Raw genomic sequence first — 112,427 nt, 5'->3', positions numbered from 1 at the left:
GCAGAGTGGTCGAATGCACCGGTCTTGAAAACCGGCAACGGTTTATCCCGTTCTAGGGTTCAAATCCCTATCCCTCCGCCACATTAAAATAAAAAGGCCCGCTATTTATAGCGGGCCTTTTTATTGGGCAAAAGATAGGACTTTGAACCCAAGGGTTCCTCTTTATTACAAGCAAGCTATCCCTCCGCCAGATCCAAGACCAAATGCCAAATCGATAAATACAGGGCCTTTTGTTGGGCGAAAGATAGGACTTTAAACCCAGGGTTCCTCTTTATTACAAGCAAGCTATCCCTCCGCAATATTCAAGACAAAAGGCTCATCAGAAATGATGAGCCTTTTTCGTTTAGGTGAAAAATAGGACTTTGAACCCACGGGTTCCTATTTATAAGATCGATACTTATATATGAGTTGTAAAGTGTATTCAGCATGTGGTTACTCATTCAATGACGAATTAGTGTAGTCATTTATGTCTACGGGCGGCATGTCTCTGCACGCGGAAGTGCATTCACTGAGGTATACATGCTGGCTTTTTTATTGAGAAGTATTGAGGTGCTTTTCTATAGAAACCATTATTTACTGGTTAGATTGTGTTTAACCGAATGAACTGATTTTATATACAGGTATAAATAGATTTAGCTTAATTAAAATGAACAACTCATTAGGTAAGCCTAAAGTCGTAATGTAGATTTATTTCGAAAAGTATAATTGATTGATAATATTGCAAATAAATATTATCGCTAATTTTTTGAACGACACCAACACGTAACCTCGGTTTTTTTGTGAGGTTGAGAGTTTTTTATCACTTTACATCAAAGACATAGAGAATGTAGGATGATTTAAACAATAACTTGAACAGCCGACATTATCGGGCGAGCCGTTCAATAAGTCTTTAACTGTTTATGAGTATTGAAGTATCACAAATAAATAAAATGGAGCTAGCTGAGAAGCTTGAGTCCTATTTGTCTGGGAAAGTGGGTCATGAGGCCATCAAGTCTTATGCTTGGAGTTTATCTGATGAATCACCAAAAGAGCCCACGGCAAACGAAAAGGTTTTTTGGTCTAGTGTGTTCTCAATTATTCACTTAGCAGATGATGAACACTGGGAAGACGGTTGCACCCAAAGAGATTTAGGTGAATTATTAATCCAGCTAAAAGGTGGTAATATTTAGCTATAAACCGTTTTTTTTCAAAAGACAAAAGGCGCAAAAACTCGTCCACTTGCTCCAAAATTTATGCGGGCGTTAGGTGAATATCGTACATGGAAGCATTGTATATAATTTTAGGTGCAACATTAGCTTTGGGTGGCGGAGTATTAACACACCACGTCCAACTTTATTACGCGCAACAAAAAGAAGAAAATAATCTTCTTTTTGAAATTGAGAGATCCCTACTAGAAATAGGGGGACTTGATTCTGAACTAAATCATTTTAAAACAGAACCTGACACTCTTGATACCAAAGCTAAAGTTGCTCGATACCGTGAGCAAAAGAGCAGTCAATTAGAAAACTTGCACCTTTTAGCCATTAGGATTATTTCAGACAAAAATAGGAGTATTGCTGTAAAAGTTGCAAAGTACTCTATTGATAAGCACCATCGTACTGATGAAAATAGATATGTATTATTAAAACTGGTTCAGCAATCTATGAATTCAAAATTATTAAAACAATATCAAAAAGAAACAGATACTAACCCAACGGTATTTTAATAAAGTTGGTTGGTTCCGCTCCGCATTTTAGCCAACTACAATTTGCCCCTTAACAGGACGCTGAACTAAGCCGTGGAGCGGAGCCAACAGAGGCTTCAATTGAGTGTGTAACCCTCATTGAATCAACCAAGCTTAAAGATATATTATAGGAAAATACCATGAAAAGGAATTTCAATGAAAAACCAACCCACAACTCGATATCAATTGACTCAAAACTGCTCTGTAGCCCAGAGCCAGCATCAAAAAATGCAAATCCCTACAGCATAAAGCATGCCAATTAATTTTGACTAGGCATCGGCCAAATCCAACAAGCGATTTATGCCTTGCAAACAGCGCAACGCATAAATACTAAACGTTATAAGGCAAAGGAGTATGCATCAATTGTCGGATCCTGAATTACTAGAATTATATAAACAACATCGTACTGGCCAAGATAAATATGCATATTTTCTATTGGCTATTGTTGCATCAGCAATAGCGTTTACTGTAAATAAAACTATTGGTTTAAAAGTCACTTATGCAGACATACCATTAGGTTTATCTGTAATCTTTTGGGGGTTAAGTTTTTATTTTGGCTGTAAATATCTTGAATGGTGCCAAACTGCAACATTTTCAAATTTTAACTTATTGCAATTAAAAAAAGGGGTTCATCCTCAACAACCACTGCACCCTCTAGAAATTGAAGCAGCAATTAGTGGTGTTACTTCTGCATTGGAAAGTAACTCATCTAATGCAGGTAAATATAATAGCTTTCAATTTAAGTGTGCTATTGGTGGCGCATTAATGTTTCTTATTTGGCATGCTATTAAAGTGTATTTTTTCACAGTTACCATATAATAAGAAGTTATGTGAAAAATGGAGGTTCATCATGAATAGAGCTGTGATTTTTATAGTTGCCTTATTAGCTTCGTCTTATTCGTTTTCCGACAGCGCTTCAGGTGAGTTTATGGCATATGGGCTTGGGTCTGTCTCATGCGGAAAATATTCGAGCCTAAGTAAAAATGGAAGTGGTCATGATATGGCAAATCAGTGGGTTCTCGGCTTTGTAACGGCAAAAAATGAAAGCTTGCACTTCGAGAAGGTGAATAGTTATTTGGAAGGCCTAGATACTCAGGCAATTACTAAATACATCGAAAATTATTGTGGCACAAACCCATTGGATCAACTCTATTCTGCTGCAAATAGATTAGTTTACGATCTATCTCTTAAAAATTGATTCTCATGCCCATAAACAGAATAAAATCACATAACAAGAGACTATGGCTCAATAACTATGATTAAGCTTTAGCACTTGAGGCAGAACATCATTCTTCTGACGATAAATAAAACAACAGTTTGGTGTAACCATTTACTCATTCAATACTCGTACAACCCGTGTATACAGGCGTCTTAGAAGTAAGAGGTAGGGCTCAAATCCCTACCCCTTTGAATATTGAGTTTTCAGAACGATGACTTTACGTTTATATTCTGTAGTTATACTTTAGCCCTCATAAAGTTTCTGTATTAACCGTATTTGACCGCCTATTTACAACACACTTTATGACTGAACCACTAAATCTGGCACTTTCACTATCCTTGTTACTGGCACATAAGGAATCGAAACGATGAAACAAATCTGCTTGGTTTTATTAGCTTTTTGCTCAATACCTTCATTGGCTGATGACATGGTGTTAGCTGACACAATGAAAGCGCTTGATACTGCGGTGTTTGACTCATTTAATCATTGTCAAAATCCGCAAGAGCTAGATAAGCACGCAAGCTTTTTTGCAGCTGATGTCGAGTTTTATCATGATAATGGTGGGGTAACGTGGGACCGTGACAGCATGATTGCCAATACTAAAAACAATGCATGTGGTCATTACACCCGAAAGCTGGTTGAAGGATCTTTTAACGTCCACTCGATTAAAGATTTTGGTGCGATTACAGAAGGGGTGCATATCTTTTGTCAAAATAAAACCAACCAATGTGAAGGTAAAGCTGACTTTGTCATGGTTTGGCGTAAAGTAGACGACAAATGGCAAATAACCCGAGTATTGAGTTATGGTCACCGTGAAAATAAATAAAAGGATATTAATAATGTACAAGCAGATTTCAATTATTACACTCAGCATGACGCTGTTAATGGGTTGTTCTGGCACAGTGCCTACTTTAGGCATTAATGATGGCCAGTTAATGCCATGTCCTGAATCGCCAAATTGTGTCAGTAGCCAACAATCAGCTGCAGATGAAGAGCATGCGATACAACCGATTGAGTTCGTCGGCACACGCCAGCAGGCGCAGGCAAAACTGTTGCACGTATTAAAGACTGCTGAACGAGCGAATATCGTCGTGGTTGAGGATGATTATATCCGAGTAGAGTTTACCTCTCAGATAATGCGGTTTGTCGATGATGTTGAGTTTTACTTTCCGTCAACAGCATCCGATAAAATAACCATCCATGTTAGATCCGCTTCTCGTATCGGAGAGTCTGACTTTGGGGTTAACCGCGAGCGAATAGAACAGATTAGAAATAACGTCAAACTATAGTGACTGCCAGGTAAATAACAGGTTAGCTTGTGTCTATTTCATTTGGCTAAAAATGAAATAGACGGAAACGGTCTTACCCAGAGGTTGGTCTGAAGCGTTCGTATACAGAGCCGTTATGTGTTTGGTTAGTTTCAGGTTATCTACTGCGACATGGTCAACTAAACGTCATCAACGGTGACATCATCAACTATTAGCTATCAACTATCAGCTCATCAAAGTCTGGAGTTAGCATGAATAATAAAATTATTGGGATTGTACTTGTTATTGCGGGTATTTTTTTAGCATTGTGGGGCTACAATATTTATGATGCAGCGAGCTCCCAACTTACCCGCGCCATAAGTGGTGATACACCTATTGAAGCCTGGGCTGGAATGGCGGGTGGTATTATTGCGGTTCTAATAGGTATTACAAAGTTGAAATAATGGATTGTGATTAAACGTTGATGTAAAAACATTCAACCATAATGGCTGCCAACTGATGACTATTTATAAGTAAAGTTATTGACTACAAAAACCAAATTAATACGTGTAAACAGCAATTGATTATTGGTTTTTACTTTTGAACGTTCATTACTATTGGCACCGGTAAAGGTTGCAGTAAATAACCACTGCAACCTTATTTTAGACCTCACCTAAATAACGTTATCCAGCCAGCTTGTCGTTAAGTAAATCGAGTCTATCTTGTCCCCAAAATGGCTCATTTTGATACACATAAGTCGGCACACCCAACAAGCCTTTTTCAATAGCATCTACAGTATTAGATTCGTATATTACTTCGATTTCGGCTGACAATGCTTGCTGCACAACACTGTCGGCGTCGACATTGAGTGAGGTTAATATTTGCTTAATCACCGCTTCATCAGCAATGTTTTGATCTTTTGCCCAACATGCTGCCAGTACATTACCAACAAATTCACCGACATCTTGTCCAGCTTGTTGTAACACAATTATGCATCTGTCGGCCAAACTTGGGTCTGCAGGGAAAAAAGCAGGCTGTAGATTAAGGGTCAATTTGCGCTTTGTTGACCAACGAGCTAACTCAATTAAGCGATAGTCTTGTCGAGCTTGCAGGCGTTGTTTTACCGGTAACACACCTAATACTGCAAATAATTTTGCCAGTTTAATCGGCTTATAGTTGATAGCAGCTTTGTGCTGTTCAGCCAACGAGGTAAAGGTGTTATGGCCTAAATAGGCATAAGGAGAAACACTCGTAAAATAATAATCTATTGCTGTTGTCATGGTTCACATTACCTTTTTGGGCTTATTTGAGAGGCTGAGTCGTCACACACGTGTATTTAGCCTATATCTAGCATTAACTGATAACGACCATAATACAATCATAACTAACAGTTAAATTCCAAGTACTATGGCTGAAAGTCTGCCTTCTGGCCACTGAGAAAGTTAATATCAAGTCTATGATAATCTCACAATAAACCTTAAAGAATATTAAGTCTCTCAACGATTAAGACCATAATGTCATAAGGCAGAACAACACAGAATCTGTTACAGGATCAATTGTTGTAACTCACTCTTTAGCTTAAAAAGTGTTTCACACTCCCGCTAAGTAACTGAGATTGAACATAGTCGGCATAACGCTGTTATAGAGTGATGCTGATAAATACAAAAAGTGCCAAAAGGCACTTTTTGTATTTTAAAGAGGAAAGAGACCTCTTTAGCAACTTAGCATTTATTGCGCTGGATTAATGCCAGGGATAACTTCATCCACACCAAAGCCCGTTTTGGCCGATTGAATGACATTAATCGCTTCAGATGTCAGTGCATTATTGCCTGTCAGTAGGTCATTTAAATTACCAGACTCTGAATTAACTAGGCCTAACTCTCGTAGCATGGCGTCAACCACAGGGGCATTAGCACGATAGTTTAATGCTGCAGTGGTTACTTGCTCTGCAATACCCCCCTGGGATTGGTTACCCTCGCCGTTACTCATTTGATTGCCCGTACCATAGCCTTGTAAAATCTTAATACCTTCAATTTTTTCAAGCGGTTTAACGGCTTGAGCAATAATGTCTGGTAAGGCTTTTAATATGGCTAATGATCTTTGCAGTGCAATTTGTTCGTTGCTCAGTACGTTTTCAGCTTCGTACTGTGCCCGCTTACCCGCAGCTTCAACTGCATAGATTTTCTCATCGGCTGAGGCTTTTAGCATCTTAGCGTCTGCACTGGCACGCGCTTCAATTAAAATGGCGCTAGCTCTATCTTCCGCGGCAACTTTTTCTGATTCAGCTCGAACCGTAACACCCACGGCCTCACGCTCAGCTTCTTTTCGGGCATCAATAACTTCAATGTCTTTACGACGATTAGCTTCAGCAGTTTGGCGCGCAGTAATAACCGCTTCTTCTTTTTCTACCTTGGTTTTTTCAGCTTCTGCAGCGCGAGCGCGAGCGGCTGACTCTTCTTCTGACTTAGCGGCTACCGCAATGCGTTTGTCTTGTTCAGATACTTCAATATCGCGTTGTTGCTGAATGCGTGACTGTTCAATAGACTTATACTTTTCAATTTCACGGGTTTCGATGTCTTTGGTTTTTTCAATTTCAGCCGTTTCAATTGCGCGCTCTTTGGCAATTTCGGCTTCACGTTCTTCGCGGGCTTTGTTTTCTTTTTGTTTAATGATTTCAGCTTTTTGATCGGCACGTTTAAATTCGAGTGACTGTTGCTGCGCGAGGCGAGCTTCTTCTTCCGACTTTTCGATTTCTAATGATTCTTTTTCTGCTTCAAGATTACGCTGTTCAATTTTGATGCGGTTTTCTTGTTGGATATCGTTGGTTTCTTTACGTTTTTCTTCAATGATTTTAGCTAAACGAGCACGACCTTCGGCATCAAATGCGTTATTTTCATTAAAAAATTGCAAGTCAGTTTGATCAAAACCCGTGAGCGACACAGATTCTAATTCTAGGCCGTTTTTCTCAAGGTCATTGGCGACATTATTCTGCACTCGCTGGACAAAGTCAGCGCGCTGCTCGTGCATTTCGGTCATGGTCATTTCGGCTGCAACGGTACGCAATACGTCGACAAACTTTGATTCCATTAATTTTTTTAGTTCTTCAACACGATTAGTGCGAGTGCCTAACGTTTGCGCTGCCATTGAAATCCCTTCGGCATTTGGCGCAACACGTAAATAGAAGTCGGCTTTTACATCCACGCGCATTCTGTCTTTGGTGATCAGGGCATCTTTTTGATTTTTTTCGACTTCAATACGCAAGGTATTCATATTGACCGAAATCGTTTCGTGCAGCACTGGCAGCACAATTGCGCCACCATCTTTAATGATTTTCTCACCGCCGAACCCAGTACGAACAAAAGCCATTTCTTTACTGGCTCGTTTGTACAATTTGGCAAAAATAAGTCCAATAATAATCAATCCTAATACTGCTATGCCAGCAATGAGGAGGACAAAGCCGCTTCCTGAATCAAAGTTTGTTAACGTTTCCATTTAATTTCCTTTTAAATACAACTGTGTTTTATCAAAAAGTGTCATTGGAATGACATTTTTATTTTTAGGGTATATCTCAATAAGATATTTTTAGGTTAACTGAATCTGGTTGCTGTCCAGACTTTGCCTTGATGAGCGATGAGTACAACATCGACGCCTGGCAAAAATTCGACATCGTCGTGTTCTGGTTCAACTAACACGTAGTGTTTCTGCCCAAATGTGTCCCGAACCACCGCTTCTGTCGGCATGCCTTTTATTGCACGACCTTGGGTTATCTTGCCGACACAACCGCCAAGCGCATCAATTGATATTGCTGAGGTTTCGTTTTTAGGGAGAATATTGGCAATACCATTACCAATAAAGTGGCTTGAAAAAAACATTATGACTAACGCAACAGGTACGGTGATGATTTGGGGTAAGAAGCTGCCAAAAATTTGTGAATAGCCAAAGTTAATCACATACCCTGCTATCGCAAAACTACTTAATGCTAATACAAACCAGATAAGTAACGGTAAGCGATTAAGACACAGCCAACCCAATATACCGGTCATCCCGGTAACAGATACCGTGGTATCAACATCTGTATCGACATCGAGTGAAAACCAATTATCAAGTGCACTAAATACACTTAAGCCTGCAATCATGGCGATGATTTCAAACATCCCCAGCATGACCACAATAACAAGCGCAATTGAAAAGGGTATATTTGCTTGAGCGACTAAAAAAGCCTGCATGGCTCCTCCATAAACCTAACGGGTTAAACTCCATTTGATTGTAAAATATCATGTTATTTTGCAAGAGGATATGAAACAGCAACACTTTTTAGAATATATTACCTCTAGCTCAGTCAAACCAATGAGTTTAACCACGGGGTTTAGACAACATCAATACGCCACGCGCTAATATTATCTCGAGTCGGCCAATAGTGGCGATAATACCGACAATCTTCCATCAATGGGTTCGGTTATGGTTAACCCTAAAATATCAGCAATGAGTGGATACAAATGAATGTTTTCAGCATAGTCGACTGTCACATGATTAAATGCCGGCCCTTGAGCGTACAACACTGTGTTCATGTCGCTGATGACACTGGCATCATAACCGTGCTTGCCTACTACGCCAGCCCTCGCATCGGTGCTAGTAATGTAATGTTGATTACTGATTAATATTGCATCACCAATTGACGGATTATTGTTAAAGTGCAAAGAAGTGGGAATATCTTGTTGGCGATAAAACTGCAAACCAGGCACTGTTTGGGTTAATGCTTTTAAGGCATCTAAATCTTGTTGCTTATTCTCACCAGTGGCTGTGACTAATGAAAAAGCCGCATCGTTATTAAAGCTAAATCTAGCTTTTAACGCTTTATTGCCCACAAACAATTTATCGGTATACAGACGTTCAAATCCTGCAACATTCGCCATACCATGATCGGATGTAATAATCACATTAACCTTAAAAGGTAAGGCTTTTATTCCCGCTAAAAGTAGCCCTATAGTTTGGTCAACTTTCTGCACCGCTTGATAGGTGTTTGTAGACTCTGGGCCAAAAAGGTGGCCTGCGGTGTCTACATCTGAAAAGTATAACGTTACAAATTGTGGCCGCTGATCTTCGGCTAAATTAAACCACTGCAAAACCTGCTCGACTCTTTCATTGTTGGGAGCATTGTCACGATAAGGCAACCAATAATTTGGTCGCTGACCAGCAATTTTAGCTTCTGAACCTGGCCAAAAATAGGTGGCACTTTTTAATCCTTGCTGACCCGCTAATGACCATAACGGCACCCCATAGTAAAAGCGGCCGTCAGTGACCGCTTGTTTAATATTCATGGCATAAGGCTGTTGCAAAGCATGATTATAAAATCGATTTGACACTATGCCGTGATGAGCGGGGTAAAGGCCTGTCACTAAGGTGATGTGATTAGGAAACGTCACTGTCGGAAACGACGGCTTAAAACGAGTGATTGTGGCAGCGTGTTTAGCAAAATCAGTAAGGTGCTTAGGGCTATGCAAGCTGTTGTAATCGTATCGATAACCGTCAATAGACACGAGTAATACATAGGGTTTTTCTGGTACTGCTGCTGTAGTGTTAGCTGATAAATAACAGCTCAATAAGCTAGTAAGCAATCCACATATAATAGCAATGACACGCATGATGATTCCCCATGATATATAAATATTAATGATATCAAATGAATATGACAATTTTATTGATTTTGATTCTATATTTATCAATATATAAAGCGCTGTCCATATGATGTCTACACTACAAATAAACCATGCTAATGACATTCCAGTGGCATTAGTATTGAAGATATACCCACAATAATGGATTCACCGCAGAACGTATCAATCACATGGCGATTAACCTAGCCACCCAACCTTATTAATTAGAGAAGATAAGCGTGGATCACGTAACCAAGACATTCTCAATAGGCTCAGGACGAGTGCGTGCATATTTTAACGATGAGCAGATTAAACAAAATAGAAGTGAATTTATTGTGTGATAACGACCAATAAATCATCCAGTGCTTTAGTGTAGTAGCCCTGCATATTTAGCAGCTGTTGAGTGTTGAGTAAGCAAAAAAAGAAAGCACTCCTCATTAAGCAATATTAGGCCGCTTTACCAGTGCCATTTTTTGTCAATATCTCTATGTCATATTCTTACTAAAGCGGCGAATAAGCAGTAACGGATGAAATAAAATAAGCTATTGATTTTATGTGGATAAACTAAGTAACATTGCCTTGTCTAATTCAATATATTTTGCAATACTTGGTTATAACAACACTTAATTAATCCGCCTTCATACAGCCTCTCCCTTCATCACTCAGCAAGAATTAAAGATAATTTGTTATTAACGAGTAAATGGCTGACGTGAAACAGGCGATATTAATATATAGTTATAAGATAACCAATATGTTATTGGCATCACAGTGTTGGAGATTGGATGAAGTTAGACATTCTAAAATCACAAACTCAGTCCAGCATGCTCATGAAAAAACGAGCTAGAGTTGATTTTATTGTTGGCACATTATTCGTGGTAATCATGGTCATTTTGTCTTTCGCGTTTAATGTCGAATTTGTTGAATCAGTTTATGAATTTACTCGTAGCCACGAAAGCTGGGAAATGGATGAGTTGATTTTTAGCTTTTTATGGATTGCATTAACTGCAACTATTTATGGCATAAGACGAGTCATTGACATTAAATCGATTAACAAAGAAATCACCTATCACGCGTATTACGATTCACTAACTGGTCTTCCAAATCGAACATTAGCGCTGTCTCAATTAGATAAATTACTGCAAAATTCTCATAGAACATCAACGAGTATTGGTGTCATTTTTTTGGACTTAGACGGCTTCAAGGATGTTAATGATTCATACGGCCATGAAGCGGGCGACATACTCATTAAAAAGGTGGGTGAAAAGCTAGCTTCGATTATAAGAAATGATGAGATAGTGGCTCGACTTGGCGGCGATGAATTTTTAATAATTGCAGGTTTTCCTCAAGGAACAACCAATATAGAGTCACTGATTAATCGGCTCTTTAAGTGTCAAAACGAACCATTTAGCATCAATAGTCGCAGCATTGATATGAGCTTCAGCATGGGTGTCGCACTTTCACCACAGCATGGTAACTCCGTTCAAGAATTATTAATTGCAGCAGATTGTGCAATGTATGAAGCAAAACGTAATAAACTGAATACAGCTTGTTACTATACCGATGAAATAGGCCAAAAAATCTCTGAACGCTATCGACTATCCGCGCAACTTAAGCTGGCCATTCAAAACGAACAACTATATTTAGTCTATCAACCTATCGCTTGCGCTGTGTCTGGAGCTATAGAGGGTTATGAAACACTGACACGCTGGAATTTGCAAGGAACACATATTAATCCAGAACTGGTTATTAACCTTGCTGAAGACATTGGTCTATCGGAAGACTTTTTTAAATGGCTGCTAAAAACAACGTTGGCAGAAGGAAGTCGGTTTTTAAAACGAGATCAATTTATCGCGATAAACGTATCAGTTAAACAATTTTTAGACGTAAATTTTCTGGTTAACACTCAAAAAATCATCTCTGCATTTGATCATATTAATATTGAGTTTGAGATTACAGAAAGCTCGTTAATCGCAAATTTTACAGAAACAACCAACAGAATTGACGCACTTAATACGATGGGCATTAAAGTCATGATTGATGATTTTGGGACAGGTTATTCGTCATTAAGCCGACTAAAACATCTAAAAGTAGACAAAATTAAAATTGATCGTGAATTTTTAAATGATGCTGTTAATGATAAAAAAAGCGCAGGGATTTATGAAAGCATTGTCGCACTTGCTCATAAACTCGATATTGATGTTGTTGCTGAAGGGGTTGAAACCAAAGAGCAGCTAGATTATTTACGTCAATTTAAGCCTATTTTTTTACAAGGTTATTTATTCCAAACACCTAAAATAAGCACTGAACAAACATCTGAAATTATCATTAAAGACATCATTTTACACACTTAGTACCTGTTCATTGCTCTTAAAGAAAAACAGATATATTACTGTAAATTATCACAATGGAGCCACCACCTAAAAATAGCCCAAAGTGCTTATTATCCAATGATAGATTTTGCTACATCCCCGTCTAGAGCTAACTGAATACTTCACCTTATTCGATGATATAACAGGCATTAATTTTACTGCCCCCTTTCACTCATCTACTTTGTACGACTTAACCTAAATTGCATATAGGCAGCTGTAATTCCATTGGCATCTTCGATTTGTGGGTAATGTCCCAGCGTAGACAGTTCGGTTACATCTGCATGAGGAATCAACTTCCGATAATGATCGATCATGTGTTGGCCCGAGATCGGATCTTTAGCCCCTGCGATCAACTTGATCGGTATTGTACTGTTGATAATCGCCCCAACCCAACGTTCACGATGTTGTTTACGTTGGGTGATATAGCTAATGACTTTATGCATTACCGCGATACCATTATTGTGATTAAGCAATTGCCATAATGTGTCAATAACCTGTGGCGTAGGTGGTGTCGATGGCCCAAATATACCTTGTAAACTCGCGGCAAATTTTTGTTTACTCATTAGTTTGACTACCACGCTCCCTAATGGAGACAGTAGCAAGCTTTGAATAAGCAAAGGTTTGTGGGTTTCGGGGAACAAACCTCCATTAAGAAAACACACACTGTTGATGCACAATGTACTGCTGCCATCAAGTTGTCTTGCTAATAATTCTTGCGCGACTGTATCACCGTAGTCATGGGCTAAAATATGATAATGGCTAACGCCAAACTGCTGTAAAACAGCTTCATAAATATCGGCTTGCTGACTGATTAAATAATCAACATTTTTGGGCTTGTCTGAAAATCCAAAACCCAACATATCAAGAGTTACCACAAAATAGTGTTGAGTTAACTCATGCCACATACCTTCCCAATCCCAACTTGCGCTAGGGTAACCATGAATTAGCAATAACGCTGGTGCCGTTCTATCACCCGCTTGACGAGTAAAGATCTGCTGATCGTTAATAGACAAAAATTGCCCCTGCTGTTGCCACTCGCACAGTTCGATCATGACGATATTTTCCGCTAAATAATGAGTTTAGAAAACAGAATCACACATCATCCCCATATTGGCTAGTCTGTTTTTATGGAAATTAATCCATAAAAATTAACTTAATTACACTTAAATTAATGATAAATAGATACTTAAATTAGCCAGCATTTTTCGTTCCTTTAAATCATCACGAAAGTAGTATTTTTAAGCATTGGACGTATACTTATTAGTATTCCCTCGTAATGACGGTAAACTTATTGATGCAAATGCTAGCTGACCCACAAAGACTGCATGATCATCTTAAATTGCTATACCGTAGCGCCATTCCTGGTATCGCAATTACTGCTCTCACAATCACTTAACCACCTACTAATATAAAGCTAAATGTTCTATTAATTTATTGTCTGATTAATGGGCGCTGGTGCTATGATTCCAGCTTATTCGACTTCAGTTAAACCACACATAAAGTTAAGCTTTTTATTTTAAAGAATAAAATATTAATGATCAGCTATTAGCCCAATAGTTATTAACTGATTAACATCGCGAGGAACGTCAGTGTTAACAGATCCATTGTTTTGGTTAGTCGCTATTCCAGCGGTATTAATCACCGGGATGTCAAAATCAGGCTTTGCTGGCGGTGCAGGCGGATTAACCGTGCCTTTACTTGCCTTGGCCATTAGCCCTGCAGCAGCCGCGGCAGTGATGTTACCGCTATTGGTTTACATGGATTTTTTAAGTGTGCGCTCTTGGTGGGGAAAACAAAATACGACCCAACTGTGGATTTTGTTGCCTGCGGCCATTATCGGTATTGTGGTGGCTTATCTGCTATTTGATCAACTTAACGAGCAGTATTTACGCGGCTTATTAGGGGTTATTTCGTTAGGATTTGGTGTTTATGGTTTGACATTGGGAGAATGGTCACAACGAAAACCATCCTCTTTTATCGGCCGAGTTTGCGGCACAATTGCTGGCTTTACCAGCTTTGTTGCTCATGCCGGTGGGCCGCCATTAAATGCTTATTTAATCCCACTGCGTTTGCCTAAAACAGAATACTTAGGCACTGCGGTGGTATTTTTTGCGGTTGTGAATGCAGTAAAGTTAATTCCCTACAGCATGCTAGGGCAAATTAACCTTAGTAATTTATTAGTCTCTGCATCATTGGCGCCCATTGCCTGGATTGGGGTAAAACTCGGACTGCGCATTCAAGATAAGTTTGATGAAAAACAGTTTAAAAAAATAATCCTCAGTTTAATGATCGTGGTAGGTTTACGCTTATTGTGGACGGCACTGATACCATAATTGATGTGGTAATATTTGCCTATCGCGTTGATTCATAAATTGAACAATCAAATTGAGCTATCAAATTGAGCCATCCAATTTAAATCATCGTAATATTTGATACCGCTATAACAAGCCCAACAGTATAAATAAGGTAAAATATGAGTGCTGATAATCGCTATTTTTATGAACCCAGCAAAGGTCATGGTCTGCCACATAACCCACTTAATGCCATTATAGGCCCACGTCCCATTGGTTGGATTGCCTCTCGCAATGCTCAAGGCCAGCGAAATCTAGCGCCTTATAGCTTCTTTAACTGCTTTAATTACGATCCGCCAATTATCGGCTTTGCCAGTACAGGTTGGAAAGACAGCGTCGCCAACATTGTTGAAACTGGCGAGTTTGTATGGAACTTAACGACCCGCAGTTTAGCCGCGCAAATGAATCAAACCTCTGCAGCATTGCCCCGTGGCACTGATGAGTTTGAATTTGCCGGATTGACACCAATAGCAGGCAACATTGTTAAGGCTGACCGCATTGCACAAAGCCCGGTCAGCTTCGAATGCAAACTGTCGCAATGCATTCAGTTAACCGCAGCTAATGGTGACAAAATTGATACTTGGTTAGTGCTTGGTGAGGTTGTAGCTGTACACATTGAAAAACACTTGCTGAGCCCAGAAGGAATTTATCAAACAGCATTAGCTGAGCCTGTTTTGCGCGCAGGTGGACCATCGGCTTATTATGGTATTTCCGACGAACAGCGTTTCGACTTACATCGCCCGACTTTATAAGTATCTATACCAATCCTATGAAACAAATAAGGCTACCATTGGTAGCCTTAAATCACTTTAGAATCAGTTAAAGCTGATGATTAGAACTGGTAATGTAAACCCAATGCAATCTGTTCAATCTCAGCATCAATATCATCAATATAACCATATTCATCAATATCAAGATCACCTTTGCTCATATCGTAGCTTAAACGCAGGTTTAGGTGCTCAGTCAATGCAGCATTAATACCCACACCATAGGTAAAACCAATACCAGAAGCAGTAAAATCATCATAATAACCATCTACAACAACGGCCATTGATGCGAAACCCACTTTAACGAAACCCGAAAATGTCTCATTAAAATGCAGAGTAAATGTTGGTGTAAAGGTCAGCGCACCGGCAACAACATCAAAATCGTCTTCACCTACGTTGGCCGCAAAAAAATTGCTTTCTAAGCCAAACCAGTCATTAAACTGATAGCCACCGTAAACACCGAAGCCTGTTGCTGATTCAGAACCACTGGCATCATCTGAACCAAGTTCTGTTTTATTCACCGCACCACCAATATAAAAACCACTGCTATCTGATGTTGATAAGCTTGTATCTGTGTTGGCAAAAGCCGGAGTAACTAAAATCGCGCACAATATTGTGGCTAGAAGAGACATTTTGTACATCATTGTTCCTTAATGATATTTGAAAAAACGCAGAATAGTAGCATGTAATATTATTCTGTAAACAATTAATAATATTAATCTTTTAGGCTAGTTGATGTCGGTATCGTATTGACTTAATACACTATGATTGATAACGCAATTCTGCTTTATATTGGTACGAAATGAAGTGATTGACTCACACTATAGAAACAAAAGTTGGACAGGACTAACTTGATGATGTTGAAACTATTATCAGGGCGGAAATTTCAAGCTTCACAAATGTAAAACAAATAAAAACCCCAAGAGACAATCAACGTTCGATTGGCATTTGGGGTTTTATGTTAGCGATTAAACCGTAAGCTACAGGTTAACGCCTAATGCTTTTACCGTTTCGATATTAATGTATTTATCAGTTGGTAAGTTATTATCATTTTGGAAAGCATTTACCGCTTTAATGGTATCAACACCAACAACACCATCGATTTTACCTGGGTTATAACCCTTCGATGCTAACGCCTGTTGTAAATCGGTAATGGTCGAACGTGTCATGTTGGTTTCACATAAGATTGGACGCCATTCCATAAAGCCATCTTTATCGATACGGCTCAGCGAAACGGTTTCAAACTCTGCAGGCACTTCAGAACGCATCTCTTTAGCAGCAGAGACTAACTTAGTGACACTCATCGTTTCGTATTTTGCAGCAACATCTATGCGTTTAGTCGATGCAGGGCTTACTACGACACGGCGACTAACCGTTTCAAATTCAGCTGGCGTTTCTGTCAAACAGATCTTGTTACCCGTGCGAGTTGCTTTGGGATGTTCCTCGTTATGCACGTCATGCCAAACAAATTCAACATCAGCAACTTTTTGAGTTACCTGAATATTTTTATACTTAGCAGGAATTTGTGTGCGCACTTCTTTTGCTTCGCTCACTAATTCTTGTACACGTACTGTTTCGTATTCTGCAGGAATATCGACAGTGCGTGATGTAGCAGGTGAAACTAACACTCGTTTTGTGAGTGTTTTATAAGTGGCTGCCACTTCAACTAAACACATGATTTCGCCAGTCGCTTCATCAATTTTCTGGATTGGGCCAACGCCTTTTTTCCAAATATTGTGAGCTGGTACGTCGACAACATCTTCAGTAACAGTCTCATATTGTGCTGCCACTTGCTCCATGCGAGTACTGGCTTCTTTAACTAAAATACGCTTCTCAATCCAACGGAATTCAGCTGGGAGAGTTTCAACCACATCATAGGCTTCAGCAATAAGAACCGACTCACCTTTTTGCTCATAACGTGCAGGCATGTAATGTTCATGGAAACACATACCAGCAGTTGCATTATTTAGGTTAATGCCGTGCTCTGTAGCCGCTTTTAGTAATTCAGCACTTGCAGGCGCACTGCCTTTACGTAGGTCGACTAACCATTGCGAACCCGCCGCACGAATTAACTTTTTCTCGGTCACAACATCATAAGTAGCTGGTAAGGCGACCATGTTAAAGCTAGCAGGTTGTACCTCAATGGTTTCAGTTACTTGCTGGTATTGTGCTGGCACAATACTCACGTTTTCACTAGCTTCCTTTACCATTAAAGTTTCGGTGTAATTTTCGTATGTAGGTTCTACCCATACACGCGCGTAACACTCACCTGGCTTAGCGTTAGGTGGAAGTAATTCGCCCTCTGGACTGGTTTTAACAACTAAAGCATCTTGCGCTTCTGCTTCACGCTTGGCGACCGCTTTCTCTCTTTCTAACAAAGCACTGTTTCGTTGCGATAATTCTTCAGCGTTATATACAGATACATTAGCGGGTTGTGACAAGTTACTACATGCAGTCAATAAAATAGCAGCAGAAATTGTACTCAGTTTGAAAATAGTTGTCTTTGCAGTTGCCATGATTACTCCTGGATAAATTTGGCGGATTTGATACTAACTTGTAAATATTTGTAAAAATTTGTTACATTTTGATAATAGGATACCGTCAATTTAATGACTGTTCAACAACGCAGACTTAATTATCAAATAGAATATAAACAATAGGTTGTGTAAAAGCACAATGTTTCAGCCATTATATTGACTTTACTTTGAAGATAATCCTATCGTAATTGAAACAATTAAATGTTAAAAATATGTTTCAAAACAATTGCTAGTTCGATTATTAAAACAATCAAAAAAAATCATCGCCTAATATTTTTCAGCTTGTTTTATGAGCATTTCTAATAAGGGGCATTAATTTAGTTTTTTTCATTATCGTGAATGAATATTGATAAAAATACCCATGAAGATGTTTTATGGCAGCGACTGAGCTAAAAATGAAATGCCAATATAAAGATAAATCCGAACAGGATAATTTATCATCGAGGTATCAATAAAACAGAAGACAGCACGAATTAAAGAGATTAATAATGCAGCCTCATAAAAATGAATTCGAAATATTTGTTATTATTCACCCCAAAATCACGAATACTAGACACCTTTGTATATTCCAGACTATATTTTACAGCGTGTTAGCCTCGCAATTGATGCTTCGACCTTAACTCATATTGAAGTGATCCAACCGCTTTGGGGTGGTTATGGTCAGTTATTTAGGGCTTATGTAACGGGTAAATCGTACTCGTCAGTGATTGTGAAATATATCTGTTTACCTCAACAGGAATCGCATCCTCGAGGTTGGAATACGCCACTGTCGCATCAGCGTAAATTGCAGTCGTACCAAGTGGAAGTGAATTGGTATCAGCACTATGCAAATCTTCATACACAGCAGAGATTCAGTCCTCTGCCGCGTTGTTTGTATGTAGACCAACAAGCCAATGAAACCCTGTTAGTGTTACAAGACTTGCATACCCTGGGATTTACTCAAGTAAGAAAAACCACCACATCTGAAACCGTACTCGCGTGCTTAACGTGGTTAGGGCATTTTCATGCTAAATACATGCACGTAGAGCCAAAAGGGCTTTGGCCTGTCGGCACATACTGGCATCTAGATACACGACCAGACGAGTTAGCCGCTTTAGCCGACAGCCCACTTAAGTCGGCAGCCCATCTCATCGACGATGCCTTGAAACAATGTCCATTTCAAACCTTGGTGCATGGCGATGCCAAATTAGCTAACTTTTGTTTTAGTCAGGATGACCATGCTGCAGCAGTCGATTTTCAATATATCGGCCAAGGTTGCGGCATGAAAGACGTGATCATGTTGTTAAGCAGTGTATTGAACTATCACGAACCAGAAGCGTTAATTAATGGCTATCTTAATCATTATTTTGCCGCGCTAACCCAAGGCCTAGCCGAATGTCATCCGCTAATCAATCCGCTTGAGGTACAGCAGGCATGGCGACCTTTATATTGTTTAGCCTGGGCTGATTTCCAGCGTTTTATTAAAGGTTGGAGTGTTGAGCATTTCAAAATCAACCTATATACCGAAGCGCTAACCGAGCAAGCGATAAAACAACTCACCACAGCTTAACGCTCATTATTGCTGATTAATTAACCACCTAAAGGCTATTATCTTATCCCAATTGGCTAAGGCTGCTATTGCCGTCTACAGTTGATAAACACTGTAGTATTTGTTGTCATCCATCGGTTATTTATTACCAACAAACACTGCAACCCTCAGTCTAATTCGAGTAAACATAGCTTCGTTTTGGGTTTATATAAACAAAGCCATAAGCTAGGAAGTCACCATATGGAAAGTCCGTTTACGTATATTTTAATCACCTTGTTTTTTTCTAGCATTTTGCTGTCGATAATCTTTTTCATGACCTGGCAAACCATGGGTAAGCAAAAATATGCGTTGATGTTTTCTTTGTCTTTTTTAGCCTCGACTGTGCTGTGGGCTAATAGTTTATTTAAAAGCCTATTTCTTTCTCATAACCTGTATTGGATGATCGGCTGCAGTGTATCCATGCTGTCGGTGGTGCTCGGGACATGGGGACATTGTTTACGCACTAACACTAAAATCCACCCTGCAACATTGCTTGGCCTAGGCGTATGTGGGATGGCGCTAACCTATTACTTTACTTATATTAGCCCACATCTAGGCTTAAGAATGTCGTTGTATTTATACGTTGATGTGTTGTTGTTGATGATCACTAGTGTGGTGATTATTAAGCATCGCACCAAATCACGGCCAGCCGAAATTGGTGCGTCGTTAATGCATTTCATATTTGCCATGTGCATATTTGTTGCAGCGAGTATCGCGCTATTCCAAGGTAAAGAGATGGATGTGGAACTTATCAAGCTCTACGCCATTGTTAACTTTACCGCCCTACCTGCGGCTTATGTTGGTATGTCAGTATTTGTGATTTATATGCTGGCTTCTGATTTGGCCGAAGAAATGAAGTTGCTGGCGATGACAGATTCATTGACTGATTGCTTTAATCGTCGGGGATTTTATAGCCACGCGAAACAAAAATTACTTGAGCTACAAAAGCAGCCGCAACATGCATGCCTCATTTACTGGGACATTGATAAGTTTAAAGCCATTAACGATCAGTTCGGCCATGCTGGCGGCGATCAAGTATTAATCAGCATTACCCAGTTAATTAAACAACATATAAAAAAAGACGACTTAATCGGCCGCATGGGCGGTGAAGAGTTTGTTATATTGATCGAGCGCAGCAATTATCAAGAGTCTATCAATGTTGCCGAGCGATTAAGAGCCATGATTAACCAAACACCTATTGTTTATTGCGGCCAGCAAATTAGCGTAACCGCCAGTTTTGGGGTCGTTGAACTCAGTAACCAAGACATAACGATAGAGCAAGCTATCGATCTCGCCGACAGTGCGTTATATCAAGCCAAAAGCAGTGGCAGAAACAAAGTGGTGTTTAGCTAACCTCCGTAAAGGATAACTAACCCTTTGTGAATCGAAGCCACTGCCTAAAACGATGAACGATTGCCCAGATTAAGAGAAGGTTAGTTAACTTCTATTCGAATATTATCGCTTAATGTTTCAAGCTGGGAAATTAACAGTGCGATAGTCACATTCTCCGGTAATCTTAATGTCAGCTTAGCGCTGTACACCGTTTTACCTAAACTAGTGACTTGTACACGGTAACATTCTTGGTGGTCTACGCTGACTTCAAGATCCGCTAAAATTTGATTCATGTCATGGGTTAAGCCTGAGCGATCATTGCAATCTAAAGTGAGTTTACATTCTGGCGATAGATGTTTAGCTTCATGATCGTACTCAGCGTAGACAAACGTTAATTGTGAAAACTGCTGTTCTAATGCTTGTTTTAACGCCGCTTCTTTATCGACATCTATCATTACCCGCATCATGGCCACAAATTGTCCGTCGAGTTTAATGACTTTACTGGTTTCCCAACTTGCGCCTATTTCACGGCTAACTTGAGCAAGTGATTGCAGAAGATTGGGCTTTAAAGTCCCTAATACAGTAGTGATAAACCTATGTTGCATATAACCTCCGATACCAATAAACCACAATGATGTTGGTATATTTAATGTGGTTTTAATTAAAGCCTAACTACAGACTAGCTATCACGCGAAAGCACGTCTGTGGTCTAGCACACAAATCAAACAAATGAGTTGTCATCAGCGACCAAACATAGCGATAGATTATGTCATCGAGCAGGTGAAAATGGTTGGTATAATGCTCAACGTTATAGCAGAAGAGAGCCGGGGTTAGTCATAAATTATTGACCATAGAGATGATTTTTGCTGTAAATGTTATTTTTGCAAGCCACACCAAACTTAGTGAATTTGTATCGCTTACATCACAGAATACTCCGCATCAGTCACGACTTAACCGCCCTAGTAAATGGTAGAACAATGCTATTTTTGACACTTGTCGCACTAACTGCAACAACTTGCACAATATCACTCCAGCCCCATGCACTTTCAGTATCTGTTTGAATTTAAATAACTTATTGAAAAAGTTGCGTTCTGCTTTACCCTTTTTAATAAAAAAAATACATTAAGCCATTGTTTTTAAAGTTGAATAACTTGTTTTGCGATTAGCTATTCATACCTAATGCTGCTTATTGCTACCCGTAGATGCTTTCTCTAAAATACGCGACTTGCCCAATCTGGGTACAAATTAATCTTTAGCGATGTTATTTCGTCGTTAACATTTTCCATTAAGGGAACATGATGTCTACAAAATTAGCGAATCCAGCACCATTAGGATTAATGGGCTTTGGCATGACTACCATACTGCTCAATATCCATAATGCAGGCTATTTTCCAATTGATTCGATGATCCTCGCAATGGGGATTTTCTACGGTGGCATTGGCCAAGTGATTGTCGGTATGATGTGCTTTATGCGTGGCGACACCTTCGGCACCACCGCGTTTACTTCATACGGCTTATTTTGGTTAACCTTAGTGGGTATTATTTTAATGCCAAATATGGGCGTAGCCGCCAGTCCAGCACACTTTATGGGTTGGTATTTAACTCTGTGGGGCACCTTTACTGCCTTTATGTTTGTGGGATCGTTACGTTATCCACGAGCAAAACAAGTAATATTTGGTTCATTAACCATCCTGTTTTTCTTATTGGCCGCACGCGACTTTACCGGTAATGCACTGCTTGGCACTATTGCAGGATTTGAAGGTATTTTTTGCGGAGCAAGCGCTATTTACTTTGCCATGGCCCAAGTGCTTAACGCTGAATATGGTCGCACTATTTTACCTGTTGGGGAGTTAACTCAGACTAAAGCTCAGGTTCAGCCCCAAGCAACTGAAGTGGAAAAAGTAACCTTACACTCGGTTAAAGCATAAATAACCCGAGCTAGGGTTAAATACTTAACCGGTCGATGCATTGCATCGACCTTTTTGTTTGCATAAATTAATGCACCAAACGACAGCCACAGACGGTATTACTCGGCTGAAATAAAACCACTGCATAATCTTTTGTTTCATCGCGCTCCAACACCTGAAGACTTAATGAATGCATGCCACTCTTGTTTAAATTTATTCCGCTCACATACGATAAATATTCATAATGTGCCGGTATATCGAGACTGCTCCCACCTAAATACTCTTGTTTAGTGGTCACTGAAATATCGTACATTTGCCTTTGAGCATCAATTCTATTCACTCTACCCGTCATCGCTAATGTGCCAGCTGAATTGCCCTCTAAGTCATAATAGCGGTAATTAATTTGGGCTAAACCATCTTTAGAGACTAAATCGACCAATAAATAATGATCGCTATCTGCAGCGCCAACTTCATGATTAAACAGTTCTGAACTGCAGCTCAGCATAAAACTCGGAGTCTTGGATGTTAACGAGTAAATGCCGCCAATACTGGCCAGCAAACACAATAGAATGACAATATTGATTACCCATAATCCTTTTCTTGCCATTGTACTAATGCCCCTGAGATCGATGAGATGAAGCGAGTCGAACAGGTAATGAGTCGCAAATGTTCACTTGTTCAAGCCATGCTGAATTGATAAATCGCTTAGGTTGGCGTAAGTCGCTAATTTTTAAATTACGAATAATAGACTGGCCCAAATAATCACCTCTGAGGGTAATGTTCAGTACTTGCTTGTCATGAGATAACGATAAAAAAGCTTTATTCCATACCGTTTCAGCACAACCTAATAAACTTTGTGTGAGCAGTTGTCCTTGACCAATCAGTAACTCATTATTGGTGTTTGAAGGTGAATACAGAATCACATCGACTTGCTGGCCCGAATCTAAAGTCACTGTTTCAATACTCAGCGGCATGGTTGGATTGATAGAATGGCCAAATTGATTAAACCACCATAGGCTTACCAGCGACACGCTAACAACTGCAATGACCACCAGCAAAGCTTGTAATGGCCGAATGACTACGCGGGCTAATTTATTGCTGGATTCTTTACGGGCACGATGATGCCTCAGCAAATAACCTTGGCCTTTTACTGTTTCGATAAGCGTTTCATATTGTGGTCCAAGAAAAGAGCGTAAGGTAAAAATAGCCCTGGCGACTGACGCTGAACTCAAATGTGAATCGTCTTCATGACCCGACTCTAATAATGGTTTAGCAACAACTTTCCCTTGATACTCGACCAATAATGTCAGCACATGTAACTCGGCTCTGGGAAGGTGCCACACCACTCCGGTTTCCTGGTTAATTAACTCCCCTTTGTCGACACTGAACCTGCAATGTCCCAATTGCATGTAGACCGCCTCAATAATTGACCTAACTTCGACATACTGAAGTGTATGCATAAAATCTTATGAAATCTGTGATCCTGATGCTTAAGCACTTTATTCCTTATAAAAAGTAAGCCTTTAAATGTGCCAACTAATCAATTTGTGAGCGATATCACGTCATTTCATGATTTTAAAAACAGAATAAATGGCTGAGAAGATGTATGAAATATGGAAAATAATGAGACTTACATCACGAAAAATCATAAATTGAGGACAAATTGTCCGCAAAAAAACGATGCCATAATCACTAAAAATCCACATTCCAATCCGCTATCTTTATCTGCTTTGAATCACATCTTTAATTGCTCTATTGCTTATTGTTACCACATCAAGTTGTTAGCCCGTTTTTTACTAACAACTCAAAAACCCCCAACACTAGAGATTGGGAATAATAAAATAACGATGAGTAAAGGGTGATTATTATGAGCATAAACAGACGTCAAGCATTGACACAGATTATTGGTTTAAGCACTGCAGCAGCTGGGGCAACATTATTAGGCACGTCTGCATTTGCTGCCACAGACGCAGATGGAAACTACCGTTTAGAACTAGGTGAAAAACTTAAATATGCGCCACTTGATGCGATGTTAACAGCAAAGCTTGCCTATGAAACAGGTGGCGGTTGTATGCACCAAGTGTTTCACGCCATTGTGACTATGCTAGCGGCATCTGGCAGCGTTGACGCCAGTAAGTTTGCCACTATCCCTACTGCATTAGCAGGCTATGGTTGGGCAGGCGTGGTTGGTCAAGGAACATTGTGTGGCAACCTTAATGCTGCCGGTATGTTGATTAATATTCTTGACGATATTAATGGTCAAAACAGCGCCATTATTGGTGCATCGTTCCGCTACTACGAAACTAACGATTTACCTTTATCATCTGCTGAGTTCATTGCGGGCATTGGCTCTACAGAAGCTAAATCACTCGAAGTAGGTAAAACCTCTATTGCTAACAGCCCACTGTGCCATTCATCTATTAGTAATTGGTCTGCGGCATCTGGAAAGCCTTTTGCGTTAAAAGGTGAACGTTGCAAACGCCTCTCTGCCAGCATGGCTTTTTATATTGTTGATTTACTCAATCGTGCCAATGCCGGTGAAGATATTTCAGTATTAGCAGAAGCAAAACCGTCTGCTGAAGCGCAAGCATGTCAGTCTTGTCATGGCGTTACCGAAACGATGGGCTCTGCAGCTAGCGTGAAAACGGATATGGAATGTACCACTTGTCACACAGGGCATTACAATTAAGGAGCGCATCATGAAGGTTAAATATCTTAGCGCCATATTAGCGAGTTCATTGTTAATCTTTGGCTGTAATAGCGACAATGATGACGAAGTTGTCACTGAGCCACCAGTGGTAGTTATTCCCCCTGTTGTTGTGCCACCAGTAGTCGTTGTACCGCCTGTTGTTGATGGCGTGAGTATTGATGATGCCAGCACTGTGGTGGTTAAACTCGACACATTTGACTCCATCACTGGCGCACTATCATTCACTGTTGCTAATAGTGAAGGTGAAGCGCTAACGAACGTAGCCAATTACGATATTGTGTATTTTGGTTTTCCTGACCCGGCCTCACCTTCCATAAAGCCTAAAGCTTGGAAACGTTGGCATGTCACTCAAAACTATCAATGCGATAGTACAGCCACCGACAGCTGTACAGGCACATTAGAAGCGACAGATACTGCGGGTAAATATACTTTTAATGTGAGCGATCTCGACTTACAAAGTAAAGCATCGGCAAATGCTGAAATGGTCTTTAAGGTTGCGGTTCAAATTAAGGGCGCGCTTGCCAGTAATGAAATTGAGTTGATTGACCCAAGCAATTAATCATCATTCAGCCTCCCCCCGGCTAATGGCGAGAGAAGACCACTTGTGCTCATTAGCTTCAGGCTATTTGCCGCAGTACTACACTGCGGCTCTTTTTATCATTATCTGCACTACAACTTTAATTTACACGACTGGATATGCACCGCTTAGGTATATACAGTTTTCATCTGTACAGCTGTGAATATTGAAAACAAAAAAGGGTTTCAGCAGCGCTGAAACCCTTTTTTATTCAACACTGGCTACTGATAAATTTAACGAAGCTGTTGCATTAAGTATGCGTAAACCATTGAACTTAACTCGGCAGCCTGAGTATTGTCTGCCGCGCCAGCATGGCCACCTTCAATGTTTTCGTAATACAACACATCTATGCCCATGTCTTCCATTTTCGCCACCATTTTACGCGCATGCGCTGGGTGCACACGGTCATCACGTGTTGACGTAGTAAAGAACACTTTAGGGTATTTAACCCCTTGTTTTAAGTTGTGATATGGCGAATAGGTTTTAATGTATGCCCACTCTTCTGCAATATCTGGATTACCGTATTCGCCCATCCAACTGGCACCAGCCAATAACTTGTTATAGCGCTTCATGTCCAACAATGGCACCTGGCACACTACAGCGTTATACAGCTCAGGACGACGAGTAAATGCAGCACCCATTAACAAACCACCGTTACTACCACCTTGAATACCAAGATGCTTGCTTGACGTAATTTTGCGCGCAATTAAGTCTTCGGCAATGGCTTCAAAGTCTTCATACGCTTTATGACGATGTTGCTTTAACGCTGCTTGATGCCAAGCTGGGCCGTACTCTCCACCACCACGAATGTTAGCAAGTACATAAACACCGCCCTGCTCTAACCAGTTTTTACCAATAGTGGCCGAATAGGCTGGTAAGCGCGATACTTCAAAACCGCCATAACCATAAAGTAATGTTGGGTTACTGCTATCGAGTTTAATGTCTTTAGCCATCACTACAAAATAAGGCACTTTTGTGCCGTCTTTTGACTTAACAAAGTACTGTTTCGTGACAAACTTATCGGCGCTAAATTGTTGCGGCATTGCTTTAATTTTATCGGCTTTTAAGCTTGCACCATTTAAGCGATATAAACTGGCTGGTTCTAAAAAGCTGGTGTAATTAACAAAAAAATCATCACTATCACGTTCAACATCAAACACACTTAAGGTGCCATTGGCTTCAAATGGCACAGGTTTGCTTTGCCACTCACCTTTATCGTTTTGCATGTATCGTACAAGTTTGCTTTTTACATCATCTAGCCAAGTGACAAAAATGGCATTCTGGCTAAATGCGACTTGTGAAATAGAAGCATGCTTCGTTGGCGATACCAGTTCACTAAACTCAGGTTTTTGCGCAATGAGTTTATCAACGGGTGTGTAAACTATGGCACCTTGTTTGAAAGACCCTTTTGGGGTGACTAAATCGCTTTTTAACTCTATATATAGCTGACCTTTAAAGTAACCTTTTAAATCGGCATCTTTAGGAATAGGCAGCGACACTAACTTACTATCTTGATAAACATAATGTTTAGCGGTGTAGAAGGTTAAACTTTCTGTGACGATATTCAGCGGTGTTTTATCATCAAACATCACATAACCCGACACGGCAACTGAGGCTTTATCACCTCTAAACACTAATTTGGCTGCAGACAACGGTGTGCCGCGTTTCCATAATTTAACCACACTTGGATAGCCTGAATCCGTCATGCTTTGCGCATCACCAAAATCAGTTCCGACAAACACGGTATCTTTATCAATCCAGCTTAACCTTGACTTAGCTTCAGCCAACACAAACGGCTTTTGAGTGCTGTCGACAAACGCTTTTGCGGTTAAATTAAATTCTCGCACCTCAGCGGCATCTGCGCCCCCACGAGACAACGACACAAAGCAGCGCTCGTTCTGTGGGTATTGACATTCAATGCCTTTAAACACCCAATTAACCCCCTCGGCTTTACCAAGGGCATCGATATCAAGCACGGTTTCCCAGTTGGGTTCAGCCTTAGCATATTCCGCTAGTGTGGTACGACGATAAATACCACGCTCGTGGGTTTCGTCTTTCCAAAAATTATACAAATAATCGCCAATACGAGTGGCATAAGGAATACGGGCTTTATCGTTTAAAATCTCTAGGCTGTTTGACACCAAGTTATCAAAACCTGAGTAAGCCTTAATGTGAGTTGCAGATACGGCATTTTGCTGCTTAACCCACGCCAGCGGCTTGGCGCCTTCAACATCTTCTAACCAAATATATTTGTCTTCTTCTGCATTTACTGGTGTTGCCATTGTCATCGCACTCGCTATACATAGGGGTATGATTCGCTTAAGCATTAAAAATTTCCTTTTTGTTATTTGCTCGCGGCATTTTACTAGCATGCATCTACTTTATAGGATCCATGTAGATGTTCAATCGATAAGGAGAGCAAACTGTAACAGGCAAGCCCCATAACAGAGCAAATTATTGCTAGATTATCATGCCAATTTGGTCGACTAAGCAGGTATAATGTCGCGCTAAACATTGTTCTACCCATTCAAACAAATAAATACAGGCACCAACATGGCCAAAACCGCAGCAGCATTACATATATTAGTTAAACATCAGACTCAGGCTGAAGACATCATCAAGCAGCTTAATAATGGTGCTAAATTTGATGTATTAGCCAAAAAGCACTCTAGCTGTCCTTCGGCCAAAAGCGGCGGTAATTTGGGCGAGTTTAAAAAGGGTCAAATGGTGCCACCATTCGATAAAGTCTGTTTCAACGGCGAGCTCATTACGCCACACCTCGTCAAAACTAAATTTGGCTGGCATGTGGTGAAGGTACTTTATCGCACCTAGCAATCGTCGGTCTGAGGAATAGCGCGTCGACAATAGTCGCGCTTAGAATCAATCACACATAAGATGAATGAGTCCAGAGCAGTCTAGCGATAAGATAAGAGATTAACGGTTTTCATCCGTGATATTTCAAGGCGAAAGTGGGCTTGATATCAACGCCCACTTTTAAAAACACCAACGACTTACAATATTTACTTGCGCAGTTTGATCGACAACTCGCCATCACGAATTTGAATATCATCTACACCATCAGCAAAAGCATTCCAAAAGCCACGATCGCCAAACTCACCGACCAAATTGACGTTTTTCATGTTTCCTAGCCACGCATTCGGAATAGGCACGCCCATTAAGCTCACGCCAACTAGCGCAACAACTGGACGACGATTAGCATCAAGATGAATATCAAGCCCAGTATTCACGCGTAAAATCTCCCCAGCCATAATCGGAAAGTCGTCTGGGATCGGGATCAGCATTTTGGCACTGGCTAAATTATCAGAAAAATCAATCGCAACACGCTGAGCAAAATCAGGATTACGGCCAATCATCGAATTCACTTCTTTCTCACTAAATGTCACTTGCCGATCAGCGTCAAACTCACGATACGCTTCAGGGGTTAACTCATCACTATTTTCACTAGCACTATCAGCTGCACGGGAATCACCACTTGATGCTGTAACCGTTGAGCGAGGTTCAACTTGCCAACCTAACCGAGTCAGTTTTTGATCCAATTGTTGCTCTTCTTTAGCATTTAAGCTAACCGGGGTGAGCGGTGACGGAAAGATATAAGTGCGGATAATAAAAAATGTCAGCCCTGCTGTAACAAGCATTGTTGCTGCAATAATCAGTAACAGTTTGGCTCCAGAGGCTCCACGTTGCAGACTGAGTGGTGGTGATCCATTGATTGATAAAGCTCGCATGATATGCCCTTTGCTATTCTCTTATTGTGCATCATGGTAATGCCCTGCTCGACTAAACAGCAAATAAAAATCAGTTTTATGGTTAGATCTAAAATACACATGGTTAATAATTTGTTAATTAAGTGGGTTTTATGTTACAAAATAAATGTAGAAATAGTTTAACTGCTGAAGACTAAGATCCAGAGATGTGATCCAGAGATGTCTATAAAGCAGAGTTAACAACCACAAAATAATAACAAATAGGAATGCTTACTCTATGAAACTATCAACCATTTCAATGTCACTATTAGCTCTTGGACTTACAGCAACGGCCCAAGTACAAGCAAGCGACGACCGTTATGTCATTCAAGTTGACCCGCAAAAAAAAGGGATTGTAAAAGCTCTTGCCAAAAAATTAGGTGCACAAATTAATGTTGATGGTGAAGGTTTTATCGCCGCGACATTTACCGGCAAAGATTTAGATCAAGTTAGGGGATTACTCAATAACCCACACGTTAAGTTAGTTGAAGAAGATCAACGACGTCATTTAATGGGTTTTACTGACGACATTGGTAATCCAATGGCAACCCAAATAACACCTTATGCAGTTTACCAATCGCAAGCAAATCAGGTCACCTTTAACCCTAATGCAGGCATCAAGGTATGTGTAATCGACTCAGGTCTCGATCGCAGTAATGCTGATTTTGTGTGGAATAATATTACCGGTAACAACGACAGCGGTACGGGCAACTGGGACGAAAATGGTGGCCCACACGGTACACACGTAGCCGGAACCATTGGCGCTGCAGATAACGGTTTTGGCGTTATTGGCATGGCTCCTGGTGTTGATATGCACATCATCAAAGTCTTTAACGCCGACGGATGGGGTTACTCATCTGATTTAGCTCAAGCTGCAAATCTTTGTTCACAAGCGGGCGCCAATATCATTAGCATGAGTTTAGGTGGCGGCGGTTCAAACTCAACAGAATCAAATGCATTCCAAAGCTTCAGCGATGCAGGTGGACTCGTCATTGCCGCTGCAGGTAACGATGGCAACAATGTACGTTCATACCCTGCAGGTTATTCGTCAGTGATGATGATTGGTGCCAATGATAGTAATAACGTTATTGCAGATTTTTCTCAGTTCCCGACATGTACATCGGGTAAAGGTCGCAGAGTCACAACTGATGAAACCATTTGTGTTGAAGTTTCTGCCGGCGGTGTAGATACCCTTTCAACCTATCCAGCAGGACAAGCTACTGCGTCAAATTTATCAGCAGACGGATTTGCACTTTCGTCATCGGCAATGGAAAACGCCGGTTCAGTTGTGGGTAACACTTTTTATATGGGTACCGCTGAGTCAACTAACTCAGGTGCTAACGGCAATATATGTGTGATCGACCGTGGTGTAATTTCGTTTTACGATAAAGTCGCTAACTGTGAAGCATCTGGTGGTGTCGGTGCCATTATTATTAATAACGAACCAGGCATGTTATACGGGACATTAGGCGATACTAATGCCACAAGTATTCCTGCTGTTGGGGCTGCATTTGAAGACAGATCAGCCTTAGTGAATGCGGCAACTGCAAATATTGATATTGGTACATCGGACTTTGGCTTTATGAGTGGTACTTCAATGGCCACTCCTGCTGTGTCGGGAATTGCAGCTTTAGTATGGTCACAACATAACGAATGTACGGGCAGTGAAATCCGTGCAGCACTTAAAGCCACAGCGTTAGACGCCGGAGCATCAGGTAAAGATGACTACTTTGGTTATGGTATTGTGCAAGCTGCTGCTGCAGATGCTTATTTATCAAGTAATGGCTGTGCAGGCGGTGGGGTAACTCCGCCACCAACGGGCGGCGATATTACATTGTCACTTAATGGTTATAAATCGAAAGGCGTTAACCAAGTTGATTTAGCCTTTGGCGGTGCAAGTTCAGCCAATGTAGACATTTTCCGCAACAACAGCAAAGTAACCACTACGGCAAATGACGGTAGCTATACAGATAGCATTTCAGCAAAAGGCGGTGGAACATACACTTATCAAGTATGCGAATCATCTACAGCCACTTGTAGTGCAGAAAAAAGTGTCACGTTTTAATTAGCTAGAAACAATCGTTATTAATGAGGCTATAGCTTAAATAATCCGAACAAAAAATCATCTCAATTTGAGATGATTTTTTATTTTTAAACCACTAAATGTCACACCTCAATTGTGCTTTGCTGATCCTATAAAAGCCCCATTAACATCACGTTAATAGTCATAACCCTGCATAACATAACAAGTACCAAGCGGTAATACCAAGCCCTTATTGCAAGCATGTTAAATCGTAGAAATAACCTTAAAAACGCAGTGCAAAACCCAACATTCACCACAAAATAATCTAGCTTTTTTATATCCCTTTCTTGTCATTAGGCGTATTGAAATGCTAGTACAACATCGGCAGCTGAATAATGAGCTTTATGCTGAGTAAAGGCTAACCAAACAACCAAGCTCCACCTTTGATCAACAGACAAACTCCTGCACCCATCATAAATAAATAGCCAAAAATAAAACCAACGGCCCCACTAGAAGGACCGGTCCCATCTAAGCGAATAATTATTCCACTGATATAAAACAAGATAAAAAAGTTTAGCATCATACTCAACATAAAATAGTCGCCCATGACGGGAAGCGCGCCACCGATAACACTACAAATGAGTAGCAAAAAGTCGCTAAATTTTTCTTTGGTTATATATTTTTTCTCTAAGACTCGGACAAAAAATACCACCAGCATAATCGCTAAATAAAGCAGTGAAATTGATAATGCGGAGTACATTCCTTGTTGTATTGTTACCGCCGTAACTTCTGGTGTTACAGCGATGTCTGGACTTGAGTCTGTAAACAAACTTGCAATAAAATGACCTATGCCGAATATTATCAACCACGCAATACCGAATGAGATGAGATCATCTCGAACAATAGGATGACTTGCCTTATGATTAACCATTTTGGCCAATAGCAGACCGAATAACGTGACTGCAGCCAGTAAACTTAACGCATACCAATATTGGTCTAGATAGAAGAAAGCAAAGCTGGGGGGAATAACTAAAAAGGATTGATAAAACTCGTTTTTTTTCGTTGTCAGACCGGTATCTTTATAAAATGCCAAATACACAATTAACGGTTGAGAAATAACAACGGTAATACAAAGGGTAACAATATCCATATAAAACATCCGTGTAGTTAAACAAAACATACAGCACCATGCCATACCGGGCTTAGTATAAACGCCAATATTGTAAACTCAATCAATAATTCATCGCCGTTAATATAGGCATGATGAACTATCACTATAATCCCTCAACTCAACACCAAGCAGGCATGAATAAGCCTATGAATTATTACAGATCTTTATTCATGTAGTTATTTCAAGTAGTTGATATTTTGTAGAGTAATAAGACAGAGCAATTAAGATAGAGTCATGAAGCATAGAGACGAGACTGAATCACTAGACTGACGTTAATAGTAGCGGCTGCTCAGAGGCCTTAAACATTACATCAATCATATCGACAGTTATCATGAATAGATAATGAGGCTTGCACCAGTATTGTGAAAACGTGATAAAATCACAACTTAGTCCATTAACATTACAAGGTATAGCAATGAACCCGATTCTTGCCATCTTCAAAGAACACAATATCAGTGACGTACAAATTAATGAGTTGTTCCAGACGTTAACTGAAAACCCATTCGCAGCAATGGCAACTATTGGTCAATTAGGTATTCCTGCAGAAAAGCTACAACAGTTGATGGGCATGGTGATGCAAAACCCAGCCTTAATCAAAGAAGCAGTTGAAGAGTTAGGACTAGATTTTTCTAAAGTTGAAGCAGCAAAAGCGCAGCTACAACCATAAGTACTAAGCCATTAAAAATGCACAAACAACAACGGCCAGTATCTTAAGATGCTGGCCGTTTTTGATTTATCCGATCACGACTGCTATTGATTACCTTCAAAGCCTGCTAACCAGGTTTTGAATAATTGGTTAAGCTCGGGCTGTTCAATGTCAGAAAGATTTGCCACCAGTTGGTGTTGAACCTTTACATGCTCCTCAATCGCTTCATCTATTGTGGCAAGACCTTTTTTAGTCAAAGCTACCGATACACTGCGCCTGTCTTCAGTGCTGTGTACACGGGCAATTAAGTCTTTAGATTCAAGCTTATCTAAGCGATTTGTCATCGCGCCAGAGGTTAACATCATCGACGATAATAACGCTGAAGGGGTTAAGGTGTAAGGTTTACCATTACGTCTTAATGTCGCCAGCACATCAAACTCACCCATGGTCAGGTCAAACTGCTTATGACAAGTTGATATTTCAGCCTCAATATGTTTTTGCAAACGCAAAAAACGCCCAAGAATCGCCATTGGCTCGGTATCTAAATGCGGCTTTTGTTCGCCCCATTGCGCTACGACTCTATCAATATCCTCCATACCTCACCCTTATCATTTTGCACTCAAAACATAACTTAAAAACTTAACGTAAAGATACTTCATAAAAAGGTACTTTACAAAAATAACTTATCAGTCCAGAATTAGCACTTATCTTTACATGAAGATATTTAATATAAAGGTAGTTTATGAATATTTTACTGGCCATGATCCCTGCATTTTTTTGGGGTACCACCTATGCGATGACCCAGCTTACTTTGCCAGACTGGCCACCATTATTACTCGGTGCCCTTCGTGCGCTGCCTGCTGGGCTTATCTTACTGGCGATTAAACCGAGCCGACCGCACAAAACCGACTGGTCTATTTTAATTAAACTCGGTGCCATTAACATTGCAGTGTTTTTCAGTTTGATTTTTATCATGGCACTGACGCTGCCATCGGCTATTTCTGGTATCGGGATGATTTCAGTACCGGTTTTTGCGATGTTATTTCATTGGGTAGTCAGTAAAAAACGTCCTAATTTGCTACAAGCACTTTCTGGTGCGGTGTTAATTGGCTTAGCTTGGATGCTGTTTGACCCTAGCTCCATTAGCTTAAACCCCATAGGATTAGTCGCAATGTTTGCCGCAATCAGCTGCATAATTATCGGCAGCACAATGACCAAAGCGTTAGGGTCGCGCATTCATTGGTGGACCATACTCACCTGGCAATTGATTATCGGCGGTACATTGCTATTCGTTGTCGCTGGTATTCAGGCGCTATTTTCACCACAACAATATCTCAATGTGGTCAGCCAATTTAGCCTGACCAATGGCTTCGGTATAAGCTGGATAATATTGCTCAACACCGTACTCGGTTACAGTATGTATGTGTGGTTACTGCAACGTATGTCTGTGGTCGACTTCACATTTGGCGGCATTGCCAATCCGATAGCGGGCATCGTCTGTGGCCTAGTATTAATAGGCGAATCATATACATCACACCAATATTTATTAATGAGTGGGATGATTTTAGCCTCTATCGCGCCAACATTAATTCAGCTACTGCGCCCAAAAAAGCTCAGTACTACCGCGAGCGATTAACTGAGCCTATGGGCGAGTCATTGAGCTAATAACTAAAGCAGAGCTCTTAACTGATTGAGCGCATCGACAGAGAAGCCTTGGTCATAAAAGTAAATGACTTTACCTTGCGCATTGAGCAACACGACTCGAGTATTATTTGGATTTTCATTACCGGTAAAGGCTTGTACTTGGTCGCCATCTTTATAGATGGTGACCACACCTTTCCATAATGGTTTAGGTATGCCTGCACGCATGCCATTATTAATCAGAGGACTGAACATTCTAGGAAACAATCCCTGAATAGTCGGAACTTCATATACCGACACTTGAGTTTGAGTCATGTCTAAGCCAATCAACCAGCGATCAATATCAAACTGTGAATCTTGCTTGTAACCAATCAACAACAGCGACAATTTACCTTGTAAATCCTCAGGTAAAGCCATCGACTCGTTTTCAAGTGTTTGACCTGTTACCGATGGAAAATCTTGCCCTGTAATAGACTGATTGGGATAACTGGTGCTACAAGCACTCAGCAGTAAAACGGCAATAATCATTAAAAAACGCATCTGTAATCCTTGTTTATAAATATCCGATTCTTTTATACGCAGCCAAATGGCAAAAGGATTGCTTGTTGCCAAATTCAAATAATAATTCACAGCATTAAAAAGCTAATGTGATTACTGTACCCTCATTTTACCCAAAGCAAAATACCATAAGCATCTCATTAGCTAGCTATTCTCTAGCTGCCATTCCTCGATGGCTTCTTTAGCAGCCCGAAAAGCCTCAATACCAGACGGCATGCCGCAATAAACGGTTGAATGCAGCAATACTTCCTGAATTTCTTCAATAGAACATCCATTACGTAATGCCCCTCGAACATGGCCCTTTAATTCAGTTGGCGCCTTTAATGCTGCCAATGTTGCAATAGTGATTAGGCTGCGCGTTTGCTTAGAAATAACATCACGCACCCAGACTTCACCCCAACAATTTGCAGTGACTAACGCTTGCAATGGTTGAGTAAAATCAGTGACATTACTAAGCGCTTTATCGACATAAGCGTCCCCCATCACCTGGCGACGTACCTCAAGCCCTTTTTGGTATTGTTCATCATTCATCGGTGGCCCCTTCTATTTTCACTTTTGGTCAATTCATTAAAAATAATCCTGCCTATATACACGTTAAACTTAATCTTAAATAACACCACGCTTTTGTTGTAGCCAGTTGATAATTTGCCCAAGTCGATATCAATTCAGTTTTTACCTGAGCAGGTAAACGTGGCGAATATATTTTATGACTCTATCTAAAAACTCAATCAAATTACTGGCTAAAACACTGTAGTTATAGGTATTATGTTGCTGATTTAAAAGCATGATTCTACATCATGATTTTTATTAACTTAATGACTATCAAGGATATGGTATCGCCATGGAAAGAGGCACGTTAGTTCGTTGGAATACCGAAAAAGGCTTTGGTTTTATCAAGCCAGAAACCGGTGAAAATCAAGATGTCTTTATTCACATCTCAACCCTAAAGCACATGGCCAGAAAGCCCATTGTTGGCGATGAGATACTATTTCATCGCGAGAACCAACCCGATGGCAAAGTCAAAGCCGTAAAAGCCAGTATTGAAGGCGTGGCTGTTGTGTCTAACACAGCCCGTCCAGCTTCTCACACTGGTCAACATCATCGAAACAACCCATCTCATCAAGACGAAAACGACCGTTCAAGCCCCGTGCTTGGCCGCGTAATCATGCTTATTATCCTGCTTGGGGTTGGTATTTTCGGTTATAAACAATATCAAAAAATGACCGCTACGCCAGTGCTGACCAATGAGAATGTTGAACAGATGGAGTGGACACCAACCGTATCAAAACCAAGCTCAATCAATCTACAACCACAGTTCAGATGCGAAGCCGGTAAAACACACTGCAGCCAAATGCGCTCATGTGCAGAAGCAACCTTTTACACCCGCAACTGTCCAGGAACTGAAATGGATGGTGATGGGGACGGAGTCCCATGTGAAAGGCAGTTCTGTAATTAAACATTAAGGAATAAGTCATAGAAAGCAGGTTCTGGCTAACAGCCGCTTGCTTGGGCACTAGAGTGCTAAATCCTAGACCCTAGGTATGGGTCTTTAGATTCTAGGCTTGAGATATAAGGTTCTGGCTAGTCTTTATCTATGTGTCACAGGTGACTATCGTTATTTTTTCGCCTGCTTTCGATACTGGCTTGGGGTCATATTTTTGCAGCGTTTAAAGCTGTGACTAAAATTAGCCCCATCACTAAAACCAAGGCGTTCGGCTATTTCATCAAGTTGCATCGGCGTTAATAATAACGCTTCGGCTATGCCAAAACGCACATCGTCACGCACCTGGCGCCAACTGGTTTGTTCTAGTGTTAGTTGACGATGTAAAGTGCGAGTCGTTCGAGCCAAATGCTGGGCGATATCTTCCATTGATGCTGCTAAGCCTAAGTGTACTAAGGTGTCTTTGACCAATTTAGCAACAGGTTTCCAGTTTTGCTTTTGTTGCAGTAGCTGGTTGCATTGCGCCTCACATAATCTGGCGGTGGCTTCATTGGCTTTTAATAATGGCAGATCTAATAGCGGTGCTAATCCAGTAAAACCGTTATAACTAGCATTGAATTGGATCTCAGCACCCAGTTTTTGCTTTATACCTTCGAGTGACAAGCCTGCGGGCTGAGGCGACGTAAACTGCAATTTTATCGGTAAGTCGTTACTTTCAAATACTTCTCGTTGGATCATCGCAGCGCCCAACATGTCTCTAACTAACACCAGCTCGCCTAACTCTCCAGGAATGTCACATGAGAACCTTAGAGATAAATCGTCTTTAAGCTCAGTTAATGTTATTTGTGAAAAAACATAGGTTAAATCTAGATAACGTAAGCCTAATTCAATCGCCTTTCTCGCAGTGCTGCTCGCCAATAGAGCATAACCCATGATGCCATAACTGGTCAGGTGATAACGGCAACCTAACTCCATTCCAACCTTGAATGGGCATGAAGTATTGAGCATGAGGTTATTTAACACCTGTAATTCTTGTTTTCCTTCAACCAGTTGCTCGTGGTCGGTTAATTGGCCCCCCGTCAAACCAGACCCTTGCAGCAGTTTATCTTGCTCAATGCCCAGCTCAATGCCATAGGACACAATAATTTGCACACTGGTAATACTGCGAAATGTCATAACTGAGGGCTACCATGTCTTAAAATCACAAATATACGTCCCTTTAGCGCGTAGATCAATGAACAATAGTTTCCTATGCTGGATAGATAATACAATTTATTAACAACATTTGAATGAACCGTTATCGAATAATTAATGCTCAACGTAACAAGTAAAAATAGCGATGACGAATAACAAAAGCTAACAACAACCAAGCACGTTAATAAATAACCATAACAATAATAGAGGGCATCATGACCCAAGTTAAACGAAATCCTACTGTGGTGATCATTGGTGCAGGTATGACGGGCATCTTAATGGACATTAAACTGCGCCAAGCTGGCATCACCGATATTGTAGTACTGGAGAAAAAAGACTGCGTGGGCGGAACGTGGCGAGAAAACACCTACCCTGGAGCTGCCTGTGATGTACCTGCTCACATGTATACCTATTCATTTGAACCTAATCCAAATTGGAGTCGTTTTTTTGCCCATGGACCAGAGATTAAACAATATTTTGAGCACGTAGCAGATAAATATGATGTTAAACGAGGCATTCACTTTAACGAAGCCGTTACCGATGCACAATATGCCAATGGCAAATGGACGGTAAAAACCAGCCAACAGCAAACCTACATCGCTGATTTTATTGTGTGCGCCACCGGCATTTTGCATCATCCACAATTTCCAGACATTCCCGGATTAAAAGATTTTAAAGGTACAACATTCCATACCGCCCAATGGAATCACAATGTAGACATATCCGCCTCTACCCGTGTTGGAGTTATCGGTACTGGGTCAACGGCCGCACAGGCCATACCCGAATTGATTAAAACCGGAGCTAAGGTTTCAGTTTTTCAGCGCACACCACAATGGCTAATGCATCTGCCCGATTTTACCTTTTCAAAAACCAACAGAAAGTTAATGGCTCGCTTTCCTATCATCACCAAAATTCATCGCAATATGGGCAAGTTTTTTCTAGAACATTTTTTTACCAAAGCAGTCACGGGACACTTTATCCAAAAGCATGCGTTAAATTTTTTGTGTAAAGCCAACTTACGATTAAGCATTAAAGACAAAACCTTACGCGAAAAGCTACGACCTCATTATCAAGTAGGCTGCAAACGGGTCATTATCAACACCACCTTTTATAAAGGCATTCAAAAACCCAATGCTGAGTTAATAACAGAAGGTATTGAGCGCATAACTGAAACAGGCATTATCACTAAAGACGGTAAACACCATGAGCTAGACGTATTGGTGTTATCGACCGGTTTTAATGCATTTAATTTTATGCGCCCCATGAATCTCATTGGGCGTAACAATTTGCACATTGATAAAGCCTGGGCTCATAAAATCAAAGCATATCGATCAATGTTACTCAGCGACTACCCTAACTTTTTTTTAATGCTCGGCCCCAACACACCTATTGGTAACTTCTCCGTTATCGCCATGAGCGAAGTGCAAACTGACTACGTTATTAAACTGATCGATAAATGGCGTGAGCATGAATTTGATGAGTTTGAAGCCAAGCAACAAGCCATTGACGACTTTAATGCCTACGTAAAGGAAGGGTTAAAAGACACTAGCTGGGTTGGAGGATGCCAAAGTTGGTATTTAGATGCCGATGGCGACCCAATTTTATGGCCCTACACTTGGCAGCGATGGGTTGATGAAATGAAACAGCCGCAGATGGAACACCTTAATACCCGATCATTTTAGTTGGCTTAGCCACCTTTTCACCCTTGCATATCCACCCGTATTGATTCACTCGTGCTGATTGACTCATACTAGAAACAACCAGGTTTATGATGAATAAAAATACTATATTTATTACCGGCGCAGCTTCCGGCATTGGCTTAGCGACGGCAAAACACTTTCACAAAAAGGGCTACTGGGTCGGTATGGCCGACATCAATTTGGCGCAATTAACACAAGCCACCGATATATGGGATAGAACTCGAATAAGGTTGTTTCAACTGGATGTCAGTGATTTTTCACAAGTACAACACGCTATGGCTAAATTTTGTGCTGAACATAATAACTGCCTGGCCATATTAATTAATAATGCCGGCATATTGAACATAGGCTCCTTTGAAGAAATCCCTATCGAACAACATCAGCGCACATTAAGTGTCAATGTCATTGGAGTAATGAACCTATGCCATGCTGCATGGCCCTATTTAAAAAATTCCGGCACAAGTACTATTATCAATATGTCATCAGCCAGCAGCGATTATGGTGTACCAGAATTAGCCAGCTATTCGGCCAGTAAGTTTGCCGTAAAAGCCCTTACCGAGGCGCTGGAACTTGAGTGGAAAAAGTACGGCATCAGCGTATGCGATGTTATGCCACCTTTTGTGGCAACCAATATGCTGAAGGCACAGAAAAACAGCGCCAAAGTCATGCAACGACTCGGCGTGAATATCACTGCTGAACACGTAGTCGCAGTGATAGATAAACAAGTGAAACAGCCTAAAACCCATAGAACAGTCAGTGTTGTTTATGGTCTATTGCATAGATTAAGTAACGTATCACCGGCATTTATCAATCGCCTAGCGATGAAGTGGCTAAGTCGATAAAACATGCGGTTCTAATCAGTTAACAATAATAACAAGGCTATAAAAATGGATAACGTTAATAAGCCAACACCATTGTCACAAGATAAATCATCATCTGACAAGCCGTCGCAAAACGAACTACCACAAGACGAACCGCTACAAGGCAAACGTCTACAAGCGCCCAAGCTTGAAGCGAAACAATTAATGGTCGCCAAGTGGTTGTCATTAGCGCCGTTATACAAGTTACCAGTCACATTATTCAGATATGTATTTCTAGCGATGGACCGAGTACTTGGGCTGACTAAAATTGAAATGGATAAGGTGATTAATTTAACGGTTCCGGTGAGTACTGGCACTCCTTTTATGGGCACTATTCCTTTGAACGAACATAGCGCCAGCGATAGCAGCCATACCATAGCTAACAGAATAAACCTTCGCATCTACCATCCTAGCGCCACCAAGCCTCAAAAAACCTTAGTGTACTTTCACGGTGGCGGCGGCGTTATTGGCAGTATTAACACTCATGACCACTTTTGCCGCTATCTGGCGAAACATGGCAACATGAACATTATCTCAGTCGATTATCGACTGGCTCCAGAACATAAATTCCCCATCCCGATTTGTGATGCTATCGAAGCGTGGAACTATATCAATGCCAACCATCAACAACTTAATATTAATCCACAGCACGTAGGCGTGGGTGGTGACAGCGCAGGCGGATATCTAGCGTGTATCATCGGTTTACATTCACTGCAAACATCACTACCAGTACAGGCAAAAGTAACACCCGCATTTCAGTTTTTGATCTACCCAATGGTAGATTTACAAGGCTTAACCGAGTCTTATCGCCGTTTCAATAAACAGTTAATACTCACCCGCGATTTAATGGATTATTTCAGGTTAAAATATTTACACTCTCTCGACGAAGTCACTCTGCCATTAGTGAGTCCACTACAAGCAGCAGACATTAGCGAATCGCCAAAAAGCTACATCTTAACCCTTGGGTTCGATCCATTAAGGGACGATGGCATTGCATATGCCCAGCGCCTAAAAGCGGCAGGCATCAATACACAACATCAGCATTTTGATGATTGCATGCATGGCTTTATTTCAATCACAAAACTCAGCCCGCGCGCCAAACAAGCCACTCATAACATCGCAATGGCATTAAACAGCTTTAATGAATGATCGTTATAGGTAACTGACAGCAAAACCGACTCTAGAAATCGCCAACAGATGATAAAGTTTACTCAGACGCCATGTATTACAGGCTAACAAGCCAACTTATGCTAAAATGCGCCGATCAGCTTTATGAATGTGCAATTCTCATTTGTTTGACTGAGCGTAGTGAACCCTACCGTGATTAACTAATGAGGATACACCAATGAGTAAGTTAAATGCCGAAGAGCGTAAAGCTCGAGATAACGATCGTTTTTCAAAACGAGTGGATGAACGCAGAGTAAAAGGCGAAGATGTCGTTGCGTATGCACTTGCCAATGAAAAAGCGTTTAAGTTTCTGACCAAAGATGAGAAACACAGTCTTAAAGAAAGACAAGCGGCACTTGTAGAAGAAGTCAGTATTAAAAAACAGCAACAAGTTGAGCTTAAAAATCAGCAAGAATTAGACAAGGTTCAAGCTGAATTTACTGATACCGCACAGTAAAACCTCATCAACAGCCATTGTTAATGATGATGGCTGACCACATTCAAATACCGATTTTTATACATTCTAGCCTATAAAAATCGGTATTTGAAAGCTGGTGAAGCTTGCTAGCAAACAGGCTTGCAGCCATAAAACACTACAGCATTTAATCCTAAATTCACTTCAAGAAGCATTTTAAATGGCACAAATCTTGTTAACTAAATAGCAATTTGCTTATCTTGAACGAGTTGTAAAAATATATTCCCCCTTCTTTATCCATTCCAAATCATTATTAAAAAGCTTAATCTGTCCACTGACTCTGACCGACAGCTCCCATTGTTTGCTTTATTATAGTTATACTTTAGATAAATCAGGATTTTGTAGATGAAATGGATGTTATTTAAGCTTTGTATCGCGCTGCTCGCGTGTGGATTATCTACAAATGTTTTTGCAAGCGTTAAGACATTGGCTTGTAACGATTGTTCAGAATTATCTATGAGTCAAACTGCCCTAAAAGAGGCTGTAGAGTTTACGCTGCCTTACATCATCGTGGTTGATATTAAAAATAAGGTAGCTCAAAAATATCGAGTTGAACAAAATAATCATACCAAACCAATTTTGCATCCAATCGACATGTCGACTATTGAACAGCGCGAAGTGAATTTATTTTATTCATATACAGATGAATTAGTCAGTACCATCAAAAAAGCTGAACAGAAAAATCAATTACAACCGGCTAGGACTCTGCCTACATCAATCGCTAAAATGCCTATAGCTTATACAGACAAGCACCTTGTTTATGCCGGTCATATTGACGGTAATGGCAGTATTTATGACTTCCTACAAGCAAGCTATTTACGAAATGATCTGCATGATGTTTATTTCAAAGAGCACATTCCAGCGTTAAAAGCGGCAAATCCCATGGCATTAAAGGCAATAAAAATCCCTAGCATGAATGATTTGGGTGTGTTCTTAACGATTGATTTCAATTCAACCGAGGAATTTAATCAACCACAAAATAGCTTCTTGAATGTATCGCTTGATATTGTCTCTAGTTCGTTTTTCATTCAAGGTGGACGAGATGGTTTTAACAACTCAATACCCATGACAATCAAGTCTGCGACAGGTGTTTTTTATTTTGCTGATATGGGTGAAAAAGATAAGTTTGAAGCATATATCCGGACACTTGCCAACAGCGATTGTGCCTTTTCTGTGTCCGAAAATCAGGTTGATGATAAATACATTTATCAGTATATCTGTCACTAACACATCATTTTAACAACAACGTTATGCTAAAAATGACGGGGCGAAACACCATAAGGTTCTCACCCATCAAACGCAATATCAGAGCTTAACAAAACTGGATATGGCTTATAAGCATTACCGAAAATAATAGCTAAAAACCTTAACTAATCAATCTCACGTTTCGTACACACAAACAAGGCATTGCCGGAAGCCAAATCCCAAGGGATGATTTTGTCGTAATCGTGTTCAAATATTTGAATATCAAAATACGGACTTAATAATGCTTCGAGTTCAGTAAAACTGGTGGCGACCATCGCATGAGAATCTTGCCATAACTGCGTCGAATCAAACTGGGTTTTGCCAATGCTTAGATTGAGCGATTGCATCTCACCTTCACCGCTGTAATGCCAACCAGATTCAAACACAAACTGACTATCTTCAAATTCGGCACTGTGTCTCACTAACGCCTTGTTATTGATTTTATGTTTATCAACGCTGTTAAAACAAAACAAGCCACCGGTATTTAATGCTTTATGCACACTCGCAATACAGGCTTTAAGCGCCTCGATACCTGGAGAATAGTGAATGGAGTACAAAAAGCAGGTAATAAGATCGAGTTTTTCTTCAACATAAAACTCAGTCATATTTTGCAAACTAAACTGCGCTTCAGGACAACGACGCATCGCAATATCGAGCATGGGTTGATTGATATCCAGACCACTGCTTTGAAACCCTAAATCGATGAAATGCCTTACATGCGGCCCAGTGCCACAGGCTAAATCTAAATGTTGTTTACCGCTGTTACCTAAAAAATGATGCAAGCGCACTATGCTATTGCTTTGCTGCTGATAGTTAATGTCACAGCACATTAAATCGTAATAACCGGACAAATCGGTATAAAGGGCATTGGTAGACATATAAAGGGATCGGCGACATAGGCAAATTTAGGGTGGCGCATCATATATCAAATCGCACGATTGAGAAATAAGGAATCGCTAAACCTAGAAGCAAGCTTATACACAGTGACTTTGTTCGACAGGATTAAATACATCCTTTGTAATAATGGTTTAACAACACCTAAGTTGTTAAAATTTTAATTTTATACGGAAGTTTTGAATTATATGGAGATAGATGATCATGAATAAAAGTGTACACCTTAAACAGTTTGATAATGACGAGCTTCTTTTTGATGAAAATGAAACAGTCATTATTCTAAAGTTTATATTTATGAATCAACATGAATTGATCGATGAATTGATTATTACCGATGCTGTGCGCGGTTTTGCTCAAGGATTGTTACTGGAAGCTGTAGACTCCTCATATGCAATGGGGTTTATTGATGCTTTATTTGGGTCATTGATGAATCCTACCGCTGGAGTTAAAAAAGTGCTTGTTAAGTTTGGAAGAAAGTCACTCAAACATTGGTTTAGCCATGCATCAACTAACGACTTAATGCGTATTCAAATTTACGACATAGTTCGTAATCAGCTATCAATTAGTTTTTTAAGCGTATTAAAAATGCATGCTAACGGCGTCGCGAAGACGGATACTCCCCACTTTGGAATACTGGCTCTTCATGGTAATAATAATAAGATTGTATGGGGTTAAAAATGAAGGCTAAAACTTTATTCATTGGTATTGTGACACTTACTGTAGTTTATGCCATTGGTGCTAGTTACACATTATCGAACAGGAAGATTGAAGATGTCATTCTATGCGGTGCCGGTGAAGATGGTCTGTATATTCCTCATGCAGTTTGTCATACTTTTTTAATGAATTTTAGACTAATGAATTCTGACATCAAAGAGTTAGAATCGAGAGGAGGCATCGCAACCCTATTTGGGATTAGGAATGAAGATAAAAAGTACCTCTACTTAGACAGTTTTATTGAAAATGGGGCTTCGGTGAACGCACCGAGTACGATTAGTCGTCTACCACCACTTCATGCAGCGTTATTGCTTAATGATAGTAAACTAGTCAATTTTTTGATCCTTCGCGGCGCAGACCCTAAACAAAAAAATACCCAGTTCGACATGAATGCATATGACTTTGTTATTCATTTACAAGCGAAGAAACCTTCGATAGATCGAAGTGACATTTTGAAAGCTCTCTCTCACTAAAGCAACAACTTATAACCAGTGCACATACGAGTGAGGTCGGAATCAAATTTAAAAAATGACTATAAATACGATGAACTTAGTACACTCTACCAATACCCAAAAGCCTCGATACCATTAAATATCAAAGCTTTTTCATATTTAAATTTCAGGTTATTAATCCTAAATCAGCTTAGTCGTTCAAGCTAGTCATATATATAACGCAGGATAAATCATGTTAGGACAAGGTAATTTTCTACGACGTTTAGCTTGATAAAAAGAGCGCTAAAGCAATAGAGTTATCACCGATGCAGGCTAGATAAAAAGTAGACTCTCTCCACTGACTCCCTCACTTAATCTCTCGCTAGTCACAGATGGCGATCACGCTAAAATGACTAGCGTACCCACCGCATCAGCTCATTCGCATCTATCACCGCACGCTGTCTTTTAATTAGGCTTCCTGCTGAGTCAAAGAGGAATAGTTCAGTTACTCGTGCGTTATGCTTGGCGATAAACGCATCGCCCTCAGGCGTTGCTGTTCTAGCAAGCAGAAAGTACACGTTATCACCAAGATGAGACCGAGCTTCATTCATCTGCTCTGTTTGGGTGATACTTGAAACAAGGTTAGGATCATAAACAAATACTACCGCAGGTTTGCCCGTACCAATTTGTTCAAGATTAGACGTAAACCCCTTGGGCATCAGCATTAACAACAGCCCAAACAGCAATACTATGGATGCTATGACACTTATCGCAACCCAAGGCATTTTACGAGGCGCGTTGGCAGGTTTATCCATAATGACAGATCTCTCTTTTAAGTGTTGAAATACATACCCAAGCAAAACAGTATAATCAATAAACCTGAGGCTTAGATTAAAAACGTCTGGGATGAATAGACAATAGGTGATTTAGACGGCAATAACGTTTACTCTGCCCTCACTAAATATCTACCACTAAGAACATAATGCAATACACTGTGCATTATGCAAAGTGTACAGGCAACACATCATCACGTGTGCATGTCGGCGCAGTTAACGTTAATTTTGTTATTGTTTTAGAATGAGTGACTTGAGTTATTTTTACCTATTTTATCTGAAGGATTAATTTTTAATGGAAAAAGTGTTTGAAAGATTGATGTATGCATCACGCTGGATCATGGCGCCGATTTATTTGGGATTAAGCCTAATCTTATTCGCCTTAGGCATAAAGTTCTTTCAAGAGATCTTTCATATTATCCCCAATATTTTCTCGATAAAAGAAGTCGATTTGGTGCTAATCACCCTATCGTTAATCGACATCACTTTAGTCGGTGGTCTACTCATCATGGTGATGTTTTCAGGTTACGAAAACTTCGTCTCACAACTCGATGTGGGTGAAGGTAGTGAAAAACTCAACTGGCTTGGCAAGATGGACGCAGGCTCGCTAAAAAACAAAGTAGCAGCGTCTATTGTGGCGATTTCGTCTATTCACTTACTCAAAGTATTTATGAATGCCGAAAATATCGCTAACGACAAAATCATGTGGTATTTGCTCATCCACATTACCTTCGTGTTATCGGCCTTCGCCATGGGATATTTGGATAAGATTACCCGCAAATAATAGCAGATTTACGTCCTAGAAATAGCATAGACAACATCGTGGGGCAGAAACCTTACTCTGCCTCACTGATTTAGAATGAAACCCCAAACGAAGTGCATAAAATAGCCAGTTGGGAGATCCAACAAGCTTAATAAAAATCATCAACCTATTTTAGGAGCAAACATTTACCTTACTCGGGCAAATACCTAACAAAGTCACCATCATCTAGAACATTTTGCAATACCGTGGGTGAGATTGGGATCAAACCTACGTTTAAACCAAAAGGCTTAAACACTTTATTCAAAACCACAACGCTTGGGTTGCTTCTATTATTTTCTATATCAGAAAGCTTTTTACGAGAAACGTTAACTAACTTTGCATATTTTTCTTGGTTCAAACCGAGCACCTGTATGCGTAACTGAATTAAGGCATCTCCTTGTGTAATGTTAGAAAATAGTAATTTAGTTATAACATTATTAATAACTGCCCTACGTAACTTAGCATCCTTAATAGCCGTTTTCGTAGACGAACGTTGCCTAGTTTGAGTTTTATCACTAGATGTTACATCGCTTGCAAATGACTTACCTCTAGGAGCTCCCTCCAATCTAGGGAGCGGGCCTCTCTGAACAACAACGGGTTTTCCAGCATCTCCAACTTTCATATGGACAACGCTGTTATCAACTCGATTCGTTATAATTTGGTCGCTTCTAGTCTGTATACGTTCCCCCTCGCTGTTAAATTTCATATTGCTATCAGAATTATGTTTTTTTAAGAAGTTAACTGTATTCGTTAAATTTTTCTTTTTCATAATAATTCCCATTGTTTCAATTTTTCATCTAGAAAATCAAACCCAAATGTTGGCATATTCACTATTTGATCAGGAACACCACGATCGATTAGCCTTTGCTTTAAACCGACTAGTTGATGTGCTGTTGTCCTTAGTTCATTTATCAATAGTTCTGGATCAATTAAATCACTTAAGGAGTAGGCAATCTCAATAAAATTAAATTTACCACCAAGTTCAAGATCTGGAGCAGCCCATTTCGTTGTTCTTGGTATACCATCTGGATCAGCTTTCATAGGCGCAAAGTCATAAATGGGGGTTAACCTTATACCCTTGTCATCTTTATAGAATGAAGTATTTCGTCCGTGGTTATCGCTATTACCAAACGCAATATTTAATAAGTCACGGCGAACCCATTCAATAATAAATGCCTCAACATCAAAATGCAGGTGCTTCTCTTTGACTGTATTACTCTGAGTGATCAGGTCAACCAACTCACGTATTGTCTCACCATGATCTAGAATAGTAGCTGGCGGTTTTTTTAACATTGAGTACACAGATTCCATACCATAACGTTTGGTAGTCCCATCTACTTGAGTCTCTATATCGAACCTTGGCAACCAAAGTGAATGATAGTTTTCACCTTTTTCTAGTTTCATGTCTGCTACAGGTATAGTACTAAAACCCATAGCGGTTAACTCATGATAATAGTGGTATTCGGCAACTAATACCGCATCATTAACTCCCCTTCTATTCCCTCTTGGGAATTTAACGAGGTAATACATATCATCAATATTTGTATTGTCTTGATAGGTATCTATCCACACGACATCGTTTTTGCTACGTCTTAGTAGCAGTTTTGGGGCTTCTCCACCTGCTCCAGTAGCTCCACCAGCAGCGGCCCCCCGAGTTTGTGCGTAACTCAAAAAGTCTGCACCTCTACTTGCTACGTCTGAAACTTCAAAGTATTGATTAGGAACTCTATTAACTGCTTCTATAGATTCTTTGATACGCAAATTTCCAATGGGAGAAATAGTGCCATATGCTAGCAACACGAACTTTTGTTGATTGGCTGACATCCCATCTGTATCTATTTGAGTCAGCCAGTACTTTCGGCTTGAGCCACTAGGGATGATGTCGTCAATGAACTTCAACCAACCTTGTTGTCCATTGTCATCAAAATAAAATTCAACAGGGTGATTTATAGATACTGCATGGTGATCATCCGCAGAAAGATTAGCAATTATATAGTCAAGTTCATAATCGACTTCGGTAGCGTCAAATGTGTAATCAGCATTATTCGGGAATGTAATCTTCGCAATATCCTTCCATGAGTTATCAATGAAAGCTTGTACAGTTAGTTCATTTAAATTTTCAAGATTAATATCTTCCATTGAATACTCTTTTTCATACTTAATGAACACTATTGTACTCAAAAACATGTAAAATCTCAATAAAAGTAACTTATAGTACTCAATAATTGTTATCACCTTCAATTACTGAGTACTATAAGACTCATTTAGTTGTTTGTTCTTGTCGTTAATTTGGATAATTAGAAGATTGCTACGCTGATAGCTAATACGTCTTATAATACTCAAAAGCTATCGGGCCGGTTTATTATTGAGTTGTATAATACTCAGCAATGAGCCATAACACTACGTATTGAGCATTATATAACTCAATAATCGCATGTTTACATAACATCCTTTAAATGCTTGGCTGACTAAACTTAAATAAAACGCCAAACAACAAATTGAACGCTTATTTAAGAAAAATAAATTCGACCTAGACTTATGAATACGAGATAAATATCAGTCTTATCGGTCTTCGTCATTGGATATTTGGATAAAATTACCCGTAAATAACAATCCATCACAAAATAAAAAGCCCCGATACATAACAGCATCAGGGCTTTTTATTTACTATCGATTAGTACCACACTTTAGGATCAGCGTTATGATTCTGCGCGACATCAATACTAATCCCCAGACCATTAAGAATTTTAAACACTGTCGAGATATAAACATCATTACCTTTTTCGACACGAATTAACGTCTTTTTGGTCACGCCACACAGCATCGCCGCTACATCTTGAGTCAATGCCGCATTGTTTCTGGTTTCTTTAATGAGTAAGCCCAAGGATTGTTGATTGAGTGCAGATGCCATCACGTTAGTCCAAAGTATAAGTTATTACACTATTCGATTATTTAGTGATTTGCTGATTAAATGTAATCACTACAGACTGTGAAATTGACCCTAAGATTGATAGAAATCAATATAGATAACGACAAATTATGTAGTATTTACTCATCCACATCACATCTGTGTTATCGGCCTTCGCCATGGGATATCTGGATAAAATTACCCGTAAGTAATATCAGGCTCACTTGATGTAAATAGCAGGCATAAATAGTTGGGGAAAGTTAACTCTTCCCCACTTATTTTTAATAACTTTTTTGAAATAGACGACACAACCACAATCTACATTCGAGGTTTACACTCATTCCTGCGAATGGACTTAATTACTTTTTCATCATTTATCTAGCCACTATCCGGCTATTAAACTGATGTTGATATGCTAGCGGGTGCGTTTAGCACTAACGGTTAACATCAGCAGACCGATTGCAGTAGCAAAAAATAAATACGGTACACCCGCCTGCCAACTTGCTTGGCTATTCACACCAAAAAAATCGACATATAGTGCAGCTTGAATGGGCCCCATGTACCAAAGTGCCGGATAAAGCACTTCAAACATCCGTTTTGTTCCTGTAAAGGTGCCACAAAAATAGGCCAAAGATACAGTAAATGAAATAGCGATAATCAATTGAACCAGCAACAACCACTCAGCTCCTCCTGTAAAGCGCAGCACACTTCCCATACTTGCTAAGCCTAATAACATCCATGCCGCTGAATAACTGGCTAAGCTTTGTAATATGGGGGATTGTTTGCTGTAAGTCATCAGCTCTACCGTATTCGATTGTTTTTCTAATTGGCCTAACTGAGAAATCACTAACACGCACCACAACCATGAAATGGGTAAAAAAATGCTGAGAAGTAAATCCTGGCTGATAAACAACTGAATACCATTCAACACCAGCAAACCGATAAACCAATATACCGAATGGCCTTTGAGTATTAATTTTAGCTCTAATCTTAATAAACGAGTAAAAGCGAAATGCTGAGTTAACGTGACAAAAAAACTATCCAGTAGGCTAACCACTTTGGTTTTTAATGTGAAATTCATCCATAAATCTGGTTTGTTTTCAGATAGTGAGTGTGCGCTAAAACGGTCAAAAAAGATAAATGCTAACACTAAACAACCAAGACAAATAAGAAGCAAAGGCAGCGCTCCCCAAAGGTGCATTATCGTCGGCTCTATTCCTTGCCAAACAAAGGTATTTATTTCGCGTGTTTCATCACTGATATTTATGCCTATATTAGTATTACCTTGCTGTAGCGGAAAGCGCTCTGCGACTTCTGCATCTAAATGGTCGACTAATGCTCCGATCCCAGACACGCTTTCAATGGTTTGAACAATGGAACCAATCCATAAGAAAAAATAAACGACGTTGCCTAACCCGCCTCTAAGCCACTTAATTGACTCAAACATTATCGCGATAGCGGCAATAGCCAATAGCATTGGCAATACAAAAACGAATTGTGGCCATGCTAACGCCCAAAGATCGATTTGATAACTTTCACCATAATAAAGCTGGATCCCAATACTACTCAGCAACATAACCAGCACAATAGAAACCAGAATAAATACACTTGTGCACCACTTGGCTAATAAAAAAGTCAGTTTATTAATCGGGGTTGCTGCGATGAGTTCACAGGTCATTGATTGTCGGTCTAATTCAAGAGCATTTTTGACCAGATAGAAACAGATAAGAGGCAAAAACAACACGTTCAACATCGCGAGGCATATACCAAGCCAGGCGCTATTGTAGATACCACGATAACCATTAATCACTAGCGTTTGATAATGGGCATCAGGGGATGGGAAAAAAAGTAATGTTAATACCGACATCGCCAGAAGTGTTACTACAAAGCTTTGCTGGCGAGTTCGTTGTTTAAAATCAGCGACAATGCATTGCCAAACTTGATTCATTAACTTACCCTCGCATAGCCAATTTGAGCTTGTCGGTTACTGGTAAAATAAAGGTAAGCATCTTCTAAGGATGGAGTTCTTGAAATGGCTCTTTCATCGGGGCAATTGTCAGCAATAATGTTGAGTTCAACCATGGTGTCTTTACGCACACTATGGCTAACAATAAACTCATGCTGAATTTGCTTTAGTTCACTGAAATTTGCGGTGAGTTGCCAGCATTTATTAGCGATCTTATCTTGAAGTGCACGTGGTGATTCTGATTGAATTAAACTCCCTGAGTGCATAATCGCAATACGGTCTGCAATGGATTCAACATCGGCCACTATATGCGTAGAGAATATAATGCACCGCTCACCTGCCAACTCGGTTAATAACTGGCGAAAATTAGCACGCTCTTGTGGGTCAAGGCCAACGGTGGGTTCGTCAATAATCAGCAATTTGGGATCATTAAGTAAAGCCTGTGCAATACCAATTCGTTGTTTCATGCCGCCAGAATAGCCTTTCAATGGCATATGCGCAGCGTGCGTTAGGTTGAGTTTATGAAGTAAATCGTCGATGGTGTGATTTGCGGTTAATTTATCTAACCCTTTTAAGCTAGCCATGTAGTGCAGAAATTCGATGCCGGATAACTGATCATATACCCCAAAAGATTGTGGCAAATAACCCAGCTCTTTCCTCAATACTTGAGGTGACTTAATAATATCTTGCCCTTGCCAGAAGATATTCCCATGGGTTGGTTTTGTTATTGTTGCGAGAATACGCATCAAGCTAGATTTACCCGCACCATTAGGACCTAACAGCCCCAAAATCCCCGGCTCAACTTGCAGCGACAGCGATTTGATTGCAGGCTTAGCCTTTTTCCCACTTTGGTATTGATGACTAAGTGATTGAATATCCAATAACATTGTATTTCCCTATATAGATCAAGATGAAATAACAATGCAAATACAGCGCCAAAAATAATCTATTAAAATTCAACAGGTTAAACTTCACTCAATTAGAGTATTTACAAATAATGCTGAATTTAACTAACTATTGGTGAAATAAGTAAAGCTTTGAGCCCAATATCGTTCACATCGCATCCTAATCAGACTTAACGAAAAAAACCGTTACATATTAAGCATCCCGCGAAAAACAAAAAGCCTCAATACGGTTAGGAATCGAGGCTTTCTCTTTTATAAGAAGTTTGGATCTAAGCTTATAGGTTTTAGGTTTTAGGTTTTAGGTTTTAGACCAACAAGGATTTTTACAATCTTGGCACCAGATAAGCCTTGCAGAAAGATTTATCAATCCGTGGCAGTGCCAAATTCTACAATTCAACGGCCTTAACTTCGCTAGCCATATCAAGATAGCGTTCGCACCTTGCCACGACTTGCTGGCGATAATCAGCCACAAAGGCATGTTCATCTTTATCCAGCGTTGGCAGCATGGCAATCACGTCGTCTATGGCTTGCTCTATTCTGGTTGCCATTTTGGCTAAATTGCTCACTAACAAGGCTCGTGGCAAGCTAAGTTCTTCGGCGAATGAAGCCAGTTGATAAGCATAAATTTTATTAGGGTCGAATTCATCATCGATAGCCATTGCTATCTCCTGTTCGAAATCCTTATACATTGCCACATTGACTAAGTCATACCAGGGGGTCGGTACCATCCCTGTGGGAGTCATGAAAAATGAGTAGTTTTTGCCATGGGCATCAGCATTACCGCTGAGTAAATTAAATAAAGCCCACTGCAGCATATTTTGTTTAGCCGCTGCAGGATTAGTGCACTGACTGGCGAGGCTAAACAAACGAGCAAAGCTTACGCCCTCTCGAATACCTTTCACATCACGACCTGTGCCAAAGTTGCGTTCATATTTTTTGTTAACACTGAAACCCAACGCTTGGCAGCTATCAATCATGTGCCGTCTCAAGACTTTTTGAGGCTCAGGCATATAACGACGATCAAAGCGTTCGACACAAAGGGATTTGTGTTGACCAAACTCAACAATATCGACATGAGCAACATCGTTACCAATAGCCTTAGCCAAGCGCATGGTAAGAAACTCGTTAATCACTAAATGACGGTATTGTGCAAACTTCAAAATATGTGTGGATGCCAGCGAACCGTCACCAAAGCCAAAAGTTTTGCCGTTATAAAACAGGTTTAGTTTGGACTGCACCCCTGCGACTGACAGCCTTGGTTTTCCATCCCACACTTCCATTGGCCATAGCTGCGGATCTTCAATTCGCTTAATCACTTCATCAGCACTTATCTCCCTTAAGGCTGTTGCTGGTAGCAATGTTCCTTTTGGCGAAAAAGCGATGGCACCCGCGGTATCAAGGCCGATACCACGAATAAGGGCAAACGTATTACCACGAGATACCCCTAGCGATTCAATTAAGTATTCTAAGCCTTTATTTTCGGGTAATAGGTTTACTAAAAACATCGCAATTTGATGGCTGTTAGCGGTTCCATCTAAGGGGACCATCGGCGAAATGGGAAACCCCCTTTGTTGCCAATCATGGGTGTATTGAACAGTGAATGTCTCGGTCGCGGGGTCAAATGACAGCTCACCAATTATCTGATCGCCAAGATGCATATCCAAAGTCAGTTTTTCAGCTGTACTCATCATTAGTACCAGCCATTAGAGTCTGCATCACTGGGCTGCGCCGCCAAAATGCTAATCCCCAAGCCATTAAGAATTTTGAACACTGTCGAGATATAAACATCTTCGCCTTTCTCAACACGGATTAAGGTCTTTTTGGTCACGCCACACAGCATCGCCGCCACATCTTGAGTCAGTGCCGCATTGTTTCTGGTTTCTTTAATGAGTAAGCCCAAGGATTGTTGATTGAGTGCAGATGCCATAACGTTAGTCCAAAGTGTACTTTGCTACACTTTAGCTATGAATGGTTAAGTATTCAACAGTAAAGTGTAGCAACCTACACTTTATTGTGATCTCCCCTGTCAAGATCAACAAAAGTGTAGTTAAGTACACTTTTTAATTATCTAAGTCGCCAAACGAGTTATAAGTGTAGGTTGTTACACTATATGATTGTTTAGTAATTTGACGGTTAAATGTAATCAATACAGTCTGTGAAATTGACCTTAAGATTGATAGAAATCAATATAGATAACGACAAATTATGTGGTATTTGCTCATCCACATCACCTTCGTGTTATCAGCCTTCACCATGGGATATTTGGATAAGATTACGCGCAAATAATAGCAGAATTAAAAATAAGCCCCTATCAAATGGGGCTAGTTTTACTACCATTGCTTTAACAAGGTAAAAGATGCTTCTGAAGATAGACGCGTAAGAATGAAGTAATCTACTGAATGGTAGCTCCCACCTTCGACGGTATTACTGGTGCTCAAAAGCATATCCTCAATACCGTCACCATTATAGTCACCTTTAGCTCTTATATTAAGCCTTTGCGATCCTCCAGAATTATCAACAAAAATTGCGCTAGTTTCATCGATGGCTTTAACCTTCAAAATGTGACTCATTTCATCCCAATTTGTGGCTACAACCAGACGACGCTCATCATCCTTCGAGATAATTAAAGCTAATTGCGGCGGAACACGTTTGGCAAAGTTTTTGTCCAAATTAACAACACTAAGGTAGCTTTGATGCGACGGCTTAAACAGGGATAATTCTTGCCATGACTTACATATTTTATAATCTATTATAACGGCCCCATAATCCGCAGACTGCGAAGCTTCATACCCTAAATCTATACTCGTAACTAAATCTGCGCAGGTATTAACCGTTAACTTCTTATGGTGATTATGTTTCAGCTCTGTTTCATAACCCCATATGTCATTATGTAAAAGTTTGAAGTCATCAGCATTGTGTGTTTCCCTTGTTTGTTCAAGGAAAAACTCACCTGCATTTAATGGTAATGATGGTGTTATATTTCCCGTTGCACTCACACACCCAATCCCAAATACAGCTACAGATCCTACTACTAACATTACTTTTAATATCATTTTGCATTACTCAATAAATTACGCACATAAAAATTACGATCTGTACTCAGCTGATGTCGATTAGATTCCAATGCCGCTTTTTTGAAATCACTAGCCTTGATATGTATATTAAAATTAACAAATTTATTACTCAACCTTGTCAATCCAAGATTAAAAATCATATCAAATAATGCTAGCTTAACATCGTCAGGGTAAGTCGAGAACGTAGAGTATCCATAGAGACCTTTTAACTCTTTTTCAAAATTTACAATATGAGAGTCCCTAATTACATCAATATCTGTATTAAGAAGTTCCAACTTAGTAAATTTTTTGTAATAAGCAGCATTAGGTAGTTTCTGTGCGCCCTGAACTTTAACCCATTGTGCTTTTATAAGGTTAAACTCATCTTCAATCTGCTGAGCGGTTGCGGGGACACGCGAACTACTAACAACAAAAGGTACCTTTTGAGCAGCCTGAACATCGGTCATCATATGCCCAATACCTACAGTGACTTGACCGACAGTATCTAAATACATATGCGGTACACGCCCCTCATATCTCTCTAGATTTTTCTTCAAAATCACTTTGAGTGAACCTGAAATAGGTACTACTGAAGCCGCCAAATGTGCACTTAATTTTTCGTTAAACTTACGATGGGAGCGACCGTTTGCATCGATTTTTCCGTCAGGACGAACCATGCCAACAGATTTACTTTGAAATATCTTAATCGCTGCGACTGTTTTTGAATGCTCTGGACGAGAACCCAATCTACCGTCCTCAACCAGTTTTCTTGTGGGTGGTATAAGTCCTAATAAATTATTTAGTGCTCCCTGCACGGCTTTCACATCATTTGGTGTATTTACACCGCCCACCCCTACAGATTGAGTGATTATTAACTTAGCCATTTTTACTCCTTGTAAATGTCAAATGTTTTAATTAGCACTGATTCATAAGATGTGTAATCCATTAGTGCATCTAAACGAGCCCTACAAACTCAAAAAACTATTTGGTGTTCCTTTATTAGCCTTTTAAAGGCTAACTTTTAAGGCGCTTAAGTGGTCAAGTACATCAGCAGATTATTTCGTTAGATAAAGAGTTAGATGGTAATTGATGCAGTAGATTGTCTTGTATTATGGTAGTCAATAATAGCCATATCTAATGTCAAATAGACAGGAGAACTAAGCCTTTAACTATTTAAAAATTAAAAAATAAGCTGAAATTGATAGATAAAATATACTTGAAATACTAGAAAAGTTAAATCATCAGAAATGATAGATTTTTAATCAAATATAATTATTTGTGATGATTTTAAAGTTGATTAATTCTACTTCTGAATAATCCTGCATCATTGTAAAAAACCTAGTTCAAGCTGACTTTTTAAGGGATTAATCAGAACGTAATTTGCTCGGTCATTTACTTGGTAACATCAAAGCGACCTGATTTTTCTTCCCAGACTCACGAATCAGACACAATAATAGTCATATTTCAGATCATTAAAATTTCTTCTCACAGCTTGATATAGGGGAAAACAGTGAGAAACTCAACTGGCTAGTCAAAAATGGACGCTGGTTCGCTTAAAAACAAAGTAGCTACGTCAATAGTAACGATGTCATCTATTCACCTACTTAAAGTATTTATGAATGCCGAAAATATCGCGAATGACAAAATTATGTGGTATTTACTCACCCACATCACTTCTGTGCTATCGGCCTTACAATGGGGATATCTGGATAGTGAGGCAGAAAGTTTGACCTGACCCCACTAAATTTTTCGCACATGAGCAACACCCCATACTAAGCTGTAAACATTGTGGCGAATCAGCACAATACACACCCATGTATGGCAAGTTCGGTTACTACATCAACTGCAACCAATGCAGTAAAAACACAACAATGAAATTACCATGCCCACAATGCATGAGTAAAAATACCAAAGTCACTAAGCGCAAAGAAACCTACACATTGAATTGTGTAGACTGTGGGTTTGAAAAACAGATTATTTAGATGGTAGAAAGTTAATTCTGGCCTTATAAGGGTATGGTTACTTGATATCCGTTAACATCAAGTCTATTGATTTCATAATTAAGGTACAGATATGGAAAACGACTTAAACATATCAATACAAGGGTTTAACAGTAAACATGTCGCCAAAGAAATAGGCAATCTAACCCTTGAAGTGATAAAAGCATTAGATAATAAATATGCATTAGACATAACTAAGTTAAGACAAGTGATTATTTCTTGTGATTTCCCAGCTGCACTGGCGAAAATTGCAAGTGAATTCAACCATCAGTCTTCACCAACATTTACAAATAGCAAGCAAGCTACCGCAATAGCACAGTTGTTAATTAAATCATCTGGTAGTAGCCAACCACTTGAATACGCATTGGTTTTGTGTGTTAATTTCTTTTCAGACATTATAAATTCTGACGGTTCTGTATCACTAGATAATGTGGCTCCAGTTATACACCGTATACATCATGAGCTAGTTCATGTTCATGAGATGAATATAAATTCACTGGATCAGTCAAGACTAATAGATGATTTTGACGATGCATTCTTAATTACAAGCAAAAGTGCATGGTCTGAATACTTAGCTAACTGCATGTCTTCGCCGAGCGCTACAGATGACAATATTAACATTGTGCTTAATACCCTAGAAGCGACATTAAATGATGTTCCAAATGAAATTGAAGATTTAATCAATAACTACCAAGCTGGTCTTTTACCTTTGGATACGATGTACAACAGCGTCTCAAAAAGAATCAGGCTTATTGCCAATATGTATGGTTACGCTCAAGGTTATATTCACACTCTAGATATTGATATGGATAGTCATTTCCCTACTCTTCTAAAGTTACTATCTTCATCAAAACTAGCGGAACAACTTTCAAATTTAGGTGAAGCGTTTACCTCCATAAAGGTAAAATTTGACCTCAGTGGACTCGATGACTTTGATGATTTCGGCCTCGCAAAAAATGCAATCATTAGCATTTATGATTCTTTTGGACTGCGTATTGAGAGGAATATTGAGCCCGGCATGGGGTTGTACATCCATGTTTGCTAAGTAATAAGGTCACTTTATATAAATAAGATTGTCAGGTCTTATTTATAATTCTATGCGCACTTGATAAATTAATTCCCACCAATTCTGCTATCAATCGCTTAGAAACCCAGATAACTAATAACAAAAAGCCCCGATACAGTTAAGTATCGGGGCTTTCTCTTTTCTTTTACAAGAAATTCAGTTCTAGGCTTTAGAACGACAATGTATATAGCGCAGGATAAATCGTGTTAGAACAAGGCGCTTTACCACGACGTTTAGCTTTCTTAAACGAGTGGTGAAGCAACGCAGTTATCACCGATTTAGACAAGCTAGATTACATCATGCCGCCCATTCCGCCCATACCACCCATTCCGCCCATATCTGGTGCAGAATCTTGTGGTACATCAGCAATCATCGCTTCGGTAGTGATCATAAGACCAGCAATAGATGCGGCGAATTGTAGCGCGCTACGAGTCACTTTAGTTGGGTCTAGGATACCCATCTCTAACATGTCACCGTAAGTGTCGTTACCGGCGTTGTAACCGAAGTTACCTGTGCCGTTTTTAACAGTGTTAGCGACAACTGAGGCTTCTTGACCAGCGTTAGTTGCTATTTGACGTAAAGGCGCTTCCATAGCGCGTAGGGCAATAACCACACCGTGCTTTTGGTCTTCGTTTAACACGTCAATGTCTTTGATCATGCTTGCTACGCGAACAAGGGCAACACCACCACCGGCGACCACACCTTCTTCAACCGCTGCGCGAGTTGCATGCAATGCATCTTCTACGCGCGCTTTTTTCTCTTTCATTTCAACTTCTGTTGCTGCGCCAACTTTGATGACTGCAACACCGCCAGCTAATTTAGCCATACGCTCTTGTAGCTTTTCTTTGTCGTAGTCTGAAGTTGAGTCTTCAACTTGTTGTTTGATTTGCGAAACACGTGCAGAAATTTGCACTTGGTCGCCACTACCATCGATGATTGTAGTGTTATCTTTAGTGATGATTACGCGCTTAGCTGTACCTAAATCTTCTAGAGTGGCTTTTTCAAGTTCTAGACCGATTTCTTCAGCGATAACAGTACCGCCAGTTAGGATAGCAACGTCTTGAAGCATTGCTTTACGACGGTCGCCAAAACCAGGAGCTTTAACAGCAGCCACTTTAACGATGCCACGCATGTTGTTCACAACGAGTGTCGCTAAAGCTTCGCCTTCAACGTCTTCTGCGACGATAAGCAATGGCTTACCTGTTTTAGCTAGACCTTCAAGGATTGGCAACAATTCACGGATATTAGAAACTTTTTTGTCTACTAATAAAATGAATGGGCTGTCTAATTCAATGCTGCCAGTTTCTGGCTTGTTGATGAAGTATGGTGATAAGTAACCACGGTCAAACTGCATACCTTCAACAACGTCTAATTCGTTTTCAAGCGCTTGGCCTTCTTCAACGGTGATAACGCCTTCTTTACCGACTTTTTCCATTGCGGTTGCAATGATGTCGCCGATTGACTCGTCAGAGTTAGCAGAAATTGTACCTACTTGAGCAATCGCTTTAGTGTCTGAACATTCTTGAGAAAGTAGTTTAAGTTCAGCAACGGCTGCGATAACGGCTTTGTCGATACCGCGCTTAAGGTCCATTGGGTTCATACCCGCTGCAACTGCTTTTAGGCCTTCAACAACAATAGCTTGTGCTAATACTGTTGCAGTAGTGGTACCGTCACCGGCAGCATCATTGGCTTTAGAAGCAACTTCTTTAACCATTTGTGCGCCCATGTTTTCGAACTTGTCTGTTAGTTCGATTTCTTTAGCAACTGACACACCATCTTTGGTGATCATTGGCGAACCAAAGCTTTTATCTAAAACAACGTTACGACCTTTAGGGCCTAAGGTTACTTTAACTGCGTTGGCTAGGATGTTAACGCCTGCAAGCATTTTTACGCGTGCGTCGTTACCAAATAAGACTTCTTTTGCTGCCATTTTTTGATGTTCCTTTAAATTTAATGATTAATTGGAAAGTCGATTGATGCGTGAGGCTTAGCCTACGACTGCCATCAGGTCAGCTTCTGACAGGATTAACACTTCTTCACCGTCAATTTTTTCTTTCTTCACGCCGTAACCTTCATTGAAGATCACTACGTCGCCCACTTTAACGTCAAGTGGTGTAACTGTGCCATTTTCTGAGATACGACCGTTGCCTACTGCAAGGATTTTACCGCGAGTTGATTTTTCTGCTGCGCTGCCTGTAAGCACGATACCGCCTGCAGATTTAGATTCAACTTCTAAGCGTTTAACGATAACGCGGTCATGTAATGGACGAATATTCATCTATGAACTCTCCTAATGATTTGATGCCCAAAAAGCGAGGCTATTGACTAACAAATAAGGGTTTCCCCCTTGATGCATGTGATATGGGGGTGACTGGTCACAGATCCAAGGGGAATTTTAAAAATAATTGCACTTTTTTTACGTCTGTTTTATTAAAGCAATGCTAATCCTGATAGAATTCGGCTCCTTTGAAACACCAAACGTTTGAGAATAGATGAAAGACAGACACGGGTTGCTCAGCGCACCTATTGGTCGTGTACTGCTTAACATGACTTTGCCTAACCTGATTGGGATTATGACCATTCTAGGTGGCAGTCTGGTGGACATTTTTTTTATTAGCCAGTTGGGTACAGATGCACTGGCAGCAGTGAGCTTTACGTTTCCGGTAACCTTAGTGATTACCAGTATCGGCATTGGCATTGGCGCGGGTGTGTCTACCAATCTTGGTCGTTTGATTGGATCTGGGCATGCGCCCGAATCCAGAGTGTTTTTATTTGATGCCTTGTGCATGACACTGCTTATTATTTGGGGCTTGTCGATACTCGGCTGTGTGTTTATTGAACCTATTTTTAGTTTGCTTGGTGCTAACGGTGCCAGCTTGCCATTAATTAATGACTACATGTGGTACTGGTATTTAGGTGCGCCTGCCTTGGTGCTATTAATGGTGGGTAATCAAGCATTACGTGCCACAGGTGACACTCACTCGCCGGCTAAAATTATGATGCTGGCCGCCATTATAAACCTGGTTCTCGACCCGTTACTTATCTTCGGCATTGGCCCTTTTCCGCGTTTAGAAATTCAAGGCGCTGCTATTGCGACCACACTCTCTTGGGTAGTGGCAATGTCATTTGCTGGCCACTTGATTATTGTCAAACGTAAACTGGTTCAGTTTGCTGAGTTTGATGTGGGTCGATTAATTTTACATTGGAAAGTCTTATCCCATATCGCCCGCCCAGCGGCGTTAATGAATGTAATAAATCCTATTGCCAACGGCATTATAATGGCCATGTTGGCACGGATTGATCATGCGGGTGTGGCTGCCTTTGGCGCCGGAATTAGGCTTGAGTCGGTATTATTGATTGTGGTGATGGCGCTGTCGTCGAGTTTAATGCCGTTTATTGCCCAAAACCTAGGTGCCAGCCAACCTGAACGCGCCAAAAAAGCCTTATTGATGTCGTTGCGATTTGCTTTTGTATTTCAAACAATCTTGTTTATTCCGCTGTATTTTTATGCCGAACCTATCGCAAGACTGTTTACTCACGACCCACTGGTTATAGAGTGGCTGAGTTTTTATATTATGGTGTTGCCTGCCTCTTATGGGCCACTTGCCATTGTTATTATGGTTGCCACTAGCTTAAACGCTTACCATAGGCCGTTGAGTTCACTGGTGATTAACTTGTGCCGCTTAATGTTATTAATGTTACCGCTGGCGGCGCTAGGCTCGTATGTTGGCGGAGTGAAAGGGATTTTATTGGCGTTACCCATTGCGAATACATTGATGGGGATAGCTTGTTATTACCTGGCTACTCAAATTAGTGAGCCAAAAGAGATTAAGCACACGGTGCCTTGTTCAGATAACTCATTAGCCACTGACGGCGAGCAAGACGACACTAATAAACCAACCTCTCGCCTTGGCGAATATTAAACTGTGTTAATAATGGCAGCCACACTTGCTTTTTAATCTGTGTCAGTCGATTAATAACACTATATTACTTGCAATAAATCTTGGTTTAACATGAAAAAATCCATTTACGCCGCCATGCTCTCTGGCATTGTTTGCCCTGGCAGTGGCCAGATTTGGTTGGGTAAAAAGCTACTCGGCTGGGGATTTATCAGTGTCAGTATGGTGTGTATTTTGGTGATAATGGATCAAATTATTAGCCGTGCACAAGTGATTGCGGAGCAAATTTTAGCAGGCAATATCGGCAACGATTTAACCTCCATTTATGCTGCGGTATCCAACGTTGCCATCGACAGTAGCTCAACCATGCCGATACTCACTTGGATATTTTTAGCCAACTGGGGATTAAGTATCATCAGTGCATTTTGGTTTGGTGCTCAGCAAGATAAGCAACTCCAGCGGCAAGCCAATTCCGAGACAGGCGCAAAAACAAAAACAGCCAAGTAATGCATCTGCATTAGTCGGCTGTTTACGTTATATTTGATCAAGCACTAAACGCGGCGCTTAACAAAACACGCTCTACACATCACGGCAAATCACAGATCAAACTTGGTCTTGTTAAATAAGCTGGTATTACCATAATGTGTATTAAGATGGTGTCATAAATGGTGCGTATTAAGACGGCTTGTCGTCATCTTTGGGCTTAATAGGCTCTACATCTATAATATCGTCGCGATTGTCGTCATGGCGCTTATCTTTAATGTCATCATCACGATCATTGTTAATGTCATCATCAAGATCAACTACTTCAATTTGATGGCTACGTGGACGATCATTTTTATGTTCAAAATCACCGTCGAAAGTGTTGCCCTGTTGATCAAATGGCTTTTGCCCTGCAAATGGACCGGACTGTCCAAAAGGACTTTGTCCGCCACCAAAGCCAGGGGGAATACCACCATTAGCCACAACACGAAGTTGCATACGTTTATATAAAAACGCCGCGATAGGAGCGCGGGTAAATGGGGTTAATAAAATTAAGCCAATAAAGTCGGTAACAAAACCAGGAATAAGCAATAACACCCCAGCGGCAGCCAACATCATACCTTCAACAATTTCTTGCCCTGGTGCTTCACCTCGGGCTAATTTTTGTTGCACGCTCATTAAAGTACTTAGGCCTTGGCTGCGTACCAATGACACTCCAACAACCGCGGTAAATAACACTAACGCGACTGTGGTCCATGAACCAATTGAGCTGGCAACTTCAATGAGTACATTGAGTTCAATAACCGGTATTAAAACAAATATTAACAATAAAATAAAAAACATATTGGCCTCTAAGGATCGCTTTTTGATAGAGTGACGACTTATAAGATAACAGAGTGGCGACCTGTAAAAAAACTGTTGCCGATGAAACTTAAATGGGGGTGAACGGGTCTCTTTTCAAGACGCGTCACGAATATCACCTCAGTTTAATGAAAATGCGTTTAAAAAAGCGTACTGTGATGACCTTGTGCATGATAACAGCATTAGCTTAAGTAAACTTTAAGACAACTTATGTATAAACCTGAACTGCTACTTATATTAACCACTTGCCCAGATGCTGACATTGCAGCCAGTATTGCGACTGCATTAGTAGAGGCAAAGTTAGCGGCATGTGTACAAATAGGCCAAGCCGTTGAGTCAATTTATTATTGGGACAATAACATTTGTCAGTCACACGAAGTGCCAATACAGATAAAATGCATGGCAATTGATTACCATGCAATTGAACAGCTCGTGATCACAATGCATCCTTATGAAGTACCAGAATTCATTGCCACTCCAATTACCGGTGGTTTTGGCCCTTATTTACAATGGATAAAAGACAACTCACCATCATGAAAAAACTCGTCGCCATATGCCTGACATCATTGTTAATGATGTCATCAATGATACTCGCGCCAGCAGCACACAGCGCTAATGTGTTGAGTAATAAATTTAGCTTTTTAAGCAGCGAACCTGAGTTAATGAAGGTTAACGATGCTTTTGTGTTTGATTACCAACAACAAGGTAATCAGCTCAAAATCAATTTTGTGATTGCAGAGGGCTATTATTTATATCGCGACAAGCTGCAGTTTTCGGTCGACGGTGCGGTGATTGGTGATATTGAATTACCTCATGGTAAAAACCATCATGACGAATACTTTGGCGACCAAGAGGTGTTTTACTCGTTTGTTGAAATCCCTATTGCGTTTAAAGAAGCGCAAGCCGATGCGGTATTTCATGTCACCTTTATGGGTTGTGCAGAAGGTACCTTGTGTTATCCGCCAACCAAGCACGATGTAACGTTAGCAGCGATTGAAGCAAATGACGGCACGTTAAGCAGTAAAAAAGTGATTGGCGCACCTGATGATACGCAAGCATCAACAACGGCAACCGATGCACCAGCGGCACCGATTACTCAGCAAGACACGTTAAACCAAATGCTCCAAAACGATAGCCTATTATGGACTTTAGTTATTTTCTTTGGTTTAGGTATTGGCTTAGCATTAACACCGTGTGTGTTTCCGATGTACCCTATTTTGTCGGGCATTATTGTTGGTCAAGGCAAGAAACTCTCTACCGCTAAAGCCTTCACCCTATCAATGGCCTACGTGCAAGGCATGGCCATTACCTATTCATTATTAGGATTAGTGGTTGCCTCTGCCGGACTTAAGTTTCAAGCGGCATTACAACACCCTGCTATTTTGATTTTCTTGGCGGTGATGTTTGTGCTGCTGAGCTTATCGATGTTTGGCATGTACGATTTAAAGCTGCCATCGAAGTGGCAAGAAAAAATGAACTCGATGTCGAACAATCAAAAAGGTGGCAACCTTATTGGTGTGTTTATGATGGGGGTGATTTCAGGTTTAGTCGCTTCGCCTTGTACCACGGCGCCGTTATCTGGCGTGCTGATTTACGTGGCACAGTCTGGCGACTTACTGCAAGGCTTTTTAGCACTGTATGTACTCAGCATGGGCATGGGTTTACCGTTATTAGTGATTGGGACTTCGGGTGGCAAAATCTTACCGCGCGCAGGAGCGTGGATGGACATTATTAAAACCATCTTTGGCTTCTTGTTGATTTCAGTTTCTATTGTAATGATTGGTCGTATTTGGCCTGGTTTAGTGTCCGATTTACTTTGGTCAGTATGGGCAATAAGCTTAATCGCTTACTTAATGCATCAAAATAGGTTGTCAGCATTTAACTGGAAACAAAGCACCCGTGGGGTGTTGTTATTACTGGCTTTGATGGCAAGTTTCTCATATGGTTTCCAAGCATTGATGAGCAGCTTTGGTCATCAATCCTCAAATATGACCCAAACCAGTATTGATGGCAAAACCAACATCGAAGCCAATCACTTTATCCGTATTAAGTCGCTGGAAGACTTAGAAGTTGAATTGGATAAAGCCAGTATTAGCGGTAAAACGGTGATGTTAGATTTATACGCCGACTGGTGTGTGGCCTGTAAAGAATTTGAAGCCATTACCTTTAAAAATGCCGACGTGGAAACGCGTATGAACCAAATGGTGTTATTGCAAGCTGACGTGACTGCCAGCGATGACATTGATATCACCCTTTTAGAACATTATGGCGTGTTAGGTTTACCGACATTATTAATGTTTAATAGCGACGGTGAGCAGCGTGAAGACTTGCGGGTTACCGGCTTTATGGGACCAAAAGACTTTGCTGCTCATTTAGATATACTGTTAGCAAAGTAACGTAAACCAAGGCATTAGCGGCCTGATATAGTCCGCTAATGCCGTCCGCGTATTGCAGTAATCTGATTACGTACTCTCATGCACCACTCTATTCAAATAGCGATATTTTTAGGCTCTCCCCCATCAAAACCAACAACCAAAGACAACCTAAATAAAATCGACATTGAATACATTAAAGATAATAAATCAGCCTTTGATTAATGAGCTTAATTAGCCAATATAGTTTTGTCGATTAATGTCATAGCGTTTTAATTTTGATGTTAATGTTGTTGGTTTTAACCCTAATAGTTGAGCCGCGCCATCATTAGCATATATTTTGCCTTTGCAGTGAATTAACGCGTTCACTAAATTCTGCTTTTCCATCAACTTATGTTGTTGGGCACTGAATAACTGCGATTGGTTAGGTGAGTTAATAGCAGTATTATCACTTGTGTTATGAATTAGGGATCTTTTGCTGTTGACTGTTAGAGCGGTACTTTGAGTAATTAAAAAATCAAAATTAACTTTGTCACTATTGGCTAAAATAATTTGTCGCTCAATAATGTTTTCGAGTTCTCGTATATTGCCGGGCCAAGTATATTGCTGCAAAATTTGCATTTGACCTAACGTGATTGTTGGTTGTGGTTGGTTTACACGTCGACAGACTTTATCGAGAAAATGCTTTACGAGTAAAGGTAAGTCATCAATACGTTCACGTAAAGGCGGTGACTGCAGTGGGATAACGTTTAGTCGGTAGTATAAATCTTCTCGGAATTTGTTTTGCTCTACTAGTTTTTTTAAATCTTTATTGGTTGCCGATATCACTCTAATATCCACATTACGTGTTATCGACTCGCCCACTCGTTCAAATTGTTGTTCTTGTAATACTCTTAATAACTTGCCTTGCAGTTGTAATGGAATTTCACCGACTTCATCTAAAAATATAGTGGCGCCATCAGCAAGTTCAAAACGGCCGACTCTATCTGATATTGCCCCTGAGAAAGCCCCTTTAACATGTCCAAAAAATTCACTCTCAAATAGTTCAGCAGGAATGGCAGCACAATTGACTCTAATTAATGGCCTCGCTTTACGTGCGCTGACTTCATGCAATGCACGGGCAATCAATTCTTTACCTGTACCGGATTCTCCAATAATTAATACGTTAGCATTGGTAGGGCCCACCAACTCAATTTGATGCACCATGTGTTTTACTTTGGTACTTTGTCCAATAATTTGATGATGATTAAAATCAGCATTAAGCTCTTCTAATAAATAGGCTTTTTCCATTTCTAGGCGCCGCTTTAGTGCATCAACTTGTTCCAATGCATTGATCAATTCATTTTGAATTTTCTTACGTTCGGTAATATCACGAAAAACAACAACTGCGCCAATTAATCGGCCATTATCAGTCAACGGTGTGCTGGTATATTCAACCGGGATGGCTGTTCCCGCTTTAGTCCAAAAAAATTCGATATCAACACTGTGTATCGCTCCATCATTAAAAGCAGCATAAATGGGGCAATCTTGTGCATGGTATTGGCTGCCATCAAGGTGGGAATGGTGAATAACCTGATGCATATTTTTACCGGTTAATTCTGATTTACCCCAGCCTAATATTTTTTCGGCGGCTTCATTCACAAAAGTCGTATTACCTTGAGCGTCTACGCCATAAATGCCATCTCCTACTGCTTTTAACAATAGCTGATTTTGTCTTTCTATTTCTTCGAAAATGGTTTCATTTTTATTCCAATGGTCAAAACCTGCTCGATAGTTTGCTTCGCATATAGACTGATAATGACGGGCAAATGTCACCTTGCTATTTTGACAATTTAGTAAAATATTGTCTTCTATTTTTACCGCATCAACATCTAAATACGTTACTTCATTTTCGATAAGAATACTTAATTCGCTCGACCAAGCAGCGCCATGATCCAATATTTCTTGAGTAAAATTAATAAGCTTATCAACACACTTTGGAAAAAGTTCTGTTGCAGCATAATCAGATAAATTGCCTTTATTTAACGTAAATAAAGATATCGCCTGCAGATTGGCTTGCAGCACTTTATTATTTAATGGATCAACTAATATCATTGCACTTGGGGCATTCAGAAACAGGTTATTTAACATAACAACTTCTTTTTGTATTTTAATCATTCACAATCAGGAGTGATGACTGAATACAATAATCGCGCCATACCACGAAAAATCGTTACAACTGCAACGACAAATCGTTATCAACGAAAAATCGTTATCACGTAAATAGTAGTAAAAATAAAAAATCATTAAATTACAATGCATTAAAAAAACAAATTGATTGGCATAGTTCTCGCAATGTTAAATACAAATCGAATTAACCAGAATCATTAACTCGTCTTAATTGTGCACTACTCAGTATATTCGCACCAATTCAGCGCACAGATTCATCCGGAAATTCAAAATTGATTGGTATTAACTAACGTGGAGAAAGACATGAATAAACTAGATGTGACCGAAGCTATATTTGCCATTAAAAAAGAAAAAGATCTCACCTGGGAAAGCATTGCTGACGCCGTTGGCATGTCAATGGTTTGGGCAACATCAGCTTGCTTAGGTATGAACAGTTGTTCTGAAGAGTGTGCGACAAAACTGGTTGAGTTTATTGGTTTGCCCATTGAAGCAAAAAAAATATTGATGGAGTACCCAACAAAAGAATGGGACCAAGCTATTCCACAAGATCCACTCATTTATCGATTATACGAAGTGGTGGGTGTTTATGGAGATACCCTAAAAGAAGTGATTCAAGAAAAATTTGGTGACGGAATTATGAGTGCTATCGATTTCTCCATGTCGGTAGATAAAGAAGAAAACCCTAAGGGCGACCGCGTAATTTTAACCTTAAACGGTAAATTTTTACCTTACAAAGCGTGGTGATCACTCATGGTGCAAAAGACACATTAGTTTACAACAATTGGCTACACACTTTTTAAACAATACAAATATAAACAATTACTTACTTATCTGGCGCTGTTTTTGCTACTACAAAAGTAATGTTAACTTAATACCTAATCAACCTTTAACTTTAATTACCAGGAAAATTTATGGCTTATATAGAACCTAGTGAATTTGTGACCAAGATGGTCGATGCTGGTGAACAAAAAGTTTACATGTCGACAAAAGATACGTTAATTCGAGCCTTTATGGCGGGCGCTATTTTAGGTCTTGCTGCAATATTTGCCATTACGGTGGCCGTAAAAACCGATAGCCCTTTAGCTGGGGCAATTTTATTCCCAGTGGGCTTCATTATGTTATACCTAATGAAGTTTGACTTATTAACGGGAGTATTCACCTTAGTCCCTTTAGCGCTTATAGATAAGCGTCCAGGTGTCACCTTTGCTGGCGTTATGCGCAATTGGGGCTTAGTTTTTGTTGGTAATTTTGCCGGTGCTCTAATGACCGCCTTCTTTATGTCCTTTATCTTAACCTATGGTTATTCCACTGATGGTGGTGCAATAGCTGCAAAGGTGAGCACAATAGGTGAATCGCGAACCTTAGGCTATCAATCACATGGTTTAATGGGTTGGATAACTATTTTTATTCGCGGCATGTTGTGTAACTGGATGGTTTCTATGGGGGTTGTTGGTGCGATGATTTCAACCTCTGCTGGCAGCAAAATGGCGGCCATGTGGATGCCTGTTATGTTGTTCTTCTATATGGGTTTTGAGCATTCCATTGTCAACATGTTCTTATTTCCATTCTCTATGATCATGGGCGGTGACTTTACTGTTACTGATTATTTGTTATGGAATGAATTGCCAACTGCACTAGGCAATTTAGTCGGTGGTCTATGTTTGGTTGGCTTGCCGTTATACTTCACACATGTGAAAACATCACCTGAACGTAAGATTAGTTAGGCAAATTTACAGCCATGATTTAAGACTTCACAATGCTGATTGTGAAGTCATTTTTATTGGCTGACTAAACTCTTAGGAAATACCACAATGAGTGAACCGCTTAGCGTCAGTATTGGCGGTGCAACAAATAAAGGCATAAAAGCTGTTAATCAGGATTTCATCGGTAGTATTGTGCCTAAAGAACCGCTACTCAGCGCTAAAGGCATTGTGTTAGCGATGGCTGATGGCATAAGTTCAAGTAAGGTGAGTCAAGTTGCAAGTGAAGCCGCGGTATCCTGTTTTCTCGAAGATTATTATTGCACCTCTGATTCTTGGTCGGTCAAATCCTCGGTACAAAAAGTTGTACAATCGATTAATTCTTGGCTTTGTGCCCAAACACGTAATAGCTCGTACCGCTTTGATAAAGATAAAGGTTATGTTTGTACCTTTAGTGCTTTAGTCCTTAAATCTAACTCTGCTCATATTTTTCATTCTGGTGATACACGCGTTTATAGCGTAGTAGACCAGCAACTCGAACAGTTAACAGAAGATCATCGACGCATTTTATCAACAGATGTGACCTACTTAACCCGTGCCCTTGGCATAGAGCAAACCTTAGAAATTGATTACCAACACCACACTATTGAACAAGGCGATATTTTCGTTTTAGCAACCGATGGTGTTTATGAGTTTATTAATGGATTGCAAATAACCCAACAAATAGCGACCGCAGACTCTTTAGACATTGCCGCTCATAACATTATTCAACAAGCGCTAGATTTAGGCAGTAATGACAACTTAAGCATTCAAATAGTGCGTGTGGACCATGTACCTGATTACCAGCTAAATGAAGTACATCAAATGACTAGCTTGCCTTTGCCGCCAAGACTAGCACCAAGGATGGTATTTGATGGTTACGATATTCTACGAGAAATTTATATTAGCAGTCGGAGTCATGTTTTTTTGGCCAGGGATAATGACAGCCAACAAACGGTGGTGATTAAAACCCCCTCAACAGAGGGCTGTAATGATAATGACTACCTTGAACGTTTTATGCTTGAAGAGTGGATAGCAAAACGAATTAATAATCCCCATGTTGCTAAAGCCATTATCCCTAAACGTAAACGTAATTATTTATACCTTGTTTCTGAATATATTGAAGGCTGTTCGCTCAATCAATGGATGTTAGACAATCCTAAACCCACATTAGAACAAGTACGTGCCATTATTGAACAAGTTGCCAAGGGATTGCAGGCTTTTCATCGACAAGAAATGATTCACCAGGATTTGCGACCAAACAATATAATGATCGATAAATCTAATACGGTGAAAATTATTGATTTTGGTTCGACCTTCATAGCAGGTGTTACTGATATTGCGACAGAAGAAACTATGCGTGGCACAATTCGCTTTTCTGCGCCTGAGTATTTTTTAGGTAAGGTTGGTACACAGCAGTCTGATATTTATTCTTTGGCCGTTATCACCTATCAAATGCTATCTGGAAAATTCCCTTATAGCGCAAAGATAGCTCAAGCGACCAGCATTGCTGCACAACGAAAACTAATTTACCGAACTTTAATCGATGATAACTCCAACACTCCACATTGGGTAGACTACGCCCTACAACGCGCATTAAAAATTAATCCCTTACACCGCCCTCAAGTATTATCTGAATTTATTGCCGACTTGCGCCAACCCAGTAAGGTATTTTTAACACAAACAAAACCGCCCTTAATCGACCGCGAACCCGTTAAATTTTGGCAAGGCATTAGCTTAGTGTTATTTGTTATGATGATTATCCAACAGGTTGTGCTGGGTGGATTAGGATAAAAGAGGGGTAGCAAAAACATTGCAATAAGTTGGATAAATTTGATAACCATCGATTAGCAATAATTGCTTTTTATGCTATTGATAATGCGTTTGCTAACGCTATTTTTTGTTATCTGAACCCTTTATATTCAACAGGCTATTACGCTAACTATCACCTTGACTATTTTAGCTAAATAGCCAAATTTAATAGCCAAACCAGCATATAAAAACATGCAGTGAATCAGCATCTTTAGCCACTAAAGATGCTGTTTTTTGCTTTTAGGCTATTAAAGTCATCGAAAGTTAACTTTTTTCTTATACAATAAGATTTTGTATCCCTCATTCAAGGCGCTTTATGGAACCCGCTATCCTGATTATCACCCTACTTTGCGGAATGCTGGTCAGCCGAGTGGGTTTACCGCCGCTGATTGGTTATCTTGCTGCTGGTTTTGTATTGTTCACCTTAGGCATTGAAGACACTAGCTTACCTATTTTGCAGCAACTTGCTGACTTAGGTGTCACCTTATTGTTGTTTTCTATTGGTCTCAAACTTGACCTTAAAAGCCTGTTTAAAGCCGAAGTATGGGCGGGTTCAAGCTTACATTTAATTGGTTCGATTCTATTTTTTGTGCCAGTGCTGAAGTTATTGGGCTTTTTAGGCATTGAACAGCTCGACGGATACAGCTTCAATCAACTGATGCTAATTTCCTTTGCATTAAGTTTTTCCAGTACCGTATTTGCGGTAAAAGTGCTTGAAGATAGCGGTGATATGCAGTCGCTTTATGGCCGAGTCGCGATTGGTATCTTGATTATGCAAGACATCTTCGCGGTGATATTTTTAACCATTTCTAAAGGTAACATCCCGTCGGTTTGGGCATTTGCATTGTTATTACTACCGCTAGCAAGACCGCTTATTTATAAAATATTTGATCGGGTCGGCCACGGCGAAATGTTGGTATTGTTTGGCCTTGTTATGGCATTAGTGGTGGGGGCATGGTTATTTGAAGCCGTCGGTTTAAAACCCGATTTAGGCGCATTGATTGTGGGTATTTTACTCGCTGGGCATGCTAAATCATCTGAATTAGCCAAATCTATTTATTTCTTTAAAGAGTTATTTTTAGTCGCATTTTTCTTAACTATTGGGTTAAATGGATTGCCGACCTTAGCCGATATTGGTTTAGCGGCGATTTTAGTTGCGCTAATTCCAGTGAAAATTTTGATGTTTGTCTATCTGCTAACTCGCTTTAAGCTGCGGTCGCGAACCTCGCTGCTCGCCTCGTTTAACTTAGGTAACTACAGTGAGTTTGGTTTAATCGTAGCAGCAGTCGCGGCACACAAAGGTTGGTTACCACCAGAATGGCTGATCATTATTGCTGTGGCATTAAGTATTAGTTTTTTATTTGCAGCGCCGTTTAATAATAACGTCAGTAATATTTATCAGCGTTTCCAGTCTAAATTAACCAAACTCGAACGCCACCCATTACACCCAGAAGACAGACAAATCCGTATTGGTAATCCACGCTTTTTGATCTTGGGGATGGGCCGTATTGGTTCTGGAGCATATGATGAATTACGCGCCAAATACACCGGCGAAATTTTAGGGATTGAACACAAACAAGAATTGGTTGATTTTCATCGAAATGAAGGCCGTAATGTTGTGCAAGGTGACGCTAGCGATACTGACTTTTGGGTCAAGCTTGAACGGGCGCCACACTTAGAGTTAGTACTATTGGCAATGCCACATCACGCGGGTAATTTGTTTGCAGTGCAACAACTGCAAAAGCTTAATTACGAGGGAAAAATCAGCGCGATTGTGCAATACGCTGAAGATGCCGAGTCATTAAAAGAGTCTGGTGTTAATACTGTGTATAACTTGTATGAAGCTGCAGGTGCCGGTTTTGTAGACCATGTGATCAAAGAGCTACTCGATTCACCGCCAGAACTGGTTCCAAGTTCAGTTGCTGCTAGTAGTGATAAGCCAAATCAATCGGCAATAAATGAAACGACATCTGAGTTGCCATCATAAAACTAATCAACAATTGCAAACGCCTAGATAACTCTCTAGGCGTTTTTGTTTACTACCGCATATTTTCAATTTTGCTTCAGATAAAAAAATCTCAGTTACAGACACGGTTAAGTCATGCTATAACTCAAGTAACAAGTCTTTCCATGTCACCCTTTGTTGGATTTTTTGAAGTATGTCAAACCCTGCTCAACGCGCGACTAAATTATTTGTTCGTACATTTGGCACCAAGCCAGATGATTTATACCAGGCGCCCGGGCGAGTTAACATTATGGGCGAGCATACCGACTATAACGAAGGCCTCGCATTACCCGCCGCAATTAATTTTCATACTGTTATTGCTGTTAAGCATCGCGATGATAATTTATTTCGCGCTGTGACAACGGCGTTTCCTGGGGAAATTAAGCAATGGCACTTTGGTGAAGAAGGCCCCGTTGCTGCAGGCGATGATTGGAGCCACTATCTAAAAGGCGTTACCGCCGCCATGAACCAATCGGGGTTACGAGCCAAAGGCTTAGACTTAGCCATTGTGGGTGACGTGCCGCTGGGAGCAGGTTTATCATCGTCGGCAGCGCTTGAAATCGCTTTTGGTACTGCTATCAGTTATGCCAGCCAGCTAAACTTATCACCTATCGCTATTGCCCAATTGGCTCAGCGTGGCGAAAGCCAATTTATGCTGTTAGATTGCGGCATGATGGACCAAATCATTAGCGCGATGGCAGAGCCTGATCACGCCTTATTAATTGATTGCTTAGAATTAGAAAGCGAATCAGTGCTATTACCTGAAGAACTCAGCTTAATCGTAATCGACTTAAAACAAGACCGTCATGGTTTTACCCAACAATTTGAACAACGCAAGCAAGAGTGTAATCAGATAACCAAGTTACTTGGTCTCGATTCTCTGCGTGATTTATCATTAAGCTTACTCACAGCAGATAAAGACTTACTCAGCGATGTCCAATTTCGCCGAGCGCGCCATATCATCACCGAAAATCAACGTACGAGTAATGCCGCCAGAGCTTTGCAACAAAACAATATTGCTCGTTTTAGTCAGTTAATGGCACAGTCTCAAGCATCTATGCGCGATGATTTTGACATTATCACTGCCGACATTGACACCTTAGTGAGTATGATTGCCACTTTAATCGGTGAGAAAGGCGGCGTGCGTATGAGCGATGGCTGCGTATTGGCGCTGGTTAATCATGACCTCACCGATGAGGTGATTAACCTGGTTGAAAACCAATATTTTAAGCAAACTGGCATCGAAGCAACAATATACTTATGTTCAGCAAGTGGCGGTGCAGGACGCATCGGTTAACAATTTACAGATTAGAGAGGCATAAATGGTACGTTTTAGTGTGCTGGAACCTTGGCAAGATCCCCGTGGTGGTGAGATTGAACGGGTTAGAATTGATAATGGCATCATCGCACTTGAAGTATTAAGTTTAGGCGGCATCATTCGATCATTATGGACTCCAGATCGTAACGGTGAACGCAAAAATATCGTCTTAGGCTGCGACAATGTCGAAGATTATCTGGCTCAACAAGCCTATTTAGGCGCGATAGCAGGACGTTATAGCAATCGAATTGCCAATGGTAAAACCCAATATGATGGCCATCAATATCAACTTAGCGTAAATCAAGCGAGCAATTGTTTGCACGGTGGTGTTGAGGGCTTTAATCGAAAATTGTGGCAACTCGGTACCTTAAGTGACGGCGTTCGCTTAACCTTAACAAGCCCAGACGGCGACATGGGATTTCCGGGCAATTGTACTGTGCAACTCGATTACCGTTTAGTGGGTAATAACTTGTACATTGAAATGCTGGCCAGCACAGATAAAGCCTGTCCCATTAGTTTAACCCAACACAGCTACTTTAATTTAGACGGTAATCGCAGCGACACTAATAAGCAACATACGCTGCAAGTGGATGCTAAAAAGTACCTCACAATGAATGATGTTGGCGTACCTACCGCAATGCAACCTACCGCAGGTAGCGATTTAGACATGGCAAAAGCCACGCCGATGTCGGTACAAACTGAGCGCCCAGCATTAGCAGCCACCAAGGGTTTTGACCATTGCTATGTGTTAGATAATCCCGGTGCAGATTTACAACGATTTGGTTGTTTAGCCAGCCCGAATAGCGGCCGTAATATGACGGTTTATACTAACCAGCCTGGGGTGCAGGTTTACGGCGCAAACTTTTTGCAGGGCACTGTAGGCAAAAAGCAGCGAGTATTAAGCGATCATCAAGCTGTGTGTATTGAACCGCAAATGCTACCCGACTCGCCGAATCAACCTGACTTGCCCGGCGATGTGTGGGTAACACCTGGCAAGGTTTATCACCACATCACTCGATATCAGTTTGATGCAGAATAATCAGCCAGTAAAATCCAATTTTAATGCCGAAGATATTGGTCAAATTGCTGTTGGGGCTTTTGCCCTGTCAGTGCCGATTGCATTTTCTGAAGAAGCATGGAGATTGTCGGCCAGTTTGCCTGCATTAAATTTGGTATTGGTGGTGGTATTGTCGCTGGCATTTATTACTCTGTTTGCTTATCAGAGTGTGTTTCAGGCAAATATTGTTAAGCGTAGACGAGCATTTTTGTTGCGGGTAATTGCAGCGTATATATTAACGTTATTGGTGGTCAGCATTGTGCTATTGGCATTAGATAAATTGCCATTAATCACCGACCCAATTTTAGCGTTAAAACGGATTATTTTAATCGCGATGCCCGCGTCCATGGGTGCGATTATTGTCGACAGTTTCGACAAAGAATAAACCATATAAGGAATAATAAATTATTCCTTATATGGTCAGTAATCTATAGCAGATATAAGCAGGATAATAACATAGACCACGCAATACACTGAGCCAGAGACTCAATGTTATCTGCAGGTTTAATCGTCTACACTATCACCCATGTCATCAAAGCTATCATTGTCATCATCTGAATCATCAAATTCTGGAATGTCATCATCGGCGTTAATCGGTTCATCTGGCTCTGGAGCCGGTTTAGCCTTACGCGGTGGCGCTGTATCGGGTACTTTTGATAAATCAATTCGTAACTGATGCTTTGCCATAAACTCACTACGTGCCACCTTCCAAGCATCGCCAAACTCAGCCATAGCGGCTTTTGTTTGTTGCTCGTCTAAGTCGTGTAAGTTAACTTTAACGATGTCTTCTACGTACTCCACAATCGTATTACGGATAGTGTTGTACATGAAAATGCGCCCTGGTGACGCTTCTGGCAATTGATTATCATGAACGACGATAGTGTTACCTTTCGATGTTCTTAATTCACCAAACCAAAGTTGTTTTTTTGCAGTGTTATACATATATGCTAACGCCCTTAATCAACACATATTCTAAAAATGATGCAGGATTATTGAAGATAACATCTTCATACTGCGCCACGATTATCTGTTCTGTATTTGTGTGGGTATTTAAACAGAATATTTCTGAGAATCAATGCCTAAAACGATGAAATTTTCGAGTAATCGCATAAAAATGTAGGTTGTCGTCAATTTTTAACACTTTATCGTCATTTTTCTCACAAAATAAACGCCTCACAAAAGTGATTAACCCGTTTCAGGCCAATCACTTTGTGATCACGACTTTAGCTTAAAAACATCAAGCTTCAAGTTTTTTATCAAAAAAATCGCTGATTAAAGCCACAATATTAATATGTGTATTGATAAGGGTATTCATTTACTTAACGAGGATCAGCTTGTAGATCTAACACTATCTTGCCTTTGTGTGTGCCCGACTCCATTAGTTCATGTGCCTGCACCACTTGCGAGAATGGGAACACACTATCAATTGGAATGCTCATTTTGCCGCTATTTAATAACGGCCATACGAACTCTGCCAAACCTTGAGCAATAAGGGCTTTATTCGCCACGCTTTGTGGTCGTAACGTTGACCCTGTCCAAATCACTCGCTTAGCCATAATACGGAAAATATCCACGTTTGCCTGTGGACCACGTTGCATGGCAACCGACACCATACGTCCGTCGGTTGCAATCGCTTTGAGGTTTTCGTTAATAAAGTCACCACCTGCAATATCCATAATGACATTAACGCCTAATCCATTTGTTGCTTCTAAAATCGGCTCAACAAAGTGCTGCTCGTTATAGTTAATCGCTACACTAGCACCTTGATCAAGACAGTATTGGCATTTCTCTGCACTGCCAGAGGTCGCAAATACCGTTGCGCCTAAACGACTCGCCATTTGAATTGCGGTCGTACCGATACCGCCAGAACCGCCATGAATAAGCACCGTTTCACCCGCGTTAAGTCCACCACGAATAAACAAGTTACCCCACACGGTAAAAAAGGTTTCTGGCAACGCGGCAGCTTGTACAAAACTGTAACCGGTAGGAATGGGTAAACAATGTGCTGCGTAAGTATTCACTAACTCGGCATAGCCGCCACCAGGCACTAAGGCACACACTTTATCACCCACTTTCCATTGGGTAACATCGTCTGCCACGGCAACTATTTCACCAGCCACTTCTAGCCCGATAATCGGGCTGGCATCTGCTGGCGGTGGATAAGCGCCAACGCGCTGTTTAATGTCAGGCCCATTAACTCCAGCGGCATGCACCTTAATCGTCACCTGGCCTTCTGTCGGCATCGCAAGTGTCGATTTAGTCATGGTCATCGCACTGGGTTCGCCAGGCTGCTCAACCACTACATGGGTAAATGTTCTGTTTAAAATTGCCATAAAAATATCACCTTGGTTAATTGTTATTAAAATGTAACTATAATGAATAGCCTGTTACTGGCACCGGTTACCTGTTTACAAAATCGGCATGTTTGTTAGCAAAACATAAAGTAGTATTTTTTTTAATCAAAAAAGATTGCCTATACTCTTTAAACCATTAATATACCCGCCCGTTCAACACATGGAGCAAAATACTTGTTAAAGTACCTGTTCGTTTTACTGTCTATTTTCAGTATTCACGCCCATGCTACACCTATCCGTATCGCATCTGATATTTGGTGTCCTTATATCTGCAACAACCAAACAGGCTACGTTGTAGAACTCACAAGTCGCGCTTTTGAAATCCAAGGCCAACCGATTGAATTTCAGATTCTTCCTTATAAACGCGCACTGATTGAACTGCAAAGAAACAACATTGATGCTGTACTGGCATTGACGCCGAACGCCATTGCCGAAAACCAATTGATTAATGCTGATGTGATTGTCGGCTATAACAGCAATGACTTTTATACTCTTGTTGATAGTAATGAAACATTTGAGCAGATTACCGACCTTAATAGCACTCAACAAGCTGCTATCGTCACTGGTTATGACTATGGTGTTGAGCTCGATGCTTGGTTTGCTGCACATCCTAATACCTACTTTGCCTCGGGTAGAGACCCATTAGCGATGAATATTATTCGGCTGGTAAAAGGACGTCATTCGGTCATCATCGACAACAAAAATGTCATTGAGTACACCGCGAGTCAATTAAACTTAACCAAGCAACTTCGCTACGCTGGCACTGTAGGCAAACCGGTACCTTTATATGTTGGCTTTAATCCACACAATAAAGCTTATGCAGTAACCTTTGCTAACGGCATCGACATGCTAAAAGCCAATGGCGAATATCAGCAGATTATGAGTAAATACAAAATATTACCTGAACTGACCTCTGACGAGGCCCGTCATAAAAACCTGCAAAAATTCCTGCCTATCTTCAATTAATCTCGCTTGCTGTTGTTATGCCATACGGAATTGGCATCAGCAAGGTGCAAAACTTCGTAACACTCTAATCACTGCATAACAGGGTCAATTTAGTTACACTCCGCCAACAAAAAATATAACAAATCATCATTTTGGGATTATTGGCATCAGCTTGCTGACGTCAAAGGAGTATTTATGCGCGTGTATCGTCAGCTGCTGTTACTGGCATTAACCAGTTCAGTTATTATTACCAGTTCGGCTTCTGAAATTGTCCAAAGCAAAGGTCATTTTGTAGACAAGTTTCGTCAACTTGAAGAGAGCCTCCCAACACCAAACGATTACCGCAATGCTGCTGGCGAACCAGGTAAAGACTACTGGCAACAACAAGTTGATTATAAAATCGATGTCACTCTGGATGAAAAAAAGCGTCGCATTCAAGGCGAGCAAGTGATTACTTATCACAACAACTCACCGTATACGCTTAAATATCTATGGTTACAGCTAGAACAAAATCGTTTTAAATCAGATTCGATATCTGAACGCAGCGCCGCATTTAATGGCGTGGATGGTAGTGTTAGTGCTAACAACACTTACGGTGATAATGCCTTTGCCAAAATCAGTTTAGGTGATCTTCGTCGCCAACAATTTTTAGCTGACAATAACTTGGGTTATCAAATAGCGGCTGTTACTGACACTAATAATAAGCCTTTAAAATACACTATTGTCGGCGCCCAAATGCGCGTCGATTTACCCACCCCGTTAAGCCACAATAAATCGACGCAGTTACACATTAATTATGGCTATAACATTTTAGAAGAAGACGCCGTTGGCGCGCGTTCGGGTTACGAGCACTTCCCTGACGACAAGCGTAAAGGCGGTAATGACATCTTCTTATTGGCGCAGTGGTTTCCGCGAGTTGCCAGCTATTCCGACTACGAAGCGTGGCACAATAAAGAGTTTTTAGGCAGCGGCGAGTTTACCCTCGAGTTTGGTAATTACGATGTCAGTATGACCGTACCCAGCGACCACATCGTCACAGCCACTGGCGTATTACAAAACAGCCAAAAGGTGTTATCACCTGAACAAATCAAACGTTTAGATAAAGCTAAAACAGCCAAAAAGCCTGTATTTATTGTCTCAGAAGACGAAGCAATTACTAACGAGTCAAGCACTGCTAAAGTCAATAAAACCTGGCATTTTAAAGCTGAAAACGTACGCGACTTTGCTTGGGCATCTTCACGTAAATTTATTTGGGATGCTCAAGGTTACCAACAAAAAGGCAGCCAGAACCCACAAGTGATGGCGATGTCGTTTTATCCTAAAGAAGGTGGAGAACTTTGGCAGCGTTATTCAACTGCATCGGTTATTCACACCCTTGAAGTCTATTCGCGCTTTACCTTCGATTATCCCTACCCTGCGGCCATTAGTGTAAACGGCCCTGTTGGCGGCATGGAATACCCGATGATCAGCTTTAATGGTCCACGCACCATTTGGCACGATGATGAAAGCCGTACTTATACCTTGTCGGAAAAACAATTCTTAATCGGCGTAGTAATCCACGAAGTCGGCCATAACTATTTCCCAATGATTGTGAACTCAGACGAGCGCCAATGGACGTGGATGGACGAAGGCTTAAACAGCTTTTTAGACGGCATAGCCACCCGCGAATGGGACCCTAATTTACCGTGGGGGCGTGAGCCAAGTGACGTTATTGAGTACATGAAGTCTAATGTGCAAGTGCCGGTGATGACGCAGTCAGACAGCGTGTTACAGCTTGGTCCAAACGCCTATATTAAACCTGCTGTGGCACTCAACATTTTACGTGAAGTGGTATTAGGCCGTGAGCTATTCGATTTTGCCTTTCAAGAGTACAGCCGTCGCTGGATGAACAAGCGCCCTACTCCAAGCGACTTTTTCCGCACCATGGAAGAAGCCTCTGGCGTCGACTTAGATTGGTTTTTCCGTGGCTGGTTTTACACCACAGATCATGTTGATATCTCGATAGATCGCATTTATAAACTGCGCTTAGACAGCAATAATCCTGATATTGATTTTGATCGTCGTCGCCAAGATTATAAAGACAAACCCATGCCTTATTCGGTTGAGCGTAACCAACAAAGTGGCCTAAAAACCTGGGTAGAACTTAATTCAGATAACGTTGATTATCATGACCAATATGATCAATTTAGCGTGACCAATAAAGAGCGCAACAAGTACAACAAAAAACACGCCGAGCTAGACCCGTGGGAGCAACAAACACTCGCACGCGCACTCAAAGAAGATAAAAACTATTATGTGTTTAACTTTGCCAATTTAGGTGGCTTAGTGATGCCAATTTTACTCGAACTCACGTTTGAAAATGGTGATACCGAGTCATTGGTGCTACCTGCAGAAATTTGGCGCCGTTCACCGTTTGAAGTCAGTAAGCTCATTGTCACCGACAAAGACAAAATCTTAGTGTCTGCCGTGGTTGATCGTCGCGGCGAAACAGCCGATGTCGATATTGAAAACAACTATTACCCAAGACAAATTATTCCCTCACGCATTGAAGCCTTTAAAGAAGAAGAACGTAAGGGCAATAAGTATCGCGACATTATGCATGACAATAAAGAAGCCCTGAAAGAGCCTGAAATAAAAGTGAAGAAGAAATAATGCGTCTATCATTTTATGCAGGATTCATGGCTATCGCGTTAAGTTTGCTGGCGGGCAATGTCACGGCCCACCAGCAAAAAGAAGCTTACACCAGTATTGTATTTAATCAGCGTAGCGGCATGCTAGAAGTCCAGCATCGGTTTTATTTACACGATGCTGAACACGCAGCCCAACAAGTGATCGATAAAAGTACCGATCTGATCGGCGATCCCGTTGGCCGTGAAGCGTTTGCTTATTATGCTATTTCGACGTTTTCGATGCAGGATCAGCAGCAACATCCGTTAACGCTGACCTATGTTGGCACCGAGTTACAGGGCAAGTATTTGTGGGTTTATCAGGAAACGCCGATCACCACTAATATGGACGGTTTTTATCTTAAGATGACCGCCCTGCAAGAGTTGTGGTCAGAGCAAACTAACCACATTAATGTTGAGCGGAATAAACGTGTGACTTCAGCAAGGCTGCACATTGCAGACTCTTGGCATTATATTGAAGTGGCTAAACCAGCCCAATAACTGACAAAACGTTATCGCAGCTAGTTTATCGAAAACACCATACTGGTTTGTCAGCCTTTATGGTGTTTTAAACTCCAGCCACCACATCGTCTAGCGCACCAGCCAAGGTTGAATACGTCACGCACTGCACGCCGTCAGGCTTAAAGCCTGCTTTGGCCAAGGTTTTAAGTGGCTGAAATTGAAAATCGGCCAACAATACCCGAGTATTATCATGCTTACATTTAGCAATAAACTTATACAGCGCCGAGACACCACCAGAATCTAAAAGCGATACCCCATCAAAATACAACACCACCCCATCTTGGTCGCCACTCAAATGCGCCAACTCGCCAAAGACACTGTCGGCGGCAGCAAAAAATAATGGTCCATTGATTTTAAACACTTTCCAACGCGGCGGTAATTCAACATGAATGTGTTTCTTCTGCTCGCTAATGTCTTGCACCTTGGTCATATCAGCCACTTGCTTCATGAATAATAACGATGCCAAAATGATTCCTGCACTGATCGCAATCACCATATCGAAGAATATAGTCAGTAACAAACACACCATCAACACTAACACTTCGCTGGCAGGGGCTTTTTTAACCAGATGGACAATCTTAGGCGCTTCGCTCATGTTCCATGCCACCATGATAAGCAGCGCCGACATGCCCGCCATGGGGATATAAGCTAAAACAGTACTGAGCGATAATAAAGACACTAATACCACCACCGCATGGATCATGGCCGCGATTGGGCTTACCGCGCCCGACTTATAGTTAGCTGCCGAACGAGCAATAGCAGCAGTCGCGGTAATACCGCCAAAAAATGGCGCGATAATATTACCGATACCTTGGCCAAGTAATTCGCTATTGGCGCTGTGTTTTTTACCTGACATGCCGTCTAACACCACTGCACACAGTAACGATTCAATGGCGCCTAACATGGCAATCGCAAAGGCGGCAGACAATAGGTCACTGGCTAATTGCCAAGTGAGTACCAATGGCACTTCACCGGATTGCGCGCGAAGCCAAGGCCATTCAAAGTCAGGGAGCATAGAGGGAATGCCCGCCCCGATTGAGCCGTCGGCTAAGGTAAAGCTGAACGTAGAACCAATTGTCGCCACATGAAAACCGAGTTGATTTAGTACCAGCGCCACAATGCTCGCAACAACCACGGCAGGAAGATGTGCGGGTACCGCCAACTTGAGTTTAGGCCACAGAATAAACACTACTAAGGTGCTTAATCCCACCAGCAATGTTGGCCCAGAAAACCCTGGTATTTCTTGAACCAAGGTAGCCACCTTACCGACAAAACTTTCTGGCATTTCGCTAATGCTTAAGCCAAAAAAATCCTTCACTTGTAATACTGCGATAACAACAGCAATACCACCCGTAAACCCTAACGTGACTGATTCGGGAATATATTGAATAAAACGGCCTAAGCGAAACAACGCCATGATAATCAACATTAACCCGGATAACAGGCTGGCAAGCAATAACCCTGACAAACCATATTGATGCACTATGGGATAAAGGATCACCACAAACGCGGCGGTAGGGCCAGACACGCTGTAACGCGAGCCACCGGTGAGCGGAATAACAAACCCAGCAATAATGGCAGTATATAACCCGTATTGCGGCGCGACCCCAATGGCAATTGCAAGTGCCATTGCCAGTGGAATGGCAATAATGCCAACGGTTAAGCCGGCTAATAAATCTTTAGCGAATGCATTGGCATTGTAGGGAGCGTCTTTTAAAGACTCTCGGAGTGCATGCCCGATACGAAGAGAAAATAAATGTGTGCGGTATTTCATTGCGGCGATCCCATAACCTAGTACGGCGTCAAGATACCCCTCATTATAGGCCGATTACCTTACAGTACAATCGAATTAAGTTAACACCTGATGATAATATAATTATCATCACATTATAATGCACGGTTTATCTAAATCCGTTAATCAAACTACAGATTGCATCGGCGCATCTTGAGTATTTGATGCAGCCAATAACGGCTCAATCAAACGCTGACTCGTATCCGCCTCAGCTTGACTGGCTCGGTCGGCGTAATTGACATTATCGACAGCGCTACAGCCCAACAGGCTTATGCCCATCAGTGCCAGCATCGCCTTTCGTAAGGTCGGTTTTACCATCATCAACTGCACCTCCAAACGTGTGTATTACACAATATTGGAACAAGCATACTGATGGACGGGTTAAGGAGAGGTTAAGGTGGGGATAAACTTTCATTGAAATACGAGTTTGGAACATTGACCACTTTTTAGTGATAGTGGCATGGTCATTCAACCGAACCGATCACATTAGCAAAACTCAGCAAAGATCACTTAGCGATTCGCGATTGAATACACGAGAAGGTCACAAAACGGCTTTGGCTCTTAATATCGGGCATTGTTTTGCGCTAATGTCCTTTAAGCCGCCTACTTAATGCACTTTGGCTGATACCCAGTATTTGCGCTGCTGCAGTTTGGTTATTAGCGGTACGGCTCATGGCTTCGTCCATTAACGCTTGGTTCATCTGTGCAATGGTGGGCAGTTGTTTGGGAAAGATAATTCGGTCTTGCGGCGTTGCAGTCAATGACTTGTGTTCATTAATGGCTTCCATAAAAGCAGAGGTGTTAAGCGCTATGCCATCGCTGCGGCTTACAGCATCAAAGACCATTCCTTTAAGTTCATGTAGATTACCGGGAAAGTTGTAACTGGCGAGTTTTGACGCTAAGTCGCTTGGTTGAATCGGCGCAGGCAGATTCATTTCTGCTGCGGCAAGGGCGATGAAATGATTGATCAACATAGCAATATCTAACTGCCGCTCAGCTAACAGCGGTAATTTAATTTTATGTGCCCGTAAACGATAGAGTAGATCGCTCCTAAACTTACCTGCTTGATGAAGTTTGAGTAAATCATCTTGAGTTGATACCACAAACTTACATTTTACCGGATAGGCAGTGTCGCTACCTAAAGGGTAATATTGTTTGCTTTCTAACAGCGCTAATAACTTAATTTGGGCATCCAGTGGTAGCGTGCCAATGTCGTTAAGATAGAGTACCCCACTGCCCACTTGATGCAATAAACCTGCAACCGCTTCTAGCTCGCCATTATTGTGATGATACAGTTGGCCACACATTTTTTGCTCAAATGACTCGCAACTAATACCCGCAAGATTAATACTAACGAAGGGTTCATTAGGGCTATAAAGTGCATGGCAAGATTGAGCAAACTCGCTTTTACCGGTTCCACTGGCGCCATAAATTAACAAGGGTTCAGGGCTACACGATACGGCTTCAAGATAGCGAAATTGATCTAATAGCTGTGGCTCGCAAGTTAACATGTTATTGAATGCTTGCGGGTTATCTAAGGTTCGGCTTAAAAATTTCTCTTTGATATAAAGGTAGTTTCTTTCAAGCCCGACTACTTCAAGTGCACGGCGAACTGTTCGTGCAAGTTCATCGACATTGTCTGTTTTAATAAAGTAGTCATAAGCGCCATTTTTAATACAACGAACTGCTGTATCAACCTCATTTACCCCTGTCACTATAATGACTCGAGTGTTAGGGAAATCACTGCGGATCATCGCTAATAACTCTTCACCGGAGTGAAATGGCATGGTGAGATCGACTAGCACTAGCGCATAGTCGCCAACCTGTAAGCGACTACTCACCTGGCGACTGTCGACACAAGTGTCAATTTCAGCTTCGGGAACTAGACGGTTCAGAGTTATCGCGAGTGTGCGTAACCATGCTGCTTCGTCGTCGATTAACAGAATATTTCTGGCTAGTTTCATGGGCTAATCCTGTTGTGCTAATGCAAAAATAAGTCGAATTTGCGTGCCTTTGCCTAAGGTAGACTGAATCTGCATTTCGCCTTGATGTTCTTTAATTATTTTACTGCACACCGATAACCCTAAGCCGCTACCACCTTCGTTGCGCCTAGTGGTAAAAAAGGGTTCGGTAATACGCTTTAATGTGGCACTGCCCATCCCGCAGCCATTATCTTGGATACTCAAGATGGCCATATTGTTTGCAACATGTGTGTCTATCACTATTATCCCTGGCTGAGTTGAGCAAGCATTACACGCATTTTGAATGAGGTTAATTAACACCTGATGTAACTGTTGAGCATCGCCTGTAATGCTAGGGCTGGGTTGACATAGCAGGGTGCTGATCTGATGAGATTTTGTTTGATTCGCGGTGAGGCGCTGGGCCACTTGAACCACATCATTTAAGCTCACTCGGGTATATTGATCGGCAATATGCGGCATGGCGTAACGTTTTAGGTCATTAACAATTCGACTGATACGTTTAGCCCCCTCTTCTATAGAGCCACAACTATACTGTAACTCTTCAATAGCAATGTCTGGATTTAGCCCAGCAATAAGCCAGAAAGGATTTTGTTTCTGATAGTGCTTAGCGGCAGGCGTTAAGTCTTTCATGGCCGCGGTAAATAGTGATACAGCATGCACAATAAGGCCGGTTGGATTATTGATTTCATGGGCAATTCCCGCAGACAACTCTCCCAATGAAGCTAAACGACTGGCTTCTTCATTAGCTTGGCGTAATCGATGCTGCTCGGTTGATTCTTCAAGTAGAATCACCACCTGATTGTTGGCAATGGGATGAATTTGTAATTGCCAAAATTGCTGCTGATACCGCATGTCGGCAGTAAGCGATTTTTGGGTCGATAACACCTCCAATACTGCGGCTTTAAGCTTAAAAACATCGTTGTCGACATAGTAAAATCCATCTGAATCTAGCAGGTGAATATTGTTATCGTTACTCCATAAATGCTGGAGTTCCTGGTTTACTATGGTCACGCCATTAGGAAGCCCATCGAGAACGGATTGGAACTGTTGTGACAATTCAGATATTTCAACTTCAATTCGCTTTCGTTGAATTAATTCGGCATCGAGCGCTTTAGTATGACGGCGTAAACTAGCGCTTATAAATCCGGTGAAAATCATCCCAATAGCAGACATAATCGCCACTAAAATTGCGAGGGCAAACATGCGCTTTTCGGAAGAGGTTAAATCAACTTTTTCACGCCCGGTGCCAAACCATTTATTAACCAGTTTGTCGTATTCGCCCGATAATTTTAACTGCCTAAGCGCCTCGTTAATTTGGTACATCAGTTCGGTTTTTGTCTCATTCGCGACAAAATTAAACGCACCATAAATTAACGCATCACTTGAACTGCGTACCGATGGATACAGCGGAAGTAAACGCCGCGCAACAAAGCTCTCGGCAATAACCACGTCGACTTGGTTTTTTATCAGTAATTGAAAACCGGTTTCATACAAATCAACATCCACGCGGTCAAAATTTTGCAGATGGTCAGATAAAAACACATCAACAAAGGCACCATTTTTAATAGCAACCCGCTTACCAACAAGATCTGCCCAATTGTTTATTAACGCCTTACCCTGCAAGGTATAAGCTTTAGCATGGGTTGCATATATAGGATCAGATTGAGCTAACTTGCGATCCATGTTCACCGGGCTAACCACAGTAATCACATCGATATCGCTGTCAGGATCATGAACATCTTTTACCAATTGTTGAAAACTCTTTCGGCGAACAATAATGCGCTTATTGGTCAGCTGGCCAATTCTATCCATCAACTCAATATTAAAGCCTTGATCAACACCGTTATTACGCCACTCTAATGGCGCTGTTTTTGAGTGTACGCCAAAGACAATGCTGTCTTGCGCGAGCACAGGCATAGTGATGATGATCAGTAATAGCAATAGAGTTTTCATGCCGCGATATTACCTATTTTCTCCACTTGAAACTGTGCAGCATTACCCGAATTAGCAAATCATTATGTACGTTTTCTTATGATGTTAACTCGATGTGATCTACCTCTACATAAGCTATGCAAAATTGCATATACCCCTTTATAGCTATGCATGTTTGCATAGCGCATTTTTAGGCTTGTGATTGAGTTGTCATTTCTGCCCTCTATTCTGGTTATCTTGTTGTTGATTGCGCCCCCTTAGGCAAAGATTACATTGAGCGAAAATAATAGCTGATCAACTCGATGCTAATTTGGACCGTATTTTTAAAGTGAAGTGAAGTCAGTTTCACTTCAGCCTAACTAAAACAATAAGAGGCTTCTATCGTTAATGAATAAACCGTCATTACGTATAGAAGGGGGAGCAAAAATGAAAAAGATCAATCTTGCAGTCTGTATTGCTACATTAATGGGCACAGCAGGCCTAATGGGCAATGCTGTTGCCGCTGATAACTTAGCTGAATTCCATGTACAAAACCAAGAGTGTGATAGCTGTCATACACCAGATGGTGAACTGTCAAACGACAGCTTAACCTATGAAAATGCCCAATGTGTATCTTGCCATGGCACACTTGCTGAAGTAGCTGAAACCACAAAACATGAACATTACAATGCTCATGCTTCCCATTTCCCAGGCGAAGTAGCCTGTACCTCATGCCACAGCGCACACGAAAAATCGATGGTGTACTGTGACTCTTGCCACAGCTTCGATTTCAACATGCCTTATGCTAAAAAATGGCTACGTGACGAACCTACTATTGCTGAATTGGCCAAAGATAAATCAGAACGTCAGGCTGCTCTTGCTAGCGCCCCACACGACACTGTTGACGTAGTGGTTGTCGGTTCTGGCGGCGCAGGTTTCTCTGCTGCAATATCTGCAACAGACAGTGGTGCTAAAGTCATTCTTATAGAGAAAGAGCCTGTTATTGGCGGTAATGCTAAGTTGGCTGCAGGTGGCATGAACGCTGCTTGGACTGATCAACAAAAAGCTAAAAAAATTACTGATAGCCCTGAGTTAATGTTCGAAGACACCATGAAAGGTGGCCAAAACATAAACGATCCTGCATTGGTTGAAGTGTTAACTTCGCACTCTAAAGGCTCTGTTGATTGGCTGACCGCGATGGGTGCCGATTTAACCGATGTTGGCATGATGGGTGGCGCATCTGTTAACCGTGCACACCGTCCAACTGGTGGTGCTGGTGTTGGTGCCCATGTCGTTCAAGTACTTTATGATAATGCAGTGAAACGCAATATCGACTTACGCATGAACACTCGCGGCATTGAAGTGCTTAAAGATGATAAAGGCACTGTTAAAGGTATTCTGGTTAAGGGTATGTACAAAGGTTACTACTGGGTGAAAGCCGATGCGGTAATATTAGCAACGGGTGGTTTTGCTAAAAATAATGAGCGTGTCGCTAAACTTGATCCTTCACTAAAAGGCTTTATCTCTACTAACCAACCTGGTGCAGTAGGTGATGGACTGGATGTAGCTGAAAATGCGGGTGGCGCATTGAAAGACATGCAGTATATCCAAGCTCACCCAACACTATCTGTTAAAGGTGGCGTAATGGTCACTGAAGCGGTACGTGGTAATGGTGCGATTTTGGTTAACCGTGAAGGTAAGCGTTTCGTTAACGAAATTACCACTCGTGATAAAGCGTCTGCCGCTATCTTAGCGCAAACCGGTAAATCAGCTTATTTGATTTTTGATGATTCTGTGCGTAAATCACTGTCAAAAATTGATAAGTATATTGGTTTAGGTGTTGCACCAACGGCAGATAGCCTAGTTAAATTAGGTAAAATGGAAGGTATTGACGGCAAAGCACTTACTGAAACCGTTGCGCGTTACAACAGCTTAGTGAGTAGCGGTAAAGACACTGATTTTGAGCGTCCAAACCTACCGCGCGCACTTAACGAAGGTAACTACTACGCAATCGAAGTTACACCTGGTGTTCACCACACTATGGGTGGCGTGATGATCGACACTAAAGCTGAAGTCATGAATGCTAAGAAGCAGGTTATCCCTGGCTTGTATGGTGCTGGTGAGGTGACTGGCGGTGTTCATGGTGCTAACCGCTTAGGTGGTAATGCCATTTCAGACATCATCACCTTCGGTCGCTTAGCGGGTGAAGAAGCTGCAAAATATTCTAAAAAGAACTAATCGATTTAGAATTCACTGACTCGCTAGTATCAGTAAGCCACAGTTCATTGCTGTGGCTTTTTTTATGCGTGAATATCTCCATACCTATCGAATTAACCTCAACTAGGGGTAGAGATGAGAATAGAATGATAAAGATATTAAGCTTAGCCATTAACCACTCTCAAACTTGTCATTTGTTTTACTAACAAAACGAATTAACCCGTCAATAGCTGGCCTATTGCAAGTCTTCTCATGTAAAAAATAACGCAGTTAGCAAGGCAAAAGGCAGTTTGCGAGGCGTTTGTTATCCCGAGTTCTGGTTAATTAATGCATAATCGACGGCACAGATAATCTTGCATTAACTCACTAGTTAATTTACAACGCTCATTCACTGGCTAATTTACAACGCTATCAAAGGATAATAATGAAACAGTCTATAGTTCACATCGCGCTAGTGGTGAATGATTACGATGAAGCCATCGATTTTTATGTCAATAAATTGAAGTTTGATTTAATTGAAGACACCTATCAAGCAGAACAAGACAAACGCTGGGTTGTGGTGTCGCCTCCGGGGTCAAACGGAGTGTCGTTGCTGCTAGCAAGGGCATCAAAACCAGAGCAGCATGATTTTATTGGTAACCAAGCCGGCGGACGGGTATTTCTTTTTTTGAATACCGACGATTTTTGGCGCGACTATAACCGCATGCAACTCGATGGGATTAAGTTTGTGCGCCCACCTCAAGAGCAAGACTACGGCACAGTGGCGGTTTTTGAAGATCTGTACGGCAATCTTTGGGACTTACTGCAGTTAAATGATAAGCATCCTATATCAATTAGAGCATCAATATAGCGCTGTTTGTTATGTATTTTTTGATAGCTTTTTAAGCGAGTAAAATAGAGAGACAGCTTTGTACTTTCGCATCATATCCATCAAGCGCGATACCGACTGATTGATGGCTACAAACAATGGCAGTTCTGCTAAAGAGCTGATTTAAATAGCTGATTTAAAGTCAGAAATATCTCGCATCACAAAACTTAGCATAATAATCGTTAGCAGCTGTATCTTCGATTAAGCATTTAAGTTAATTAACCGTTTTGTCGTCATTAATAAAAAGGAGCATTTTATGCTCCTTTTTATTGGTTAAAACCTGCGGCATAATTTATTCAAGACTCAGACTATTCAGCAAACCGCTGACTAAATTCTTGAATACGTTTTGCGTTCACACCAGCATCGCCAATACCAATCCGCGACACGCTGCGTAAATCAATACGACTGCCCTGCTCTAGCGTAGACACAACGATAACGACATCATCTGCAAAATTGAAAAAAGGCGTTGTTGCCGTACTTTCAAAGCGCAGTGCTTTTGGGTCTTGAGCGACAATGGTCCAGCTCATGGTTTTAGCGACAGTTAATGCTTTTTGATAAGCCGCCTCTACCGATAAGTCTGACGCAATTGGTTGAATATTTGGAAAAGCTTGCAGTTGCTGCGCGGCAATCTCTTCTCCGCCATATACCAAACTATTTTTAGCGCCAACCCGGCTGTCAGTTAAAAACTCAAACTGCGGTGGTGATTGAGTGTTGGTAGTAATATCGTGAATAGGTGGGTATTTCACTGGTTTGATAACCAACGCCATAATGCTCGGCGACAATATAGCTAAGCCCAGTAATAGCGCTGTTGTAGAGGTTAATATGCCTTTGCCCTTAGCGTTACAGTCTTGCTTAATGGTAAAGCTGGTCACTAATGCCAGCACCGCAACCACCACCACTAAATAACCCAACAGGTTATTGTAATTTCGACTGGCCATAAAGCCGACAATCGGGTCCCACAATCCCAGTGACGAGCCAAAAACCATCAAAGCAGCAATCGCGACTGCGACGATGGCAACCACTAACGAAATATTACCGACATAACCTTTTTGCATAACATTAATCCTTTAGGAAACTCTAATTAATCCAACTTCACTCAGTATATAGACCAGAATTTTTCGGAATATATTACTGAAATAACAAAATATATTCTAATTAATCTCAAATCGTCATTACTGCAGAACGAGATGACTTCAGACGAGATAATTAGCCGCTCACGTCACGGCTTCTTTGGATATCATTCTTAATATGCCGCGTTAGGATCAAGCCCTAAACGACGCATGGTGCGGATTAAATTGCTTCTATCCAGCTGTAAACTTCTGGCAACAGCGGCTAAATTACCTCTTTCGGTCGCTAATACCGTCTGTATTATTTGTCGTTGGTACTCATCGGTTGAATCACGTAGTCCAAGGGTTAACACCTGCGATAATGCAGCTGCGGCATTACTGTCGCTGATATTATCAACCTCGGCTATTGCTGGTGCTACTGTATGGCTCACAACAAACTCTGAACCGAGATGAACACGACTTATGTTAATGATACTGGCATGACGCCCTTGCTCGCTAATAGCCCTTAACGCAGCTCGACTGAGTAAGTGTTCTAACTCTCGCACATTGCCAGGCCAATGGTATTGGGTTAACTGATCAATGGCGGTTTGCTGTAACCTCAGTTTCGCGACGCCAAGCTGATGTTGGTTTTTTTCTAAAAAATAGCCAGCCAGTAAAATAACGTCTTTACCACGATCCCGTAATGGTGGCACAGGTAAAGGATACACACTCAAGCGATGATATAAGTCAGCCCTAAAGCGACCTTCTTTGACTTCTAACTGTAAATTACGGTTAGTAGCGGCAACAATTCTGACATCCACTACGATAATATTATCGCTGCCGACTCGTTGAATTTCACCGTTTTGCAACGCACGTAGTAACTTAGCTTGCACCGCAAGTGGTAACTCACCCACTTCATCTAAAAATAACGTCCCGCCATCAGCCAATTCAAAGCGGCCGCGACGGTCACTTACCGCACCAGAATACGCGCCTTTTACGTGACCAAATAATTCACTTTCAACGATGCTTTCTGGCAATGCAGCACAGTTAATTTGTACTAGTAGTTGCTCGCTGCGACGTGATTGCTGATGAATACTTTTGGCAACCAGCTCTTTACCCACGCCAGTTTCGCCAGTGATTAATACCGATAGATCGCTGGCTGCAACGGTATTTATCTCTGACAATAAATCCGTAATTGCGACACTGTTTCCAATAATACTAGACGGTCCAGCAGTCGCTAACATGCACTGCGCCACTTGATGATTACGTTCAACTTGCACTTCTAATGCTTCAATATGTTCACTGGTACTAATCGCAGCGGCCACAGCAGCAATATAAGCGCGGGTTTCGGTTGGGTTAAGCGCATCAAAGCTACCTGCTTTCATGGCGTCTAAGGTTAAAACGCCCCACGCTTTACCGTCGATATAAATGGTACTGCCCATGCAGTCATGCACGTGCAATTGTTCACTACCATCATCGACTAAACCGTCGTAGGGATCGGGCAGTGTTGAGTCGGCATCAAAGCGGGTAATATGTGGGTTAGCTAAAATTTGCTGTAAGCGTGGATGGTGGTTGATCGAAAACTGTCTAGCGAGGGCTTGTTGCTTTAGCCCTACAACAGCCACAGGAACTAAATAGTCATGTTTAAGTTTCAACAAGGCCACTACGTCACATGGTATAGCGCGCTGAATCGCTAAAATCAGTCGTAAGTATCGTTCCGATTTTATCAGGTCACGATTTAAGTCTTCTACAATATCGATAAAGGGAACAATATTCATAATATGTCAAATTAACCCAATTTCGGTTAATTTGACATATATATTGATCTAGGTCAAATTAACCCTTATGAAAATTATACCTGCTAAATCAGCTAGATAAATATTGGCGTGTTCTGTGCAATGTATGGGTAGACAAGGTAATTGATTGAAGCTTATCGCTATTTTACTCCCTAGAAGGAAATCATTAATGTTAGACACTGCAACTGTTCAAATTATTAAAGCCACCGTTCCGGCTCTGCAAATTTACGCTAATGACATCACCAGCCATTTTTATCCATTACTGTTTGCACAGCATCCAGAAGTATTACCATTTTTCAATCAAACTAACCAAGCCAAAGGCACTCAGCCTAAAGCACTGGCAAATGCGGTTATTGCTTACGGTGCCAATATTGATGAATTGGGCAATTTAAGTGATGCCGTTAGTAAAATCGTTCAAAAGCATGTTGCATTAGGCATTTTACCTGAACAATATGACGCTGTTGGCAGTTGTTTAATACAAGCCATTAAAGCCGTACTCGGTGATGCTGCAACAGACGAAGTGATTGATGCTTGGACCAAGGCTTACGGCCAATTAGCCAACATATTGATTGCGGCGGAAGAATCAATTTATACAGCTAAAGAGCATCAACAAGGTGGTTGGCGTGGCGAGCGTGACTTTATTTTAGTCAAACGTGTAGATGAAAGCTCAGTGATTACCTCATTCTACTTTCAACCTTTTGATAATAAAGGCTTACCAAACTTTGACGCTGGGCAATTTTTGACCTTAGTATTTGATGATATCGACGGTGTATCAATGCGTCGTAACTACAGTCTATCTGACGCGGCAGGCAAAGATTACTTAAGAATTAGCGTCAAGCGTGAACCTAATGGCGTGGTTTCAAATCACTTACATAACAATATTCAGTTAGGCGATAAAGTGAAATTACGTGCACCCAGTGGCGATTTCATCTTACGAAAAAACACCAAGCCGTTAATATTATTGACTGGCGGTGTCGGTATTACTCCTGCGATTAGTATGCTCAATACTGAAGCGGGTTCAGGACGCGATATTCGCTTTATTCATGCGGCCATAAATAGTGATGTCCATGCGTTTAAACACCATGTCGATCAACTTGCCTCAACACATGACCACATCAAACCTTTGTATGTTTACAGCCAGCCAGAACAACATTGCCAGCCTCATGCCACTGGGTTTATTGATGCATCAATCATTGCAGAGCAACTCCCTGCAGACCGCGATGTAGAATTTTACCTGCTTGGCCCTACCGGTTTTATGAAAGCAGCATTGGCCATCGCCACCAGCTTAGGTGTACCAGAAAGCCAAATTCATTATGAATTCTTCGGCCCAGCTGAAGCATTAACCGCTTAATAGCCCAACAAACCAGTGAGATAAAAAAAGCCCTGAGCGGTAACTCAGGGCTTTTTAGTTATTGATAAAAAAGATTAAACCTGTGACTGGAGATGTCCTAGAACGGGATATCGTCATCCCAATCTTCATCTTCTCAATGATTAAATACTCAATTAGCTTAGATAAACTGGATTGCGCACATGGTCAAATCATCCTGAAACTCTGAAAAACCGCAAAACTGTTTCATTTGCTGCTCCAGATACTCCAGCATAGCTTCGGGTTCATCGGGTGCTGCGCTGATGGCTTTTTCTAAGCGATCGAAACCAAATAATTCTTTGTGGGCATTTTGCGTTTCGATGACCACATCGGTATACACAAATAAGATATCACCTACATCAACACTAACCCGGTAGGTATCCCAATTTTGCTCACGCAGTACCCCAATAGGAATGCCACCTTGATCTAAGGCAACCAGCCTGTTGGCTTTTTTCAAATAGGCGTGAGGATGGCCTGCATTAGCATAAATAAGTTCTTTCTCTTGGAAGTTATAACGCATTACTGTAGCGGTTAAAAAGCTGCCACGAGGCTTTTTAGTGAAAAAATGTTGATTGATATAATTAAGCACTTCAGAAGAACTACTGTTTAAATCTTTCGGTTCAAAGGTGCGTAAGATGGCATCTATCATGGCGGTTTCTACTGCCGCGGCAGGGCCGTGACCCGATACGTCAGCAATAATCATTCCGATATCACCCTGGACATCCGGGCGACTTTTACCAAGGTCGACAATGTCTAAATAATCACCACCAGCACCTTTCATCGCTTTATAGGTATAAGCCATTTTAACAGAGCTGAGTACGATACCTTTGTCTGGCAACATCAATTGCTGCAAGCGCGAAATTTCTTCTATCTCATCGCGGATCCACACCTGGGCAGCGTTAAGTTGTGATGACGCTTCGGAAAACTGGAAGCTTTTTAGCTGGTACAAAAGCCTAAAATACAACGAGCTAACATGATGCGATTCAGTTCCTGCAGGTAAATTAAGCAGAATGATACAGTCAAATAAACTCGATTCTTTACCAAAAGGCAGCACCCAACACATTTTGCCATCGTCCTTTAGAGGCACAATTTCCGTAATACTGTGTTGTAACGACAATGCTTTAAATTGTTGATAGAGCCGGGTGTAATGCTCATCACACAAGGATGAAAAATTACAGCTGACTTGGCCATTTTTTTTAATTAAGTAATAATTAAACTCACTTAATGTGACTGCCAAATTGGTTTTAAACCATAAGGTTTCATCAATAATGCTGTTAGCTAATGCTCTATCAATATTCAAGGGTAACCTTACTTTTGGGCTAATTTAGCAGCAAGGGCTTCATTCAAACCAGTGACACCGCTTTTTTTCAAAGTACTTTTATAGTCATTACTAAAGGTACGGATCATCGATAAACCTTCAGCAACAAAATCGTAAATTTTCCATTCATTATTACGTTGATAAAGCTGATATGAAACCGGAATGATATTTTCTTTGGTATGAATTTCAGTATCTACCGATGCATAAACCTTTTTCTTGATTGTTTCATTGGTGTAATCAACCGTTTGATTATCATACTGTTCTAGCAACACAATATAGGTATCGACTAATACGCCTTTTAACAACACCATAAATTGACGTTTCTCGGTATCGCTTGCCTGTCTCCAATACTTACCTAACACTCGTTGTGCAGAGGCTTGTATGTCGACGTGTTTTTCAATCACATCACTGAGTGATTGTTTTTTCTGTTCGACTGACAAGGCGCTATTTGATGCGATACTAATGATATCTGTCACACCTAATTTAACGCGTTCTGTTGGTTCTTGTGCCGCCAAAGCTAGAGACGGCATCACTAGCATCATGATTAAAAAAATTATTGATTTCATTATTTATCCTGACTAAACATATATTTGCTTATTAACTCTTCGATGCTGATTGATGATTCTGTTTCAATAAACTCTTCACCATCTGCCATGTTTATTTCTGAACCACCGGTAGATATTTTAACAAATCTGTCGCCAATAATACCTGATGTACGAATAGAGGCTATCGAATCATCAGGTACGGTAATCGCATTATCTAATGATATTTTAACGACTGACTCATACGCTTTAGGGTCGTAATTAATCGATTGAATTAATCCAACACGTACACCTGACATTTCGACAAAGGCACCTTCTTTTAAACCTGAAGAATTTTCAAATTTAGCCACTAAGGTGTAGTTACCACTATTAGTGACCGATGCTCCACCAATGGTAATTGACATAAATACCAAGGCCCCAATCCCGAATAATACAAACAGGCCGACGAGAAAATTGACGTAATTGTTTTTCATTGAAACCTCTAGTTATAGCGCTAATGAGCTAACGATATAGTCACTAAATAACATAATAATTGCACTCATTACCACCGCCTGAGTGGTGCCATTGCTGACGCCTTCAGCGCCCATATTTTTTTGATTTAAGTGTAAATAAAAGCCGTAATATAAAGGTATCCACATAATAAACAAACCAAATACCAATGACTTTATTTGACCAACCAGCACATCTTTAAAGCTAATGGTATCCATTACACCTTGAATATATGCACCAGGACTTTCTCCTTGAATGTGTACTCCAACGATATAGCCACCGCCAATGCCCACCAAGTCAAAAACGGCCGTCAGCATAGGAACACAAAACAACGCCGCTAATAGTCTTGGCAGCATCACATAGCGGTAACTGTTAATCGCCATGCAATCAAGCGCATCAAATTGTTGCTCGTTACGCATAATACCAATTTCTGAACAGGTCGCAGAGCCAACTCGTGCTATTACCATTAATGCTGTCATCACCGGACCTAATTCTTTAATCAGGCTCAAGGCAACTGCCGAACCCAATAAATCCACTGAACCAAATCGCACTAAGGTATCGTAAAACTGCAGTGCCACAACCATACCGGTAAAGAGCGCGGCAACAATAATGACAATTAAAGACCGATTACCTATAAAATATATCTGCTTAATCACTTGCTTAAATGACACCAGCCCAGTGAATAGGCTGCTGACGATACGCATTAAAAATAATGTTGCTAGGCCAACACTTTCAATATTTTTACGCGTTGCGGCACCTAAGTTACTGACTGAATTAAACAAGGCATTCATTATTTTTCATCCTTATTTAACAAACGATTGAGATAAACCTCACCATCATCTCTGTAAGTGTTCGGTTGACGGTTGATCATGTTTTGAATGCGTTCATCTGGCGAGTTTTTAATCTCATCAACGGTGCCATTCGCCACCACTTCACCCGCAAACAATACCACCACGCGATCGGCAATTTTAAACACACTTTCTAACTCATGAGTGACCACCACGATAGTCATGTTCATGGCATCTCTCAAAGTGAGAATAAGCTCGTCAAGTTCAACTGCAGTTGTGGGATCAAGCCCTGCTGAAGGTTCATCAAAAAACAGTAATTTAGGATCCATAATAACGGCCCTAGCCAGTCCTGCTCGTTTTAGCATGCCGCCTGATAATTCCGAAGGCATTAGATGGCCGGTTCCAGCCATGTTCATTAATTCAAGCTTCATCCGCACCATAATATCAATGGTTTGGGTATCCAATGAAGTATTGTGCTCTAAAGGTAACCTGACATTATCTGCCACCGTTAATGAACTCAGTAGTGCGCCGCCTTGGAAAGCCACGCCCATTTTTTTGCGTAAGTTACGTAATTGCTTATTTTTAGCCGTAAAAATATTCACACCATCAATCATGATAGTGCCTGACGTAGGGGTTTTAAGCCCAAGCATATGGTTAAGCAAGGTACTTTTACCAGAACCAGATCCGCCCATCACCACCAGAATTTCGCCGGGGTTGACCTCTAAATTGACGTCTTTGAGTACATGGGTATCGCCATATTGGGCAAACAAATGCTCTACAGTAATGATAGGGTTAACCATTGTTACTCACAGCACTTACTGAATCAGCTAAGTTAAACACCGTGTTTAAACGGGTTAGTTGCAGTACTTGAAGCGGTGAACCATTGGCACCAACGATATGAAATTCAGTGTCATTTTCTCTGGCTTCATTGAAGGCCTCAACCAGTGAAGCCATGCCTGAGCTATCGATATATTGCAGGTGGGTGAAATCGACAATGATGTTATTTTTACTCTTAATTAACTTTATGATGTCGAGTTTGATACTGCGAGAGTTGCTCAGATCGACCTCGCCATAAAGCTTAACCACTTGGTAATTGTTATGTGTCTCAATTTCAATATTCATTTTATATCACTCAAATTTAACCGTCAGTTCTAACCAATTACCTTTGCCTTTATGTGGGATAAGTCTTACTTTTTCAGCCACATAATGAATGAGGCAAAGGCCTAATCCACCTGGTTTACATAAATTATTTTCTGCCGGTATTAATTGCTTGTCAGTAATCTGCGAACACACATCTTTAATCACAAATAGCGCATGCTCATCATCACTGCTGACCACGATTTCTATACAGCCCTTTTTCGACATGTGATAACCATGACGAATAACATTGGCACAAGCCTCATCAACGGCCAATACGATTTCATTGACTTTACCTTCGCTAAAAGGAAAATCGCGGCATGCATCTACCACAAATTCGCGAATATTTTTTAATTCACTCGTACAAGATGAAAACGTTTTGATGTTTGACATTGGCTAGTCCGTTACCTTGTAATCAGTGTGATCGTCTGATTTGTCGTCTGCAGGTGCGTCATTTAATAGCTCATCATCTAATAGTTCGTCATCAAACTCTAGATCAAATTCGTCAGATTCAGTCTCAGCCACTTTACCGTCACTGACCAAGTGAGCATCTCGCTGCAAATAGACATCTTTAACATAGCCATAAGGATCTAACGATCCGTCTAATATGGGTTCATATTGCTGAAAATCAATCCGACTGTCTAAACCTTCCAACACAAACTTTCCGGCCCTTTGTTCAAACGACAGAATAGATAAGGGATACACAAAAACATCAACAAAATCGCCGACGGTATTACGTGCAGTACTGGCGCCATAAACAGGCCACATGATGAAAGGCCCATTGCCAATACCCCAAACACCAAAGGTTTGCGCAAATGTTTCTTCTTTTTTCACTAATCCCATATCGGTAGCAGGATCAAAAAGACCCACAAGGCCGATTGTGGTGTTGACGACAAAACGTAAAACACTGCTACCGCTGTCGGTCACTTTCCATTGTAAGAGGTTATTTACTGCATAAAGAGGTTCACTTAGATTTGATAGCAGATTTGTCACACCTTGTCGGATCGGCTGAGGGACTGTTTCATAGCCTTCTGCTGCTGGTTTTAAAGCATATTTGTCCATGACCTGGTAATTAAAGTCCCAGCTTTTTCGATTAACCGCTTCGAATGGATCACCCGCTGTTGAGGTGCTAGCGCAGCCACTAAAAAATAGTAAAGTGGCGCCAATAACTAACAGTCGACCAATTATTCCCACTCATTCCTCCGGCTTTTTTCAAAAAATATCTGCTAACTATATCGGTATTAAGCACGACATTTAATATCGTTAATGTCACTCAAGAGTGAAAATATAACATTAAAACGGTCAAAACTATTAGTACAATTTTGATTGATCGTTCAAAAACGACTTGTGTCATCTAAAAACCCGTTAAGCGATTACGCTTAATCATTAAGGCATGACTTAATCTATATATCGGTTACTTATTGAATATTGGTCAGTATTGCTCCGCCGCACATAATTTATTCAGACTATTACAAGCCATTATGAATCATTTGTTTAATTTTGTGGGCCTTCACAAAATGATCCAATTGGTGTGTTTGAATCCACCATGTTGCCGCTTCCATCAGCAATTGAGGATTATCATTTTTGTTGGCAAAAAATGCATAAAATGACAAACCGACGTTATCGCCTTTCGCCGCAATTTTTTTATCACACACGGCAATAATTTTCGCTCTTAACTCATCTCTCATTATTCAGCCTCAACTCGGGTTAAGAAGTGGAATATGTAAGGCAAAGTGACAACATTCGGCCTATTTCATATCAAATGCCTTACAACATCGTTAATATCATGTGCGGCCGATTGGCTCACTACAAATGCCGGAAAACAGCCATGTATAACGCCAAGGCATCTTCGACAATATGCCTCAATACCTGCTGCAAGTAATCAACAAAAGTGATCATAGAGAAAGCCCAGTTAACAGCGTAGACTTGATGCCTACTGTTTTTGATTCAGAGAACGAGACTCGCCATGAAATTCCTTGTTGATATTCACGCGCATACTATAGCGTCAACTCACGCTTATAGTACCTTCCATGATTACCTTTGTGTTGCGAAAGCCAAAGGTATCAAGTTATTCGCCATTACCGATCATGGCCCAGATATGGCTGATGCGCCCCATTTTTGGCACTTTGTAAATATGAGAGTGTTACCTAGAATTGTTGACGGTGTTGGCGTGCTGCGCGGCATTGAAGCGAATATCAAAAATGAACATGGTGAGATTGATTTTTTTGGTGATTATTTAAAAGAGCTCGATATTGTGTTGGCAGGGTTCCATGAACCCGTTTTCCCACCATCGACTAAAGAGGCTCACACTACAGCACTCATCAACTGTATTGAAAGTGGTAATGTCGACATTATTACTCACCCAGGCAACCCTGCTTATCCAATCGATATTAAGCGCGTCGCCGCTGCCGCTGCCAAACATAACGTGGCGCTAGAGATAAATAACTCCTCTTTTTTGACGTCGAGAAAAGGCAGTACATGCAACTGTATTGAAATAGCTAATGCAGTAAAAGCAGCAGGTGGACTGCTCGTTATGGGTTCTGACTCGCATGTTGCTTTTAGCTTAGGCGAGTTTGAAAAAGCCATTGAGGTCATTGAAACAGTGGAATTTCCAATTGAACGCTTACTGAACCGTAGCCCCGAAGCGTTGTTGAGTTTTCTGACGGCAAGAGGTCATAAGTCACTTGATGAATACTCTGCTTTAATCGAATAACTACTTTCCATGACAAAACTGCTACGGTGACATTTGTAGCATAGAAATACCGCTAACAAACAGCAGAGTCAGTCTCGTTGCTTCTCTAACGTAGAAAACAAAAAGGCCTGCAAAAGCAGGCCTTAAAAGTTTTAATCAACACATTGGATTATGTAATCTCTAGTGAAAATTAGAACGGAATATCGTCATCCCAGCCTTCATCTAAATCTGGAGTGAAGTTTTGTTGTGGTTGTGGTGCTGGACGCTGTGCAGGAGCATTTTGTGGTTGGAAATTACCCTGAGGTGCAGCGGCTGGCTTTGGTGCATAAGCAGGTGCAGCTTGTTGCGCTGGCGCAGATTGTTGCTGGTAACCACCACCTTGCTGGCCAGCATTAGGCTGAGCTTGGTAAGCTTCATTACCTGCAGCAGGCGCAGTTTGATTGTATTGCGCTTGTGGCTGACGAGCTTGAGGTGCTGGTGCAGGACGAGACTGTTGTTGTCCCATATTTTGTCCGGCGTTTTGCCCAGAGCTTTGACCTTGCCCTTGATACTGACCACCACCGGCATTATCACCTGAGTTGCGGCTGTCTAACATTTGCATTTCCATAGCGTTGATTTCAGTCTTATAACGGTCTTGACCGGTAGTCTGATCTTGCCACTTACTGGTTTGCAATTTGCCTTCTAAATAAACTTTAGAGCCTTTCTTTAAGTACTCGCCAGCAATTTCCGCAAGACGACGATACATCACAATGTTGTGCCACTCGGTACGTTCTTGCATTTGACCTTGTTGGTCTTTCCACGACTCACTTGTCGCTATAGTAAAGTTGGCAACAGCATTGCCGTTTGGCATGTAACGAACCTCAGGGTCTTTACCTAAGTTACCGACCAAAATCACTTTATTCACACCACGACTAGCCATCGAAATCTCCTGAGATTTTTATCTGTTTACTTTAACTGAATACTAAGCTTAATGATCTACACGATCTAATTCACAGAGCCTAACACAGCTCGCGCTTCGCTTAAATTGAATTTATCATCGACCTTTAAATAAGCCACTTTCTCTTCGAGCACCACAATGGCCTCTACAACACCGATTAACTGTGACAATTTACTGGCCATATCTTGTGCATCACTTCTATCTTTTACTGTAGCTTCAAGCGTATAGCTTTTCAATAACACAGGCTTTTGCATGCCAAGGGTTAAAAATAACCACACACACATTAGCCCTAGCGCAACAAAAAACACCCCAGATGCACCAACGAGCTGATAAGCTCCGCCGCCTAACATGCCGCCACAAAATGCCCCTAAAAATTGACTAGTTGAATACACGCCCATAGCCGAACCTTTGTCACCGACAGGACAAAACTTAGCAATTAAACTTGGCAGTGATGCTTCAAGGTAGTTAAAGCCAGTGAAAAATAACACTACCGCACCACTTAACACCCAAAGGTTATCGGCATAAAACCCCATCGCGGCAAGTGACACCATCATGATCATTAACGACAACTGGAACATGGTTTTGGTGTTGTTGCGTTTCACCCCAATGATAATTAACGGCACCATTAAGAAAAATGCGCCAACAAAAGCGGGGAAGTACAACATCCAATGTTTTTCTTTGACTAAACCGGCATCAACCAAATCGAGCGGCAATGCCACAAACACAGCAGTGAGCACCAAATGCAGAATAAAAATGCCAGCATCTAGGCGAAATAACTGTGGGTCTAACAACATGCGCTTTAATTTTGTCGGAGTGGCGACCGTATCGCCTTTAGGCGCTTGGCTAATAGGATTGGGAACAAAAAACTGTACAATTAACATGCCCAACACCGCTAATACTGCGGTTAATAAAAACAGCCCAGTTAAGCCCATGTATTGCGCCACAATAGGCCCGACCAATAATGACAAGGCAAATGAAAAGCCAATACACATGCCGATAATCGCCATGACTTTAGTGCGTTGCTCGTCTCGAGTTAAATCGGCGGCAAGCGCTAACACGGCGGCAGCGATTGCGCCCATACCTTGTACTGCACGACCAAACACCACCCCGTAAATGTGATCCGATGATGCGGCAATTAAACTACCAATGGCAAACAATACCAAGCCACCAAGAATAATCGGCTTACGTCCGTATTTGTCGGACAAAATGCCCATTGGGATCTGTAAAAAAGCCTGGGTTAATCCGTAAGCACCAATGGCAATACCCACCCATAGCGGTGAAAAGCCTTCAAGGTGCTGACCATACAGCGCGAAGACAGGCATAATCATAAACAATCCCATCATTCGTAAACCAAACACACTGGCTAACGAAAATGCGACCTTTTTCTCCATACCCGACAGTCCATTACTGGCCATGCTGTTGCCCTTCGATAAGTAATTCAACAATATTATAAGGTGCGCATATTATCACAGCGCCAGAAATTAGCTCAAAAGGAAATCACAGTTTTTGATATAAGGTGTTTTATCTGCGCATGTTAAACTTTAGCTGAGTTTTATGCGTACCATGAAACCAACATAGTCAAAATTGATATGAAGTCCCCCAACAAACTATGCGATACTGATCGCTGTTTTGTTTTACATAAGTCATAGAGTGATATAGATGGATAAAATTGAAATACGCGGTGCCCGAACCCACAATCTTAAGAACATCAATCTAACCATTCCCCGTGACAAACTTATTGTGATAACTGGGTTATCCGGTTCAGGAAAATCATCATTAGCCTTCGATACTTTGTATGCAGAAGGCCAACGTCGTTATGTCGAATCGCTGTCGGCGTATGCGCGTCAATTCTTGAGCTTAATGGAAAAACCCGATGTAGATCATATTGAAGGCCTTAGCCCTGCCATTTCAATTGAACAAAAATCAACCTCGCACAATCCACGTTCGACCGTCGGTACCATTACCGAAATCTATGACTATTTACGCTTGTTGTTTGCCCGTGTGGGCGAGCCTCGCTGCCCAACGCATAATCAGCCGTTGTCAGCGCAAACGGTCAGCCAAATGGTGGATAAAGTGTTGGCGATGCCGGCAGACAGCCGCCAAATGCTGCTTGCGCCAGTGGTTAACGACCGTAAAGGTGAGCACGTTAAGTTGCTGGAAAGCTTATCGGCACAAGGCTACATCCGCGCCCGTATTGACGGTGAAGTATGTGACTTAACCGATCCTCCAACATTAGATTTACACATCAAACATACCATTGAAGTGGTTGTCGATCGCTTCAAAGTACGCGAAGACATGAAACAGCGCTTGGCTGAGTCGTTTGAAACCGCTTTAGAATTATCTGGTGGCATTGCAAAAATTGCCAGTATGGATGATAGCAAAGCCGAAGAACTGATATTTTCAGCTAATTTCGCGTGTCCGCATTGTGGCTATTCGATGGCCCAACTTGAGCCGCGTATTTTCTCGTTTAACAATCCGGCCGGTGCTTGTCAAACTTGTGATGGTTTAGGTGTGCAGCAGTTTTTTGACCCTGAGCGAGTCATTGCTAATGATGAACTCTCATTAGCTGGCGGCGCGATTAGAGGCTGGGATAGACGTAATTTTTACTATTTCCAAATGCTCAGTTCATTAGCTGAACATTATAAGTTTGACGTTGAGAAGCCTTATGCCGAACTAAGCGACAAAGTTAAAAAGATTGTCTTATATGGTTCTGGCAAACAAAACATTGCCTTTAAGTACATTAATGACCGCGGCGATGTTGTGATCCGTAACCATCCGTTTGAAGGCATTTTGAATAATATGGATCGCCGTTACCGTGAAACCGAAAGTAACTCGGTACGCGATGAGCTGTCTAAATTTATTAATATGCAGCCTTGTAATAGTTGTGGTGGTTCGCGCTTACGTGAAGAAGCCCGTAACGTATTTATTGGTGAGTTAAACCTACCGCAACTGACCATTTGGTCGATTGGCGAAGCTAAACAATACTTCGACACCGTAGTGTTTGAAGGACAACGTGCGCAAATTGCCGAGAAAATCTTAAAAGAGATCAGTCAACGCCTTGGCTTCTTGGTCAATGTGGGGCTTAACTATTTAAGCTTGTCGCGCTCAGCTGAAACCTTATCGGGTGGCGAGGCGCAACGTATTCGCCTAGCCAGCCAAATTGGAGCGGGTTTAGTGGGCGTGATGTACGTGCTTGATGAGCCTTCAATTGGTTTGCATCAACGCGATAACGAACGTTTATTACAAACCCTGATCCATCTTCGTGATTTAGGCAATACCGTGATTGTGGTTGAACACGATGAAGATGCGATTCGCTTAGCCGATCACATTATCGATATTGGCCCAGGTGCCGGTGTACATGGCGGTGAAGTCATTTGTGACGGTACGCTAGAAGATATTCTTAACTGTGAAGCGTCGGTTACGGGCCAATATATTTCCGGTAAAAAGCAAATACACATTAGTGACCAGCGCACCCCTATCGATCCGAAAAAGGTGATTGAGCTATTTGGTGCTTCGGGTAATAACCTAAGAGATGTTGATTTAACCATTCCAGTTGGATTGTTTACCTGTGTTACTGGCGTATCGGGTTCAGGTAAATCGACACTGATTAACGACACCTTCTTTAAAATTGCCCATAGGATGCTCAATGGCGCTACCGTGGATGAACCTGCACCTTACAGAAGTATTGAAGGCATGGATCATTGCGACAAAGTAGTCGATATTGATCAAAGCCCTATTGGCCGCACGCCACGCTCGAACCCTGCCACCTATACGGGTATTTTCACCCCAATACGTGAACTGTTTGCTGGCACACAAGAATCGCGCACCCGTGGTTATCAAGTGGGTCGCTTCTCGTTTAACGTCAAGGGCGGTCGTTGTGAAGCCTGCCAAGGTGATGGGTTAATTAAAGTGGAAATGCACTTTTTACCTGATGTTTATGTGCCTTGTGATTCGTGTAAAGGCAAGCGTTATAACCGCGAAACCTTAGAAGTAAAATACAAAGGCAAAAACATTCACGAAGTGCTGCAAATGACGGTTGAAGACGCTCGTGGCTATTTTGATGCGATTCCATCTATTTCACGTAAATTGCAAACCTTAATGGATGTCGGCTTGTCGTACATTCGCTTAGGGCAAAGCGCGACAACCTTATCTGGCGGTGAAGCTCAGCGCGTTAAACTGGCCAAAGAGCTGTCTAAACGTGACACAGGTAAAACCTTATACATTTTAGATGAACCCACTACAGGGCTTCACTTTGCCGATATTCAACTATTGTTAGAAGTATTGCATCGCTTAAAATCTCATGGCAACACTGTTGTGGTGATTGAGCATAATTTAGATGTGATTAAAACCGCAGACTGGATTATCGATTTAGGCCCTGAAGGTGGTGCTGGCGGCGGCATGATTTTAGCCGCAGGCAGCCCAGAAGAAGTAGCAGAGCACCCAGAGTCTCATACCGCGAGATTCCTAAAGCCGATGCTGGCGCTTCACAATAAACGTGTAAAGGCTAAAAAAGCCAAATAACAAGCTGAGATAAAATACCAAACCTTAGGTGAATAAGAGGAGAGCACACTATGTACACTACTCAAATTCACCTTAAGGTATTGGCTATGATGTTATTGTGCGGCTTACTCAATGCCTGTAGCCAAACACCTCAACAATGCTCGTCAGCTATTATCACCTCTTGGTCTAGCGCCCATAGCCAAATTACTGAAGATATCACCACACTGAGTTCCACTGAATTTCAAGGCCGCAAGACTGACTCTGAAGGCGCCCGCCTCACTCAAGAGTATTTAATCACACGATTTACAGAGATGGGCTTACAACCCTGGCAGCAAACTTTTGCCGTCCCGTTTAGTTTTCAACATCAATTTTCGACCGTCTCTGGGGTCAATATTATTGCCACTATTGCGGCAAAAAATAGCTCAAACCGATGGCGAGTGATTACCGCTCATTATGATCACTTAGGTCAAACGGCCAATAAAATGTATCCAGGTGCTGATGATAATGCCTCAGGCATTGCCGGAATGATGGCAATTGCAGCCCAATGGCAGAAAAATCCGCCGTTAGATGATGTTAATTTGATGATTGTGGCAACCGACGCTGAAGAACCAGGCTTATATGGCAGCTATGAATTAGTGACGTTATTGCAGCAATACCCACAGATGGACATTGAGCTAAGTGTAAACTTGGACATGATAGGCCACCCAGATCGTCGTAGAGCAATCTACATGGAAGGGCAAAAAAATCTGTCAAATTTTGAGTCAATCAAACCGTTGTTGATGCAACAGACCCAATTATGTATTCGCACTCATCACACAAATTTATTAAGTGGGCGGATGAAAAAAAGTGATTGGCTCAGAGCCTCAGACCACTATCCATTTCATAAAGCGGGCTACTCCTGGGTGTATTTTGGCGTACCACCCCACGCGCAATATCATACGGCCGACGACACAATAGCCACGTTAGACATCGACTTTATTGTGGCGGTTGCTGAAACAGTATATCAAATGCTCAGCATCGATAAGCTGACCAAGGCCCCATAAACAGCCTAATTCACGCCAACAAATGTTCATTTTTCAACCAATTAACAAATCTTAAAAATCAAGAATCAGGCCAATCTTAAACTAGAATAGGCAATTTAATGTTTATTTTCAGTTTTTACGTGGTCAACTAGCATTGTTGCTGCTATAATACGCCCCCTTATCGGCGCGGGAAATCGACACGGGGTTGATTTTCTGTCTGTGAAACTTTAGCACGAGCTTCCGAACTTCGTGCGCATCCACAAGGCTACAACTCAATGTCATCTGAAAGAACTTTCCGCGAACTCGGCCTGTCTGAGTCTTTGTTGCGTTCGCTTGACGAGTTAGGTTATGAAAACCCAACTCCTATTCAAGCTGCTAGTATCGACCCGCTTATGGCTGGTAAAGATATTATCGGTCAAGCACAAACCGGTACCGGTAAAACAGGCGCGTTTGCCCTGCCTTTACTAAACAAAATCGACATGAAAATCAATGCTCCACAGATTTTAGTGTTAGCACCAACCCGCGAATTAGCGGTTCAAGTTGCCGAAGCATTTGGTAGTTATGCCAAATTCATGAAAGGCTTCCACGTACTACCGATTTACGGTGGTCAAAGCATGCAACAACAATTAAACGCCCTTAAGCGCGGACCACAAGTGATTGTTGGTACTCCTGGTCGTGTAATGGATCACATGCGTCGTGGCACATTAAAGCTAGATAATCTAAAAGCCTTAGTATTAGACGAAGCCGATGAAATGCTAAAAATGGGCTTCATCGATGATATCGAATGGGTATTAGAGCACAAGCCTACTGACAGCCAACTTGCATTATTCTCTGCCACTATGCCTGAGCAAATTAAGCGCGTTGCAGCTAAGCACTTAACAAACCCAGTGAACATCAGCATAGCGTCTAGCCAGACAACTGTTGAGTCTATCGACCAACGTTATGTGCAAGTATCACAACACAATAAACTAGAAGCGTTAGTACGTGTTTTAGAAGTTGAAAATACTGAAGGTATTATCATCTTCGTTCGTACCCGTAACAGCTGTGTTGAATTAGCAGAAAAATTAGAAGCCCGTGGTTATGCTTCATCTCCATTACATGGTGACATGAATCAACAAGCACGTGAGCGTGCTGTTGAGCAGCTTAAGCGCGGCAAGTTAGACATTTTAATCGCGACTGACGTTGCAGCACGTGGTCTAGACGTTGAACGTATTGGACACGTAGTAAACTACGATATTCCTTATGATTCAGAAGCCTATGTTCACCGCATCGGTCGTACAGGTCGTGCTGGTCGTACTGGTATGGCAATCCTATTTGTAACCAATCGTGAAATGCGCATGTTACGCACTATCGAACGCGCTACAAACAGCCGTATTTCGCCAATGAAAGTGCCTAGCCCTGAATCAGTTGCAGAGCGTCGTTTGTCTCGTTTAGGCGAGCAAATCCAAGAAACCATTAACGGTGACTTAGATTTCATGAAAAACGCTGTAGCTGAATTATGTCAACAGCTTGAAGTTGATACAGATTTACTGGCTGCTGCATTGTTACAACAAGTACAGCAAGAGCGTCCACTACAGTTACCAACGATTACCGAACGTCAACGTGATTCACGTGACGAGCGTAGTGATCGTGGTAGTGACCGTGGTGATCGCAATAGTAGCAGCGACCGTCCACGTCGTGAACGCAGTGACCGTGGCGAGCGTAGTAGCCGTCCAGCACCAAATAGCTTTGGCGATGCAGAAGGCTTAAAAGATAACCCAGACGTTAAAATGAATCGTTATGTTATCGATGTAGGTCGTGAAAATGGTGTTGGTGTAGGTAACATCGTTGGTGCAATTGCTAACGAAGCAAACATCGATAGCCGTTTCATTGGTCAAATCCAATTGTTTGATCAAGTCACAACCGTTGATTTACCAGACGGAATGCCTAAAGACATCCTTTCACACCTAAGAAAAGTGCGTGTGTGTGGTCGTCCTTTAAACATTCGTGAAGCGGGTGATGAAGTGTTTGCTGACACGACTCGCGGCGCAGGCGCTCCACGTCGCCCACGTAGTGATCGTGCTCGCAGTGACCGTCCACGTACTGACCGCCCAGCGGGTGATCGTCCGGCTAGTGACCGCCCTGCAAGTGCAGAGCGTCGTCCACGTAAGCCACGTGACAACGGTTAATCATTCAGTTGAATGACACAAAAAATGGAGCCTAAGGGCTCCATTTTTGTTTTCCGCTTTTGGTTAAACCAATTCTTTATAAGCTAAAAATGATAAAACCAATTAACACTAATTAACCTGAACTCGGGATAAGAATTGAACTAAACGCCCTCTTTACGATCAGATCTTTCGACCAAGAAGGATTTAATCATGCAGAGGGCGTATGAATAATTTAGTGGATATATTTTGTGATGTCGA

At 41.2% G+C, this 112,427-nt stretch carries 101 protein-coding genes and 2 pseudogenes; 52 read left to right on the top strand and 51 right to left on the bottom strand.

The window, feature by feature from the left end; translation table 11 throughout:
* The first annotated feature begins 899 nt into the window (after positions 1-899).
* The 7 genes from H5125_RS06700 (at position 900) to H5125_RS06670 (ending at position 4,653) form a co-directional block, all read left to right on the top strand.
* Complete coding sequence (locus H5125_RS06700; protein ID WP_162023972.1) at positions 900-1,169, top strand: hypothetical protein; 270 nt, start codon at positions 900-902, stop codon at positions 1,167-1,169.
* Positions 1,170-1,258: 89 nt separating this feature from the next.
* A complete protein-coding gene (locus tag H5125_RS06695) occupies positions 1,259-1,705 on the top strand; it encodes a hypothetical protein (protein ID WP_182743837.1) in 447 nt (148 codons plus the stop codon).
* A 381-nt stretch (positions 1,706-2,086) separates the two neighbouring features.
* Positions 2,087-2,542, top strand: coding sequence for a hypothetical protein (locus tag H5125_RS06690; protein ID WP_182743836.1), 456 nt, complete (start codon positions 2,087-2,089; stop codon positions 2,540-2,542).
* A gap of 31 nt (positions 2,543-2,573) precedes the next feature.
* Positions 2,574-2,921, top strand: coding sequence for a hypothetical protein (locus tag H5125_RS06685; protein WP_162023975.1), 348 nt, complete (start codon positions 2,574-2,576; stop codon positions 2,919-2,921).
* A 388-nt stretch (positions 2,922-3,309) separates the two neighbouring features.
* Positions 3,310-3,768, top strand: coding sequence for a nuclear transport factor 2 family protein (locus tag H5125_RS06680; RefSeq protein WP_182743835.1), 459 nt, complete (start codon positions 3,310-3,312; stop codon positions 3,766-3,768).
* 13 nt (positions 3,769-3,781) lie between these two features.
* Positions 3,782-4,231, top strand: coding sequence for a DUF1499 domain-containing protein (locus H5125_RS06675; RefSeq protein WP_162023977.1), 450 nt, complete (start codon positions 3,782-3,784; stop codon positions 4,229-4,231).
* A gap of 230 nt (positions 4,232-4,461) precedes the next feature.
* A complete protein-coding gene (locus H5125_RS06670) occupies positions 4,462-4,653 on the top strand; it encodes a DUF3185 family protein (RefSeq protein ID WP_101085056.1) in 192 nt (63 codons plus the stop codon).
* Positions 4,654-4,872: 219 nt separating this feature from the next.
* On the opposite strand, the gene H5125_RS06665 is transcribed toward H5125_RS06670, so the two are convergent.
* The 4 genes from H5125_RS06665 to H5125_RS06650 all read right to left on the bottom strand — a co-directional run bounded on the left by H5125_RS06665 (position 4,873) and on the right by H5125_RS06650 (position 9,831).
* Positions 4,873-5,469, bottom strand: coding sequence for a 2-hydroxychromene-2-carboxylate isomerase (locus H5125_RS06665; RefSeq protein WP_182743834.1), 597 nt, complete (start codon positions 5,467-5,469; stop codon positions 4,873-4,875).
* A gap of 448 nt (positions 5,470-5,917) precedes the next feature.
* On the bottom strand, positions 5,918-7,681 hold the full coding sequence (locus H5125_RS06660; RefSeq protein ID WP_162023979.1) for a flotillin family protein: 1,764 nt from the start codon (positions 7,679-7,681) through the stop codon (positions 5,918-5,920).
* Between the two features lie 95 nt (positions 7,682-7,776).
* Positions 7,777-8,415 (bottom strand): OB-fold-containig protein, encoded by a 639-nt coding sequence (locus H5125_RS06655; RefSeq protein ID WP_182743833.1) that lies wholly within the window; start codon positions 8,413-8,415, stop codon positions 7,777-7,779.
* A 171-nt stretch (positions 8,416-8,586) separates the two neighbouring features.
* The gene (locus H5125_RS06650; RefSeq protein ID WP_182743832.1) at positions 8,587-9,831 is read right to left on the bottom strand and encodes an ectonucleotide pyrophosphatase/phosphodiesterase; all 1,245 of its coding nucleotides are present in this window, start codon (positions 9,829-9,831) and stop codon (positions 8,587-8,589) included.
* A 794-nt stretch (positions 9,832-10,625) separates the two neighbouring features.
* Between H5125_RS06650 and H5125_RS06645 the strand changes: the two genes are divergently transcribed.
* Positions 10,626-12,194 (top strand): bifunctional diguanylate cyclase/phosphodiesterase, encoded by a 1,569-nt coding sequence (locus H5125_RS06645; RefSeq protein WP_182743831.1) that lies wholly within the window; start codon positions 10,626-10,628, stop codon positions 12,192-12,194.
* 194 nt (positions 12,195-12,388) lie between these two features.
* Here H5125_RS06645 and H5125_RS06640 read toward each other — a convergent pair whose 3' ends face one another.
* The gene (locus H5125_RS06640) at positions 12,389-13,264 is read right to left on the bottom strand and encodes an alpha/beta fold hydrolase (protein WP_182743830.1); all 876 of its coding nucleotides are present in this window, start codon (positions 13,262-13,264) and stop codon (positions 12,389-12,391) included.
* Positions 13,265-13,801: 537 nt separating this feature from the next.
* Between H5125_RS06640 and H5125_RS06635 the strand changes: the two genes are divergently transcribed.
* Together H5125_RS06635 and H5125_RS06630 are read left to right on the top strand one after the other, a co-directional pair.
* Entirely contained in the window at positions 13,802-14,545 is a 744-nt protein-coding gene (locus H5125_RS06635) for a sulfite exporter TauE/SafE family protein (RefSeq protein ID WP_101085048.1), read from the top strand.
* Between the two features lie 140 nt (positions 14,546-14,685).
* Positions 14,686-15,315: a flavin reductase family protein gene (locus tag H5125_RS06630; RefSeq protein WP_182743829.1), complete on the top strand. Its 630-nt coding sequence runs from the start codon at positions 14,686-14,688 to the stop codon at positions 15,313-15,315.
* Positions 15,316-15,395: 80 nt separating this feature from the next.
* On the opposite strand, the gene H5125_RS06625 is transcribed toward H5125_RS06630, so the two are convergent.
* The gene (locus tag H5125_RS06625) at positions 15,396-15,962 is read right to left on the bottom strand and encodes a porin family protein (RefSeq protein WP_310734185.1); all 567 of its coding nucleotides are present in this window, start codon (positions 15,960-15,962) and stop codon (positions 15,396-15,398) included.
* A gap of 348 nt (positions 15,963-16,310) precedes the next feature.
* Positions 16,311-17,846, bottom strand: coding sequence for a peptidoglycan-binding protein (locus H5125_RS06620; RefSeq protein ID WP_101085045.1), 1,536 nt, complete (start codon positions 17,844-17,846; stop codon positions 16,311-16,313).
* Between the two features lie 580 nt (positions 17,847-18,426).
* Here H5125_RS06620 and H5125_RS06615 point away from each other — a divergent pair.
* Positions 18,427-19,416 (top strand): phosphotransferase, encoded by a 990-nt coding sequence (locus H5125_RS06615; protein ID WP_182743828.1) that lies wholly within the window; start codon positions 18,427-18,429, stop codon positions 19,414-19,416.
* 219 nt (positions 19,417-19,635) lie between these two features.
* Positions 19,636-20,787 (top strand): GGDEF domain-containing protein, encoded by a 1,152-nt coding sequence (locus H5125_RS06610; RefSeq protein ID WP_182743827.1) that lies wholly within the window; start codon positions 19,636-19,638, stop codon positions 20,785-20,787.
* A gap of 80 nt (positions 20,788-20,867) precedes the next feature.
* Here H5125_RS06610 and H5125_RS06605 read toward each other — a convergent pair whose 3' ends face one another.
* Entirely contained in the window at positions 20,868-21,371 is a 504-nt protein-coding gene (locus H5125_RS06605; RefSeq protein ID WP_182743826.1) for a glycine cleavage system protein R, read from the bottom strand.
* A 693-nt stretch (positions 21,372-22,064) separates the two neighbouring features.
* On the opposite strand from H5125_RS06605, the gene H5125_RS06600 reads away from it, so the two are divergent.
* Positions 22,065-22,694 (top strand): acetate uptake transporter, encoded by a 630-nt coding sequence (locus H5125_RS06600; protein ID WP_182743841.1) that lies wholly within the window; start codon positions 22,065-22,067, stop codon positions 22,692-22,694.
* 67 nt (positions 22,695-22,761) lie between these two features.
* Here H5125_RS06600 and H5125_RS06595 read toward each other — a convergent pair whose 3' ends face one another.
* Positions 22,762-23,280 carry a hypothetical protein gene (locus H5125_RS06595; protein WP_182743825.1) on the bottom strand — a complete coding sequence of 173 codons (519 nt, stop codon included), beginning with the start codon at positions 23,278-23,280 and terminating at the stop codon, positions 22,762-22,764.
* Between the two features lie 4 nt (positions 23,281-23,284).
* Positions 23,285-24,082, bottom strand: a complete 798-nt coding sequence (locus H5125_RS06590) for a helix-turn-helix domain-containing protein (RefSeq protein ID WP_182743824.1) — start codon at positions 24,080-24,082, stop codon at positions 23,285-23,287.
* 458 nt (positions 24,083-24,540) lie between these two features.
* Between H5125_RS06590 and H5125_RS06585 the strand changes: the two genes are divergently transcribed.
* Together H5125_RS06585 and H5125_RS06580 are read left to right on the top strand one after the other, a co-directional pair.
* Positions 24,541-25,362, top strand: a complete 822-nt coding sequence (locus tag H5125_RS06585; protein WP_182743823.1) for a cytochrome C — start codon at positions 24,541-24,543, stop codon at positions 25,360-25,362.
* A 10-nt stretch (positions 25,363-25,372) separates the two neighbouring features.
* On the top strand, positions 25,373-25,942 hold the full coding sequence (locus H5125_RS06580) for a hypothetical protein (protein ID WP_059747841.1): 570 nt from the start codon (positions 25,373-25,375) through the stop codon (positions 25,940-25,942).
* 251 nt (positions 25,943-26,193) lie between these two features.
* On the opposite strand, the gene H5125_RS06575 is transcribed toward H5125_RS06580, so the two are convergent.
* Positions 26,194-28,287, bottom strand: a complete 2,094-nt coding sequence (locus tag H5125_RS06575; RefSeq protein ID WP_182743822.1) for a prolyl oligopeptidase family protein — start codon at positions 28,285-28,287, stop codon at positions 26,194-26,196.
* Between the two features lie 226 nt (positions 28,288-28,513).
* Here H5125_RS06575 and H5125_RS06570 point away from each other — a divergent pair, with 226 nt between their 5' ends.
* Positions 28,514-28,792 carry a peptidylprolyl isomerase gene (locus H5125_RS06570; protein ID WP_011639051.1) on the top strand — a complete coding sequence of 93 codons (279 nt, stop codon included), beginning with the start codon at positions 28,514-28,516 and terminating at the stop codon, positions 28,790-28,792.
* Positions 28,793-28,980: 188 nt separating this feature from the next.
* On the opposite strand, the gene H5125_RS06565 is transcribed toward H5125_RS06570, so the two are convergent.
* A complete protein-coding gene (locus H5125_RS06565) occupies positions 28,981-29,706 on the bottom strand; it encodes an arginine N-succinyltransferase (protein ID WP_182743821.1) in 726 nt (241 codons plus the stop codon).
* Between the two features lie 256 nt (positions 29,707-29,962).
* On the opposite strand from H5125_RS06565, the gene H5125_RS06560 reads away from it, so the two are divergent.
* Positions 29,963-31,789: a S8 family serine peptidase gene (locus H5125_RS06560; RefSeq protein ID WP_182743820.1), complete on the top strand. Its 1,827-nt coding sequence runs from the start codon at positions 29,963-29,965 to the stop codon at positions 31,787-31,789.
* A gap of 376 nt (positions 31,790-32,165) precedes the next feature.
* On the opposite strand, the gene H5125_RS06555 is transcribed toward H5125_RS06560, so the two are convergent.
* Positions 32,166-32,897 (bottom strand): hypothetical protein, encoded by a 732-nt coding sequence (locus H5125_RS06555; RefSeq protein ID WP_101085034.1) that lies wholly within the window; start codon positions 32,895-32,897, stop codon positions 32,166-32,168.
* Positions 32,898-33,333: 436 nt separating this feature from the next.
* Here H5125_RS06555 and H5125_RS06550 point away from each other — a divergent pair, with 436 nt between their 5' ends.
* A complete protein-coding gene (locus H5125_RS06550) occupies positions 33,334-33,585 on the top strand; it encodes a DUF2999 family protein (RefSeq protein ID WP_101085033.1) in 252 nt (83 codons plus the stop codon).
* Positions 33,586-33,668: 83 nt separating this feature from the next.
* Here H5125_RS06550 and H5125_RS06545 read toward each other — a convergent pair whose 3' ends face one another.
* The gene (locus H5125_RS06545) at positions 33,669-34,160 is read right to left on the bottom strand and encodes a MarR family winged helix-turn-helix transcriptional regulator (RefSeq protein ID WP_101085032.1); all 492 of its coding nucleotides are present in this window, start codon (positions 34,158-34,160) and stop codon (positions 33,669-33,671) included.
* Between the two features lie 146 nt (positions 34,161-34,306).
* On the opposite strand from H5125_RS06545, the gene H5125_RS06540 reads away from it, so the two are divergent.
* Complete coding sequence (locus tag H5125_RS06540) at positions 34,307-35,200, top strand: DMT family transporter (RefSeq protein WP_101085031.1); 894 nt, start codon at positions 34,307-34,309, stop codon at positions 35,198-35,200.
* A 32-nt stretch (positions 35,201-35,232) separates the two neighbouring features.
* Here H5125_RS06540 and H5125_RS06535 read toward each other — a convergent pair whose 3' ends face one another.
* A complete protein-coding gene (locus H5125_RS06535) occupies positions 35,233-35,745 on the bottom strand; it encodes a hypothetical protein (RefSeq protein WP_101085030.1) in 513 nt (170 codons plus the stop codon).
* A gap of 162 nt (positions 35,746-35,907) precedes the next feature.
* A complete protein-coding gene (locus H5125_RS06530) occupies positions 35,908-36,294 on the bottom strand; it encodes a carboxymuconolactone decarboxylase family protein (RefSeq protein WP_101085029.1) in 387 nt (128 codons plus the stop codon).
* A gap of 310 nt (positions 36,295-36,604) precedes the next feature.
* Between H5125_RS06530 and H5125_RS06525 the strand changes: the two genes are divergently transcribed.
* On the top strand, positions 36,605-37,219 hold the full coding sequence (locus tag H5125_RS06525; RefSeq protein WP_182743819.1) for an excalibur calcium-binding domain-containing protein: 615 nt from the start codon (positions 36,605-36,607) through the stop codon (positions 37,217-37,219).
* A 159-nt stretch (positions 37,220-37,378) separates the two neighbouring features.
* Here H5125_RS06525 and H5125_RS06520 read toward each other — a convergent pair whose 3' ends face one another.
* Positions 37,379-38,380, bottom strand: coding sequence for an AraC family transcriptional regulator (locus H5125_RS06520; protein WP_182743818.1), 1,002 nt, complete (start codon positions 38,378-38,380; stop codon positions 37,379-37,381).
* Positions 38,381-38,613: 233 nt separating this feature from the next.
* Between H5125_RS06520 and H5125_RS06515 the strand changes: the two genes are divergently transcribed.
* The 5 genes from H5125_RS06515 (at position 38,614) to H5125_RS06495 (ending at position 43,827) form a co-directional block, all read left to right on the top strand.
* Positions 38,614-40,080 carry an NAD(P)/FAD-dependent oxidoreductase gene (locus H5125_RS06515; protein ID WP_182743817.1) on the top strand — a complete coding sequence of 489 codons (1,467 nt, stop codon included), beginning with the start codon at positions 38,614-38,616 and terminating at the stop codon, positions 40,078-40,080.
* An 86-nt stretch (positions 40,081-40,166) separates the two neighbouring features.
* On the top strand, positions 40,167-40,940 hold the full coding sequence (locus tag H5125_RS06510) for an SDR family oxidoreductase (protein ID WP_243756316.1): 774 nt from the start codon (positions 40,167-40,169) through the stop codon (positions 40,938-40,940).
* Between the two features lie 45 nt (positions 40,941-40,985).
* Positions 40,986-42,107: an alpha/beta hydrolase gene (locus H5125_RS06505; protein ID WP_182743816.1), complete on the top strand. Its 1,122-nt coding sequence runs from the start codon at positions 40,986-40,988 to the stop codon at positions 42,105-42,107.
* A gap of 196 nt (positions 42,108-42,303) precedes the next feature.
* Positions 42,304-42,582, top strand: a complete 279-nt coding sequence (locus tag H5125_RS06500) for a hypothetical protein (RefSeq protein WP_011639067.1) — start codon at positions 42,304-42,306, stop codon at positions 42,580-42,582.
* A 363-nt stretch (positions 42,583-42,945) separates the two neighbouring features.
* Entirely contained in the window at positions 42,946-43,827 is an 882-nt protein-coding gene (locus H5125_RS06495) for a hypothetical protein (protein WP_182743815.1), read from the top strand.
* 143 nt (positions 43,828-43,970) lie between these two features.
* Here the strand turns inward: H5125_RS06495 and H5125_RS06490 are convergent, their stop codons facing one another.
* A complete protein-coding gene (locus H5125_RS06490; RefSeq protein WP_182743814.1) occupies positions 43,971-44,723 on the bottom strand; it encodes a class I SAM-dependent methyltransferase in 753 nt (250 codons plus the stop codon).
* 220 nt (positions 44,724-44,943) lie between these two features.
* Here H5125_RS06490 and H5125_RS06485 point away from each other — a divergent pair, with 220 nt between their 5' ends.
* Together H5125_RS06485 and H5125_RS06480 are read left to right on the top strand one after the other, a co-directional pair.
* The gene (locus tag H5125_RS06485; RefSeq protein ID WP_259395401.1) at positions 44,944-45,414 is read left to right on the top strand and encodes a hypothetical protein; all 471 of its coding nucleotides are present in this window, start codon (positions 44,944-44,946) and stop codon (positions 45,412-45,414) included.
* Between the two features lie 2 nt (positions 45,415-45,416).
* Complete coding sequence (locus H5125_RS06480; protein WP_102037642.1) at positions 45,417-45,926, top strand: hypothetical protein; 510 nt, start codon at positions 45,417-45,419, stop codon at positions 45,924-45,926.
* Positions 45,927-46,297: 371 nt separating this feature from the next.
* Here the strand turns inward: H5125_RS06480 and H5125_RS06475 are convergent, their stop codons facing one another.
* On the bottom strand, positions 46,298-46,699 hold the full coding sequence (locus tag H5125_RS06475) for a hypothetical protein (protein ID WP_182743812.1): 402 nt from the start codon (positions 46,697-46,699) through the stop codon (positions 46,298-46,300).
* A gap of 313 nt (positions 46,700-47,012) precedes the next feature.
* On the opposite strand from H5125_RS06475, the gene H5125_RS06470 reads away from it, so the two are divergent.
* Positions 47,013-47,501: a TIGR00645 family protein gene (locus H5125_RS06470; RefSeq protein ID WP_162024000.1), complete on the top strand. Its 489-nt coding sequence runs from the start codon at positions 47,013-47,015 to the stop codon at positions 47,499-47,501.
* Positions 47,502-47,670: 169 nt separating this feature from the next.
* Here the strand turns inward: H5125_RS06470 and H5125_RS06465 are convergent, their stop codons facing one another.
* The 9 genes from H5125_RS06465 to H5125_RS06425 form a co-directional block, all read right to left on the bottom strand.
* Positions 47,671-48,288, bottom strand: a complete 618-nt coding sequence (locus tag H5125_RS06465; RefSeq protein ID WP_182743811.1) for a helix-turn-helix transcriptional regulator — start codon at positions 48,286-48,288, stop codon at positions 47,671-47,673.
* Positions 48,285-49,658: a type II toxin-antitoxin system HipA family toxin gene (locus tag H5125_RS06460; RefSeq protein ID WP_182743810.1), complete on the bottom strand. Its 1,374-nt coding sequence runs from the start codon at positions 49,656-49,658 to the stop codon at positions 48,285-48,287. The genes H5125_RS06465 and H5125_RS06460 overlap by 4 nt, the downstream gene beginning before the upstream one ends.
* Before the next feature lie 535 nt (positions 49,659-50,193).
* A complete protein-coding gene (locus H5125_RS06455; protein ID WP_162024003.1) occupies positions 50,194-50,430 on the bottom strand; it encodes a helix-turn-helix domain-containing protein in 237 nt (78 codons plus the stop codon).
* Between the two features lie 412 nt (positions 50,431-50,842).
* On the bottom strand, positions 50,843-52,375 hold the full coding sequence (locus tag H5125_RS06450) for a hypothetical protein (protein ID WP_182743809.1): 1,533 nt from the start codon (positions 52,373-52,375) through the stop codon (positions 50,843-50,845).
* The gene (locus tag H5125_RS06445) at positions 52,375-53,280 is read right to left on the bottom strand and encodes an ABC transporter ATP-binding protein (protein WP_182743808.1); all 906 of its coding nucleotides are present in this window, start codon (positions 53,278-53,280) and stop codon (positions 52,375-52,377) included. Before H5125_RS06445 ends, H5125_RS06450 begins: the two co-directional genes overlap by 1 nt.
* A 404-nt stretch (positions 53,281-53,684) precedes the next feature.
* Positions 53,685-54,986 carry a HipA domain-containing protein gene (locus H5125_RS06440; protein ID WP_182743839.1) on the bottom strand — a complete coding sequence of 434 codons (1,302 nt, stop codon included), beginning with the start codon at positions 54,984-54,986 and terminating at the stop codon, positions 53,685-53,687.
* A gap of 2 nt (positions 54,987-54,988) precedes the next feature.
* Positions 54,989-55,225: a helix-turn-helix transcriptional regulator gene (locus tag H5125_RS06435; RefSeq protein ID WP_182743807.1), complete on the bottom strand. Its 237-nt coding sequence runs from the start codon at positions 55,223-55,225 to the stop codon at positions 54,989-54,991.
* A 403-nt stretch (positions 55,226-55,628) separates the two neighbouring features.
* Entirely contained in the window at positions 55,629-56,351 is a 723-nt protein-coding gene (locus H5125_RS06430; RefSeq protein WP_182743806.1) for a hypothetical protein, read from the bottom strand.
* Positions 56,348-57,235 (bottom strand): hypothetical protein, encoded by an 888-nt coding sequence (locus H5125_RS06425; protein WP_182743805.1) that lies wholly within the window; start codon positions 57,233-57,235, stop codon positions 56,348-56,350. Before H5125_RS06425 ends, H5125_RS06430 begins: the two co-directional genes overlap by 4 nt.
* A gap of 592 nt (positions 57,236-57,827) precedes the next feature.
* On the opposite strand from H5125_RS06425, the pseudogene H5125_RS06420 reads away from it, so the two are divergent.
* The 3 genes and pseudogenes from H5125_RS06420 to H5125_RS06415 all read left to right on the top strand — a co-directional run.
* Positions 57,828-58,086: pseudogene (locus tag H5125_RS06420) on the top strand (YqhA family protein); the annotation flags it as partial.
* Positions 58,087-58,120: 34 nt separating this feature from the next.
* A pseudogene (locus tag H5125_RS22155) lies at positions 58,121-58,333 on the top strand (nuclease); the annotation flags it as partial.
* A 91-nt stretch (positions 58,334-58,424) separates the two neighbouring features.
* Positions 58,425-59,396 carry a hypothetical protein gene (locus tag H5125_RS06415; protein WP_123883080.1) on the top strand — a complete coding sequence of 324 codons (972 nt, stop codon included), beginning with the start codon at positions 58,425-58,427 and terminating at the stop codon, positions 59,394-59,396.
* A gap of 313 nt (positions 59,397-59,709) precedes the next feature.
* Here H5125_RS06415 and groL read toward each other — a convergent pair whose 3' ends face one another.
* Together groL and H5125_RS06405 are read right to left on the bottom strand one after the other, a co-directional pair.
* A complete protein-coding gene (gene groL / locus H5125_RS06410) occupies positions 59,710-61,347 on the bottom strand; it encodes a chaperonin GroEL (RefSeq protein WP_101085014.1) in 1,638 nt (545 codons plus the stop codon).
* Positions 61,348-61,404: 57 nt separating this feature from the next.
* Complete coding sequence (locus H5125_RS06405; protein ID WP_011639076.1) at positions 61,405-61,695, bottom strand: co-chaperone GroES; 291 nt, start codon at positions 61,693-61,695, stop codon at positions 61,405-61,407.
* Positions 61,696-61,909: 214 nt separating this feature from the next.
* Here H5125_RS06405 and H5125_RS06400 point away from each other — a divergent pair, with 214 nt between their 5' ends.
* Complete coding sequence (locus H5125_RS06400) at positions 61,910-63,340, top strand: MATE family efflux transporter (protein WP_182743804.1); 1,431 nt, start codon at positions 61,910-61,912, stop codon at positions 63,338-63,340.
* Between the two features lie 90 nt (positions 63,341-63,430).
* Entirely contained in the window at positions 63,431-63,823 is a 393-nt protein-coding gene (locus tag H5125_RS06395) for a hypothetical protein (protein WP_182743803.1), read from the top strand.
* A gap of 168 nt (positions 63,824-63,991) precedes the next feature.
* Here the strand turns inward: H5125_RS06395 and H5125_RS06390 are convergent, their stop codons facing one another.
* Positions 63,992-64,642, bottom strand: coding sequence for an FxsA family protein (locus H5125_RS06390; protein WP_162024016.1), 651 nt, complete (start codon positions 64,640-64,642; stop codon positions 63,992-63,994).
* A 228-nt stretch (positions 64,643-64,870) separates the two neighbouring features.
* On the opposite strand from H5125_RS06390, the gene cutA reads away from it, so the two are divergent.
* Both cutA and H5125_RS06380 read left to right on the top strand, forming a co-directional pair.
* Entirely contained in the window at positions 64,871-65,197 is a 327-nt protein-coding gene (cutA, locus tag H5125_RS06385) for a divalent-cation tolerance protein CutA (RefSeq protein ID WP_162024017.1), read from the top strand.
* Positions 65,194-67,056, top strand: coding sequence for a protein-disulfide reductase DsbD (locus H5125_RS06380; protein ID WP_182743838.1), 1,863 nt, complete (start codon positions 65,194-65,196; stop codon positions 67,054-67,056). The genes cutA and H5125_RS06380 overlap by 4 nt, the downstream gene beginning before the upstream one ends.
* 210 nt (positions 67,057-67,266) lie before the next feature.
* On the opposite strand, the gene H5125_RS06375 is transcribed toward H5125_RS06380, so the two are convergent.
* The gene (locus H5125_RS06375) at positions 67,267-69,162 is read right to left on the bottom strand and encodes a sigma-54-dependent Fis family transcriptional regulator (protein ID WP_182743802.1); all 1,896 of its coding nucleotides are present in this window, start codon (positions 69,160-69,162) and stop codon (positions 67,267-67,269) included.
* Positions 69,163-69,504: 342 nt separating this feature from the next.
* On the opposite strand from H5125_RS06375, the gene cynS reads away from it, so the two are divergent.
* The 7 genes from cynS (at position 69,505) to H5125_RS06340 (ending at position 77,517) form a co-directional block, all read left to right on the top strand.
* Positions 69,505-69,945, top strand: coding sequence for a cyanase (gene cynS / locus H5125_RS06370; protein ID WP_182743801.1), 441 nt, complete (start codon positions 69,505-69,507; stop codon positions 69,943-69,945).
* Between the two features lie 167 nt (positions 69,946-70,112).
* Positions 70,113-70,925 (top strand): formate/nitrite transporter family protein, encoded by an 813-nt coding sequence (locus H5125_RS06365; protein ID WP_182743800.1) that lies wholly within the window; start codon positions 70,113-70,115, stop codon positions 70,923-70,925.
* Positions 70,926-71,012: 87 nt separating this feature from the next.
* Positions 71,013-72,734 carry a bifunctional protein-serine/threonine kinase/phosphatase gene (locus H5125_RS06360; protein WP_182743799.1) on the top strand — a complete coding sequence of 574 codons (1,722 nt, stop codon included), beginning with the start codon at positions 71,013-71,015 and terminating at the stop codon, positions 72,732-72,734.
* Positions 72,735-73,068: 334 nt separating this feature from the next.
* Entirely contained in the window at positions 73,069-74,739 is a 1,671-nt protein-coding gene (locus H5125_RS06355; protein ID WP_162024018.1) for a cation:proton antiporter family protein, read from the top strand.
* Positions 74,740-74,911: 172 nt separating this feature from the next.
* A complete protein-coding gene (gene galK, locus H5125_RS06350) occupies positions 74,912-76,054 on the top strand; it encodes a galactokinase (RefSeq protein WP_101085007.1) in 1,143 nt (380 codons plus the stop codon).
* Positions 76,055-76,079: 25 nt separating this feature from the next.
* Positions 76,080-77,114, top strand: coding sequence for an aldose epimerase family protein (locus tag H5125_RS06345; RefSeq protein ID WP_182743798.1), 1,035 nt, complete (start codon positions 76,080-76,082; stop codon positions 77,112-77,114).
* Positions 77,104-77,517 carry a DUF2391 family protein gene (locus tag H5125_RS06340; RefSeq protein WP_101085005.1) on the top strand — a complete coding sequence of 138 codons (414 nt, stop codon included), beginning with the start codon at positions 77,104-77,106 and terminating at the stop codon, positions 77,515-77,517. The genes H5125_RS06345 and H5125_RS06340 overlap by 11 nt, the downstream gene beginning before the upstream one ends.
* Positions 77,518-77,636: 119 nt before the next feature.
* Here H5125_RS06340 and H5125_RS06335 read toward each other — a convergent pair whose 3' ends face one another.
* Both H5125_RS06335 and H5125_RS06330 read right to left on the bottom strand, forming a co-directional pair.
* Positions 77,637-78,074: a hypothetical protein gene (locus tag H5125_RS06335; protein ID WP_101085004.1), complete on the bottom strand. Its 438-nt coding sequence runs from the start codon at positions 78,072-78,074 to the stop codon at positions 77,637-77,639.
* A 377-nt stretch (positions 78,075-78,451) separates the two neighbouring features.
* Positions 78,452-79,465 (bottom strand): NAD(P)H-quinone oxidoreductase, encoded by a 1,014-nt coding sequence (locus tag H5125_RS06330; protein ID WP_182743797.1) that lies wholly within the window; start codon positions 79,463-79,465, stop codon positions 78,452-78,454.
* A gap of 195 nt (positions 79,466-79,660) precedes the next feature.
* On the opposite strand from H5125_RS06330, the gene H5125_RS06325 reads away from it, so the two are divergent.
* From H5125_RS06325 to H5125_RS06315, 3 genes are all read left to right on the top strand, one after another.
* Complete coding sequence (locus tag H5125_RS06325; RefSeq protein WP_182743796.1) at positions 79,661-80,452, top strand: ABC transporter substrate-binding protein; 792 nt, start codon at positions 79,661-79,663, stop codon at positions 80,450-80,452.
* 174 nt (positions 80,453-80,626) lie between these two features.
* On the top strand, positions 80,627-83,083 hold the full coding sequence (locus H5125_RS06320) for a M1 family metallopeptidase (RefSeq protein ID WP_182743795.1): 2,457 nt from the start codon (positions 80,627-80,629) through the stop codon (positions 83,081-83,083).
* Entirely contained in the window at positions 83,083-83,598 is a 516-nt protein-coding gene (locus H5125_RS06315) for a DUF6702 family protein (protein ID WP_182743794.1), read from the top strand. Before H5125_RS06320 ends, H5125_RS06315 begins: the two co-directional genes overlap by 1 nt.
* Before the next feature lie 67 nt (positions 83,599-83,665).
* On the opposite strand, the gene dauA is transcribed toward H5125_RS06315, so the two are convergent.
* From dauA to H5125_RS06295, 4 genes are all read right to left on the bottom strand, one after another.
* Positions 83,666-85,393, bottom strand: coding sequence for a C4-dicarboxylic acid transporter DauA (gene dauA / locus H5125_RS06310; protein ID WP_182743793.1), 1,728 nt, complete (start codon positions 85,391-85,393; stop codon positions 83,666-83,668).
* A gap of 144 nt (positions 85,394-85,537) precedes the next feature.
* A complete protein-coding gene (locus H5125_RS06305; protein ID WP_182743792.1) occupies positions 85,538-85,732 on the bottom strand; it encodes a hypothetical protein in 195 nt (64 codons plus the stop codon).
* 263 nt (positions 85,733-85,995) lie between these two features.
* On the bottom strand, positions 85,996-87,375 hold the full coding sequence (locus tag H5125_RS06300) for a sigma-54 dependent transcriptional regulator (RefSeq protein WP_182743791.1): 1,380 nt from the start codon (positions 87,373-87,375) through the stop codon (positions 85,996-85,998).
* Between the two features lie 3 nt (positions 87,376-87,378).
* The gene (locus H5125_RS06295) at positions 87,379-89,346 is read right to left on the bottom strand and encodes an ATP-binding protein (RefSeq protein WP_182743790.1); all 1,968 of its coding nucleotides are present in this window, start codon (positions 89,344-89,346) and stop codon (positions 87,379-87,381) included.
* Positions 89,347-89,751: 405 nt separating this feature from the next.
* Between H5125_RS06295 and H5125_RS06290 the strand changes: the two genes are divergently transcribed.
* Positions 89,752-91,542, top strand: coding sequence for a flavocytochrome c (locus H5125_RS06290; protein WP_182743789.1), 1,791 nt, complete (start codon positions 89,752-89,754; stop codon positions 91,540-91,542).
* A 403-nt stretch (positions 91,543-91,945) separates the two neighbouring features.
* The gene (locus H5125_RS06285; protein ID WP_182743788.1) at positions 91,946-92,371 is read left to right on the top strand and encodes a VOC family protein; all 426 of its coding nucleotides are present in this window, start codon (positions 91,946-91,948) and stop codon (positions 92,369-92,371) included.
* A gap of 326 nt (positions 92,372-92,697) precedes the next feature.
* Here H5125_RS06285 and H5125_RS06280 read toward each other — a convergent pair whose 3' ends face one another.
* Together H5125_RS06280 and norR are read right to left on the bottom strand one after the other, a co-directional pair.
* Positions 92,698-93,444 (bottom strand): DUF1499 domain-containing protein, encoded by a 747-nt coding sequence (locus tag H5125_RS06280; protein ID WP_182743787.1) that lies wholly within the window; start codon positions 93,442-93,444, stop codon positions 92,698-92,700.
* 188 nt (positions 93,445-93,632) lie between these two features.
* Positions 93,633-95,213, bottom strand: a complete 1,581-nt coding sequence (gene norR / locus H5125_RS06275) for a nitric oxide reductase transcriptional regulator NorR (RefSeq protein ID WP_182743786.1) — start codon at positions 95,211-95,213, stop codon at positions 93,633-93,635.
* 187 nt (positions 95,214-95,400) lie between these two features.
* Between norR and hmpA the strand changes: the two genes are divergently transcribed.
* On the top strand, positions 95,401-96,582 hold the full coding sequence (hmpA, locus tag H5125_RS06270) for an NO-inducible flavohemoprotein (protein ID WP_182743785.1): 1,182 nt from the start codon (positions 95,401-95,403) through the stop codon (positions 96,580-96,582).
* 157 nt (positions 96,583-96,739) lie between these two features.
* Here hmpA and H5125_RS06265 read toward each other — a convergent pair whose 3' ends face one another.
* The 9 genes from H5125_RS06265 to H5125_RS06225 all read right to left on the bottom strand — a co-directional run bounded on the left by H5125_RS06265 (position 96,740) and on the right by H5125_RS06225 (position 102,559).
* Positions 96,740-97,897 (bottom strand): PP2C family protein-serine/threonine phosphatase, encoded by a 1,158-nt coding sequence (locus H5125_RS06265; protein WP_101084989.1) that lies wholly within the window; start codon positions 97,895-97,897, stop codon positions 96,740-96,742.
* Between the two features lie 8 nt (positions 97,898-97,905).
* Positions 97,906-98,481: a phospholipid-binding protein MlaC gene (locus H5125_RS06260; RefSeq protein ID WP_101084988.1), complete on the bottom strand. Its 576-nt coding sequence runs from the start codon at positions 98,479-98,481 to the stop codon at positions 97,906-97,908.
* On the bottom strand, positions 98,481-98,930 hold the full coding sequence (gene mlaD, locus H5125_RS06255; RefSeq protein ID WP_101084987.1) for an outer membrane lipid asymmetry maintenance protein MlaD: 450 nt from the start codon (positions 98,928-98,930) through the stop codon (positions 98,481-98,483). The genes H5125_RS06260 and mlaD overlap by 1 nt, the downstream gene beginning before the upstream one ends.
* A gap of 12 nt (positions 98,931-98,942) precedes the next feature.
* A complete protein-coding gene (locus tag H5125_RS06250) occupies positions 98,943-99,737 on the bottom strand; it encodes an ABC transporter permease (RefSeq protein WP_162024038.1) in 795 nt (264 codons plus the stop codon).
* Positions 99,737-100,534, bottom strand: coding sequence for an ABC transporter ATP-binding protein (locus tag H5125_RS06245; RefSeq protein WP_101084985.1), 798 nt, complete (start codon positions 100,532-100,534; stop codon positions 99,737-99,739). Before H5125_RS06245 ends, H5125_RS06250 begins: the two co-directional genes overlap by 1 nt.
* A complete protein-coding gene (locus H5125_RS06240; protein ID WP_011639120.1) occupies positions 100,527-100,856 on the bottom strand; it encodes an STAS domain-containing protein in 330 nt (109 codons plus the stop codon). Before H5125_RS06240 ends, H5125_RS06245 begins: the two co-directional genes overlap by 8 nt.
* A gap of 6 nt (positions 100,857-100,862) precedes the next feature.
* Positions 100,863-101,264 carry an ATP-binding protein gene (locus H5125_RS06235; protein ID WP_101084984.1) on the bottom strand — a complete coding sequence of 134 codons (402 nt, stop codon included), beginning with the start codon at positions 101,262-101,264 and terminating at the stop codon, positions 100,863-100,865.
* Between the two features lie 3 nt (positions 101,265-101,267).
* Positions 101,268-102,065: a VacJ family lipoprotein gene (locus H5125_RS06230; protein ID WP_182743784.1), complete on the bottom strand. Its 798-nt coding sequence runs from the start codon at positions 102,063-102,065 to the stop codon at positions 101,268-101,270.
* Between the two features lie 275 nt (positions 102,066-102,340).
* Positions 102,341-102,559: a DUF6500 family protein gene (locus H5125_RS06225; protein WP_162024040.1), complete on the bottom strand. Its 219-nt coding sequence runs from the start codon at positions 102,557-102,559 to the stop codon at positions 102,341-102,343.
* 278 nt (positions 102,560-102,837) lie between these two features.
* On the opposite strand from H5125_RS06225, the gene H5125_RS06220 reads away from it, so the two are divergent.
* Positions 102,838-103,584, top strand: a complete 747-nt coding sequence (locus tag H5125_RS06220; RefSeq protein WP_182743783.1) for a phosphatase — start codon at positions 102,838-102,840, stop codon at positions 103,582-103,584.
* A 169-nt stretch (positions 103,585-103,753) separates the two neighbouring features.
* Here the strand turns inward: H5125_RS06220 and H5125_RS06215 are convergent, their stop codons facing one another.
* Together H5125_RS06215 and H5125_RS06210 are read right to left on the bottom strand one after the other, a co-directional pair.
* Positions 103,754-104,482 (bottom strand): single-stranded DNA-binding protein, encoded by a 729-nt coding sequence (locus tag H5125_RS06215; protein WP_162024042.1) that lies wholly within the window; start codon positions 104,480-104,482, stop codon positions 103,754-103,756.
* 65 nt (positions 104,483-104,547) lie between these two features.
* Positions 104,548-105,915, bottom strand: a complete 1,368-nt coding sequence (locus H5125_RS06210) for an MFS transporter (protein WP_182743782.1) — start codon at positions 105,913-105,915, stop codon at positions 104,548-104,550.
* 244 nt (positions 105,916-106,159) lie between these two features.
* Here H5125_RS06210 and uvrA point away from each other — a divergent pair, with 244 nt between their 5' ends.
* The 3 genes from uvrA (at position 106,160) to H5125_RS06195 (ending at position 112,190) form a co-directional block, all read left to right on the top strand.
* Complete coding sequence (gene uvrA, locus H5125_RS06205; protein WP_182743781.1) at positions 106,160-109,021, top strand: excinuclease ABC subunit UvrA; 2,862 nt, start codon at positions 106,160-106,162, stop codon at positions 109,019-109,021.
* Positions 109,022-109,071: 50 nt separating this feature from the next.
* The gene (locus H5125_RS06200) at positions 109,072-110,043 is read left to right on the top strand and encodes a M20/M25/M40 family metallo-hydrolase (RefSeq protein WP_182743780.1); all 972 of its coding nucleotides are present in this window, start codon (positions 109,072-109,074) and stop codon (positions 110,041-110,043) included.
* Between the two features lie 254 nt (positions 110,044-110,297).
* Entirely contained in the window at positions 110,298-112,190 is a 1,893-nt protein-coding gene (locus H5125_RS06195) for a DEAD/DEAH box helicase (RefSeq protein WP_101084976.1), read from the top strand.
* The last annotated feature ends 237 nt before the right edge of the window (positions 112,191-112,427 follow it).

Origin of the sequence: Shewanella sp. SR44-4, assembly GCF_014163715.1 — a bacterium.
In the GTDB taxonomy this organism is placed as follows: Bacteria; Pseudomonadota; Gammaproteobacteria; order Enterobacterales; family Shewanellaceae; genus Shewanella.
The sequence above is the reverse complement of the archived record's forward strand: the minus strand, read 5'-3'. Positions and strand labels throughout refer to the sequence as shown.

Bases quoted from the DNA above. Each gene is read 5' to 3' on its own strand.
- H5125_RS06700 (WP_162023972.1), top strand. From the start codon at position 900: ATGAGTATTGAAGTATCACAAATAAATAAAATGGAGCTAGCTGAGAAG.
- H5125_RS06695 (WP_182743837.1), top strand. From the start codon at position 1,259: ATGGAAGCATTGTATATAATTTTAGGTGCAACATTAGCTTTGGGTGGC.
- H5125_RS06685 (WP_162023975.1), top strand. From the start codon at position 2,574: ATGAATAGAGCTGTGATTTTTATAGTTGCCTTATTAGCTTCGTCTTAT.
- H5125_RS06680 (WP_182743835.1), top strand. From the start codon at position 3,310: ATGAAACAAATCTGCTTGGTTTTATTAGCTTTTTGCTCAATACCTTCA.
- H5125_RS06675 (WP_162023977.1), top strand. From the start codon at position 3,782: ATGTACAAGCAGATTTCAATTATTACACTCAGCATGACGCTGTTAATG.
- H5125_RS06670 (WP_101085056.1), top strand. From the start codon at position 4,462: ATGAATAATAAAATTATTGGGATTGTACTTGTTATTGCGGGTATTTTT.
- H5125_RS06665 (WP_182743834.1), bottom strand. From the start codon at position 5,469: ATGACAACAGCAATAGATTATTATTTTACGAGTGTTTCTCCTTATGCC.
- H5125_RS06660 (WP_162023979.1), bottom strand. From the start codon at position 7,681: ATGGAAACGTTAACAAACTTTGATTCAGGAAGCGGCTTTGTCCTCCTC.
- H5125_RS06655 (WP_182743833.1), bottom strand. From the start codon at position 8,415: ATGCAGGCTTTTTTAGTCGCTCAAGCAAATATACCCTTTTCAATTGCG.
- H5125_RS06650 (WP_182743832.1), bottom strand. From the start codon at position 9,831: ATGCGTGTCATTGCTATTATATGTGGATTGCTTACTAGCTTATTGAGC.
- H5125_RS06645 (WP_182743831.1), top strand. From the start codon at position 10,626: ATGAAGTTAGACATTCTAAAATCACAAACTCAGTCCAGCATGCTCATG.
- H5125_RS06640 (WP_182743830.1), bottom strand. From the start codon at position 13,264: ATGATCGAACTGTGCGAGTGGCAACAGCAGGGGCAATTTTTGTCTATT.
- H5125_RS06630 (WP_182743829.1), top strand. From the start codon at position 14,686: ATGAGTGCTGATAATCGCTATTTTTATGAACCCAGCAAAGGTCATGGT.
- H5125_RS06625 (WP_310734185.1), bottom strand. From the start codon at position 15,962: ATGTCTCTTCTAGCCACAATATTGTGCGCGATTTTAGTTACTCCGGCT.
- H5125_RS06620 (WP_101085045.1), bottom strand. From the start codon at position 17,846: ATGGCAACTGCAAAGACAACTATTTTCAAACTGAGTACAATTTCTGCT.
- H5125_RS06610 (WP_182743827.1), top strand. From the start codon at position 19,636: ATGGAAAGTCCGTTTACGTATATTTTAATCACCTTGTTTTTTTCTAGC.
- H5125_RS06605 (WP_182743826.1), bottom strand. From the start codon at position 21,371: ATGCAACATAGGTTTATCACTACTGTATTAGGGACTTTAAAGCCCAAT.
- H5125_RS06600 (WP_182743841.1), top strand. From the start codon at position 22,065: ATGTCTACAAAATTAGCGAATCCAGCACCATTAGGATTAATGGGCTTT.
- H5125_RS06595 (WP_182743825.1), bottom strand. From the start codon at position 23,280: ATGGCAAGAAAAGGATTATGGGTAATCAATATTGTCATTCTATTGTGT.
- H5125_RS06590 (WP_182743824.1), bottom strand. From the start codon at position 24,082: ATGCAATTGGGACATTGCAGGTTCAGTGTCGACAAAGGGGAGTTAATT.
- H5125_RS06585 (WP_182743823.1), top strand. From the start codon at position 24,541: ATGAGCATAAACAGACGTCAAGCATTGACACAGATTATTGGTTTAAGC.
- H5125_RS06580 (WP_059747841.1), top strand. From the start codon at position 25,373: ATGAAGGTTAAATATCTTAGCGCCATATTAGCGAGTTCATTGTTAATC.
- H5125_RS06575 (WP_182743822.1), bottom strand. From the start codon at position 28,287: ATGCTTAAGCGAATCATACCCCTATGTATAGCGAGTGCGATGACAATG.
- H5125_RS06570 (WP_011639051.1), top strand. From the start codon at position 28,514: ATGGCCAAAACCGCAGCAGCATTACATATATTAGTTAAACATCAGACT.
- H5125_RS06565 (WP_182743821.1), bottom strand. From the start codon at position 29,706: ATGCGAGCTTTATCAATCAATGGATCACCACCACTCAGTCTGCAACGT.
- H5125_RS06560 (WP_182743820.1), top strand. From the start codon at position 29,963: ATGAAACTATCAACCATTTCAATGTCACTATTAGCTCTTGGACTTACA.
- H5125_RS06555 (WP_101085034.1), bottom strand. From the start codon at position 32,897: ATGGATATTGTTACCCTTTGTATTACCGTTGTTATTTCTCAACCGTTA.
- H5125_RS06550 (WP_101085033.1), top strand. From the start codon at position 33,334: ATGAACCCGATTCTTGCCATCTTCAAAGAACACAATATCAGTGACGTA.
- H5125_RS06545 (WP_101085032.1), bottom strand. From the start codon at position 34,160: ATGGAGGATATTGATAGAGTCGTAGCGCAATGGGGCGAACAAAAGCCG.
- H5125_RS06540 (WP_101085031.1), top strand. From the start codon at position 34,307: ATGAATATTTTACTGGCCATGATCCCTGCATTTTTTTGGGGTACCACC.
- H5125_RS06535 (WP_101085030.1), bottom strand. From the start codon at position 35,745: ATGCGTTTTTTAATGATTATTGCCGTTTTACTGCTGAGTGCTTGTAGC.
- H5125_RS06530 (WP_101085029.1), bottom strand. From the start codon at position 36,294: ATGAATGATGAACAATACCAAAAAGGGCTTGAGGTACGTCGCCAGGTG.
- H5125_RS06525 (WP_182743819.1), top strand. From the start codon at position 36,605: ATGGAAAGAGGCACGTTAGTTCGTTGGAATACCGAAAAAGGCTTTGGT.
- H5125_RS06520 (WP_182743818.1), bottom strand. From the start codon at position 38,380: ATGACATTTCGCAGTATTACCAGTGTGCAAATTATTGTGTCCTATGGC.
- H5125_RS06515 (WP_182743817.1), top strand. From the start codon at position 38,614: ATGACCCAAGTTAAACGAAATCCTACTGTGGTGATCATTGGTGCAGGT.
- H5125_RS06510 (WP_243756316.1), top strand. From the start codon at position 40,167: ATGATGAATAAAAATACTATATTTATTACCGGCGCAGCTTCCGGCATT.
- H5125_RS06505 (WP_182743816.1), top strand. From the start codon at position 40,986: ATGGATAACGTTAATAAGCCAACACCATTGTCACAAGATAAATCATCA.
- H5125_RS06500 (WP_011639067.1), top strand. From the start codon at position 42,304: ATGAGTAAGTTAAATGCCGAAGAGCGTAAAGCTCGAGATAACGATCGT.
- H5125_RS06495 (WP_182743815.1), top strand. From the start codon at position 42,946: ATGAAATGGATGTTATTTAAGCTTTGTATCGCGCTGCTCGCGTGTGGA.
- H5125_RS06490 (WP_182743814.1), bottom strand. From the start codon at position 44,723: ATGTCTACCAATGCCCTTTATACCGATTTGTCCGGTTATTACGATTTA.
- H5125_RS06485 (WP_259395401.1), top strand. From the start codon at position 44,944: ATGAATAAAAGTGTACACCTTAAACAGTTTGATAATGACGAGCTTCTT.
- H5125_RS06480 (WP_102037642.1), top strand. From the start codon at position 45,417: ATGAAGGCTAAAACTTTATTCATTGGTATTGTGACACTTACTGTAGTT.
- H5125_RS06475 (WP_182743812.1), bottom strand. From the start codon at position 46,699: ATGGATAAACCTGCCAACGCGCCTCGTAAAATGCCTTGGGTTGCGATA.
- H5125_RS06470 (WP_162024000.1), top strand. From the start codon at position 47,013: ATGGAAAAAGTGTTTGAAAGATTGATGTATGCATCACGCTGGATCATG.
- H5125_RS06465 (WP_182743811.1), bottom strand. From the start codon at position 48,288: ATGAAAAAGAAAAATTTAACGAATACAGTTAACTTCTTAAAAAAACAT.
- H5125_RS06460 (WP_182743810.1), bottom strand. From the start codon at position 49,658: ATGGAAGATATTAATCTTGAAAATTTAAATGAACTAACTGTACAAGCT.
- H5125_RS06455 (WP_162024003.1), bottom strand. From the start codon at position 50,430: ATGGCATCTGCACTCAATCAACAATCCTTGGGCTTACTCATTAAAGAA.
- H5125_RS06450 (WP_182743809.1), bottom strand. From the start codon at position 52,375: ATGAATCAAGTTTGGCAATGCATTGTCGCTGATTTTAAACAACGAACT.
- H5125_RS06445 (WP_182743808.1), bottom strand. From the start codon at position 53,280: ATGTTATTGGATATTCAATCACTTAGTCATCAATACCAAAGTGGGAAA.
- H5125_RS06440 (WP_182743839.1), bottom strand. From the start codon at position 54,986: ATGAGTACAGCTGAAAAACTGACTTTGGATATGCATCTTGGCGATCAG.
- H5125_RS06435 (WP_182743807.1), bottom strand. From the start codon at position 55,225: ATGGCATCTGCACTCAATCAACAATCCTTGGGCTTACTCATTAAAGAA.
- H5125_RS06430 (WP_182743806.1), bottom strand. From the start codon at position 56,351: ATGATATTAAAAGTAATGTTAGTAGTAGGATCTGTAGCTGTATTTGGG.
- H5125_RS06425 (WP_182743805.1), bottom strand. From the start codon at position 57,235: ATGGCTAAGTTAATAATCACTCAATCTGTAGGGGTGGGCGGTGTAAAT.
- H5125_RS06415 (WP_123883080.1), top strand. From the start codon at position 58,425: ATGGAAAACGACTTAAACATATCAATACAAGGGTTTAACAGTAAACAT.
- groL (WP_101085014.1), bottom strand. From the start codon at position 61,347: ATGGCAGCAAAAGAAGTCTTATTTGGTAACGACGCACGCGTAAAAATG.
- H5125_RS06405 (WP_011639076.1), bottom strand. From the start codon at position 61,695: ATGAATATTCGTCCATTACATGACCGCGTTATCGTTAAACGCTTAGAA.
- H5125_RS06400 (WP_182743804.1), top strand. From the start codon at position 61,910: ATGAAAGACAGACACGGGTTGCTCAGCGCACCTATTGGTCGTGTACTG.
- H5125_RS06395 (WP_182743803.1), top strand. From the start codon at position 63,431: ATGAAAAAATCCATTTACGCCGCCATGCTCTCTGGCATTGTTTGCCCT.
- H5125_RS06390 (WP_162024016.1), bottom strand. From the start codon at position 64,642: ATGTTTTTTATTTTATTGTTAATATTTGTTTTAATACCGGTTATTGAA.
- cutA (WP_162024017.1), top strand. From the start codon at position 64,871: ATGTATAAACCTGAACTGCTACTTATATTAACCACTTGCCCAGATGCT.
- H5125_RS06380 (WP_182743838.1), top strand. From the start codon at position 65,194: ATGAAAAAACTCGTCGCCATATGCCTGACATCATTGTTAATGATGTCA.
- H5125_RS06375 (WP_182743802.1), bottom strand. From the start codon at position 69,162: ATGTTAAATAACCTGTTTCTGAATGCCCCAAGTGCAATGATATTAGTT.
- cynS (WP_182743801.1), top strand. From the start codon at position 69,505: ATGAATAAACTAGATGTGACCGAAGCTATATTTGCCATTAAAAAAGAA.
- H5125_RS06365 (WP_182743800.1), top strand. From the start codon at position 70,113: ATGGCTTATATAGAACCTAGTGAATTTGTGACCAAGATGGTCGATGCT.
- H5125_RS06360 (WP_182743799.1), top strand. From the start codon at position 71,013: ATGAGTGAACCGCTTAGCGTCAGTATTGGCGGTGCAACAAATAAAGGC.
- H5125_RS06355 (WP_162024018.1), top strand. From the start codon at position 73,069: ATGGAACCCGCTATCCTGATTATCACCCTACTTTGCGGAATGCTGGTC.
- galK (WP_101085007.1), top strand. From the start codon at position 74,912: ATGTCAAACCCTGCTCAACGCGCGACTAAATTATTTGTTCGTACATTT.
- H5125_RS06345 (WP_182743798.1), top strand. From the start codon at position 76,080: ATGGTACGTTTTAGTGTGCTGGAACCTTGGCAAGATCCCCGTGGTGGT.
- H5125_RS06340 (WP_101085005.1), top strand. From the start codon at position 77,104: ATGCAGAATAATCAGCCAGTAAAATCCAATTTTAATGCCGAAGATATT.
- H5125_RS06335 (WP_101085004.1), bottom strand. From the start codon at position 78,074: ATGTATAACACTGCAAAAAAACAACTTTGGTTTGGTGAATTAAGAACA.
- H5125_RS06330 (WP_182743797.1), bottom strand. From the start codon at position 79,465: ATGGCAATTTTAAACAGAACATTTACCCATGTAGTGGTTGAGCAGCCT.
- H5125_RS06320 (WP_182743795.1), top strand. From the start codon at position 80,627: ATGCGCGTGTATCGTCAGCTGCTGTTACTGGCATTAACCAGTTCAGTT.
- H5125_RS06315 (WP_182743794.1), top strand. From the start codon at position 83,083: ATGCGTCTATCATTTTATGCAGGATTCATGGCTATCGCGTTAAGTTTG.
- dauA (WP_182743793.1), bottom strand. From the start codon at position 85,393: ATGAAATACCGCACACATTTATTTTCTCTTCGTATCGGGCATGCACTC.
- H5125_RS06305 (WP_182743792.1), bottom strand. From the start codon at position 85,732: ATGATGGTAAAACCGACCTTACGAAAGGCGATGCTGGCACTGATGGGC.
- H5125_RS06300 (WP_182743791.1), bottom strand. From the start codon at position 87,375: ATGAAACTAGCCAGAAATATTCTGTTAATCGACGACGAAGCAGCATGG.
- H5125_RS06295 (WP_182743790.1), bottom strand. From the start codon at position 89,346: ATGAAAACTCTATTGCTATTACTGATCATCATCACTATGCCTGTGCTC.
- H5125_RS06290 (WP_182743789.1), top strand. From the start codon at position 89,752: ATGAAAAAGATCAATCTTGCAGTCTGTATTGCTACATTAATGGGCACA.
- H5125_RS06285 (WP_182743788.1), top strand. From the start codon at position 91,946: ATGAAACAGTCTATAGTTCACATCGCGCTAGTGGTGAATGATTACGAT.
- H5125_RS06280 (WP_182743787.1), bottom strand. From the start codon at position 93,444: ATGCAAAAAGGTTATGTCGGTAATATTTCGTTAGTGGTTGCCATCGTC.
- norR (WP_182743786.1), bottom strand. From the start codon at position 95,213: ATGAATATTGTTCCCTTTATCGATATTGTAGAAGACTTAAATCGTGAC.
- hmpA (WP_182743785.1), top strand. From the start codon at position 95,401: ATGTTAGACACTGCAACTGTTCAAATTATTAAAGCCACCGTTCCGGCT.
- H5125_RS06260 (WP_101084988.1), bottom strand. From the start codon at position 98,481: ATGAAATCAATAATTTTTTTAATCATGATGCTAGTGATGCCGTCTCTA.
- mlaD (WP_101084987.1), bottom strand. From the start codon at position 98,930: ATGAAAAACAATTACGTCAATTTTCTCGTCGGCCTGTTTGTATTATTC.
- H5125_RS06250 (WP_162024038.1), bottom strand. From the start codon at position 99,737: ATGAATGCCTTGTTTAATTCAGTCAGTAACTTAGGTGCCGCAACGCGT.
- H5125_RS06245 (WP_101084985.1), bottom strand. From the start codon at position 100,534: ATGGTTAACCCTATCATTACTGTAGAGCATTTGTTTGCCCAATATGGC.
- H5125_RS06240 (WP_011639120.1), bottom strand. From the start codon at position 100,856: ATGAATATTGAAATTGAGACACATAACAATTACCAAGTGGTTAAGCTT.
- H5125_RS06235 (WP_101084984.1), bottom strand. From the start codon at position 101,264: ATGTCAAACATCAAAACGTTTTCATCTTGTACGAGTGAATTAAAAAAT.
- H5125_RS06225 (WP_162024040.1), bottom strand. From the start codon at position 102,559: ATGAGAGATGAGTTAAGAGCGAAAATTATTGCCGTGTGTGATAAAAAA.
- H5125_RS06220 (WP_182743783.1), top strand. From the start codon at position 102,838: ATGAAATTCCTTGTTGATATTCACGCGCATACTATAGCGTCAACTCAC.
- H5125_RS06215 (WP_162024042.1), bottom strand. From the start codon at position 104,482: ATGGCTAGTCGTGGTGTGAATAAAGTGATTTTGGTCGGTAACTTAGGT.
- H5125_RS06210 (WP_182743782.1), bottom strand. From the start codon at position 105,915: ATGGCCAGTAATGGACTGTCGGGTATGGAGAAAAAGGTCGCATTTTCG.
- uvrA (WP_182743781.1), top strand. From the start codon at position 106,160: ATGGATAAAATTGAAATACGCGGTGCCCGAACCCACAATCTTAAGAAC.
- H5125_RS06200 (WP_182743780.1), top strand. From the start codon at position 109,072: ATGTACACTACTCAAATTCACCTTAAGGTATTGGCTATGATGTTATTG.
- H5125_RS06195 (WP_101084976.1), top strand. From the start codon at position 110,298: ATGTCATCTGAAAGAACTTTCCGCGAACTCGGCCTGTCTGAGTCTTTG.